This is a genomic window from Methylobacterium ajmalii (assembly GCF_036448855.1).
GTDB classification, from domain to species: Bacteria; Pseudomonadota; Alphaproteobacteria; order Rhizobiales; family Beijerinckiaceae; genus Methylobacterium; species Methylobacterium ajmalii.
In genome coordinates this window covers 168,454-272,068 of record NZ_JAZFXT010000023.1, presented here as the reverse complement: position 1 = coordinate 272,068, position 103,615 = coordinate 168,454, and the positions used below count along the sequence as shown (strand labels likewise).

Here is a 103,615-nt window from a genome sequence, read left to right as displayed (position 1 = left end):
CCCCCTGCTCAGCCCGGCTGCGCCACCCCGACCCGCTTCGCCGGGCTGAGCAGGGGCGTCGCGCATGCTCAACAAGGGGGCCCGATTGGACGCCGATCAGGGGTCCCGTTCCGATGCCGTTTGACAGACGATCTCGGACGAGCTCGGCGCCGTCTGGGTAGCCGCCCGATACGACGGCGGCGCCATGCCCGAGGTCGCCTTCCGCGTCATCGACGCGACCCGGCCGGCAAAACGGCGCGCCCCGCCCCGGACGCCGACCGCTTTCGAGGCCGCATTCTCCCGGGCTCGATCCCGGGGAACTCACCGCTGATAATCCGTTACATAGTATTGATCTCGCGTTACACTCGACGAATGCGAGATTTATGCTGAAGAATGCTTGACGCCGCCCATGGCCGCGCGTATATGTCGGTCATGGGCAGGCAAAGCCGCCCTACTGCAAGGAACATCCGCGATGACCGCCTACACCCAGATCAGCCCCGCCGCCCGCAACGCCGCCCTGGAGTGCGCCCGCGGCTCGTATCAGCGCGACCTCCTCGTCGGGGGCCATAGCTGGTCCGGCTCGACGCTCACCGGTCGCGCCGCCCGCTACGGCAGCAAGTACCGGACGAGCCGCGAGGAGCTCCTCGCCCGCCTCGAAGCCCATCCCGAGCTCGCCGTCGAGGAGCGTCTCGCCCGCCGCCGGACCGTCGCCATCGTGACCCGCGAGGAGGCCGCGGCCGCCGGCGGCGCCTACGCCCACATCGAGGCCGAGGCGGAGCGCCAGCGCGTCGAGCAGGAGCGCATCCAGGACGAGGCCCAGCGGATCGCCTTCCTGCAGCGCGTCGAGGAGTACCGCCTCGACATGGCCGCGCTGGCCGACATCTGACGCAACCGCCGGGGCGCGAGCCCCGGCCTCCCGCAGGTCTCCTCGCGAGGGGACCCGCCGGGGGCCGGATCGTCCATCCCCCATCGGGCAGGCGCCGCCGCCCGCAACCGCAGGAACTCCGCGATGACCACCAAGATCCACGTCCTGAAGCGGGCCCTGGCCCGCCGCGAGCGCGAGGAGGTCTACGCCGCCTTCGCGCTCTCCCTCGCCGGCGGCAAGGCCATCCTGTTCCATGCCGAGCCCATCGAGGTCGTCGGCGGCGAATGGAAGCCGATCCCGGGAACCGGCCTCGAACTCGTCATCCGCGCCGCGACGTCGGACGACGCTTACGACGCCTGGACGCGCCACGCCGAGGACGTCGGCGCCGGCGGCAAGTTCAGCGTGATGCTCACCTACATGCAGCCCGCCACGGAGGAGCGGCCCGCGGTCGAGATGCAGTCCCTCAAGGACATCGACCTCGACATGCTCGCGCTGCTCGACGAGCTCGGCGACATGTACGACGAGGACGTCGCCCTCGGCACTGCCATCCCCGGCGCTTTCTGAGGAGCCGCACCCATGATCGTCCGCGAGATCCCCGCCCGCTACCGCATCCCCGCCGTCGAGGCGGTCCAGCACGCCCTTCGCGACGCCGTCACCGTCGAGGACGCCCGCGCCCGCGTCGCGTTTTTCGACCTCTCCACGGGCCGCCGCCGGCCCGCGTGGTACCGCGAGGAGCGCCCCGACGACGCCCACGGCGCCACGCTCGTCTCGGGCGCCGTCCTGGCCTGGGGCCGGGTTTTCCCAGGCGAGCCGTGGGAGCTTTTTTACTGGGTCGACGCCGAGCGCGGCACCGTCGTCTGGAGGGAACGGAAGTGACGATGACGCCCGAACTGCTCGCCAAGGCCGGCGAGGCCCTGACGGGCGACACGGAGGAGTGGTCCCGGGCGCTGGCCCGGGCCCTCGGGGCCTACCACCCCGACGGCGCGAGGGAGACGATAGACCCGCGCTCGGTCTCCCGGTGGCGGAACGGCTCCCTCGAAATCCTCCCCTGGGTCGAGGAGGCGCTGCCGCAGCTTCTCCGGGACCACGCCGCCGAACTGGAGGCCCACGCCGAGAGGATGCGGGAGGCGGCGGACGACATCGAGGACGAGCTCCGGCCACGAGGGCCACGCGAGATATAGCCTGAAACGCCGAAGGGCCCCCGGTTCGCCGCCGGGGGCCCTTCTCGTTTCAGGCGGGCTGCTGGCCCTTCCGCTTCTCGGCCCGGGCCCGCTCCTCTGGTTCCTCGGGCGTCGCCTCCATCCGGCCGATGACGTCCTCCAGGCGGGCCGGCGCGTAGCCCCAGACGTCGACGCCGACGTCACAGGACTGGCTCGTCCCGGGGAGCGTCCCGTGCGTGTGGCCGTGGACGTGCAGGGCGCCGTGGAACGATCCCGGCCAGGCTCTCAGCGGGTAATGATCGGCCACGACCTTCCGGCCCGCGGCGTGAATGGTGAGGCGTTCCTGAACGCTCTCCCAGGGGAGCGACGTCACCCTGGGGCGGTCGTGGTTTCCGACGACCAAGTGCTTCTTCCCGGGGAGCGCCGCGAAGATCTGCGCCGTCCGCTCCGGGGTGTGGCCCCACTCGAAGTCGCCCAGATGGACGACGGTGTCGGCAGGGCGGACGACGGCGTTCCAGGCCTCGATCAGGAGGCGGTCCATCTCGGCGACGTCGCGGAAGGGGCGGCCCGAATGGCCGATGCTTCCGGCGTGGCCGAAGTGGGTATCGCCCACGAGCCAGAGGGTGCCCTTCGAGGGCGTGAGATTGCGGTGGTGCGTGAGGGGAGAAGTCTTCATCAGGGCAGCCTCCTGTCGGAAGGGGGCTGCGCGCGCGGCGTCACGCCCCCGGGGGATGGGTCTCGGTCGGTTTGGGGCGGCGTATGCGTTTCACGGCGGGCCTCGTTGCGGTTCGTGGGACCAGGGATCGCAGCTCCGGATTCCTCCGGTCAAGCGGGGTCGTCGGGCACGGTTAAGGAAACCCTGGGCGGGGGTTTTGTCCGAAACCTCTCCGCCTCAGCTTTCGGAGAGGTTTCGGACAATTCAGGGCCCGGGCACGTCGCGGTCCGGAGGCCGTCGCCCGCCGAGATCCGCGAACCGCGCCCGGCACCAGGGCGTGTACTGGTTCGGTCCCCGGCGGCCCCAGGCCTTGGGCCACCGGCAGTTCGTCACCAGCGCCAGCAGGACGTCCTCAAGCGTCGCCCCGCGCCCGAGGCGCGCGATCAGCCGCTCGGTGTCGTAGGAGCCCCGCCGCTCGCGGCACTAGGGGCAGACGATGACGACCCGCCGGTACGGGAACGCCCCCAGGGTCCGCGGCGCCTCCATCCGTCCCTCCCCTTCCGCACCGCCGACCCCATCCGTTGACCGGGTCGATACGTTCCCTATTTGTTCTCAAGAGGGAGAGGGTCAATGCTCGGGTACGACGACATCGCGGCCGCGGCCGCCGGCGAGGAGAGGGACGCCCTGTGGCGGTCCCTGGCGGAGGAGATGGAGGCGGCCGCCGCGGCGCGCCGGGACGGGCCCGGTTTCGTCAGGGCCTCGACGCCGGCCGACCTGGCGCGGGCGTTGGGTCGGGAACGGCGGGCCAGGTTATCCACAGGAACCCCGCGGCGGGGCGACCTGGGTCGCCGGCAAGCCTAGCGGGAGGGGGGTGGCGACCCAGAACCGACCCAGTGGGTCGGGGCCCAAATGAAAGAGCCCCGGCGTCCTTGCTCGGGGCTTCGGCCTAAATCGCTGATTGTATTGGGCCGAACCCTGGTCTGGTTCGGTGTTGAATGGTAGCGGAGGAGGGATTTGAACCCCCGACACAAGGATTATGATTCCTCTGCTCTGACCAACTGAGCTACTCCGCCCCGCTGCGGCCGGTCCGTGTGCGCCGCTGCGATGGCGGCGGTATAGGGGGAGGCCGACGGGGCTGTCAAGGAACCGTCGCAGGCCTTTTTGCGCCGCGCCATCCAGGGCGCGGCGCGGGCGGATCAGAGGGCGTCGCCGAGGATCTCGGCGACCTGGGGGATGTCCTTGTCGCCGCGGCCCGAGAGGTTGACGACCATCAGGTGGTCGCGCGGCAGGCTCGGGGCGAGCTCGGCGACCTTGGCGAGGGCGTGGGCGGGCTCGAGGGCCGGGATGATGCCTTCCATCAGCGAGCAGAGCCGGAAGGCCTCCAGGGTCTCCGTATCGGTCGCCGACAGGTAGGTGACGCGGCCCATCTCGTGCAGCCAGGCGTGCTCGGGGCCGATGCCCGGGTAGTCGAGGCCGGCGGAGATCGAGTGCGCGTCGGCGATCTGGCCGTCGCCGTCCATCAGGAGGTAGGTGCGGTTGCCGTGCAGCACGCCCGGCTTGCCGCCGGTGAGCGAGGCCGCGTGCAGGCCGCTCGACACGCCGTGGCCGGCCGCCTCGACGCCGTAGATCGCGACCTCGCGATCGTCGAGGAAGGGGTGGAACAGCCCCATGGCGTTCGAGCCGCCGCCGATGCAGGCGACGAGCGAGTCCGGCAGGCGGCCCTCCATCTCCAGCATCTGCGCCTTGGTCTCGACGCCGATGATTGACTGGAAGTCGCGCACCATCGCCGGATAGGGATGCGGGCCCGCCACCGTGCCGATGCAGTAGAAGGTGTCGGCGACGTTGGTGACCCAGTCGCGCAGGGCCTCGTTCATCGCGTCCTTGAGGGTGCGGGTGCCGGACTCGACCGGGATGACCTCGGCGCCCAGCATCTTCATCCGGAAGACGTTCGGCTTCTGCCGCTCGACGTCGACCGCGCCCATGTAGACGACGCATTTGAGGCCGAAGCGGGCGCACAGGGTCGCGGTGGCGACGCCGTGCTGGCCGGCGCCGGTCTCGGCGATGATCCGCGGCTTGCCCATGCGCCGGGCGAGCATGATCTGGCCCAGCACGTTGTTCACCTTGTGCGAGCCGGTGTGGTTCAGTTCCTCGCGCTTGAAGAAGATCTTCGCGCCGCCGAGGTGCTGGGACAGGCGCTCCGCGTAATAGAGCGGGCTCGGCCGGCCGACGTAATGGGTGAGGTAGCCGTTCATCTCGGCCTGGAAGGCCGGGTCGGCCTTGGCGGCGGCGTAGGCCTCCTCCAGGGCGAGGATGTTCGGCATCAGGGTCTCGGCGACGAAACGGCCGCCGAAGATGCCGAAGCGGCCGCGCTCGTCGGGGCCGGTGCGGAACGAGTTCGGATTCTGGGGAGCGGTCACGGCGGGAGCTCTGCCTCTGGAGGGATTCGCGAAAGAACTGTGTCGGCGGGGCTTACGCCCTTCGCGCCGCAGGGGCAATTTCCGGTGCGGTCGCACCCCCGGCGACCCGCGCGGCGGACCCGTTCGTGCCTGCGGCGGCTTTTGCGGCCGACACGAAGGCGGCGATGCGCTCGGGATCCTTGCGGCCGGGGCTCGACTCGACGCCCGACGACACGTCGACCGCCCGGGCGGCCGTGATCGCCACGGCGTCGGCCACCGTGTCGGGCGTCAGGCCGCCCGAGAGCATGAACGGATCGTCCCGGCCGGCACCGGCCAGCAGCGACCAGTCGAAGACGTGGCCGTTGCCCCCGGGCAGGACCGCGCCTGGCGCCGGCTTGGCGTCGAAGAGCAGCCGGTCGGCGATGCCGCGGTAGCGGGCGGCGCGGGCAAGATCGTCGGCGGTGGCGATGCCGAGCGCCTTCATCACCGGGAGCCCGGTCCGGGCGCGAAGCGCCGCCACCCGCTCGGGGCTCTCGCTGCCGTGGAGCTGGAGCCAGTCGGGACGGAGCGCCGCCATCACCGCCGCGACGAGGGCGTCGTCGGGATCGACCAGCAGCACCACCCGCTCGGTCCGGCCGAGGGCCTGTCGCGACAGGGCGGCACCGTGGTCGAGGTCGACGTGGCGCGGGCTCTTGGGAAAGTGGACGAGGCCGATCTGGTCGGCCCCTGCTGCCAGGGCGGCCTCGAGCGTCTCGGGCGTGCTGAGACCACAGATCTTGACGAGGAAGGGTGCGGGCGACATGCCCCGATTATAGGGCGTCGGGCGCCCGCCCGCACCGGTGTCGCGCGCTCACGCCGACGGCGCCGGGCTCTCCCAGACCGCGATGGCCGCGGCGAGGTCCTCGATCGCGGCGCCGACCGACTTGAACACCGTGATCTCGTCCGGTGAGGCTCGTCCGGGCGCCTCGCCCCGGCACAGGGCGGCGAGGTCGCCCGTCACCGCCTCGGGGGCGAGCGCGCCGGAGGCGATCGCCACCGCCACGTCGCCGCCCTTCTTGAGGGCGTCGGGCGTGTCGACGTAGAGCGGACCGCGCCGCAAGGCCGCGTCGTCGGCCTCGCGCATCGCCGGCGTGAAGGCGCCGACGAGGTCGAGATGGGTGCCGGGCCGCAACCACTCGCCCCGCACCAGCGGCTCGGTCGACAGGGTGGCGCAGGAGACGAGATCCGCTTGCCCCACCGCCGCCGCGAGATCGGTCACCGGCTCGGCGTCGAACCCCTCGGCGGCGAGGGTCTCGGCGAGCCGCTGCGCGCCCTCGGGCCGGCGGTTCCAGACCGCGACGCGGCGGATCGGCCGCGCGGCCGCGTGCGCCCGCACCAGATAGGGGGCGAGGGCACCCGCCCCCACCATCACCATCCGGGCGGCGTCCGGCCGGGCGAGGTGGCGGGCGGCGAGCGCCGAGGCGGCGGCGGTGCGCCACACGGTCAGGCGGGCGCCGTCGAGGAGCGCCAGCGGCCGGCCGTCGCGGCCACCGCAGAGCAGGACCCCGCCCTGAATCGTGTCGAGCCCGTTCGCCCGGTTGCCCGGAAACAGGGTCAGGATCTTGATGCCGACATAGTCGGCGGTCCAGGCCGGCATCAGCAGAAGCGAGGCCCCGTCGGGGGCGGTCTCGATCGGGTGATGGTGGCGCGTCGGTACCGTGGCGCCGGCCCGGAAGGCGGTGGCGAGCGCGTCGGCCAGGCGGGCGTGGTCGAGCGCCGCGTCGATCTCGCCCTCGCCGATCCACCGCATGGTCAGGCGCGGCCGACCGGGGCCGGCAGGGCGGTGCGGCCGATCGTGGCCGGGGCCGGGGCGGCCTGGCGCAGGCGCTCGGCCTCTTGGCGCAGGCGGGACAGCTCGCGGCCCTTGGCGCGGCGGTCGCGGCGGTTGTCGCCCTGGCCGAGCCAGGAGCCGACGCCGCCCACGACGACGCCGAGCGCCACCGCGGCGAAGATCAGCGCGTAGAGCGGCATCTGCAGGCTGAAGGCCGGCGTGCCGTTGGTGAACGGATCGAAGGAGAGCATCACCGGCTGGCGGTTGGCCACCGCCAGCAGCACGACCACGATCGCGATGGGCAGCAGGATCAGGCCCTTGAGGAAGCGGATCATCGAAAAACCCGGTCTTTCGTCGGTGATGCGGAAGGGGGCGGGACCGCCGGAGGGAGCCCCGTCGAACAAAATTGTAACGCGCGGGCGCGCCGGCGCCAGGGGGGCGCCGCGGCCCGGTCAGCCCAGGGCGGCCTCGGCCCGGCTCGGCTCGTCGGCGCCGATCCCGGCGGCGTTCAGGCGCAGCCGCATCTCCTTGCCGGTCTTGAAGACGGGAATCGCCTTCTCGGCCACCGCCACGGCGGCGCCGGTGCGCGGGTTGCGGCCCCGCCGCGCCTCCCGGCGCTTGACCGAGAACGCACCGAAGCCGCGCAGCTCGACCCGGTCGCCCCGCGCCAGGGCGTCGGCGATCGTGTCGAGGATCGCGTTGACGATGTTCTCGACGTCGCGCTGGTAGAGGTGCGGGTTCTGCTCGGCGATCTTGAGGACCAGCTCTGACTTGATCATGGAGTATCGTCTCGACTGAGGCGGGGCCGGCCGGGGAGATGCGCGGGGTCGCGTCTCGGTGAGGGTCCTTACGGGCGCCAGACCGCGAGGAGCCCGCCCTGCGACAGGGCGGCGGTCTCGGAACCGGCCTGCTGCAGCCTGGCGGCGAGTTCGTCGTAGCCCAGCAGGCCCGCGCCGGCGGCGGCGGCCGAGAACAGGCCGAAGCGGTTGTCGGAGCGCGGCTTCCAGTCCCGCACCGGCAGGTTCTTGGCCACGCCCTTCTCGCGCTCGAGCCAGGCGATGGCCTGGCGCTCGTTGCCGGTCTCGTCGATCAGGCCGAGCGGCACGCTCTGGCGGCCGCTGAACACCCGGCCGTCCGCCACCGCCTTGATCTGGTCGGGGTTCATCTTGCGGCGCTCGGCCACCAGGTCCTTGAACCAGCCGAAGGTGTCGCCGACGATCGCCTGCAGGGCCTCGCGGGCGGCGGGCGGGGTCGGGTGGAAGCCGCTCGGCTCGGCCTTGAGCGGCGAGGACTTCACCTCCTCGACCTTGACCCCGACCTTGTCGAGGAGCCCGGAAACCTCGGGGTACTGGAACAGCACGCCGATCGAGCCGACGAGGGAGGTCTCGCGGGCGACGATGTGGTCGGCGGCGATCGCCGTGATGTAGGCGCCGGATGCCGCCGTGCCGTCGACGAAGGCGACGATCGGCTTCTTCTCGGCCAGCGTGCGCAGGTTGCGGAAGAGCTCTTCCGAGCCGGTGGTGGTGCCGCCCGGCGAGTTGATCGCGACGACGACGCCCGAGACCGCGCTCGACTCGCCCACGCGCTTCATCAGCTCGCGGGTCTTCTCGCTGCCGGCGATGAAGCCGTCGATGCTGATGCGGGCGATCTGCGGGGTGACGGCGGAGAACCCCGTGCCCCCGGCCGCCCGCCAGCCGACCGCACCGGCGGCGACGATCAGCGCCCCGATCCCGACCGCGCGCCAGATCGACAGCTTCCGGCGCAAGGAACGCCGGTCGAGGAGAAGTTCAGCATCGATGGCCATGCGGCGCCCGTATCCTGGTCCGACCTCCGGGTGCGCCCGCCCGGCAGGGGTTTCCCCTGCAAGTCCTTGGCGCACCTCGCTCCCGGCGTGTTCTACCCCCGGCCGTCGCGCAGCGGCAAGAGCGGGATTGACGGCATCCCCCTCCCCGCTCGGGAGAATGCCGACATGAGGACGCCCGCGCGGAGGGCTGCTCCGCGCGGGCGTCCGAATCGTCGAGGGGTGTCCGGGCCTTCGTGGCCCGGACGGGTGCCCTACTTCTTATCGGCCTGGCGGGCCTTGAGGGCCGCGCCGAGGATGTCGCCGAGCGAGGCGCCCGAATCGGCGGAGCCGAACTGGGCGATCGCCTCCTTCTCCTCGGCCATCTCGAGGGCCTTGATGGAGAGCTGGACGCGGCGGGCCTTGCGGTCGAACTGCGTCACGCGGGCGTCGAGCTTCTCGCCGGCGGCGAAGCGCTCGGGGCGCTGGTCGTTGCGCTCGCGGGCGAGGTCGGCGCGGCGGATGAAGGCCTGGAGATCGGAATCGACGATCTTGACCTCGATGCCCGAGTCCTTGACCTCGAGCACCTCGCAGGTGACGACCTGGTTCTTGCGGATGCCGTCACCGGCATCGGCGAAGGGGTCGCCGGCGAGCTGCTTGATGCCGAGCGAGATGCGCTCCTTCTCGACGTCGACGTCGAGAACCTGGGCGCGCACCACGTCGCCCTTCTTGAACTCGTCGATGACCTGCTCGCCCGGACGGTTCCAGTCGAGGTCCGAGAGGTGGACCATGCCGTCGACGTCGCCCTCGAGGCCGATGAACAGACCGAACTCGGTCTTGTTCTTGACCTCGCCCTCGACCTCGGTGCCGGCCGGGTGCTTCTCGGAGAAGGCCTCCCACGGGTTCTGCAGGGTCTGCTTGAGACCGAGCGAGATGCGGCGCTTGACCGGATCGACTTCCAGGATCTGGACCTCGACCTCCTGGGAGGTGGAGACGATCTTGCCCGGATGGACGTTCTTCTTGGTCCAGCTCATCTCCGAGACGTGGATCAGGCCCTCGATCCCCGGCTCCAGCTCCACGAAGGCGCCGTAGTCGGTGATGTTGGTCACGCGGCCCTTGAGCTTGGCGTCGACCGGGTAGCGGGCGGCGATGCCCTCCCACGGATCGGCGAGCAGCTGCTTGATGCCGAGCGAGATGCGGTGCGTCTCGTGGTTGATCTTGATGATCTTGACCTTGACGGTCTGACCGATGTTGACCACCTCGGACGGGTGGTTGACGCGGCGCCACGCCATGTCGGTGACGTGCAGCAGGCCGTCGATGCCGCCGAGGTCGACGAACGCACCGTACTCGGTGATGTTCTTGACCACGCCGTCGATGACCTGACCCTCTTCGAGGTTGGCCACCAGCTCGGAGCGCTGCTCGGCCCGGCTCTCCTCGAGCACGGTACGACGCGACACCACGATGTTGCCGCGGCGGCGGTCCATCTTGAGGATCTGGAACGGCTGCGGCGTGCCCATCAGCGGGGTGACGTCGCGGACCGGACGGATGTCGACCTGCGAGCGCGGCAGGAACGCCACGGCGCCGTCGAGGTCGACGGTGTAGCCGCCCTTGACCTGGTTGAAGATCGTGCCGCTGACGCGCTCGTTGTTCTCGAAAGCCTTCTCGAGCTTGACCCAGCTCTCCTCGCGGCGCGCCTTGTCGCGCGAGATGACGGCTTCGCCGAGGGCGTTCTCGATGCGGTCGACGTAGACCTCGACCTCGTCGCCGACGCCGATCGGCTGGTCACGGCCGGGGCCCGTGAACTCCTTGAGGGCGACGCGGCCCTCGGTCTTCGCCCCGATGTCGATGACGGCGACGTCCTTCTCGATCGCCACCACGCGGCCCTTGACCACGGAACCTTCCGTGATCTCGTGCTCGCGGAACGACTCTTCCAGAAGGGCGGCGAAATCTTCGCGGCTCGACGAGGCGCCTTGCAAACCTGCGGACATCTATGCTCCTTTTCGCCCCACCCTATCCGGGGGGACGGCGCCGGCGGCTCGTATCGACGGGCCGCTTCCGCCCGCCGGAGTCCCGAGAGATGTCTCGGAACCGCCGCGCCCCGAAACGGGACGCGGGCCGGCGCATGATCGACGGGCAGAAACGTGTGCTCCGAAGGTCCCGGCCGGGGCGCGGTGCGGACGGGCGCAGGCCCGGCACGCGGCATCCCGGCATGGGACGACCGGAGATCGGCGCGATACACGAAAATCGAACTCCCGGCAAGGCGTTGCACCGGTTCGCCGCGGCAACCTGACGGTGAGCAGGCGGCTTGCCGACACGCGCCGGTCCGGGTTACCCATCCCTAGCCTTAAATCATTCTCATGTTCGGGCGTGGTGCGGGGCTTCCGACGCTTCGGCCGGCGGGATGCGTCCCGGGGCGGGGCGTCCAAGATGCAGGAACGCACGCCGCACGCACGGCGTGAGGGAGGAGAGCGGCGCGGTCCGGTCCGGGGGGCCGGGGCGCCGCGAGACCGCAATCGACGAGAGGGGGGCGGCGCCGCGACCGGAATCGTGTCCGCGGGGCGCCGGCAAGCCTCCCGAAGCCGGAGGGCGACGATGATCAAGCTCAACGTGAACGGGGAGGAGCGCCGCTTCGACGGCGACCCCGAAATGCCGCTCCTGTGGTACCTGCGGGACGAGCTCGGCCTGACGGGCACCAAGTTCGGCTGCGGCGTCGCGGCCTGCGGCGCCTGCACCATCCATGTCGGCGGCACCGCGATGCGGGCCTGCCAGACCCCGGTCTCGGCCGCGGACGGCCAGCCGGTCGTGACGATCGAGGGCCTGTCTCCGGACGGCAACCACCCGGTCCAGGCGGCTTGGCGCGAGCTGAACGTGGCGCAGTGCGGCTACTGCCAGACCGGGCAGATCATGCAGGCGGCGGCGCTCCTCAAGGAGACCCCGAAGCCGACGGACGCCGACATCGACAACCAGATGAGCGGCAACCTGTGCCGCTGCGGCACCTATCCGCGCATCCGCGCCGCCATCAAGCAGGCGGCGGGGCTGACCCCGAAGGCCGGCCAGGGAGATCGCCTGTGATTCACGACCTCTCCTTCATGACCGCCGCCCCGGCCGACGAGCCGGTTTCCGCGATCGAGAAGGCCTCGCCCGGCCAGCTCAGCCGCCGCGGCCTGCTGGCGGGCGCCGGCGCCCTGGTGCTCGCCCTGTCGCTCAAGCCCCAAGGCGCGCTCGCCGCCGACCCGCCGAAATTCGGCGCCGACGGCATGCCGCATGGCTGGCGCGACGACCCGACCCTGTTCGTGGCAATCGCCCCGGACGGCACCGTCACGGTCACCTGCATCCGCGCCGAGATGGGCCAGGGGGTTCGCACCTCGGTGGCCTTCGTCATCGCCGACGAGCTCGAGGCCGACTGGGCCAACGTCAAGGTCGTCCAGGCGCACGGCGACGAGGAGCGCTTCGGCAACCAGGACACCGACGGCTCGCGCTCGCTCCGGCACTTCTTCATGCCGATGCGCCGCGCCGGTGCCGCCGCCCGCACGATGCTGGTCGCGGCCGCCGCCAAGCAGTGGAACGTGCCGGCCGCCGAGGTGACGGCGGAGAACCACGCCCTCGTCCACGCCAAGTCCGGCCGCCGGATCGGTTTCGGCGAGGTGGCGCAGGCCGCGGCCTCCATGCCGGTGCCCGACCGCGCGACGGTGACGCTCAAGGACCCGTCGGCCTTCCGCTACATCGGCAAGGGCCGCGTCGGCCTGATCGACAATGTCGGCATCACCACCGGCAAGGCACAGTACGGCCTCGATACCCGCGTCGAGGGGATGCTCTACGCCGTGGTCGCCCGTCCGCCGGTCTTCGGCGGCAAGGTCAAGAGCTTCGACGAGGCCGCCGCCCTGAAGGTGCCGGGCGTCGTCAAGGTCGTGACCATCGATCCCCCGGCCCCGCCCTACGAGTTCATGCCGACCGGCGGCGTCGCGGTCATCGCCCGCAACACCTGGGCGGCGATCAAGGGCCGCGAGGCCCTGAACCCGACCTTCGAGGACGGGCCGAACGCCAGTTACGATTCCGACGCCTACCGGGCCACCCTGGAAGAGGCCGTGCGCAAGCCCGGCAAGGTGGTGCGCCAGGAGGGCGACGTCGACGCGGCGATGAAGAAGGCGGTGAAGCGCCTCGAGGCCGAGTACTACATCCCCCACCTCGTCCAGGCCCCGATGGAGCCGCCGGCCGCGACCGTCAGGATCGCCAAGGACGGCGCGATCGAGGCCTGGGGCTGCGTGCAGTCCCCGCAGGCCGCCCGCGACCGCATCGCCAAGCGCCTCGGGGTCGACCCGAAGGCCGTCACGGTGAACGTGACGCTGCTCGGCGGCGGCTTCGGCCGCAAGTCGAAGCCCGACTACTTCGTCGAGGCGGCGCTCTGCTCGAAGGCGATGGACGGCGCCCCGGTCAAGCTGACCTGGACCCGCGAGGACGACCTCCACCACGGCTACTACCACACCGTCTCGGTGGAGCGGCTGGAGGCCGGCCTCGACGACAAGGGCATGCCGGTCGCCTGGCTGCACCGCAGCGCGGCCCCGACCATCGGCTCGACCTTCGTGGCCGGCGCCAAGGAGCAGATCCCGATCGAGCTCGGGATGGGCCTCGTCAACGTGCCGTTCGCCATCCCCAACATGCGGATGGAGAACCCGCCCGCCGACGCGCATGTCCGCATCGGCTGGTTCCGCTCGGTGTCGAACATCCCGCGGGCCTTCGCGGTGCAGTCCTTCATCAACGAGCTCGCCCACATGGCCGGCCGCGACCCGAAGGACTACCTCCTCGACGTCATCGGCCCGGCCCGGATCATCGACCCGGTCAAGCTCGGCGACGCCTGGAACTACGGCGAGGATCCCTCGCGCTATCCGTTCGATACCGGGCGCCTGCGCAACGTGATCAAGACGGTGGCGAAGGGCGCCGGTTGGGGCCGCAAGGTCGACAAGGGCCGTGGCCTCGGCATCGCCGCGCATTACAGCTTCGTCAGCTACACGGCTGCCGTGGCCGAGGTCTCGGTCGGGCCGAAGGGCGAGGTCACCGTCGAGCGGGTCGACATCGCCATCGACAGCGGCCAGCAGGTCAACCCGGAGCGGGCGCGCTCGCAGCTGGAAGGCGCCGTGGTGATGGGCATGGGCCTCGCGCTCACCGCCCAGATCACCTTCAAGAACGGCCGCGCCGTCCAGGACAACTACGACACCTACGAGCTGACCCGGATCAACGAGGCGCCCAAGATCATCAACGTGCACCTCGTGCAGGGCGGTGGCTGGGACAAGCCGCTCGGCGGCGTCGGCGAGCCCGGCGTGCCGCCGGTGGCGCCGGCCATCGCCAACGCGATCTTCGCGGCGACCGGCCGGCGCATCCGCCAGCTGCCGATGCGCGACAAGCTGAGCGCGTGAGCCGGAGAACCCGCGGGGCACCCTAGCCCCGTGGAATCGGACGACCAGGGCCGCTTCCCGCCGGGAGGCGGCCCTTTTTTCTGCCGGTTTTTCCCGTCCGCCCGAGCCCCGTGGGGAACCCCCGCCCCCGGGCGGGTGTTCGCGACGATGAGCCGGACGCGCCGAGGTTCAGTGCCCGCCACGGCTCGCGCAAAGGGAGAGAGATCCGCCATGAAGCTCGTCCTCGCCGCCGGCCTGCTGGCCGGTCTCGCCGGCCCGGCCTTCGCCGGCGCCTGCGGCACCGAGATCTCGTCCCTGGAGCCGCGCCTCGACGCCAAGGGCCGCGAGACCATCGCGGCGTCGAGCGGCGGCAAGGAAGTGGCGGCGCGGCGCGAGGCCCAGGCCGAGGCGGCGACCGAGAAGGGTACCAGCCCCTCCGCCCTCCCGAAGGGCCCGGAGCCCGGCTCCGCCGAGACCAAGTCGATCGCCGACGTCGCCAAGGCGAGCGGCGGCGGCACCGGCGTGATGGAGGCCCGCGCCAGCCTCAATCGCGCCCGCGAGCTCGACAAGAAGGGCGACGAGGCCGGCTGCATGAAGGCGGTGTCGGACGCCAAGGAGCAGATGGACAGGTCGTGAGCCCCGGCCCGGTTTAAGCACCTCACAAAACTCCCGCCGCAATGTCGCTGCCACAACAGGCCGAGGCAGTGATCGGGAGTTTTGTGAGAGACACTTAATCCGTCCCGGGACGTGAGGCAGCGCACATCGCGGTCCGGGCGGCCCGCTCCGGCCCTGGTCCGCTGCGCTGCAGCACCCACATCACCCGTGTATCGCCCGGCCCTTGAAGCCGGGCTCGATCCGGAGAAGAGCCCACGTGACCTCCCTGTTCGACCCGATCCAGCTCGGCGCCATCCAGGCTCCGAACCGCATCCTGATGGCGCCGCTGACCCGTGGCCGCGCCTCGCGGACCCACGTCCCGACCCCGATCATGGCGGAATACTACCGCCAGCGCGCCGGCGCCGGCCTGATCATCAGCGAGGCGACCGGCATCTCGCAGGAAGGCACCGGCTGGCCCTTCGCCCCGGGCCTGTGGAGCCCTGAGCAGGTCGAGGCCTGGAAGCCGGTGGTCGCCGCGGTTCACGAGGCCGGCGGGCGCATCGTCGCGCAGCTCTGGCACATGGGCCGGGTGGTCCATCCCGACTTCCTCGGCGGGCAGGCGCCGGTTTCGGCCTCCGCCACCACGGCGCCCGACCAGGCCCACACCTACGAGGGCAAGAAGCCCTACGCCGAGGCGCGGCCCCTGCGCGAGGACGAGATCCCGCGGCTGCTCGCCGATTATGCCAAGGCCGCCCGCAACGCGGTCGAGGCCGGTTTCGACGGGGTGCAGATCCACGCCGCGAACGGCTACCTGATCGACCAGTTCCTGCGCTCGGGCACCAACCTGCGCCAGGACCGCTACGGCGGTCCCGTGGAGAACCGCATCCGGCTGCTGTCCGAGGTCGCCCGTACCGTGGCCGATACCGTCGGGGCCGACCGCACCGGCGTGCGCCTGTCGCCGAACGAGCCGATCCAGGGCGTGGACGATCCCGAGCCCGAGGCGCTGTTCCCGGCCGCCGCCGCTGCGCTCTCGCAGATCGGCGTCGCCTTCCTGGAGCTGCGCGAGCCGGGCCCGAACGGCACCTTCGGCAAGGCCGCCCGCCCGGCGGTGGCGCCCGCCATCAAGGCCGCCTTCCGCGGGCCGCTGGTGCTGAATTCGGACTACGACGGCCCGAAGGGACAGGCCGCCCTCGACGAGGGCCGCGCCGACGCGATCGCGTTCGGCCGCACCTTCATCGCCAACCCCGACCTGCCGGAGCGGATCGCCAAGGGCGCTCCCCTCAACAAGGACAACTACAAGACCTGGTACAGCCAGGGGCCAGAGGGCTACATCGATTATCCCTCTCTCGACGCCGCCTGAGGGCGGCTTCTGCCGACCCTCGACGCCGCATGAGGGCGTCGTCACGGATCCTGGCGGCGCGCGGGGCCCGGCCGCGTGCGCCGCACCATGATCCGGCTTGACGCGGAACCCCGCGTTTGCGACGCCGCTCGACGCCTGCCCACGGGGCGGGCGTCGTCCGTCGGACCGGATGGGCGGCATCATCGCGGCACGCGGAGACGAGGCGCATGAGCAACCCGGGCAACACTCCTGCCAGCTCCCAGGAGCCCAAGCAGCTCCTCCACCTGGTGTTCGGTGGCGAGCTGACCGACCTCGACAGCGTTACCTTCCGCGACCTCTCGAAGCTCGACGTGGTCGGCATCTTCCCCGACTACGCCAGCGCCGCCATGGCCTGGAAGGCGAAGGCGCAGCAGACGGTCGACAGCGCCCAGACGCGCTACTTCATCGTGCATCTCCACCGGCTGCTGCAGCCCTGAGGCGAATGCTTGCGTCCAGGCATGCAGTCACCGCGCATGTGAAACGCGGGGACTTGCGCATGCCGGCGCACATGAAAGCATTGTGACGATATCCCGGCACTGGTAAGAGCCTCGCCCGTCACACATGAGAGCATCGCCGCGCGAGGGGCCCGCATTCGCGCGCCGCGCGATGCGATCCCTCCCCTCACCCCGGCGCGCGCGGTCTCCACGAGGGCACCGCGCGGCAGCGCCGGGGCTCGCGGCGCGGGCCACGATGGAAGCACGATGAAATCCTCGATCAAGATCGTCGCCGGCAATGCGAGCCGCCCGCTGGCCGAGGCGATCGCGGCCTATCTCGAGAAGCCGCTGGCGGTCTGCTCCGTGCGCCGCTTCGCCGACATGGAGATCTTCGTCGAGCTCCAGGAGAACGTGCGCGGCGAGGACGTGTACATCGTCCAGTCGACCTCGTTCCCGGCCAACGATCACCTGATGGAACTGCTCATCATGATCGACGCCGCGCGGCGCTCCTCGGCGCGGCGCATCACCGCCGTGATCCCGTATTTCGGCTATGCCCGCCAGGACCGGCGCACCTCGGGCCGGACCCCGATCTCGGCCAAGCTCGTCGCCAACCTCATCACCGAGGCCGGCGCCGACCGGGTGATGACCCTCGACCTGCATGCCGGCCAGATCCAGGGCTTCTTCGACATCCCGACCGACAACCTGTTCGCCGCCCCCGTGATGGTGCGCGACATCAAGGAGCGGATGGACCCCGCCGACATGATGGTGGTGTCGCCCGACGTCGGCGGCGTGGTCCGCGCCCGCGCGCTTGCCAAGCGCATCGACGCGCCGCTGGCCATCGTCGACAAGCGCCGCGACCGGCCCGGCGAGTCCGAGGTCATGAACATCATCGGCGAGGTCGAGGGCCGCTCCTGCATCCTCGTCGACGACATCGTCGATTCCGGCGGCACCCTCGTCAACGCCGCCGAGGCCCTGCTCGCCAAGGGCGCCAAGGACGTCTCGGCCTACATCACCCACGGCGTGCTCTCGGGGGGGGCGGTGTCGCGCATCGCCTCCTCGAAGCTCAAGGAGCTGGTGATCACCGACTCGATCCAGCCGACCGCCGCGGTCAAGCTCGCCCGCAACATCCGGGTCGTGACCATCGCGCCGCTGCTCGGCGAGGCGATCGGGCGCACCGCCGACGAGTCGAGCGTCTCGAGCCTGTTCGCCTGATCGCGCCGCGACGCCCGCCGGCCTCGTCCGGCGGGCGCAAGATGATCCGGACCCGAAAGCCGGTCCGAATGCCCGCACGTCCCCCGCGAAACCGGTTTGCACCGGGCCGGCGACGCGCCTATATATCGGGCGATTCCCTCACAGCGTGAGACAGGCCGTCCCGATCATCCCGGGACGCCGGCGGGGCCGAAAGGCTCCGCCCCGGGCGCCCTGTCGCCGCCGAGGGGCCCGTGTCGCAAGGCCGCCTCCCGAGGGAGCGGCCGCCGCGCTTCCGCCGGGCGGGAGCGCCCCGAGGAGGTGTGTATGTCCCAGGGTCCGTTGATGCCGAAGGCGACGGCCGTCTGGCTCGTCGAGAACACGTCGCTGTCCTTCGATCAGATCGCCGACTTCTGCAAGCTCCACCCCCTCGAGGTGAAGGGCATTGCCGACGGCGAGGTGGCGGCCGGCATCAAGGGGCTCGACCCGGTCTCGACCGGCCAGCTCACCCGCGAGGAGATCGAGCGGGCGCAGACCAATCCGAACCACCGCATGAAGGTGGCGGTGTCCAAGGTGAAGCTGCCGGAGGTCAAGCGCACCAAGGGCCCGCGCTACACCCCGCTGTCGCGCCGCCAGGACCGGCCGAACGCCATCCTGTGGCTGCTGCGCAACCACCCGGAGCTGAAGGACGCGCAGGTGATGCGCCTCGTCGGCACCACCAAGGCGACGATCCAGCAGATCCGCGAGCGCACCCACTGGAATTCAGGCTCGCTGCAGCCCATGGACCCGGTGACGCTGGGCCTGTGCTCGCAGATCGACCTCGACTTCGAGGTCCAGCGCGCCGCCAAGGACCGTCCGGTGGTCGATGCCGCCGAGGGCGGCGCCACCCTGATGCCGCCCGAGCTCTCGGTCATGCCCGAGCCCGAGGACCACGACGAGCGCCGCCCCGGCCGCGGCGACGAGCGCCTCGATGCCGATTCGGTGTTCGCCCGCCTCAAGCCGATGCGCAAGGGCGAGCAGGACGAGGACGACGACGAGTACTGAGCAGCGGTCGCACGTCGATTGGAATACTTCTGCGCCCGAGCCCTCCCGTCCCCGGGTGGGCGAACCCAGTGAGCCGGCGGAGGGCTGCCGCTCCAGGTCGGGGTGTCGCGGTCCGGTGGGCGGCTCCCGGACCTGCGTCGCGCTGCCCGTCTCGGGCCCCGCGCACGAACGTTTCCCAAGGCGGGGCCTCCCCTTGTGGGATCGTGGCTGTCGCATCTGCACGAGCGCGTGGAACGTCGGTCGCGACGCGGCGCGGTTTCGCCGGGCTATCGCCGTTATCCCCGTGAGATCGTCCGACCGCCGGACGGTCGACCGGAAACCAGGGACTGCGACGGCCCACGGCCCGGGTCAGGCGCGATCGTCCGGCTCCCGCACGATCCGGTCCTCGTCGAGCACCACCGGCGTCTCGCGTCCGAATAGCGACAGGGCGACCCGGTAGCGCCGACGGGCGGGGTCGATCCCCTCCACCGTGCCGCTGAGCGCCGCGAGGGGACCCGTCGTCACCCGCACGCCGTCGCCGAGAGCGAACAGGAGTGCCGCGACCGCCTCCGCGTCGCCGCCCTCCGCGTCATCACCCTCCCGTCCATCCTTGCGGCCGTGCCCGGTGATCGCGTCGGCGAAGCCCTGGAGCACGGCGGGTGCGATCACGACGGCGCGTCCGTCGCGAAACAGGACACGGTCGACGCCCGGATGCGCCTCGACCCGGCCGAGGTCGGCATCGTCGCGCAGGCCGACGAAGACCAGGCGGTGAAGGAGAGGCACCCGGGCGGTGCGGCGATGGCCCGAGGGCGAGGTCAGCTCGATCTCCTCCCGCGGATCGAAGGCGGCGATACCGATCGCTTCGAGATCGCGGGCCGCGCGCGCGGCCCAGCGCGGCCTCGTCTCGGCGACGAGCCAGACCCGGTCGGCGCAGAGTACGATCCGGGCCGGGCGGACCCGCCGACGGCGGCGACGCCGGATCTCGACCGCCCGATCCACCGGGGGCCGGTCATGCGCCAGGGCCTCCCGCCGGCGGCGGGCGATGCGGCGCTTGCCCTTGGTCATGCCGCCCTCCCCGGATGCCGGCGAGCGGCGCGGTTCAGGCCGGGCCGGACGGATCGCGGGGAGGATCCGGCGGACTCTCGGAGCCGGGATCCTCGGCGGCATCCCGCGTCATTGCCGCGGTCGCGGTCACGATCCGCGAGCGGACCATCAGGAACAGGCCGACCCCCGCCGCGAGGGTCCAGAGCACGATCAGGGCAACCTTCATGCGCCTCTCCTGCACCGGCGCGAGCCGCGAGGCGAGCACCATCGCGCCCGGGACTCCGCCCGGCTCCCGCGGCGGCCCGGGATCGCGGCGATTGGCCGCCGGCTCCCCGATCGGGCGGTCCGCGGCGGACGGCGAGAGAACGGTGGACCATCGGGAAACTTCCGCAACGAGGGGACAGCGCAAGACCGGCTTCGGGGTAGGGTGCGGGGGGAAGGAGAGCAGGCGCGAACAGCGCTGCTCGCCGGACCCGGCATGGGCATCGGGCATGCCTTGCGATGAGGATCATTACATGATGTAGTGATCCTTCTCAATACCTCAAGTATCGGGAGCGGTCGCTGAGGTGATCAAGCTGGGAGAGAACCGGGTGCGGACCGCCCAGGGAGAGCGATTGCGGCAGGCGCGGCTGGCCGCCGGCTATCGCTCGGCGCGGGATGCCGCGCTGCAGAATACGTGGCCGGAGAGCACCTACCGGGCGCACGAGGCCGGGACCCGGACGATCGGCCAGGACGACGCCGAGCGCTACGCCGCGCGTTTCCGACGCGACGGCGTCGAGGTCACCGCCAAGGGCCTCCTGTTCGGCGACGACGAGGCGGGGGAGGCATCCGCGGAGGGCGGGCAGGTCGTGGGAGTGAAGGGGTTGATCAGCGCCGGCGGCCTGATCGAGACCGGCGACGAGCAGCTCGGGCCGGGGGGCGACCTCTTCCGCATCACGGTGCCGTTCGGGGTCCCGCCGGGCACCGCGGCATTCCGGGTCGCCGGCCTGTCGATGTACCCGAAATACGAGCCCGACGACGTGGTGCTCTGCGCCGAGGCCGGTGAGAGCCCGGACCGGCTGCTCGACCTCTACGCCGCGGTCGCCACGGTCGAGGGACACCGCTACCTGAAGAAGATCCTGCGCGGCTCGCAGCGGGGCACCTACCACCTCGAGAGCCACAACGCGCCCCTGATGCCGGATTGCCGCCTGGCCTGGGCCTCGGGCATCATCGGCACGGTGCATGCGCAGCACTGGAGCCGGCTGTGCGCCGGCACCAAGGGCTGATCGCTGCGTCCTGCAGCGATCGACCGGATCAGTCGGCCTGCGCGACCCGGGTCGAGCGGCGCTGCGCCGTCCAGCGGCCGGAGCACAGGGCGGAGACGCTCCAGGTGCCGGCGCCGGAATTGGCCTGGAGCCGGCCCGAGGCGGCGCCGCTGGCCGAGCCGTGGCGCACGGTCAGCCCGACTTGGCCATCCGACCCGATGCGCCCGCTCACGCTCGCGCCGCCCTCTCCCGCCGAGGCCACCCGCACGTCACTGCCGTCGATCGCGAGGGCGACGGTGTAGCGGCTGTCGCACAGGCCCGATTCGGTGACGAGCTGCACCGACCACGTGCCGTTGAAGCCGGCACCCGCCCCGCGCCCGTCGGCCGCCGCCGGCTGCAGGCTGGCCGGCAGGGCGGCGCACAGGACGAGAGCGGCGATGGACGGCTTGCGCATGGAAGAACCCCCTCTGGATCGTTCGGTGTTCGCCGACATTGCGCGCGTGGCCGGTCTCTCGCGCGGTTCCACTCGAACCGTGATGCGATGACGGGAGGCCGCGGGGTCGGCGTGAAGCGATGTAGATGGCGGTTCCTTAACATGGGCAGAACGGCAGCAATAAGGCGCAGAGGACACGCCTGACGGCGTCAAGGATACGCTTGCAGGCCGGATCGACTTCGCGAATGGCCGCGCTTGACCGAGAAATGGATCTCGGTGACTTGGATCGTCATGCCGTTTGGCTCGGATCATGGATCCGGTTCGGTTCACGGGGTCATGTCCGCGGCCATGCGGCGGCGCAGGGCTCCGTCCGGCAGCGATCCGGTGCCGGCGCGCAGGTTCGCCGCCATGTGGCCGGGATCGGCGGTGCCGGGGATCGCGCAGGTCACGGCCGGGTGGGAGACCACGAACTTCAGCAGGAGTTCGGCCCAGGAGCCGCTGCCGAGATCCGCCGCGTAGCCAGGCAGCGGCCTGCCGGCCAGGCGCCGCAGCAGCCCGCCGCCGCCGAACGGCCGGTTGACCAGGACCGCCACGCCGCGCTCCGCGGCGAGCGGCAGCAGCCGCTCCTCCGCCGCCCGGTCGTCGAGGGCGTAGTTGATCTGAAGGACGTCCAGCCGCTCGGCCCGCAGCACCGCCTCGACGGCGTCGTAGGCGCTCTCGGTGTAGTGCGAGATGCCGAGGTGGCGGATGCGGCCCGCCGCCTTCCACTCCCGCAGGACCGGCAGGTGGGTGCGCCAGTCGAGCAGGTTGTGGATCTGCATCAGGTCGAGCCGCTCGGCCCGCAGGAGCCGGAGGGAGCGCTGCATCTGGGCGATCCCCGCCTCGCGGCCGCTGGTCCAGACCTTTGTGGCGAGAAAAGCCGTATCGCGGGCCCCGGCTTCCGCCACAAGGTCGCCTGTCACGCCCTCGGCGCGGCCGTACATCGGCGAGGAATCGATCACCCTTCCGCCGCCGGCGAGCAGGGTCGCCACCACGCCACGCAAGGGCGCCCGCTCGGCAGGAGTCTCGCCGACGTCGAAGCCCCGCCAGGTGCCGAGCCCGATCACCGGCAGGGTCTCGCCGGTGCCGGGAATCGCCCGCCGGTGCAGCGCCGGTGCCGTGCCGCCCTGCGCCGCCGCCCCGCCACCGACCGCCGCCGCCAGCGCGGCGCCCAGAAACCCCTGCCGGGTCAGCCCGTCCCGTCCGATCGTCATCGCGTCTCTCCCCTGTCGGCGCCGCGCCGGTCGCGAAACGCCCGCGGGCACTCGCCGGTGCCCTTGGCGAAGAAGCGCGAGAAATAGGCCGGGTCGGTGAAGCCGAGGCCGTAGGCGATCTCGGCGATGCCGAGGTCGGAATAGAGCAGGCTGCGCTTGGCCTCGAGGAGGCGGCGCTCGCGGATGATCCGGCCCGGGCTCGCGCCTGTCACCGCCCGGCAGGCGGTACGCAGCCGCGCCTCGCTCACCCCGAGATCGTCCGCGTAGGCGGATAGCGGGCGCTCGCGGCGGTGATGCGCCTCGACCAATTCGCGGAAGCGCGCGGCGAGAAGCGCCTGCGGGCCCGGTGGAGCCGCCGGCGCGCGGCTCGCGGCGAGCCGGCGCAGGCCGGCGACCAGGACCAGCATCAGGTGCGCCTCGATGGCGCCGCGCCGTCCCGGCGCCGCCCAGGCGAGCTCGCGGGCGAGTTCGGCCACCGCCTCCTCGACCGCGCCCGGCTCCGGCAGCGCGAGGGCGGCGGGGCCGGCGAACAGGGCCGCCAGCTCCGGCTCGCGGCCGCACAGGTCGCGCAGGTAGCGCGACGAGAGGGTCACGACCGTGCCGACCGTGCCGTCGGTGAAGCGGAAGCCGTGGGCGGTGCCGGCCGGTACCGCCAGCAGGCAGGGCGCCGCGAAACCGAAGCGCGCCTCCTCCGCCCGCATCTCGCCGGCGCCCTCGGCGATGAGCAGGAGCTGGTGCAGCCCGGAATGGACGTGGGGGCGGATGGTCCAGCGGTTCGGCCGGCTGCGATCGTCCAAGGCCTCGAGGTGCAGGAAGCGGTCGTCCGCGTCCCGCGGTGCCTCGCCGTAGAGGAAGAAGTGCGGCACCGCAGGGGGTTGGACGGGATCGATGCGCATCGCGGACGGTCCCGGGCCGGGCGGAAGGGGTGATCGAAAAGTCCAACTTTTTCCGCGTCCCGTCCATCGTCAACCGGGCCGGCGCGGTTCACCTTTCCGTCACAGGAGAGCCCTCGCGCAGACGGGGGCGCCGCCGCGGGATCGCGGCGACAGCCAAGGAAACGCTCATGCGCACGCAGGTCGCCATCATCGGCGCCGGCCCGGCCGGCCTGTTTCTCGCCCACCTGCTGGCGCGCGCCGGGATCGACGCGGTGGTGCTGGAGCGGCGTACCCGCGACTACGTCGAGGGCCGGGTCCGGGCCGGCGTGCTCGAGCAGGGTACCGTCGCGCTGATGCGGGAACTCGGGCTCGACGCGCGGCTCAAGGCCGAGGGACTGGTCCATACCGGCACCAACCTCGTCTACGACGGCGAGATCTTCCGCATCGACATGGCGGCCCTGACCGGCGGCGCGGCCGTCACGGTCTACGGCCAGCAGGAGGTGATGCGCGACTTGTTCGACGCCGCCGAACCCCGCGGCGTCCGCATCGTGTTCGAGGCCGGGGACCTGCGGCTCGACGGCCTGAACGGCGAAAGCCCGAGCGTCAGCTTCACCAAGGACGGCGAGGCGCGGACCCTCGCCTGCGACTTCATCGCGGCCTGCGACGGCTTCCACGGCGTCGGCCGCGCGGCGATCCCGGCCGACATCCTCAAGGTCTACGAGCGGGTCTATCCCTTCGGCTGGCTCGGCATCCTGGCCGAGGTGCCGCCGGTCAATCACGAGCTGATCTACGCCAACCACGCCCACGGCTTCGCGCTCGCCAGCATGCGTTCGCCCACCCGCAGCCGCTACTACGTCCAGGTCGGCCTCGACGAGCGGATCGAGGACTGGTCCGACGACCGCTTCTGGGACGAGGTCGAGACCCGCCTCGGGCCGCAGGCCTCCGCCGGCCTGGTGCGCGGCCCCTCCTTCGAGAAGAGCATCGCACCGCTCCGCAGCTTCGTCGCCGAGCCGATGCGCTACGGCCGCCTCTTCCTCGCCGGCGACGCCGCCCACATCGTCCCGCCGACGGGTGCCAAGGGCATGAACCTCGCCGTCTCCGACGTCGCGATGCTGGCCGAGGCCCTGACCCTGCACTACGCCGAGCGCGATTCCACCGGCCTCGACGGCTACTCGGCCCGGGCGCTCGCCCGAGTGTGGAAGGCCGAGCGCTTCAGCTGGTGGTTCACCGGCCTCACGCACCGCTTCCCCGACATGGACGCGTTCGCGCGCCGGATGCAGGTCGCGGAGCTGGCCTATATCCGGGGATCGGAGGCGGCGCAGACGGCCTTGGCGGAGAACTATGTCGGGCTGCCGATGGGGACGGGCGGTTCGATGCCGGCTGGGAGCGGAGCGCGAGCCCCGGCGCATTGAAGGCGCTGCTTCGCGAGCGCTCGGCGGGCCCGGACGGCCCGCGCCGGGGATCATCGGGCGGGGGCCACCGTATCGGTTGGCCGTCGGCCGGGGCCGAGCCCCGCTCGCGCGGGGGAGCCGCGTGGGAACCGGCGGCGGAGCGTGACATGGCCGGTCCATTCCCGCGGGCCCCGGGGCGCCGGAGGCTCCGGCGGTGCGCCGCCGCACAGCTCGCGCGCCAGGGCCGGAGCTAGACGGAGGGCGAGCCCGCAGGTCTCTGCCTGCCCGGGCTCGGCGGCAGCCTGGTGCCCGTGCTTCGCCCCCTCCGGGCGTCGGGCTGCCGCCTCTTCCCTTCCGGCCCGCCTGCCGACCTCGCGCCGCCTCGCGCGAATTCGTCGTCCAAGAGCCCCATTGTTCAAGAGCCCCATCGTCCAAGCGCCCCGTCGTCCAGGCGCCTCATCGTCCAAGAGCGCGGTATCGCCGGCAAGGGCGCGCGGCGGACGGTTCAGTGGCGGGTCGCCGCCAGGCCCGGGCCTGGGTCCATGTTCAGATCCGCGGCCACGTCGCGGAGCGGCAGGATCACCGGTGCGCTGCCGTCGCCGCTCTCGATCACCAGCGCGCCGTCCGTCCATGGCACCGTCGGGTCCGCCACGTCGAGAAGCGCCCGGGCGAGCCGGCGTGCGGCACCGAGGGCCGCGGCGGCGTCCGCGAGCTCGACCCAATCTCCCCCGTCGAGCAGCCGCTCGTAGAGACTCAGCCTGAAGCGATAACGCGGCATGGGTTCGACGGCGCCTCTCGCCCTACGAGAGTGCACGTATGCTCTTGTCGATCGGCCCGGGCAACCGGCGAGATATTGCGAAAGCCGGCAAACTGATCTTTGGGATGCCTAGTCCAATTTGTGAGACGGAGGGACATGCGGCCCACCCGCAGCGCGGGCGTCCCGGCCCGGACGGGCCGCATCGGCCTCCCCGCAAGCTCCGCCAGCCTCGGACAAGGTTGCGCTCCTAAACCCGCCGTTACGCGGCAGGGCCCGGGCGTCGGGTCGTTTCGGGACAGGATGGAGTGACGGGCATGGAGGGGTTCGCGTGACGGGGATCTACCTGTTCGATCTCGCCTCGCTGCACACCCGCTACCTGTCGGTGCGCCAGTCGGCGATCGCCGGCAACGTGGCGAACGCCAACACGCAGGGCTATCTCGCCAAGGACACGGTGCCCTTCGCCCAGGTCCTGGCCCGGACCGGCGCCGACATGGCGACGACGGCGCAGAGTCATCTCCAGGCCCCCGGCCTCGGCGTGCCGGTGCGGACCGACAAGTCCGGCTGGGACGTGCTCGAGACCTCGAGCAGCGTCAGCCTCGAGCAGGAGATGCTCAAGGCGAGCGAGGTCTCGCGCCAGCACAACCTCGATGTCGGCGTGGTGCGCAGCTTCCACCGCATGCTGATGTCGGCCGTGAGGAGCGGATCGTGATCGACCCCCTGCAGACCGCGTCGCGGCTGGCGAGCGCGGGCCTCGAGGCCCAGTCCCTGCGCATGCGCGTGGTGTCGGAAAACCTCGCCAACGCCCAGTCGACCGGCGCCGCGCCGGGCGCCGACCCCTATGCGCGCAAGACCGTGACCTTCAAGGCCGAGCTCGACCGGGCGATCGGCGCCGCGTCGGTGCGGGTGCGCGACATCGACACCGACAAGACCCCGTTCCGGGTCGAGCACGACCCGAGCAACCCGGCGGCGGACCAGAACGGCAACGTGAAGCTGCCGAACGTGAACGCCCTGATCGAGATGGCCGACATGCGCGAGGCCAACCGCTCCTACGAAGCCAACCTGCAGGTGATCAAGCAGGCCCGCGCCATGGTGGCCAGCGTGATCGACCTCCTGAGGACATGAGCATCCGATGATCGAGGCCCTCACCCTCTCGGCCTTCGACCGGGCCGCCGCCTCCGCCCGGCCCGAGGCCGCCGCGTCCGTCCAGCGGGCGATGCTGCCCCCGGTGACCGGCGCCGTCCCGGGCGCCGATGCCGCCGCCCCGGCGGATTTCGGGCAGATCATGGCGAGCTTCGCCACCGGCGTGCGCGACCAGCTGCGCGCCGGCGAGGCCGCCTCGATCGCCGGCATCCAGGGCAAGGCCTCGACCCAGCAGGTCGTCGAGGCGGTGATGTCCGCCGAGCAGAGCCTGCAGACCGCTGTCGCCATCCGCGACAAGGTCGTGGCCGCCTACCTCGAACTGAGCCGCATGGCGATCTGAGGATTATACGCAGATGAGAGCGCTCGCCGTCGCCGCCACGGGCATGTCCGCCCAGCAGCTCAACCTCGAGGTCATCGCCAACAACATCGCCAACCTGAACACCACCGGGTTCAAGGGCGCGCGCGCGGAGTTCACCGACCTGCTCTACCAGGCCGAGCGGCAGCAGGGCGTGCCGAACCAGGCCGGCCAGGAGGCGATTCCCGAGGGCGCGATGCTCGGCCTGGGCGTGCGGGCCGCCGCGATCCGCAACCTGCACCGCCAGGGCCAGCTGACCAATACGGCGAACCAGCTGGATCTCGCGATCAACGGCCGCGGCTACTTCCAGATCCAGAGCCCGAGCGGCGAGGTCAATTACACCCGTGCCGGCGCCTTCAACAAGAACGCCACCGGCCAGCTCGTCACGCTCGAGGGCTACACCGTCGACCCGGCGATCCTGATCCCGAACAACGCCACCGAGATCACCATCAACCAGTCGGGCCAGGTCTTCGCCAAGATCGAGGGCCAGGTCGCGCAGCAGAACATCGGCCAGCTCACCATCGCCAACTTCGCCAACGAATCGGGCCTCGAGCCGCTCGGCAACGGCCTCTACCGCGAGACCCCGGCCTCCGGCGCGGCGGTGATCGGCAATCCCGGCGACGTCAGCTACGGCAAGATCCAGCAGGGCTACCTCGAAGGATCGAACGTCGATCCGGTCAAGGAGATCACCAGCCTGATCACCGCCCAGCGCTCGTTCGAGATGAACTCCAAGGTCATCCAGGCCGTCGACGAGATGGCGGGCACGATCTCCAAGGGCATCCGCTGAGCCGGGATCCCGGGAGTCCCGGCCTTCCGGACCCCCTCCACGGTGAGACTGCCTCGCCGCCGGACCCGGCGGCGCCCCTCCTCCCGGCGCGGCACCCCATGTCCTCCCCTCGCTCCATGTCCTCCTCCCTCTGGCATTTCCGCCTCCGGCGCTCCCGCCTCCTCCTGGCGCTCGTCGGCCTCTGCCTGCCGGCCGCCCTCGGCGTGGCCGCCCCGGCCCCGTCGTCGTCGGTCGATTCGCCTGCCGCCCTGACCGCGGGCGAGATGCTGCTGCCGGTCCCGACCGTGACGATCTACCCGGGCGACACGATCAAGGAGACGATGCTGCGGCTCCAGTCCTACCCGACGACCTACCGGGCCCGGGCCGCGGTGATCGACGCGCCGCTCGCCATCGTCGGGCGCACCGCCCGCCGGATGCTGCTGCCGGGCGAGCCGGTGCCGGTCAACGCCGTCGACGACCCGCGCCTCGTCAGCCGCGGCACGCCGACCCAGATGGTCTTCGAGGAGAACGGCCTCGTCATCACGGCGGTCGGCCAGCCGCTGCAGAACGGCGGCCTCGGCGAGACGATCCGGGTGCGCAACACCGACACCAACCGCATCGTGCTCGGCACCGTGATGGCCGACGGCCGCATCAAGATCGGCGGCTTCTGATGCGCGCCGGCTTGCGCGCGGCGCGCGTCGTCCTCGGCCTTCTCGCGCTCGGCTCGGCCCTCGCGGCCCCGGCCGTGCCGGCCTTCGCGGTCGCCCCGGTCATCGCCGGCGGCGGCTACGCCCGCATCAAGGACGTCGCCAGCCTGAAGGGCGTGCGCGACAACCAGATCGTCGGCTACGGCCTCGTCACCGGCCTGCAGGGCACCGGCGACACCCTGCGCAACGCCCAGTTCACCGAGCAGTCGCTGCAATCGATGCTCGACCGGATGGGCATCAACGTGCGGGACGCGCGCCTGCGCACCCGCAACGTCGCCGCCGTGATGGTGACGGCCGACCTGCCGCCCTATGTCGGCGCCGGCTCGCGCATCGACGTGACCGTGACCTCGCTCGGCGATGCGACCTCGCTGCGCGGCGGCACCCTGCTGATGACGCCCCTGTCGGGCGGCGACGGCAACGTCTACGCCGCCGCGCAAGGCCCGCTCGCGGTCTCGGGCTTCTCGGCGCAGGGCCAGGCCGAGCAGCTGACGCAGGGCGTGCCGACCGCCGGCCGCATCCCCAACGGCGCGCTCATCGAGCGCGAGGTGCCGGGCGCGTTCCGCGACCTGCCCGAGCTGATCTTCGAGCTGAAGAACCCGGACTTCAAGACCGCCACGATGGTGGCCGACGCGATCAACGCCTACGCGATGGGCCGCTTCCACCGCCGCATCGCCAGCCCGCGCGACCAGCGCTCGGTGGTGCTCCAGCGCCCCCGCGACATGATCCTGCCGCGGCTGGTGGCCGAGATCGGCGACCTGACGATCCAGCCCGACGTGCCGGCCCGGGTCGTGGTCGACCAGCGCACCGGCACGGTGGTGATCGGCCGCAACGTGCAGATCTCCACGGTGGCGGTCACCCACGGCAACCTCACGGTGCGGGTCACCGAGACGCCGGAGGTGTCCCAGCCCGCACCGTTCTCCAACGGCCAGACCACGGTGGTGCCGCGCACGGAGGTGGCGGCGCGCGAGGAGCAGGGCAAGCTCGCGGTGCTCGGCGGCTCCGATCTGCAGACGCTGGTGCGCGGCCTCAACCAGGTCGGCCTGAAGCCCACCGACATCATCGCGATCCTCCAGGCGGTGAAGACCGCCGGCGCCCTCCAGGCGGAGCTCGTCGTCCAATGACCCGGATCCTCCTCACGGCCCTCCTGCTGGTCCTCGCGGGCCCGGCCTTCGCCGCCGGCGACGGCCATGGCGGCGCGGCGAGCGACCCGGCCAAGGACGCGGCGATGCGCGCCATCGCCGCCCGCGACGCCCCCAAGGAGCCGACCGCCCAGGACTTCGCCGCCGGGGCCGCCGCCAAGGATCCGTCGAAGACCGGCTACTGCGCCACCATCGCGGACGCGGCGGCCGATGCCCGCTTCGCCTGGCAGAAGGAGCAGCTCGCCGCGCTCGAGAAGCAGGTCGAGGAGCGCATCCGCCGCCTGGAGGAGAAGCGCGCCGAGTACGAGGCGGTGGTCCAGCGGCGCAAGGAGTTCCTGGCCAAGGCCGACGAGAGCGTGGTGGCGGTCTACGCCAAGATGCGCGCCGACGCGGCCGCGCTCCAGCTCACCAACATGCCCGAGGACAACGCCGCGGCGATCCTGGTGAAGCTCAACGCCCGCACGGCGAGCGCGGTGCTCGCCGAGATGGAGGCCTCCCGCGCCGCGTCGCTGGCCCGCAAGATGGCCGAGGCCGGCCGCCGCAAGGACAACGAGAGATCGTGATGACCCGCAGAGCTCCGGCTTCCCGCCTCCTTGCCCTCGCCGTGGCGGGTCTCTCCCTCGCCGGCTGCCAGAGCAGGCTCGACGAGTTCGGTCGCCCGCCGGTCCTGACGCCGATCGGGACCGGGCTCGCCGCCCCGCGCGAGGCCCTGCCGTCGAGCTTCGGCTCGCTCCAGAGCCGGCACGGCTACCACTCGACCTGGTCGCCGGCGAGCGCCGACCTGTTCCAGGATCCCCGCGCCCGCAACATCGGCGACGTGCTGACGGTCAGCATCCTGATCAACGACAAGGCGCAGTTCGACAACGCCAGCGATCGCTCGCGCAGCCAGAAGTCGAGCCTCGGCTTCGATTTCGGCTACGGCGTCTCGGGCCTGAAGGACTCGGCCACCGCCGATACCGGCATCCGCTCGGGTACCGAGACCAAGGGCCAGGGCACCATCGACCGCAAGGAGAACCTGAGCCTGTCGGTGGCCGCGGTGATCACCGAGGTGCTGCCGAACGGCAACCTGCTGATCAGCGGCTCGCAGGAGATCCGGGTCAACAACGAGGTTCGCGTCCTCAACGTCGCCGGCATCGTCCGGCCGCGCGACATCTCGCGCAAGAACACCATCGACTACGACAAGATCGCCGAGGCCCGCGTCTCCTACGGCGGCCGCGGCCGCCTGACCGACGTGCAGGGCCCGACCCTCGGCCAGCAGATCTTCGAGACCGTCGCGCCGTTCTGACGGCGACATCCAGGAGCGTGCGATGGCGGACAAGGACGAGAAGAAGGGCGGCGGCAAGGCCTGGATCGGCGCGCTCGCCCTCTGCACCCTGGTCGCCGTCGGCACCGGGGCGGGTCTGGGCATGTACCTGATGACGAGCGTCGAGAAGGCGGTCGACCAGAAGACCCGCGAGGCCCAGGAGCACGAGAAGGCCGCCAAGGTGCTGAACTACACCGGCGAGCTGACCCTGCGCAGCGTCGGCTCGGTGGTGACGAACCTCGCCGAGCCGGCCGATTCCTGGGTCCGCATCGAATCGTCGGTGGTGTTCAAGACCGGCAGCCTGCCGACCCCGGACATCACCCTCGCGGAGATCAAGGCCGACCTCGTTGCCTACCTCCGCACGCTCTCGACCGCCCAGATCGAGGGGGCGAGCGGCCTGCAGCACCTGCGCGAGGATCTCAACGAGCGGGTGGCCCTGCGCACCAAGGGCGCCGTGCGCGAGCTCATCGTCGAGGCTTTGGTGGTCCAGTGAGGCATTCCGGCAAGGTCGCCCTCGCGGCGACGCTCTTCCTGCTCTCGGCCGGAGCCGCCCTGGCGCAGGGTGCCGGCGGGGGAGCCGCCGGCGTCACCGGCATCCCGGGCCTCGACGCCCTCCTGCCGCCCGGCAACGGCGCCGCGAGCGGGCGCATCCTCCAGATCGTCGCGCTGCTCACGGTGCTGTCGCTGGCGCCGGGGCTCCTCGTGATGGTGACGAGCTTCACGCGCTTTGCCGTCGCGTTCTCGTTCCTGCGTTCCGGCATCGGCCTGCAGAGCACGCCGGCCAACCTCTTCCTCGTCAGCCTGTCGCTGTTCATGACCTTCTACGTCATGGCGCCGACCTTCGACCGGGCCTGGAACGAGGGCGTGCGTCCGCTCCAGGAGAACCGGATCACCGAGGAGGAGGCCTTCACCCGCATCACCGATCCGTTCCGCGAGTTCATGTCGGCCCAGGTCCGGCCGAAGGATCTTCAGACCTTCCAGGACCTCGCCAGCCGCACCTTCCCGAAGCCCCAGGAGGGCGAGAAGATCGACCTGCGGATCCTGATCCCGGCCTTCATGATCTCGGAATTGCGCCGCGGCTTCGAGATCGGGTTCCTCATCGCCCTCCCCTTCCTCGTCATCGACATGATCGTCTCGACCATCGTGATGTCGATGGGCATGATGATGCTGCCGCCCACGGTGATCTCGCTGCCGTTCAAGGTGCTGTTCTTCATCCTGATCGACGGATGGAACCTGCTGGTGAGCGGCTTGGTGCGATCGTTCTTCTGACGCCTCTTCGATTTCACTTCGGAACGAGTGCCACGCGACGGCTCGCGGAACGGACCGAACGGGCGCCGGAGTCCGTAGGACGCCGCCCCCTCACCCTTCGGCAAGCCCGCAAGCCCGCAGCCCCTCGCGCATGTGCCCCGGCGCCGGCGCCTCGACGGTGATCGCCGGCTTCTTCGGGTAGAGCGGCAGGGCGAGGGTGCGGGCATGGAGCTGCAGGCCCGGTCCGCCCTGGCGCGGGGCGCTGCCGTAGACGGAGTCGCCCAGGATCGGCCAGCCCATCGCGGCGCAATGGACGCGGAGCTGGTGGGTGCGCCCGGTCACCGGGGCGAGGGCCAGCCAGGTCCGGCCGGCGGCCGGGTCGCGCCCCATCACCCGCCAGCGGGTGAGCGAGGGGTCGCCGGCGGGATCGGTCTTCATCCACCAGCTGCGGGGGTCGTCGGAGCGGCGGGCGAGGGCCAAGTCGATCTCGCCCGATTCTTCCGACGGCCCGCCCTCGACCAGCGCCCAGTAGGTCTTGTCGGCTTTCCCCTGTGCAAAGAGCGCGTTGAGCCGCGCGAGCGCCTTGGCGTGGCGGCCGAGCGCGAGGCACCCGGAGGTGTCGCGATCGAGGCGGTGGGCGGCCTCGGGCCGGCGCGGCAGGCCGAAGCGCAGGGCGTCGAGGTGCTGGGTCAGCGTCTCGCCGCCCTTCGGACCCGGATGCACCGGCAGACCCGCCGGCTTGTCGATGACGAGCACGAGGGCATCGCGGTAGAGGAGCCGCGAGAGTATGTCGTCAACGATCATCGGTCTGTCGCAGGGGCGGCGGGGGCGGGCGAAGTTCGGGGCAGGCCGCCCTAGATCGTCCGCAGGGTCTGGAGCAAGTGCGGATGAGTGAGACGAAACAGCCGGGCTGGTTCGGCCGACTGTTCGGCCGGAAGGCCGAGACGCCGACGGAGACGCCTGCCGAGACCCCCGCCGACGCTCCGGCCGTGCCCGCCGAGCCCGATCCGGCCGCGACGATGCCGACGGAGCCGACCGGCACCCTCTCGGAGGGCGTGCCCGACTTCGCCACCGGCGCCGACGACGTGCTCCCGGCCCCCCCGACCGTGACCGAGGCCTCGCCCGAGACCGCCCCCGAGCACGACCTCCCCGACGAGCTGGCCGGGGCCGACCTCGAACCCGTCGAGGGCGTCCAGCCCGAGGGCGTGGTGCCGGCCGCTCCCGAGCCCGAGCCGGCCGAGGTCGCGCCCGCCGCCGCCGAGATTCAGGAGCCGGAGGCGACCGAGACTCACGAGCAGCCGGGGGCGCCCACGAGCGAGGAGCCGGACGCTCCGGAAGCCGAAGAGGCCGCTCCGCTGGTGATCTACCAGCCCCCGGCCGAGCCCGAGGCGGCGGCGGAGAAGCGCGGCTGGTGGAGCCGGCTGACCGGCGGACTCAAGCGCACCTCCTCGGCCCTGTCGGACCGTGTGACCGGGCTGTTCACCAAGCGCAAGCTCGACGCCGACACCCTGGAGGAGCTGGAGGACGCGCTGATACAGGCCGATTTCGGCCTCGAGACCGCGACCCGGATCGCCGAGGCCGTCGGGAAGGGCCGCTACGAAAAGGGTATCGCCCCCGACGAGGTGCGGGCGATCCTGGCCGCGGAGGTCGAGCGCGCCCTCGATCCGGTGGCGCTACCCCTCGTGATCGACACGACCAAGAAGCCGTTCGTGATCCTGATGATCGGCGTCAACGGTGCCGGCAAGACCACGACGATCGGCAAGCTCACTCAAAAGTTCCGGGCGCAGGGGCACAGCGTGATGCTGGCCGCCGGCGACACCTTCCGGGCCGCGGCGATCGAGCAGCTGAGGGTTTGGGGCGAGCGCACCGGCGCGCCGGTGGTGGCGCGCCCGCAAGGGTCGGACGCCGCCGGCCTCGCCTACGACGCGCTCCAGGCGGCGCGCGACGCCGGCACCGACATCCTGCTCATCGACACCGCCGGCCGGCTTCAGAACAAGACCGGGCTGATGGCGGAGCTGGAGAAGGTGCTCCGCGTCATCCGCAAACTCGATGCGGAGGCGCCCCACGCCGTGCTCCTCGTCCTCGACGCCACGGTCGGCCAGAACGCGCTGAGCCAGGTCGAGATCTTCCAGAAGGCCGCGGGCGTCACCGGCCTCGTCATGACCAAGCTCGACGGGACGGCGCGGGGCGGCATCCTGGTGGCGCTCGCCGCCAAGTTCGGCCTGCCGGTCCACTTCATCGGCGTCGGCGAGGGCGTGGACGACCTCGAACCCTTCGCGGCGCGGGACTTCGCCCGGGCGATCGCCGGCCTCGACAAGACCTGACCGGAGGGGGCCGCCCGAGCCCCCTCGCTTCACTCGGCGCAATACGCCGCCATCCCGTCGGCGAGGGCGTCGAAGGCGGCCCGGCAACGGCGCAGGGAGCGCAGGTCCTCGTGCATCGCCACGAAGGTCGGCAAGTCCCAGACGATCTCCGGGAGGACCCGGACCAGGTCCGGGTCGCGGGCGGCGAGCGCGGTGTGGCAGGCGCCGAGGCCGAACCCGGCCCGGACGGCGGCGAGCTGCGCCAGCGTGCTGTCGCTGCGCCAGGCGAAGCGCGCCGCCGCGAGGGCGGGGGTCTCCCGCATCATCGCCCGCAGAAACGGCGTCTCGGCGTCGAAGCCGATCACGCTGTGGTGGGCGAGGTCGGCCGGGCGCTCCGGGAGGCCGCGGGCCACGAGGTAGCGGCGATGGCCGTAGAGGCCGAGACGGATGGTGCCCACCCGGCGCGCCACCAGGGCGGCCTGCGTCGGCGGCGCCATCCGCACCGCGATATCGGCGTCGCGGCGCAGGAGGTCCTGCATCCGGTCTGACAGCATCACGTCGACGGACAGGCCGGGATGGCGGGCATGCAGCGCGGCGAGGATCGGCGGCAGCACCTCGGCGCCGACCACCTCGGAGGCGGTGATCCGGACCCGGCCCGACAGGCCCTCGGCGTCCGAGGCCACCGCGCGGTGCAGCGCGTCCGCGGTCGCCTTCAGGGAGCGGGCGTAGGGCGCCAGGATCAGCGCCGCCTCGGTCGGCGCCAGACCCGTGGGCGAGCGGGTGAACAGCCCGACGCCGAGCGCTCGCTCCAGGGCCGCGACCTGCCGGCCCAGCGTCGGCTGCGTCAGGCCGAGCGCCCGCGCCGCGCCGGAGAGCGAACCCTCCTCCAGCACGGCGAGCGCGGCGCGGTAATGGTCCCAGCTCGGTTCGGTCATATGATTTCGTATAGCCGATCATCGCGCTTCGGCAATTTTCGAAGGACCGGTGCTTTGGCACATCTCCGCGCATCGACAGGAAGGGATGCGCGATGACGACGAGGACGGCACTGGTCCTGGGGGCGACCGGCGGGGTCGGCGGCGCGGTGGCGCGGCGGCTCGCTGCCGGCGGATGGCGGGTGCGGGCCCTGCACCGCGATCCCGCCCGGGTGGCGATGGGAGCGGACGGGCTCGAGTGGGTACGGGGCGACGCGATGGTGCCGGCCGACGTGACGGCGGCGGCCGCGGGCGCGTCCCTGATCGTCCACGCGGTCAACCCGCCCGGCTACCGCGGCTGGGACCGGCTGGTCCTGCCGATGCTCGACGCCGGAATCGCTGCGGCGAAGGCCGTGGATGCCCGGCTGCTCCTGCCGGGCAACGTCTACGTCTACGGCCGCGACGCCGGCCCGAACCCGGGCGACGACGCGCCCCAGACGCCCCGCACGGCGAAGGGCCGCATCCGCATCGCAATGGAGCGCCGTCTGCGGGAGGCCAACATCCGCAGCCTGATCGTGCGGGCCGGCGACTTCTTCGGGCCGAACACCACCGCCAATTCCTGGTTCTCCTCCGCCCTCGTGAGCCCGGGCAAGCCGGTGCGGCGCGTGCTCGATCCCGGCACGCCGGGTATCGGCCACCAATGGGCCTACCTGCCCGACGTTGCCGAGACGATGGTGCGCCTCGCCGAGCGCGAGGCCGACCTGCCCCGGGCTGCCGCCTTCAGCATGGACGGTCACTGGGACCCGGACGGACGGCAGATGGTCGCCGCCATCGTCCGGGCGGCCGGCGGCAAGGTTCCGGTGCGGCGCTTTCCCTGGCTCCTGCTGCCGCTCGCCGCGCCGTTCTGGCCGCTCGCCCGGGAGATCGGCGAGATGCACTACCTCTGGTGCGAGCCGCTGCGGATGGACAATGCCGGGCTTTTGGCGTTCCTCGGCGCCGAGCCGCACACGCCCCTCGACCGGGCTGTGAGGGAGACCTTGGTGGGCTTGAGGTGCCTGCCTGCTTGAGGCACCAGCTCACGCAAGGTCCGCCGCTCGCCCCCTCCCCGGTCCCGTGCAGGATGGATGCGGCAGACGACGCGGGAGGACGGCGCCGGAATGGGATCGCTCAGGCTACGGTTCGGACTGCTCGTCGGCAGCGCGGCGGCGCTGGTGGTGCTGGCGGCGATCGGCCTCTACGCGGCGCTCCACACCGCCGAGCGCACGCTCGACGCGACGCTCGACGCGCAGGTGCGCCTGGAGCTGATCGCCGAATTGTCCGGCCGCCTGACCGAGTTCGGCCTCGCGGCGATCGAGGCGGTCGGCGACAATCCGGGCCGGCCCGAGCGGCTGGCCAACGCCCGCAACGAGGTCGACCGGGCCTTGGTCGCGGTCGATGACGGCCTCAGCCGCGCGGTCGCCGGCTCCGGCGGCGTCCTCGACCGCACCCAGTACACCGCGCGCGCCCGGCCGCTCGCCCGCCTGCGGGCGGCCCGCGCCACCCTCGACCGCCAGGTGGCGCAGATCCAGCGCGAGCCGGATCCGGCCCGCCGCGCCGACGCGATCCGTGGCGCGCTCAACGCCTTCGGGGCGATGACCGGGCAGCCCCTCACCTTCCTGGTCGAGGCCGAACGCCGGGCCGTCGAGGCCTCCTCCGCCGAGGTCCGCACCCTGGCCGGCCGGATGCGCGGCGTCGCCCTCGCGGCGGCCGGGCTGATCGTGATCCTGCTGCTGCTGCTGCACCAGAGCCTGACCCGGCCGATCCTGCGCCGCCTCGAGGCGATCCGGGCCGGCGCCGCCGCCATCGGCCGGGGCGAGCTCGACACCCGCCTGCCGGTGGCGAGCCGCGACGAGCTCGGCCTGCTGGTCGCCAGCTTCAACCGGATGGCGGCGCGGCTGAAGCGGCGCGAGGCCCGGGTCGCCGCCGACCGGGCCGCGCTGGAGGAAATCGTCGCCCGCGCCACCGCCGACCTGCGCGGCGCCAACGCCCGGCTGGAGGAGATCGACCGCTCGCGCCGGCGCTTCTTCGCCGATGTCAGCCACGAATTGCGCACGCCGCTCACCGTGATCCTCGGCGAATGCGACCTCGCCGCCCGATCCCCCGACACGCCCGACGCCTTCCGGCCGGTCATCGCCACCATCCGCAACCGGGCGCTGCGGCTGCACCGCAGGGTCGGCGACATGCTCCGGGTCGCCCGCTCGGAATCCGGCCAGATCGAGCTCGAGCGCCGCCCGGTCGGCCTCGCGACGATCCTCGCCGAGGCGGTGGAGAGCTGCGCCCCGGAGGCGAGGCGCCGCCGCATCGACCTCGCCCTGGCGCCGAGCCCGGCCGACGTCGAGGTCGTGGCCGATGCCGAATGGCTGCGCCAGATCGTCGAGGGGCTGATCGACAACGCCCTGCGGCACGCCGCCGGCGCGACCCGGGTGCGGGTCGGGTTCTCCGCCCGCGGCGAGGCCGACGGCGCCGTCGTCACGGTGACGGATGACGGCCCCGGCTTCCCGCCGGCGGCCGAGGCCCTGTTCGAGCGCTTCCGGCGCGGCGAGGCGCGGGGCGCCGTCTCGGCCGGATTCGGGATCGGGCTCGCACTGGCGCGCTGGGTCGTTGAGCGCCATGATGGCGAGATCCGCCTGGAAACCATCCGCTCGCAGGCGGGGGGACCGGACGACCGGGCGACCGGGGCCCGCGTGGTCCTGGAGCTGCCCGGCGAGACCATGAGAGAGGACGCGGCATGAGCCGGCGAGAGGGTATCCGGGGGCAATCATGAACAGCGTTCTGATCGTCGAGGACGACGGCGACATCCGCGCCATGCTGGCCCGGGGCCTGAGCGCGGAGGGGTTCGCGGTCGACCTCGCGGGCGGCGTCGACGAGGCCCTGTCGGCGGCCCGCGAGCGGGTGCCCGAGGCGGTGCTCCTCGACAACATGCTGCCGGACGGCACCGGCCAGGACGTCTGCCGCTCCCTGCGCGAGGGCGGCTATCCCGGCGCGATCCTGTTCCTGAGTGCCAAGGACGAGGTCGGCGACCGGGTCGAGGGCCTGTCGGTCGGGGCCGACGACTACATCGTCAAGCCGTTCGTGTTCGACGAGCTGCTCGCGCGCCTGCGCGTCCACCTGCAGCGGCGGCGTGCGGCCGGCGAGGCCCGCACGCTGATGACCGCCGGGCGGCTCTCCCTCGACCTCGCCACGCGCCAGGTGCGGTTCGGCGAGACCACCGCCCGCCTGACCCAGCGCGAGGCCGAGCTGCTGGCGATCCTGATGGAGCAGGCGAGCCGCCCGGTCACCCGGGGCGACATCTTCGACCGGCTCTGGGCCAGCCAGGGCGGCCTCTCCCTCAACGTGGTCGACGTCTATGTCGGCTACCTGCGCACCAAGCTCGCCGACATCGCCCGCGCCGGCGGCCCGAGCCTCGTCACCGTGCGTGGCCGCGGCTTCATGCTCGACCTGCACGAGGCCGGTTTTCGTCAGTGACGAAATTATTTTGGGCGCAATCGATGCGGGCTAACGTCATGCCCGTCCTGCACAATAAGACCGGTCTGAGAAGCCCGGGCCCACCGCGGCCCTGGATTTCGGCAAAATAGCGCTTGCGCTCCGGGCCCGGATTGCCGATATATCCTGCGTGACAGAAAACCACTGTCATCTCAACATCTTAGGAAACTCTTAGAGGTTTCCGCCGATAGGAGAAGCGCCATGAAGTGGTCGATGCCCGTCGTCGCCGAGGTCTGTGTCGGCATGGAAGTCACCAGCTACGAGTCCGCCGAGATCGATCCCTTCAACTAAGGGCTCGCCTGAAGCGCCTCCGGCGATCCCCGCCGGATGGCGCCCAGCCTCGATATCGTCGTCCCGAACCCTCACCTACTGTCCAGGAGAAGCATCATGAAGTGGTCGATGCCCGTCGTCGCCGAAGTCTGCGTCGGCATGGAAGTCACCAGCTACGAGTCCGCCGAGATCGATCCCTTCAACTGAGGCCAAGTCCCTCAGTCCAGGATCAAGCCACCGCACCGGGACGGACCATGCAGGCCATCGTTCTGGGTTCCGGTGCGGGCGGAGGCGTACCGCAGTGGAACTGTCGCTGCCCGATCTGCGCGATGGCGCGGTCGGGAGACCGCCGCGTCCTGCCGCGCACCCAGTCGAGCCTGGCCGTCTCCGCCGACGGCGACGAGTGGCTCCTGGTGAACGCCTCGCCGGACATCCGCCAGCAGCTCTTCGACACACCGGCCCTCCACCCGCGCGAGGGCCTGCGGCACTCGCCGATTCGGGCCGTGCTGCTGACCAACGGCGACGTCGACCACGTCGCGGGCCTTCTCACCCTGCGCGAGGGCCAGCCCTTCCGCCTCCACGCCACGCGCGGTATCCTCGATTCGATCGCGGCCAACCGCGTGTTCGACGTGATGGCCCAGGGCGTGGTGGAGCGCACCGAGATCGCGCTGAACGAAACGTTCTCGCCGGTGCCGGGCCTCTCCGTCACGCTCTTTCCGGTTCCCGGCAAGGTGCCGCTCTGGCTCGAGGACGGCACGCCGGAGATCGGTGCCGAGACCGAGAGCACGGTCGGCGCGATGATCGAGGCCGGACCCAGGCGCCTCGCCTACGTGCCGGGCTGCGCCCGCGTCACCGACGGCCTCAAGGACCGGCTCTCGGGCGTGGACGCGCTCCTGTTCGACGGGACCGTGCTGGCCGACGACGACATGATCCGGGCCGGGGTCGGCACCAAGACCGGCTGGCGCATGGGCCACGTGCCGATGACCGGCGAGGGCGGCTCGGTGGCGGCGCTCTCCGAGGTGCCGATCGGCCGGAAGGTCTTCGTCCACATCAACAACACCAATCCGGTGCTGGTCGAGGATTCGCCCGAGCGTCGCAGCATAGAGGCCGCCGGCTGGGTCGTGGCGCATGACGGGCTGGCGCTGAGCCTGTGAGGGGGCGGCTCGTGCCGCCCTGCCCCAAGGTGCGCATTCATCGGACGAGGACGGTACAGGATCCTCACGGCCTCACCGGGATACGAGGGACGCCCCGGGCACTTTGGTCGCTCTTGACCCGTCGTTGAGGCGGATCAATGTCCTCCCACGGGATCACGGACAACGAAGAAACCGGATACGCCAGGACGCCCGACGCCATGCCCGCTTCCCTCGCCACCACCGCCCTCTCGATGCCCCTTCCCCCGACCGAGACCCCCGACCGCCTGCTCTCGCCGGCCGAGCTCGAGGCGGCGCTCCGCGACATCGGCGCGCGGCGCTACCACAACCTGCACCCGTTCCACCGGCTGTTGCACGACGGCAAGCTCGACAAGGACCAGGTCCGGGCCTGGGCGCTCAACCGCTACTATTACCAGGCGATGATCCCGGTGAAGGACGCCACCCTGCTGGCGCGCCTGCCGGATGCCGCGCTCCGCCGGGTCTGGCGCCAGCGCATCGTCGACCATGACGGCGACCACGACGGCGACGGCGGCATCGAGCGCTGGCTGAAGCTTGCCGAGGGCGTCGGCTTCGACCGCGACTACGTGCTCTCCACGCGGGGCATCCTGTCGGCTACCCGCTTCTCGGTCGAGGCCTACGTCCACTTCGTCGCCGAGCGCTCGCTGCTCGAGGCCATCGCGTCCTCGCTCACCGAGATGTTCTCGCCGACCATCATCTCCGAGCGCGTCGCCGGGATGCTCAAGAACTACGAGTTCATCACCCGCGAGACCCTGGCGTATTTCGACAAGCGCCTGACGCAGGCGCCGCGGGACGCCGACTTCGCCCTCGACTACGTCGTGCGCCACGCCGTGACGCCGGAGCAGCAGCGTCAGGCCCTCGACGCCCTGCGCTTCAAGTGCAGCGTGCTGTGGACCCAGCTCGACGCACTCTACTTCGCCTACGTGGCGCCCGGGATGATCCCGCCGGATGCCTGGCGCCCGGGCGAGGGCCTGCGGGCCGACGCGATCGGGAGCGTCGCCGCGTGAGCCTGACCCCCGACAGCGTGCCGCGCCTGCCCCGCGGGGTGCGGCTGCGCCACGACACGGTGCGCGACGCCCACGTCCTGCTGGCGCCCGAGCGCACCTTCGACCTCGACCCGAACGCCGTGGCAGTGCTCAGCCTCGTCGACGGCACCCGCAGCATCCGCGCCATCGCGGAGGTGCTGGCGCAGCAATACGAGGCCGAGCGCAGCGTCATCGAGCCCGACGTGATCGCGATGCTCGACGGCCTCCTCGTGAAGCGCGTGCTCGAGACCGTGCCGGCTGCCTGACGCCGCGGGTGCAGAGCCTGGGAGAGCTACCATGAACGCCGTCGCGCCCCCGCCCCTGCCGGCTCCGATCGGGCTCCTGGCCGAGCTGACGCACCGCTGCCCGCTGCGCTGCCCGTACTGCTCGAACCCGCTCGAACTCGACCGGCGCTCGGCCGAGCTCGACACCGCGACCTGGCAGCGGGTGCTGCGGGAGGCGGCGGCCCTCGGCGTGCTCCACGTCCACCTCTCGGGCGGCGAGCCGACGGCGCGCCAGGACATCGTCGAGATCACCCGCACCTGCGCCGAGCTCGGCCTCTACTCGAACCTGATCACCTCCGGGGTGGCGGGCGCGCTGGGGAAGCTCGATGCCCTGTCGGAGGCCGGGCTCGACCACGTCCAGCTCTCGGTCCAGGCGGCGGAAGCCGGCAATGCCGAGCGGATCGGCGGCCTGAAGGACGCGCAGCCGCAAAAGTTCGCCTTCGCTGAGCGTGTGACGGCGCTCGGCCTGCCGCTGACCCTGAACGCCGTGATCCACCGGGGCAACATCGCCGAGGTGCCGGCGCTGATCGACCTTGCGGTCCGCCTCGGCGCCAAGCGGCTCGAGGTGGCCCACACGCAGTATTACGGCTGGGCCTACGTCAACCGCGCCGCCCTGATGCCGGCCAAGCCCGACGTCGACCGCTCGATCCGCATCGTCGAGGAGGCGCGCGAGCGGCTGAAAGGCCAGCTCGTCATCGATCTCGTGGTGCCGGACTACTACGCCAAGTACCCGAAGGCCTGCGCCGGCGGCTGGGGCCGGCGGCTGATGAACGTCACACCCACCGGCAAGGTGCTGCCCTGTCACGCCGCCGAGACGATCCCCGGCCTCGAATTCTGGCACGTCCAGGACCGCCCGCTCGGCGAGATCTGGGCGGACTCGCCCGCCTTCCGGGCCTATCGCGGCACCGAGTGGATGCAGGAGCCCTGCCGCTCCTGCGACCGGCGCGAGAAGGACTGGGGCGGCTGCCGCTGCCAGGCCCTGGCGCTCGCCGGCGACGCCAAGGCCACCGACCCGGCCTGCTCGCTCTCCCCGCTGCACGGCAAGGTCCAGGCCCTGGCGGTGGCCGAATCGGCGCTGGAGACGGCGCCGGACTATCAGTATCGCACCATCGGCGGCGCGCCCCGCGTCGCCACGCCCGAAGGAGCGCCCGTGTGAAGAGACGTCTCGTCCTGGTTGCCGCCCTGGCCGCCGGCCTCGCGGGCGCCGCCTCCGCGCAGGACGCCGCGCCCGGCGCGAAGGCCGTGCCGCAAGACGCCATGCCGCAAGGCGCCGTGCCACAAGGCGCCGTGCCCCGAAACGATGCCGCTCCGGCGAACGCGGCGCGAAAGGACGGGCCGCCCGATCCCACCACCCTGCTGTTCGAGACCAACCAGATCGGCAACGCCCCGGTCGGGCAGGCGCTGAGCTACCGCTACACCCGCTTCAGCGGCATCGAGGGCGCGCCGTTCGGGCCGCCGATCGAGGACCGCATCCGCGAGGAGGTGAGCGCGGGCGAGAAGCCGGACACCCGCAACCTGCGGGTCGAGATGTTCTCCGGCGAGCGCCGGATGCCGACCGCGACCTACCAGGACTTCCCCGGCAACCCGGTGCTGGTGCGCTTCCTCGAGCATCATCTTGAGGACCTGGCCAAGGTGCTCAAGGGCAACCCGCGCTACATCAAGAACGCCATCCGGCGCGCGCTGCGCGAGAATGCCAGCGTGACCGCGACCGAGGTCGAGACCGGCGGCGGCAAGAAGCCGGGCTGGCAGATCGTCGTCCGGCCCTTCGTCGACGATCCGGTGCGCGACCGCCTGCGCGGCTTCGACGGCCTGACCTACACCTTCGTGCTCTCCCCCGCGGTGCCCGGCCAGATCGTCTCGATCGACGCGCGGGCCACCAACCCGGAGGGCGGGATCCTGCTCCAGGAAACGCTGACCCATGAACCGAATGCTGGCTAAGGCGGTCTTCCTCGGCGGTTTCGCCTTCGCGGCGGGGCTCACCTCCGCGCGTGCCGACGACAACGACTACCCGACCGAGGCCCGGGCCGATTACGTCTTCGGATGCATGGCGGCGAACGGCCAGACCCGGGAGGCGCTGACGAAATGCGCCTGCTCGATCGACGCCATCGCGGCCATCCTGCCCTACGACAAGTACGTCCAGGCCTCGACCATTCTGGGCATGCGCCAGGGCATCGGACAGCGTGCCAACGAGTTCCGCTCGACCAAGATGTTCGACGACCAGGTGGCGGAGCTGCGCCGGGCCCAGGCCGAGGCGGAGATCCGCTGCTACCGGCAGACGGGGCGCTAGAGGTAGGACGGCGTCAGCCGCCGACCGCGCTGCACAGTTCCACCAGTACGCCATCGCCGTCGCGCACATAGGCGACGGTCTGTCCCCAGGGCTTCGTCACCGGCGCGGCGACTGGCAGGGCGCCAGCCGCCACCGCCCGGGCGAAGGCCGTCGCGACGTCCTCGGCGACGAGGCCGACCTCGAAGCCCGCCGGCGCTTCGCTCCGGCGGTTGAGGCGGAAGCCCGGGCAGGTCTCGCCGACGAACCCCTCCTCCGCGAAGGCCAACGCCGTCCCGCCGGTCTCGGGCTCGGCATATTGCCCGCTGTCGTGGACGAAGCGCGGCGCGAGCCCGAAGGCCCGCCCGTAAAACGCGACGCTCGCCGCCACGTCCGGCACGTACAGGATCACGTAACCCAGCTTCATCCCGGACCGCTCCCCGATACCGTATGCGCCGTCAGGTCCCGTTGGCCGCCGGGAAGCTTTGGGTGAAGACGCGCCCCTCGGTGTCCTTGGCGGTGACCGTCACCGGCTCGGTATTGCCCGCGAAGGAGAACCGGAAGGTCGGGTCCTCGCTGATCGAGATGCCGCCCGTCATGGTGAAGACCGGCTTGTCGCCCTGGCGCACGGTCATGTTCTCGACGAACCAGGCCGGGGTGTAGGTCCGGGTCAGCTGGTCCATCTGCAGGCCGGAATAGTTCGGGTGGCGGACCTGCACCTGGGCCTCGCCGCGCTCGGCGAAACTGCGGAACCGCATCTCGCCGAGATGGGCGGTGGAGGCCACCGGGTCCTTGAGCGCGGGGGCCGAGCAGCCGCCCGACGCCTTGACGAAGACGCGGGTCATCAGGAGCGCGCCGTCCTCGGTCTCGGCGATGGCGCGGACGTAGGAGTAGGAGTTCACCCGAATCCGGGTCGAGAGATTGAAGCGGCGCTGGCCCTCGGCGAACCGGAACGTGCCGACCACCGGCGAAGGATTGTCGTCCACCACCAGGGTCAGGGCCTTCACCCGCCGCGAGTCGCCCTCGGGCACCGCGATCCGCAGGGTGATCGGCACGATGGCGGCGTCCTCGGCGCGCTTGGGCGCCTCCAGGGTGACGAGTCCGCTGCCGTCGCCGAGCGGCTTGTCGCCGGTCACGCTCGCACGCAACTCCTGCCACGTGGTCTCGGGCCGGTCATCCTGCAGCGGCGAGGACCGTGGCGGCGCCGGCGGGGGGCTCGTCTGCGCGGCCACGGCGCTCGTCGGCGTCACGCCCGATTCCGCCCGCGCCGGCCCGGCGAAGGCCGCCGCGACGACCAGGGCCGGCACCAGCCTCGCTGTCTTGCTGTTCCTCATGGCGTTCCCTCCGGCGGCGGGGCCCTGGCGGGCTTCTCTCGCACGTGAATCAAATGCTTCGACTAATGTAGCGGGCCGCCCGCGCCGGCGCCAGGATAAGTGCCTGGCGGCGCACCGTTTCCGGCCGATCCTCACCGAAGGGTGATCGCTCCGGCGCCGTTGCGCCCGCGCCCGGGCCGGCCTATCCCGGGCCGGTCTCCCGCCCGAGGACAATGCCCTTGACCGCACTCGCCGCCCTGCTGCCGGATCTCGGCCGCCGCACCCTGGTGATGGGCATCCTGAACGTCACCCCCGATTCGTTTTCCGACGGCGGCCGTTTCCAGGATCTCGACGCCGCGCGGGAGCAGGCCGCCCGGCTGGTGGCGGAAGGGGCGGCGCTTCTCGACATCGGCGGCGAATCGACGAGGCCCGGCCACGTCCCGGTCCCGGCCGACGAGGAGCAGGCCCGGGTGCTTCCGGCGATCCGGGCCCTCGCCCCCACCCTCCCCGTCCCGATCTCGATCGACACCTACAAGGCCTCGACCGCCGACGTGGCGCTGAAGGCCGGCGCCCGCATCGTCAACGACGTCTGGGGCCTGCAGCGCGACCCCGAGATCGCCCGGGTGGCAGCCCATCACGGCGCTCCGGTGGTGGTGATGCACAACCGCGAGACCATCGATCCGAGCCTCGACATCATGGACGAGATGCGGGCCTTCTTCGAGCGCTCGCTGACCATCGCCCGGCAGGCCGGCATCTCCGAGCGCGACATCGTGCTCGATCCGGGCGTCGGCTTCGGCAAGAGCTGGGAGCAGCATCTCGAGGCCCTGCGGCGCCTGCCCGAACTCCGGGCGCTCGGCTTCCCGCTCCTCGTCGGCGTGTCGCGCAAGTCGGTGCTCGGGCGCATCCATAACGCCGCCACCGCGCCCGCCGACCGCCTGTTCGGCTCGATCGCCGCCCACGTCGCGGCCGCCACGCTCGGGGCCGACATCGTCCGGGTCCACGACGTGCGCCCGCATGTCGAGGCCTGCCAGGTCGTCGACGCGATCACGCGTCCCGCCTCCCGCGCAGGAGCCTGACATCGTGCCTGAATCCCGGGACCGCATCCTGATCCATCGCCTCGCGGTCTTCGCCCGCCACGGCGTGCTGCCGGAGGAGGAAACCCTCGGCCAGCGCTTCTACCTCTCCCTGGAGGCCCGGCTCGATCTCGGCGAGGCCGGCCGCAGCGACGAGATCGGCGCCACGGTGAGCTACGCCGACCTCGCGGGCCTCGCCCATCGCATCGCCACCGAGCGCCGCTTCCGGCTGATCGAGGCCCTGGCCGAGACGATCTGCGCGGAGGCGCTGGCCGCCTTCCCCCAGCTCGACGCGCTGACGGTGCGGATCGACAAGCCGAGCGCCCCGGTGCCCCTCGTCCTCGACGGGGTCGCGGTCGAGATCACGAGGACCCGGCATGCCTGAGGAGAATTCGGCCGAGGCCTATCTGGGGCTCGGCAGCAACCTCGGCGACAAGGCCGCGATGCTCGATGCCGCGGTGGCGGCGCTGGCCGCGACGCCGGGCATCGCCGTCACGGCGCGCTCGCGCAACTACCGCACCCCGCCCTGGGGCGACACCGACCAGGACTGGTTCCTCAACGGCGCGCTCGGGATCGTGACCACGCTCCCGCCCCACGCCCTGCTGGAAGCCTGCCTGTCGATCGAGGCGCGGCTCGGCCGGGTGCGCGAGCGCCGCTGGGGCCCGCGGGCGATCGACATCGACGTGCTGCACTATGCTGGCGCGACCGTCTCCGACGAGCGCCTGGTGCTGCCCCACCGCTTCCTGCGCGAGCGCGCCTTCGTGCTGGTGCCGCTCGCCGAGATCGCCCCCGACCTCGTGACCGGCGGCGAGACCGTCTCCAGGGCGCTGGCCCGGCTCGACCGCAGCGGGATCGAGCCGGTCGCGGGCGCGGCCTAGAGCATTTTCCGACGAAGTGGAAACCGGTTCGTCGGAGAAAATGCGACAAAACAAAGAGTTAGAGAGCTTCGCGATTGCAACGCGATCGTGAAGCTCTCTAGCGCCCTTCCGCCTCACACCGACCGGGTGATGCCGCCATCCACCCGCAGGTTCTGCCCGGTGATGTAGCCCGCGCCCGGCGAGGCCAGGAACGCGACGACGGCGGCGATCTCGTCGGCGGTGCCGTATCGGCCGAGCGGGATGCGCTCGCGGATGCCCGGCTTCTCCGGCAGGCTGTCGACGAAGCCCGGCAGGACGTTGTTCATGCGGATGTTGTCGGCGGCGTAGCGGTCGGCGAACAGCTTGGTGAAGGCGGCGAGCCCCGAGCGGAAGACGCCGGAGGTCGGGAACGCCTGCTCCGGCTCGAAGGCCGCGAAGGTCGAGATGTTGACGATCGCGCCGCCGCCCTGGCGCTGCATGATCGGCGTGACGAGGCGGGTCGGCCGCACCACGTTGAGGAAGTAGACCTCCATCCCCCGGGTCCAGTCCTCGTCGGTGAGGTCCAGGAGCGGCCCCTTGGGCCCGTGGCCGGCGCTGTTGACGAGGACGTCGACCCTCCCCCACCGCTCCATCGTGCGGTCGACGAGGCGGGCGAGATCTTCGGGCGAGCGGTTCGAGCCCGTGATCCCGACCCCGCCGAGTTCTTCCGCCAGGGCCTCGCCCCGGCCCGAGGAGGACAGGATCGCGATCCGGAACCCGTCGGCGGCGAGCTTGCGGGCCGCGGCGGCCCCCATGCCGCTGCCCCCGGCGGTGACGATGGCGACGCGCTCGACGGTCATGATGGTCTCCCGGACGTGGATCGGGCGTTCCATGACACAACCGACGGGCTCGCGTCAGGGCCCTGCCGGCTCGGCCCGGGCGAGGGGAAGGCCGGCCTCGCCCCAGCCGTCGGTCCCGTCCGGGTACCAGTGGACGTGGCGATAGCCGAGGGCGAGCGCCCGCTTGGCGGCGTTCCACGACATCCAGCAGTTCCGCTGGCAGAACAGCACCACGGGCTTGTCCGGATCACCGCCGGTGGCGGCCGACAGGCCGTGCCGGAAGTAGTCCTCGGTCTGCGGCGCCAGCTCGCCGAAGCCGGTATTGGGCAGCCACTGGGCGCGGGGGATGCTGTCGTGCGGCGCGTCGCGCCAGATCGTGCCGGGGGGCAGCGTGGTCGGCCGCGGCGGGCGCGGCAGCACGTCGACGAACGCGGCGCCGGCCCGCCAGAGCCGCTCGGCTCGCGCGGTGGTCACCGTCTCGGCGCCCGTCAGCGCCGCGGGCGTCGGGCTGCGGAAATCCTCGAGGCGGTAGCCGTCGGGCTGCGGCGGCGCGGCGCGGGCGGCGGGCGCCGCGAGCAGGAGCGCCGTGAGACCCGCCGCGAGGACACGCCTCACGGCTTGGCGTCCGCCGGCAGCAATTTGCTCTCTTCCTCGTCGAGGAGCGGCACGCCGTAGTCGCGCAGCACGGCCTCGATCTCGGCGCGACGCTTGCGGAGCGCGGTGTTGAGGACCCGCTTCCACTCGTTCTCGCCGTGGCGCACCCCCATGGCGATGCGGTAGGCGAGCGGCGGCCGATCGGGCTCGCGCAGCAGCGGCACCACGTCGAGGCCACCGGCCTGCTTGTTGGTTTCCTTGGCGAGCCAGCCGGCGGCGGGCCCCCACAGCACCGCGGCGTCGAGCTTGCCCGAGGCCACGTCGGCGACGATCTCGGCCGAGACGGTCTGGTGCTTGCGCGAGGGGTCGAACTGGTAGGGCGGGTAGGGCTTCATCGTCGGCACCAGGCCGACCGCCCCCATGCGCTCGACCGGGGGCGTGCCGACGATCACGCCGATCGGCTTGCCCTTCAGGCGCTCGTCGTCGAGCCCGGTCAGGCCCGGGAAGGTGCCGGGACGCGACACCAGCACGTAGGTCGAGCGGTAGTAGGGGTTGGTGCTCTGGACGAGCTCGGTGCCGAAGGCCGAGCCGACGATGACGTCGCACAGGCCGGCCCCGAGGGTGTTGCGCACGAAGCCCGGGCCCTGGGTGAGCCAGTAGTACCGGAGCTTCACCTTCAGCTCGTCGGCGAGGATCGCCGCGATGCGGTTCTCGAACCCGTCGCCCTGGCGCTCGGAGAACGGCATGTTGCCAGGATCGGCACAGACCCGCAGGGCGTCCGTGGTGACGAGGTCCGGCAGGGACTGCGCCCGTGCCGGACCCGCGAGGGCCAGCGCGAGGCCGGCCGCCAGGAAAAGGGCCCGCGTCATCAGCCGCCGAGGCACTCCTTCTCCTGCTTGCGCGCCGCGTCCGGCTTGTCTTCCTTCTCGTTCGGACGAATCCGGCCCATCGCGCCGGCGGCGCGGGCCTTCAGGTAGACGTAGAGGTCGTCCATGTAGCAGGTGACGTTCTTGTTGTCGCCGAAGGCCGGCATCACCTTCTGGGTCGACGAGTTCACGTCCTGCTTGCCGCCGACGACGATGCCGACGAACTCCTCGTAGGAGAGATACTTCAGCGAGTCCTTGAGCGCCGGGGCGTAGGTCGAGCCCATGCCGTCCGGGCCGTGGCAGACGTGGCACTCGGCGTGGTAGCGGCGGTAGCCGGAATAGCTGTACCAGTCGACCTTCTTGCCGTTGTCGGTGACGTGGAAGGTCGGGCTGCCCGAGGCGTCGGTGTACTTGCCGTCCTCCACCTTCACGGCGGCGTCCTTGGCGAGCAGCTTCTCGTCGGGCTCGGCGGTCTTGTCGTTGGGGTTGAGCTGGTTGGCCAGCGCCGGATCCGGCTTCGCATCGGCTTTCTTGGCATCCTCAGCATATACGGCAGCCGTGCTGACGGCTGCTAGGGCGAGGCCGGCCGCGAGCGGCCGCAGGACAACTTTGCTGAGGTGACGCAAAGGACGCTTCTCCCTGATATCATTGAACCGCCGCCGCCCAGTTCGGCGTTTCGCGATTCTGATGATAATCTAATCATAAGGAGGCCGGCGCGGATACCCGCGCCGGCCCGGACTTAGGTCTGATGTGCGGGCGCGCGCCGCGCGCCCGCCCGTGCCGGGGATCAGTTCGGCAGGTTGAAGACCGTCAGCTGGCCGCCGAGGTTGGTGTAGCTCGACAGGGCGGCGTAGCCGCCGACCGCGCCGAGGCCGGCATTCGGGTCGGTCAGGCCGGCCGCGAGGCCGATGCCGGCCCAGCCACCGACGCCCGACAGGACGGCGATGTTCTGCTTGCCCTTGTGCTGGAAGGTCATCACGTTGCCGATGATGCCCGACGGGGTCTTGAACTTGTACAGTTCCTTGCCGGTCTTGGAATCGACCGCCTTCAGGTAGCCCTCGAGCGTGCCGTAGAACACCACGTCACCCGCGGTGGCGAGCGCACCCGACCACACCGAGAACTGCTCGGGGTTGGACCACTTGATCTTGCCGGCCGTGCCGTCCCAGGCGATGAAGTTGCCCATGCCGCCGTGGCTGTTGGGCGCCGGGTACATCGACAGGGTCGCACCGACATAGGGCTGGCCCGGGGTGTAGCTCACCCGGAACGGCTCGTAGTCCATGCAGACGTGGTTGGTCGGCACGTAGAACAGGTTGGTCTTGGGCGAGTAGGCCGCCGGCTGCTGGTCCTTGGAACCGAGCGCCGCCGGGCAGATGCCCTTCGAGTTGGTGTCCTCGCCGTTCTGGTCGGTCGAGTACTTGGCGACGACGAGCGGACGGCCGTAGGTCTTCGAGGACTTGTCCTGGTCAACCTTGGTGGCCCAGTTCACCGCCGGATCGTACTTCTCGGCGACGAGCAGCTCGCCGGTGGCGCGATCGAGGGTGTAGCCGAAGCCGTTACGATCGAAGTGGGTCAGGAGCGGCCGCTCCTTGTCGCCGATCTTCTGATCCGTGAGGATCATCTCGTTGATGCCGTCGTAATCCCACTCGTCGTGGGGGGTCATCTGGTAGACCCACTTCGCCACGCCGGTGTCGGCGTCACGCGCGAAGATCGTCATCGACCACTTGTTGTCGCCCGGTCGCTGCTTCGGGTTCCAGGTCGAGGGGTTGCCGGTGCCGTAATAGACAAGGTTCAGCTTGGGATCGTAGGAGTACCAGCCCCAGGTCGAGGCGCCGCCGGTCTTCCACTGGTCGCCTTCCCAGGTCTTGATCGACGAGTCCTTGCCGACCGGCTTGCCGAGCTCGGTGGTCTTCTCCGGGTCGATCTTCATCTCGGCGTCCGGGCCGAGGTTGTAGGCGCGCCAGGCCTGCTTGCCGGTCTTGAGGTCGTAGGCGGTGATGTGGCCGCGGATGCCGTACTCGGCGCCCGCGATGCCGACGATCAGCTTGTCCTTCACCGGCAGCACGGTGGCGGTGTTGGTCTCGCCGATCTTCGGGTCGCCGTTCTGGACCGACCAGTTCACCTTGCCGCTCTTGGCGTCGAGCGACACGATGGTGGTGTCGGCCTGGTGCAGGAAGATCGCGCCGTCGGCATAGGCGAGGCCGCGGTTGACCGTGTCGCAGCACATCACCGGGATCACGTTCGGATCCTGCTTCGGCTCGTACTTCCACAGGATCTTGCCATCCTGGTTGAGGTCGAGCGCGTAGACGATGTTCGGGAACGGCGTGTGGACGTACATCACGTCGCCGACGACCAGCGGCGAGCCCTCGTGGCCGCGCAGCACGCCGGTCGAGAAGGTCCAGGCCACCTGCAGCTTGTTGACGTTGCCGGCGTTGATCTGGTCGAGCTTCGAGTAGCGCGTATTGGCGTAGTCGACGGTCTGGAGGACCTGCTCGGCCGGGTTGGCCGTGCGCTTCAGGACGTCTTCGTTCGCCAGCGCCGGGACGGCGCCGAGGATACCCGCGCTCACCGCAAGGAGATGGACCGCTCTCATGGATTCCTCCGACAGGTGCATTGATCCCGACATCCGCAACGGGACGAATCGGGCCGGTTCCTGTTGTTTGCGTTTGGGGATGTCGTTGGCCTCGTCAGCGTGTCACAACCGGCCGCCAGAGATCCTGGCACGAGGGGACCGGTGAGGTCCCTGCCGTGTTTGCGAACCGAGCGCCCCCTCCCCTGGCGGCGCCGTTGAAGCCGAAGCTGAAGGAACTCTAAGAGAAATCGGGGCGCCGTCAACACGCCAACCGCCCCTCGGCCTGCGACACCCGAGCGCGAATTTCATAACTAAGGTATATGAGACCTTCCATGCTGCAGGGCAGCATAGGTATTGTGCCGCGCAGCATGAACGTTGAGCCGGCTTCGCCGTTCGCACATCAACGGAAGTGCCGCGGTTGGACGCATCCCGATGTTTAACTGCTCCTTACTCCCACTCGAGCTCTTGGTAGGCAGTCGTGGCGTTGCGGGCGTTGAAGTCGTCGAATAGGGACCAATGCTGCGCTTCCGTGCGCGCGGCGTCCCCTGCCCGGTCGATGGGCACGCCGTCGCGCACCATCGCCCGGACCTGCGCCTCGAGCACCGCGAGATAGTGGTCGATCGGGCCGGCGGCGGCGGGCCAGGCGACCGAGGCGGGGCCGTGACCGGGCACCACCCGGGCGGCGGGCTCGGCCCGCAGGCGGCGCAGGACCCCGATCCATCCCGACAGGCGCCCGTCGAGGGCCGGGACGTGGCCGACGAACAGGAGGTCGCCGAGGAACCAGGTGTCGGTCTCCCGGTCGCGCACCGTCAGGTCGCTGTTGGTGTGGGCGGTCGGCCAGGCCTCGAGGTGCAGCGCCCGGCCGCCGAGGTCGAGATCGAGGCTCGTCGAGACGAGAAGGGTCGGCGGCACGATCCGGGTGCCGGCGAAGTCCGGGCCGACGAGGTCGGCATTGGCCTTCAGGTAGTCCTGCGCCCGGGCGGCCAGGGCCTCCGGCAGGGCGTGATGGCCGACGAAGGTCGTGCCCTCCCCCGCGAAGGCGGCGTTGCCCAGCACGTGGTCGGGGTGGACATGTGTGTTGACGACGTAGCGCACCGGCAGCGCGGTGCGCTGGCGCAGGGCGGCCAGCAGGCGCTGCCCCGCCCGCAGGCTTCCGCCGGTATCGATCACCGCCACCGCGTCGCGCCCGATCACGAAGCCGACATTGGCGATGGCGCCGTCGTTGCGCCGCCCGGCCAAGGCATAGGGCGCGGCGTAGACGAAGATGCCCGGGGCGACCTCCTGCATCGGCAGGGCGTCGGCGCTCGCCGGACCGGTGGCCGCCGGTGCCGCGTCGGCCGGGGCCTGCGCGGCGGCGGGCGCCGCCGGAAGAACCGTGAGGACGGCGAGAAATGCGACTGCCGGCCCGATCCGCATCACGCCTCTCCCGCCTGCGCGTCGCCGGCCTGGGGCGGTGCCAGTGGCACGAACAGGCTGCGGTCGGGCTTGATGTCGAGAAGCGGCGTCCCGTCGAGGCAGTCGAGGCCGCGCACGTGCAGGATGCCGGGCTCGATCCCGACCAGCGCGACGATGCTGGTGCCGATCGGGTTCGGCCGCACCGGCGAGCGTAGCGAGAAGGTGCCCCGGGTCGTGCCGTCGTTGGCCGGGCTCTGGCGCACGAGGTCGCGCCGCGAGCGGTCGAGCCAGTACAGGATCTCCAAGCGCTCGTAGAGCGCCACGCCGTCGAGGGCGTCGCTCCAGGGCGCAAACACCTCGATCCGGCAGGTCGGCCCGTCGAGGCGGCCCTGGCGCGGGCAGCCGAGGCGGTCGGTCCAGGGCGTACGGATCCGGCCGACGAAGACGAGACCGGCATCGGCCGCGAGGGGCGCCTCGACGGCGACCTCCCCGGCCCGGATCTCGTTCAGGCGCACCATCGGCGGACTCCCCGGATGCCCTCCCTCTTGCGCCCCGCAAGCAGGTCGGGCGCTGACGGAGGTGTTCAGACTGCGCCGGCCCGACCTGCCGCCAGCCCGACCGCGGGGGCAGTCGCCGGGCTCGGCGCCGGGAGCCTAGTGCAGCCCCCGACGGCCTGGCAATCGGCTGCGGCATCAAGGCCTTGTGGAAGCGTGTGGGCGCCGCGTGCCCCGGCTCAGTAGGTCGCGAAGATCTCGGCCAGCGCGCCGGGATCGCGGGTGACCGTGAGCGCGAGGGCGAGCAGGATGCGGGCCTTCTGCGGCGTCAGGTTGTCGGCCGGGACGATGCCGTGGGAGGCGAGCCGCACGGTGGAGGGCACGACGCCACTGCCGGCGCGGGTCGATTGCACGATGGCGATGCCGGCGGCCGCGGCCTCCGCGAGGGCTTCGGCCTCCGCCGGAGGGGTCATGCCGGGGGCGAGCCCGGCCGAGACGATGCCCCGGGCGCCGGCCGCCGCGAAGGCCCGCACCGCCGTGCCGTCGGCATCCGCGTAGGCGTAGGAGATGTCGACCCGCGGCAGGGCGTAGAGGGTGCGGATGTCGAACGGCGTTCCGGGGGCGTGGCGGCGCTCCGATCGACGGTAGTAGCGTACGTGCTCGCCGTCGACCTGGCCGAGCACGCCGAAATCCGGGCTGCGGAAGGTCTGCATCCGGGTGACCGAGGTCTTGGTCACCTCGCGGGCGGCCTGAATCTCGTCGTTGAGCACCACCAGCACGCCGCGCCCGCGGGATTCCGGGGCGGCCGCGGTGCGCAACGCCGCGACGAGGTTGAGACCGGCATCGCTCGACAGGGCGCTGATCGGCCGCTGCGAGCCGACCAGCACCACCGGCAGGTCGACGGTCAGGGTGAGGCTGAGCGCGTAGGCGGTCTCCTCCAGGGTGGCGGTGCCGTGCCCGATGACGATGCCGGCGAGGTCCGGGTGCGCGCCCGCCAGTTCCTCGCAGAGCCGCACCAGGGTGCGCCAGTCGGAGAAGCCGATCCCCGGGCTCGTCACCGCCCGGTAGCGCACCGGCACCACCTCGGCCACCGCACGGGTCTCCGGCACCCTCGCCAGGATCTCCTCGGCCTCGAGGCGCCGGCCGGTGGCGGTGTAGTCGAGGATGTCGAGGCTGTCGCGGCCCACCGACGACAGGGTGCCGCCGGTGCCGATGAAGGCGACCTTGGGGAGCGTGCTCATGCTGTGGGGCTACCGTGGAGGCTGCGCCGCCCCGGCCGGGGCAGCGGGATCGATCGGGCGGGGTCTGGCAGGATCCGTGCCGCCGGCCTCGCCGGGCTCGCAGCCCGGCGCGTCGAACAGGGCCGCGAGACCGCAGGCCGAGCCGAGCATCCGGCGGCCGTCATGGCCGACGCCCGGCACGACGTGGAGCGGCTGGCGCAGGTCGGGATGACGGGCCCGCAGGGCGGCCCAGTAGGCCTCGCCGCGGGCAAGCCGGAACGGCCCCTGCGTCTCGGCCATGCAGCTCCGGTCGAGGGCGGGATGGTGCGGGTCGGTGTCCCGGCCGCCGAGCAGGTAGGTCACCGGCCGGGCGACGTAGGCGGCCTCCAGGGCCGCCGGCGCGGCCCCGCCGGCATAGCGCGGCAGATCCTGCAGGCCGTACTTCCAGCGGTCGTAGCCGGGGCAATCCGCGGTCGGGCCGGGCCGCCCGGGCGTGACGTAGGCGTAGCTGCTGGGATTGGCGACGACGTAGCTCACGGCGATGCCTCGCCCCGCCAGGGCGTCGCCTTCCCGCGACAGCATCGCGTAGCGCTGCGCCACCTGGCCGCCGCCGGAATGGCCGGCGACGACGATCCGCGACAGGTTCGGGAACAGGCGCCGGTCGGCGAGCCGGGCCAGGATCGCGTCGAGGGCGTCGAAGGAGCTCAGGGGTGCGGGGCCGAGCGCGTCGTCCCCGCCCTGCCAGCCTTCGAGCGTCCAGTGCAGCACGTCCGGCGGGAGGGCATGCGCGGCCCAGTCGGTCTGGCTGAGGAATTGCGGCACGACGAGGAGCGCCCCGTCCCCGGCCCGGCCGGCCGCCTCCCGGGCGGCGAGCGCGGAGGCGTAGTAGACGTCCGCGTCGCGCAGCCGCCCGTGCAGCACGATCACCGCCCGGCTCACCTCGGGATGCGGGACGTCGAGATCGTCGGAGGCGAAGAGGAGGAGCCGCGCGCCGGGCGCCACGGCCAGGCTCCGATCGGCCACGACGGCCACCGGCTTTTGATGAGGCCCCCGCTCGTCAGCGGCCTCGGCCCGGCCCGCGAGCAGCGCGAGCAGCAGCGGGAAGGCGGAGCGGAGCAGGGACGGCATCGGGGGCCTCCGCGACGCACGGACCGCGCGGGCGGCCCGGTGGAACTGGTGCCGGTGGAGAGGATCGAACTCCCGACCTTCGGTTTACAAAACCGCTGCACTACCGCTGTGCTACACCGGCGAGAGCCTGCAAGCCGTTGATTTGCAAGCTCTTCATACCCGAGCGCGAGGCGCGCGCGACAGGCGGGTCTATAGAGCCCCTGGCCGGTCCGTCGTCAAGGCGCAAAATCCGGGGCCGGCGTGGCCGCAGGACGTGGGTTAGGATTGCAGGAACGCGATCGGGCCGGGGCTCGCCTGGTCGAAGACCGCCGCGGTCAGGCGGCCCGTCCGTAGGGGCGCCGTGTCCAGGTTGGTGCGGTAGGGGTGGCGGCGTGGCACGCCCTCGTAGCAGGGCGTGTGCCCGTGGACGACGTGCTTGCCGAAATCGTAGTCGACCGACAGGAACGGCTCGCGGATCCACAGGCGGGCCCGCACGCTCGGATCGATCCCGGGCCGTCCGGGCCGGAAGCCGGCATGGACGTAGTAGCGCAGGCGGTCCTCGTGGACGGTCCGCAACCCGGCGATCCAGTCCATCTCCGTCGCCGGCAGGTCCGCAACCGTCGCGACGCCGTAGGAGGCAAGGGTCCGGTCGCCCCCGGTTGCGATCCAGGCCGCGGCCCGGCGCGGGTCGCGCATCGCCCGCAGCAGCGCGTGTTCCCGGTTGCCCATCAGGCACGTTACCGCCTCGGGGGTCCGCTCCTGGGTTTCGCGGACGATCGCGACGGCGCGGGCGCTCTCTGGGCCCTTGTCGATGTAGTCGCCGAGGAAGACCAGCCGGCGGCACCGGCCCGCGGCATGGGCCACGATCAGGGCGAGGAGGCTTTCCAGCGCGCCCGCGCAGCCGTGGATGTCGCCGATGGCGTAGGTCAACTCATCCATGGAACGCTGTCGGGGCCGTGGGGGTGGGCGGGAAAGGATCCAGGCATCGGGGCGCCGCGATTGTCGATGCGGCAGCAACGGGATGGGACGGATGGAACAAAGATCGGGACACACGACGTTCACGAGTCGTCGATCGCCGAACACGCCACCGTGCGAACAGTCGAGTATCGAACGCTGCGGTCTCGCGTCCTGTGATCTTTAGCGTTAGCGCAAGGAAACAAAAAATCGGCCGAGCGATCTATGTCCAAGGGCGAGCCGAAGGTCCTGGGCGGTGCAGGTATGCGGGTCTAGACTTATGCCGCGGCACTGCCGGAGCTTCGCCGGCGGGTGGGACGACCTACCCCGATCCGTCGGCGTGATGCTGCGCTGCAACATGAGGTCGCAGGTCTCCCGCCCTGTCAGATCCTGGCACGCGAATCGCTGATCTGCCGGGACGGCGCGCGTCCCTCCGGCCCGGACCCCCGCCCGTCCCGATGGCATGAGGCGGCCGGTGGAGGTGGCATGGCGGAGTTCCTGACCGTGGCGCTGGTCTGCGTCAGCACCCTGGCGGCCCCGGATTGCTCGCGCGAGACGGCCGTGGACGTGGCGGTCGCCCCCGCGCCGACGCCGATCGCCTGCCTGATGCAGGGCGAGACCCTGGCGGCGCGCAGCGGCTTCCTGCGCGGGCAGGAGACCTACCTGAAGGTCGCCTGCGAGCGCCGCCGCACCGCGGCGCTCCGCCCCGACAGCGTCACGCCCTGACGGTGCGTCGCGGGTGCGGGGGATGGCCGGCGCGGCCGCGCCGGTCTATGGCCTCGCCTCCCGTTGCGTGCGGCACCGTGCGGACCCACCTGCACGGGATCCCGGCCGCCCGCGCGCGAGACAGGAGCGTCGCCCCCGCCCCATGCCCATCGAAGCTGCCCCGCCCCAGGCCCACCTGCCGCCTCTCGCCAAGCTCGCCCTGGAACTCGGGCCCCTCGGGGTCTTCTTCTTCGGCAACGCCTATGCGGAAAAATTCGGCTTTGCCGCCGACCAGCGCCTGTTCGTGGCGACCGGGCTGTTCATCGTCGCGACCCTGGTGGCGCTCGCGGTGCATTACGTCTGGGTGCGGCGGCTGCCGATCATGCCGCTGGTCTCCGGCGTGGTGGTGGTGGTGTTCGGCGGCCTGACGCTGCTCCTGCGCGACGAGGTGTTCATCAAGCTCAAGCCCACCATCGTGAACAGCCTGTTCGGCGCGGTACTGCTCGGCGGCCTCGCCTTCGGCCGGCCGCTGCTGGCGCTCGTGCTCGACAGCGTGTTCGATCTCACCCAGGAGGGCTGGCGCAAGCTCACCTTCCGCTGGGGGCTGTTCTTCTTCTTCCTAGCGGCCGTGAACGAGGTGGTGTGGCGCACCCAGACAACGGATTTCTGGGTCAGCTTCAAGGTGTTCGGCATCATGCCGCTCACGATCGCCTTCGCGCTGGCGCAGACGCCGCTCTTGCTGCGCTACGAGCGCAAGAAGGACGGGACCACGACAGGCGGGGCGACGTCGGATCAAGCTTGAGCGGGGCGCGGTGCCGCAGCCGGAACGGGTGCAGGACTTCGGCGATTCATCCCGTCATGAGCCCCGCACCTGCCGACCCGCCGGAGAAGGCCGTGACCGACAAGGCCTTGACCGAGAAAGCACTGGCCATCCACCGCCGCCTGTGCGGGGTCTATGGCTGCCCGATCCCCTATTTCCACGATCTCGACCCGGTGAGCGAGCTGATCTCCTCGCTCCTGTCGCACCGTACCCGCAACGCCGATTCCGGCCGCGCCTTCAAGGCGCTCCGGGCGCGTTTCAACGACTGGGACTCGCTGATCGCCGCGCCGACCGCGGAGGTCCAGGCGCTGATCTCGGGCGTCACCTGGCCCGAGCTGAAGGCACCGCGGATCCAGGCGGTCTTGCGCGCGGTGCAGGCGCGGGCCGGGAGCCTCGATCTCGGTTTCTTGCGCGAGATGCCGGTCGCCGAGGCGCGAGCCTGGCTCGAGGCGATTCCCGGCGTCGGGCCGAAGACCAGCGCGGCGGTCCTGTCGTTCAGCGCGTTGCGGATGCCGGCGCTCCCGGTCGACAGCCACCATCACCGGGTGGCGCAGCGCACCGGGCTGATCGGCCCCAAGGTCGATGTCGGCCCCTCCCATGCCATCCTGCGGGCGCAGCTGCCGGCGGACTGGGACGCGCAGACGCTCTACGACAACCACGAGATCCTGATGCTGCACGGGCAGCGCTGCTGCTTTCACCGCAACCCGGCCTGCGGGTCTTGCGCCGTGCTCGATCTCTGTCCCACCGGCCAGGCCCGGACGGAAGCCCGCAGGCCGGACGGCGCGGTCGCGCTGCACCCCTGATCGGCGTGCTTGACCCCCCTCCCGGAACGGTCCAGAACGCCGCGCCCGCGGGACTGTGACAGCCCTCGGCCAGGGGACGACGAACTCACGATGCCCGCGTTCAAGGAACTGGTCTTCTCCGGCGTCCAGCCGACCGGAAACCTGCACCTCGGCAACTATCTCGGCGCCATCAAGCGCTTCGTCGCCATGCAGGCGCAGTTCGACTGCCTGTACTGCGTCGTCGACCTGCACGCGATCACCGTGTGGCAGGACCCGGCCGAGCTGACGCGCCAGATCCGCGAGGTCACCGCGGCGTTCCTGGCCGCCGGCATCGACCCCGCCCGCTCGGTGGTGTTCAACCAGAGCCAGGTGCCGCAGCACGCCGAACTCGCCTGGATCTTCAACTGCGTCGCCCGTCTCGGCTGGCTCAACCGCATGACGCAGTTCAAGGAGAAGGCCGGCAAGGACCGGGAGAACGCCAGCATCGGGCTCTACGACTATCCCGTGCTGATGGCGGCCGACATCCTGGCCTACCGCGCCACCCACGTTCCCGTCGGCGAGGACCAGAAGCAGCACCTCGAGCTGACCCGCGACATCGCCCAGAAGTTCAACAACGACTTCGCGGGCGCGATTCAACAGCAGGGCTACGGCGAGGCTTTCTTTCCGATCACCGAGCCGCTGATCGGCGGGCCGGCCGCCCGGGTGATGAGCTTGCGGGACGGCACCAAGAAGATGTCGAAGTCGGACCCGTCCGACTATTCGCGCATCAACCTGACCGACGATTCGGACGGCATCGCCACGAAGGTGCGCAAGGCCAAGACCGACGCCGAGCCCCTCCCCTCCGAGACCGCCGGTCTCGAGAAACGGCCGGAGGCCGACAACCTCGTGGGCATCTTCGCCGCGCTCAACGACGTGAGCCGCGAGGACGTGCTGCGCGAATATGGCGGCGCCCAGTTCTCGGCCTTCAAGGGGGCGCTCGTCGACCTCGCGGTGGCCAAGCTCGGGCCGATCGGCGCCGAGATGAAGCGCCTCGTCGCCGATCCGGGTCACATCGATGCGGTGCTGGCCGACGGCGCCGCGCGCGCCGAGGCGATCGCCGCGCCGAACATCGCCGCCGTGAAGGACATCGTCGGCTTCGTGCGCCGGCGCTGAGCGGTCGCGGCGGCGCACCGGCTCCCGGCAGTTCCCATGCCGGTCGAGCCGGAGCACGGGCGCGATCATCGTCCAGTATCAGACTGATCAGGGCGATGAACCGTCCAGTATTCGACGGTTCATGATATGCCCATCCGGCCCTAGCCTGAGCCGGATCCGGCCCTCCATTCCGATACGGGAACGAGCGCGCGGAACTTCGCCGTCCGCGTGTGGGCGCGCAAAGTCCAATCTACATCTTGCCGCTGGCTTTCAGCCGTGCAAGCCGTGTCACGGCCCGCTCGGCCGAATCATCTCGCTGCACATCCTGCGCCCATTCCTCGATGAGGGTGGGACGAGCGTGCGACCTTTGTCTCAGATGTTCGATCTCGTCCCTCAGAATGGTGTTCCGAGGAGCATCGCGATGCTCGGAGGGCGGGGGTGATTTGCGGCGGCTCGACATGCCGGGCATGCTCTTCGGGCGTCGTTAACGGGAGGTAAACGCCGTCCCGATCCCGGTGGCCGTCCGGCCTCGCTCACCCGAAGGTGATGCATCGCGGGAGGCGGCCTTGAAGCGCGGGCCATGGAGCCGATAACCCGGGGCGACGATCAAACACCGGGAGGCGATCCGCATGGCCATCCAGGCCCTCATCTTCGACGTGTTCGGCACCCTCCTCGACTGGCACGGCGGCGTCGCCCGGGAGGCTGTGCGGCTCCTCGCGCCCTTCCGGCCCGACCTCGACGGCGCCGCCTTCGCCCGGGCCTGGCGCGACCGCTACCAGCCCGGCATGGAGCCGATCCGCCAGGGCGCCCGGAGCTACGCCGACCTCGACACCCTGCATGCCGAGAGCTTGGAGGGCGTGCTCGCCGGCCTGCACCTCGCCGAGACGGTACCGTCGGAGGTGCACCACGAGCTGGTGCTCGCCTGGCATCGGCTCGATGCCTGGCCGGAGGTGCCCGACGCGCTGGCGCGGCTTCGCGAACGATACCTGCTGGCGCCCTGCTCCAATGCGCATGTCCGGCTCGCCATCGCGCAGGCCCGCCGCAACCGGCTGCCTTGGGACGCGGTGCTCGGAGCCGAGTTCGCTCAGGACTACAAGCCGAAGCCCGCCGTCTATCTCCGCGCCGTCGAGGCTTTGCGGCTGCAGCCCGGCGAGGTGATGATGGTGGCGGCCCACTCCTCGGATCTCGCGGCGGCGGCGGCCTGCGGCCTTGCCACCGCCCATGTCGCACGGCCCGACGAGAGCGGCCCAGGCACCGGCGAGGCGGCGCCCCTGGTGCCGGTGGATGTTGCGGCATCGGATTTGGCGGATCTGGCGAGGCAGCTCGGCTGCTGAGAACTGGACATGCCAACCGACATCCTACCCACTCACCTCAGGATGAGGTCGAGAGTGGGGTAAAATCGGTCAATCGACGACACGGCATCCTGCGTAGAGAAAGGGCCCGCCTCCTCCGGGGAAGCGGGCCCCACGGTCGTCAGTTCAGCAGGGCATGGGCCGGCCGGCGCTCGTCCGGCGACACCGACTGGTCGCCGATGAACAGGCCGGCGGGGCCGAGGCGCACCGGCACCGTCTCGCCGTCGTGAACCCGGCCGGCGAGGATCTGCTCGGCGAGCGGGTCCTGCACCGCTTTCTGGATCACGCGCTTCAGCGGGCGCGCGCCGTAGGCCGAGTCGTAGCCCTTGTCGGCGAGCCAGGCGCGGGCGTCGGGCTCGATGTCGAGGGTGATCTTGCGATCCTCCAGGAGCTTGGCGAGGCGCCCGAGCTGGATGTCGACGATCGCCCCCATCTCCTGCCGCTGCAGGCGGTGGAAGAGGATGATCTCGTCGACCCGGTTCAGGAACTCGGGGCGGAAGTGCGAGCGGACCACGTTCATCACGTCGTCGCGCACCACGTCGGTATCCTGGCCCTCCGGCTGGTTGACGAGGTACTCGGAGCCGAGATTCGACGTCATGACGATGAGCGTGTTGCGGAAATCGACCGTCCGCCCCTGCCCGTCGGTGAGCCGGCCGTCGTCGAGGACCTGCAGCAGGACGTTGAACACGTCCGGATGCGCCTTCTCGACCTCGTCGAACAGCACGACCTGGTAGGGCCGGCGCCGCACGGCCTCGGTCAGCGCGCCGCCCTCCTCGTAGCCGACATAGCCCGGAGGCGCGCCGATCAGGCGGGCCACCGCGTGCTTCTCCATGTACTCGGACATGTCGATGCGCACCAGCGCCGTGTCGTCGTCGAACAGGAAGCCGGCGAGCGCCTTGGTCAGCTCGGTCTTGCCGACGCCGGTGGGGCCGAGGAACATGAACGAGCCGATCGGCCGGTGCGGGTCCTGCAGGCCGGCGCGGGCGCGCCGCACGGCGGTCGCCACGGCCACCACCGCCTCGGCCTGGCCGACGACGCGCTTTCCGAGCGCCGCCTCCATCCCGAGCAGCTTCTCGCGCTCGCCCTCCAGCATCTTGTCGACCGGCACGCCGGTCCAGCGCGAGACGACCCCGGCGACGTGGCTCGGCGTCACCGCCTCCTCCATCATCCCGGACCCGTTGCCGCGCGAGCCGTCGGCACCCCGAGCCTCGATCTCGGCGAGTTCCCGCTCCAGCCCCGGGATGATGCCGTAGGCGAGCTCGCCCGCCTTCTGGTACTGGCCCTGGCGCTGCGCCGCCGCGAGGTCGTTTCGCGCCGCGTCGAGCTTCGTCTTCAGCTCGGCCGCCCGGCCGAGCTTGTCCTTCTCGGCCTTCCAGCGTGCCGTGATCGAGGCCGACTGCTCCTCGAGGTCGCCGAGCTCCTTCTCCAGCCGCTGCAGGCGGTCGCGGGAGGCGGAATCGGTCTCCTTCTTGAGAGCCTCGCCCTCGATCTTCAGGCGCACGATCTCACGATCGATGTTGTCGAGCTCCTCGGGCTTCGAATCGACCTGCATGCGCAGGCGCGAAGCCGCCTCGTCGACGAGGTCGATCGCCTTGTCGGGCAGGAAGCGGTCGGTGATGTAGCGGTTCGACAGGGTCGCGGCCGCCACCAGCGCCGAATCCTGGATCCGGACCTTGTGGTGCTGCTCGTACTTCTCCTTGATGCCGCGCAGGATCGAGACCGTGTCCTCGACCGTCGGCTCCGAGACGAAGACCGGCTGGAAGCGGCGGGCGAGCGCCGCATCCTTCTCGACGTGCTTGCGGTACTCGTCGAGCGTGGTCGCGCCGACGCAGTGCAGCTCGCCGCGGGCGAGCGCGGGCTTGAGCAGGTTCGAGGCGTCCATCGCCCCGTCCGCCTTGCCGGCGCCGACGAGCGTGTGCATCTCGTCGATGAACAGGATAATCTGGCCGTCCGCGGCGGTGACCTCGGAGAGCACGCCCTTCAGCCGCTCCTCGAACTCGCCGCGATACTTCGCGCCGGCGATCAAGGCGCCCATGTCGAGGGCGAGGAGCTGCTTGTCGCGAAGCGATTCCGGCACGTCGCCGTTGACGATGCGAAGCGCCAGCCCCTCGACGATGGCGGTCTTGCCGACGCCTGGCTCGCCGATGAGGACGGGATTGTTCTTGGTGCGCCGCGACAGCACCTGGATGGTGCGGCGGATCTCCTCGTCGCGGCCGATCACGGGGTCGAGCTTGCCGTCGCGGGCCGCCTCGGTGAGGTCGCGGGCATACTTCTTCAGCGCGTCGTAGGCGTTCTCGGCCGTCGCGTTGTCGGCGGTGCGGCCCTTGCGGAGCGCATTGATGGCGCCGTTGAGCGAGGCCGCGGTGACGCCGGCCTGGGCCAGGATCTTGCCCGCATCCGTATCCTTCTCGACCGCCAGCGCCAGCAGCAGGCGCTCCACGGTGACGTAGGAATCGCCCGCCTTCTCGGCGGCCTTTTCCGCGGTGTCGAACAGGCGCATCAGCTCGCGGGTCGCCTGCGGCTGCGAGGCGCCGCCCGAGACCTTCGGCTGCTTGGAAAGCCACGCCTCGGTCTGGGCGAGCGCCACGCGCGACTGGCCGCCGGCGCGGTCGATCAGGCCCGCGCACAGGCCCTCGGGATCGTCGAGCAGCACCTTCAGGACGTGGGCGGGCGACAGCTGCGGATGGCCCTCGCGCAGGGCCAGCGACTGGGCCGACTGCACGAAGCCCCGCGCCCGCTCGGTGTATTTTTCGAAGTTCATGAATGCGCTCCTCCTTGGCCGATCCTCCCGCCCTCGTGACGAGGCATCGGTGGGACCGAAGGGTTCGCCATCGCGCGGTCGTCGCGCGCCGGGCGCCGGCCCTTCCAGGAAGCTGCCGGCCCTCCCCATGTGGTGTGACATATCGGTAACACAAGGGGCGGCCCGCCGATTTCACGGTTGCGGGACATGCGGTGCGCGGATGGCTGCAAGGGCGCGGGCCGGGCCCGATTCCCTGCGCCGACCAATCGCGCTAGGCAGGAGCCATGAGCAGCCCTGCCCTCACCGTCGCCGCCCTCCACCGCTATCCGGTGAAGGGTCTTTCGCCCGAGCCGCTGACGGCGGCGGCCCTCACGGCCGGCAACTATTTCCCGAGCGACCGGCTGTTCGCGGTCGAGAACGGCCCGAGCGGCTTCGACCCCGCCGCTCCGGTGCACCAGCCGAAGATCAAGTACCTGATGCTGATGCGCAACGAGGCCCTGGCCCGGCTGCAGACGTCCTACGACGACGCCACCGGCGTGCTGACGATCCGCGAGGGCGACCGGGAGGCGGCGCGGGGCGACCTCGCCACGCGGGAGGGCCGGCTCGCCATCGAGGCGTTCTTTCGCCGCTTCCTGCCGAAGGAGTTGCGCGGCCCGCCGAAGGTCCTGGCGGCGCCTGAGGGTTATCGCTTCACCGATTCGCGCAGCGGATACGTCTCGCTCATCAACCTGGCGAGCGTGGCGGCGGTCGAGGACATGGTCGGGGCGCCGGTCGATCCCCTGCGCTTTCGCGGCAACCTGCACGTCACCGGGCTGCCGGCCTTCGCCGAGCTCGACCTCGTCGGGTCGGAACTCGCGACCGATGCGGGCCTGCGCCTGAAGGTGACGAAGCGCATCGTGCGCTGCGCCGCCACCAACGTCGACCCCGTCACGGGCGAGCGCGACCGCGCGATCCCGGAAGCGCTGCAGAAGCACCTCGGCCATGCCGATTGCGGGATCTACGCCGAGGTGGTGTCGGGCGGGGAGGTGCGGCCCGGGGACGTGCTGCGGGTGGCGGGCTGACGGTCCGGCGTCCGGCTCAGCGCTTGGCCGGCAACCAGGCCGGCTCCGGCTCCCGGCGCGGCAGCACCGCGGCGACGGCGTCGAGGTCGACCGTGTAGCTGTCGGTAAGCAGGCGCCAGAGGTCCTGGCGGTTCGCGGCGCGGTCGCTGAGGGAGTTCACCGTGGCGGCGAGCAGCGCGGGGTTGGTGAGGGCGGGGCGCGGCAGGAGGAGATCGGCGGGGCGCATCGTCGGCATCCGTGAAACCGTCCCCAGATTGTGCCGGACGTGGTAAATTTCCCGTAAAATGCAACCGACGCGAACCGGGGTCGGCCCCCGTCATCGAACCGTCGCGCGGGCCCGCCAGAACCCCCGCCGGATGCCGGCGATCCCCTGCGGGGCATGCCCGTCGCCCGGAAGCGCGCGACCGCGCGATTTCGGTGTGACAGGCCGCGCGATGATGCGTAGAAACCCGCGCCGTCCCGGCCGCGTGCCGCGGCCGAACCTTGCCCCGGCCGCGCGCCCGCCTTCCGCGCCGCGGCCCGACCTAGCGAGAGGAAACCCGCCGCGATGAGCGATTCCGGAGCGGACAAGCAGCCCGACGTCCAGCTGCCCAACGTGCACGTGCGGGCCGAGGTCCTGGTGCAGGCGCTGCCGCACATGCAGCGCTACGACGAGGAGGTCGTCGTCATCAAGTATGGCGGCCACGCCATGGGCGACCGCGCCGCCGCGGAGGATTTCGCCGAGGACATCGTGCTTCTCGAGCAGTCGGGCCTCAAGCCCGTGGTGGTCCATGGCGGCGGGCCGCAGATCGGCCGCATGCTCGACCGGCTCGGCATCAAGTCCGAGTTCCGCGAGGGCCTGCGCGTCACCGACGAGGCCACCGTCGAGGTGGTCGAGATGGTCCTGGCCGGCTCGATCAACAAGCAGATCGTCGGCTGGATCTCGGCCGAGGGCGGCAAGGCGATCGGCCTGTGCGGCAAGGACGGCAACATGGTGCGGGCGCGCCGCGCCGCCCGCACGGTGACCGACCCGGATTCGCACATCGAGCGCCACGTCGATCTCGGCCTCGTCGGCGAGCCCGAGCACGTCGACCGCACGGTGCTCGACGCGGTGCTGAAGGCCGAGCTGATCCCGGTCCTCGCCCCGGTGGCGGTCGGCGCCGACAATCAGACCTACAACGTCAACGCCGACACCTTCGCGGGGGCGATCGCCGGGGCGATGCGGGCCAAGCGCCTGCTGCTGCTGACCGACGTGCCGGGCGTGCTCGACAAGAACAAGAAGCTGATCCCGGAACTGTCGATCGAGGATTGCCGCCGGCTCATCGCCGACGGAACCATCACGGCCGGCATGATCCCGAAGATCGAGACCTGCATCTACGCGCTGGAGCAGGGCGTCGAAGCGGTGGTCATCCTCGACGGCAAGGTGCCGCACGCGGTGCTGCTCGAGCTGTTCACCGATTACGGCGCCGGCACCCTGATCCGCCGGTCCTGACACGCCATCGGACGACCGGGCGGCCGCCTCTCGCGGCCGCCCGGTCCGTCGGAGCCTTCTTTCGTCTTCCCTTCCGCCCCGCCTCGCTTAATCTAGGCGCCCGGGGCCGTGGGGCCCCCGTCGCCGGATCGTCCCTTGCTGCTGCCAGGCGAGAGCCACCTCACCGCGCCCGAGGCCCGTGGCTTCTCCGGGGTCGATACCTGGGTGTTCGACCTCGACAACACGCTCTATCCCCACGACGCCCGGGTCTGGCCGCAGGTCGACGAGCGCATCACGCTCTACGTGATGAACCTGTTCGGCCTCGACGGGATCTCGGCCCGTGCCCTGCAGAAATACTTCTATCACCGCTACGGCACGACTTTGCGCGCCCTGATGGCCGAGTGGAAGATCGACCCGTACGACTTCCTCGACTTCGCCCACGACATCGACCATTCGAGCATCGCCCTCGACCCGGGCCTCGGCCTGGCGATCGAGGGCCTGCCCGGCCGCAAGCTGATCCTCACCAACGGCTCGCGCCGGCACGCCGAGAACGTCGCGAAGAAGCTCGGCATCCTCGACCATTTCGAGGACGTGTTCGACATCGCGGCGGCCGACTTCGTGCCCAAGCCCGAGCGCAGCGCGTACGAGAAGTTCCTCGACCGCCACGGGGTCGACCCGACGCGCTCGGCCCTGTTCGAGGACATGGCCAAGAACCTCGTCGTTCCGCACGACCTCGGCATGGCGACGGTGCTGGTGGTGCCCCGCACCATCGACCCGTTCCGCGAGAGCTTCGAGCAGGAGGCGGTGCGCGCGCCCCATATCGACCACATCACCAACGACCTCGCGGGCTTCCTGACCGATCGGGTCGCCCCGGCGCTGGCGGCGTGAGCCCGCAGGAACGCCCCGGGCGGGACCCGCACGGTCGCGGGCCGGACGCCGACGACCCAGTGGAGATCTGGGGCCGGCGCATCGGCCGCGGGCTCGGCGGCATCGCGCTCGCAGGGCTCGCCTTCCTGCTCGGCCGGCAATTGCAGCTGTGGTGAGACTCGCGCCCGGAGACGAGATGTCCCAGACCGATTGGAGCGGACGCAAGGCCCCCGACCTCGCCGCCATCGAGGCCCTGGCCGAGGCGGCCTTCGCGCGCCTGCCGGAGGGGTTCCGGGCCCTGTGCGACGGCGTGGTGATCCGCGTCGAGGATTTCCCCGACGACGAGACCCTGGAGGAGATGGGCTGCGAGAGCGAGTTCGACCTCCTCGGCCTGTTTCGCGGCACCGGCCTGGCCCAGGGCGGCGGCGCCCTCCATCTCGCCACCGGGCAATTTCCCAACATGGTCTGGCTCTACCGCCGGCCCCTCCTCGACTACTGGGCCGAGCACGACGAGACCCTGGACCATCTCGTAACCCATGTGCTGGTGCACGAGATCGGCCACCATGTCGGCCTGTCCGACGACGACATGGCGGCGATCGAGGCGGCGGCCGAGGCGTGATTTCGCCGGGCGCGAGCTGAGCAGATTTCACCGAAGTGGTGACCGGTTCGGCGCCGAAAATCCGCGACGGAACAAGAGCCTGAGCGGGCGAAGGGTTGGCTTGCCAACGCAAAGTCTGCTTAGGCCGACCGCCTCCGCGCCGGAAGGCCCTAGTTCTAACGTTCTAGGATGAAGCGCCGTTAGATCGCGCGTCTGCGCCGGCCCAAGCCCTTGGTCCGGCGATCGTTTCAGACCCGGAACAGCGTCCTGTCGGCTCGATCATGCCCCAGGGCAGTATAACGGCGAGACGATTGCCGGCGAGCGGGGGCTTCCCCTATCGGCGAGGACGGACCGGCGATCCGGTCGTCACCGCGATCCCCGACATGTCCAGCCGCATCATCCTCGACCCCATCCGCATCGACACCGGCAGCAGCGACAGCGAGGGCCGCCTGGCCTATCGCGACGGGCGCCTGATCGGCGTCCTGACGTTGCTCGATCCCGAGTTGCACGGCGAACTCGGCGTCGGCCGGCACTGGTTCCTGGAGGCCGGGTTCGGGCCGACCTCCGGCGAGCCGCGCCCGCCGGCCTTCCCGACCCTCGACGCGGCACGGGCCTGGCTCGCCGACCGGAGTGCCCGGTCCCCGTGCCGGGCGGCGCGGGCGCCTGAGGCTACGCCGCGCTGCGCGGCGGCAGGGCGCTCGCCTTCGGGCGGCTGGTGCGGAACTGCCCGCGCTCCACGGCGATGAACACCAGCACCACCACGGTCACGCTGGTGAACCACCAGCTCGCCGTGGTGCCGATGCCGAGGCAGGCGGAGGCGAAGGCGGTGGCGGCGGTCGCCATCGCGCCGGGTGTCAGCACCGGGTGCTCTCGGCCGGAATGGCGGATGCCGTTCCACAGCACGAAGGCCGCCGCGAAGGCGCCGACGATTCCGAGTTCGTACCAGATCTCGAACAGCAGCGAGGCCGGGGCGTTGATCGGCAGCATGCCGATCACCTTGCCGCGCAGGGCCGTCTCGAGGCCGTGGCCGGTGATCAGGCGCAGCGGCTCGGTCGTCACCACCCGCTGCCAGGCCTTCAGCGACAGGATCGTCGGATGGAGCGGCCCGAGCACCGGCGTGAGCAGCGGCCGCAGCAGGAAGGGCAGCAGCGGCGCCAGCGCGACGAGGCCCGCGGCCACGCCCGCTGTGACCCGCACCCCGAGCCCCTGGCGCCAGGCCGACAGCGCGAAGGCGGCGGCCCCGACCGCGAGGGCGAGCAGCGGCACGGGACCGGGAGAGAGCACCAGGGCGACCGCGACCGCCAGGGCGAGGCCGAGGGCCTGCATGTCGCGCCGGCGCGAGCGCAGCCAGGCGGCGGCGGGCCAGACCAGCAGGGCGAGCAGCATCGCGCCGCGCTCGAGGGCGCCGTCGTCCTCGAGCGCGCTCCTCACGGCGGTGCCGCCGGACAGCCCGAGGAGAATCGCCCCGATCGCCGCCGCACCGACGCCGAGCGGCAGGAGGTAGAGGTTGGCCGAGCGCATCCGGTCGGGCAGCGCGAGGTAGCCCGCCACCGTCAGCCCCACAGTGGCGGCGAGGTTGAGCAGGCGCTCGCTCGCCGGGCCGGGAAACGGCGTCCAGACCAGCGAGAGCGCGCACCAGCCGAGCAGGAGGACGCCGGCCAGGATCGCCCTGGCGCCGCCCAGGCGCGCCAGCCCGGCGGCCAGCGGGCGCTGGGCTCCGTCGAGGAAAGCCGCGACGATCAGGAGCGCGATGCCGATCGGTGCCAGGATCACCACCGAGCGCCGCGACACCAGGGCGGTGACCGGGATCACCACGGTCAGGCCGAAGAAGGCGAGGCGTCGCAGCAGCGCCGCCGCATCGACGGCGGGATCGGTGGTGTGCGTCGTCGCGCGCGGCATGGCGGCTTTTCCGGCTGGCGGCCCGGCGGGCGCCGTTCTCCCCTCCTAGTCGAGAGGGCGGCTCGTGCGCTGTAGATGGAGCGCAACACTGAGGCGGGCGCGCCTCAGCCGGGCGGCCGGAGCGCCGTCGCCACGTCCTCGTCCGTGACCGCCTCCAGGGGCTTCCCGATCTTGCAGGCGCGCGAGCGGGCGCCCGGCAGCATCACCAGGATCACCGTCTCGGTGCCCGGGCAGGCCGGATCGGCGCAGACGATCTCGCTCACCGTCAGGCTCACCTCGGGGCCGAAGCCGCCGAGCCGGCGGGCGGCCGCCGCGACCCGGGCCCGCGCGGCGGCGTCCGGTCCCGGGCGTCGGCGGAAGGCGCCGAGGAGGCCCATGGCCCCTAGCGCGGCAGGCTGAGGAGGCCGGCCTGCCCGTCGGCGCAACCGAAGGCGAGGTGCTCGCCCCCCGCGTGCCAGCTCAGGGCCGTCACGGCGCTGCCCCGCACCGCTGGGCGCACCAGGAGCTCGGAGGCGTCGGTGAAGCGGATCAGCAGCACGCAGCCGTCCTCGTAGCCCGCGGCGAGGACCGGGGACTTCGGGTGGAAGGCCACCCGCGAGACCCGGGCCGGGCGCACGCCGCATTCCCGCGGCGCCTTGCCGGTCGGGCCTTCCTTGGAATCGAACGGCCACACGATCACGGCCTCGGCGCCGCTCGTCGCCAGCCAGTCCCCGTCCGAGGACCAGGCATAGGAGCGCACCTTGGCGGGGTAGCCGGTCATCCGCATGTGGCCGCGGTCGGGCTGGAGGCGCCAGCCGTGCAGGGCGTTCTCCTGCATGGTGGTGATGACGAAGCGCCCGTCCGTCGACCAGGTGACGTCGATGTGCGAGCCCTTCCAGGTCAGGGGCTCGGGCGGGGTGTCGAGGTTGGGGTACCACAGCGTCGCCCCGCCGTAATGCGACACCGCGAGCCGATATCCCTTGGGCGCGAAGGCGAGTCCGCGGGCGGTCGAGGGCGCCTCGAACACCTTTTCCCGGCCCTTGGCATCGCGGGCGACGACGCGCTTGCCCGCGGCGAACGCGACCCCGCCGTCGGGATGCAGGGCCAGGGCGTCGATCCAGGCGGCACCCTGCGCGGTCGCGACCGGCTCGGCCGTGCCGCCGGCCTTGATCGCGACGACCCGGCCGTCGTCGCCCCCGGTGACGAGGCGCTTGCCGTCGCCGGCCGCCACCAGGATCCCGGCCTCGGGATGGGCCTCGACCCGCGCGGTCTCGCTACCCTCATGGACGAGCAGCACCGTCCCGTCGCCGAGGGACAGGGCGAGGGTCCGGCCGAGCCAGTGCGCCGCGATGACGTGGGCGCCGGCCGCCACGTCGGTGACCTGCTGGGTGAGGGAGGGGGCAGCGGAGGCGCTCATCGCTCGTCTCTGAACCTCTGGGGCGTCGCCCGGGCGGGAGGGGCCGGTTCTCCCGAACCCGGAGGGGCGGGCCTCTCACACGGGAGGGCATCGCGCAAGGGTGCGCGGGGGGTGCGCGGGGGTTCGATTGCGCGGGCGGGGCCGGTTCCCGCGGGCATTAACCGGCCGTCCCGCAGGGTTAAGGCTTCGCTCACCAAACCCCGTCAATTCGATGGATCCACCCCGAACACGGCTGCGGTTCCGGCGGTTCTTCCCTCGAACCGTCGCCGGACCGCACCTCGGGCGAGCCGGCGGCCCCTACCCTCCCGGGAAGCGAGTTGCGTCATGATCCAGTTTGCCTACGCGGCGATGGTGCCGCCCACCGCCCTCTCCTGGGAGACGGTGCTGGTGGTCGAGGACGAGGCGATGGTCTGCGAGATCGCCGCCGAGGCCCTGGCGGACGAGGGCTATCGCGTGCTGACCGCCGCTGACGCGGTCGAGGCGGAGCGCATCCTGCAGGCCGAGCGGGTCGACATGCTGTTCACCGACATCGACCTCGCCCGCAACACCAACGGGGTCGCACTCGCCCGCGACGCCAGGCGCCACTGCCCGCGCCTGCCGGTCGTCTATACCTCGGGCGGCCGCCACGCCCTGCCGGCGGGCGAGGCCGTCACCGGCTCGGTCTTCGTCCCCAAGCCCTACCGCCCGAGCCAGATCGTGGCCCTCGCCAACCGGATCCTCGGGCACTGACCCGACCCGAGAACCCGTTCCATCCCTTCTGGAGACAGACACCGATGCGCGCGCCCTTCGTCATGACCGGTCTTCTGGCCGGCCTCCTCGCCGTCCAGGCCCTGACCGCGGGTGCCAAGGACGCCACGCCCAAGGACGCGACCCCCGCCCCGACGGCGGCAGCGCCGAGTGCGACCTGCGACATCGTCGGCCTGCGGCTCGAGGACGTGATCGCCAAGTCGTCCGAACTGAAGAAGTCCGCGAACGAGCAGGCCGTGCGCGACCTGCGTACCCTGCGCGATGCCGCGGTGGTGCTCGACACCTACAAGCACCCGGAGGTCTGCGCCCGGGTCCTGACGGTCCTGCGCGGGCTGATCGCCAACCCCGAGCGGGCGATCGACCAGGGCGGCGACACCGACGAGGAGAAGGCCGAGGCCGTCGAGGAGGCTCGCAAGCCGAAGGTGCAGGACGGCAAGGAGCCCGAGAGCAAGAACTCCGAGAGCAAGCCGGCGGAGCCCAAGACGCCGACCAAGTCCCCGGAGACCGCCGCCGAGCCGACGAAGAAGTAGAGGCCGGCCGGCAATCGAATTGCCGAATTATCCCGGATCCCTGTAACAGATTGGAATTCCTCTGAGTTTCTGCGGCGGCCTTGATCCTGCCCGGCCACCTCGCTAGTTCGGTCGTGTCGGCGGTCCGGGGCTTTCCCGGGCCGGAACCGGCCTTGTCCGACGAACCGGAGCGGGAGCCGCGAGCGGCGTCGCACCGTTGCCCGCCCGGGCAGACGGTGCGCGCAGGGACGGCCCGTTCGTGTTCGCCGTCCAGAGGAGTTCGAGACGTGCTGACGCAAGGGTTGCCGCGCCGCCGGGGCCGTCCCCCCGGCCTAGCCTTTCGCCTCGTGCCGTCGCTGGTGCTGCTCGCCGCCGCGACGGCCCACCCCGCCGCCGCGACCGAAGCCCCTTCTGCGGCCCCCGCGGCCGTGACCCAGGCGGCCGTCACCCCGGCCGGCGCCGGCGCGCCGCTACGCGTCGAGCTGAACAAGCTCGAGACCGCCGGCGAGGCCTGCAAGGCGGTGATGATCGTCGAGAACGGCAAGGGCGGCGCGATCAAGTCGCTGCGCCTCGATCTCTACGCCTTCGACACCGACGGCGTGGTGCAGAAGCGCAGCATGGTCGAGCTCGGCCCGGTGCCGGCCCGCAAGACGGCGCTCCGCCAGTTCGAGATCGCCCCCACCCCCTGCCCGCAGGTCGGCCGGGTGCTGCTCAACGACGTGGCCGCCTGCGAGGGCAAGGAAGCCTCGGGTCACGACCTGACCCGCGAAGCCTGCCTCGATCGCATCGAGCCGTCCTCCGCAAAGGGCGCCGCACCGTTCGTGCGCTGACCGCCGCTTCCCCCTCCTCCCTTCTTCCGGAGCCCGCCGAGATGGATCCGACCACCGCGCCCGCCGCGACCGCCGGCCACGACTTCTCCTTCCTCGGCCTCTTCCTGCAGGCCGACCCGATCGTGAAGGGGGTGATGATCCTCCTGGTCCTCGCCTCCGTGGTCTCCTGGACGATCATCATCGAGAAGGTGGTGCGCATCGCCGGTGCCCGCCGCCAGGCCAAGGCCTTCGCCCGCCTCGTCGCCAGCGGCGGCATGCCGGAGGCGCGCTCGGGCATCTCCGCCCGCGTGGTCGGCGCCGCCCAGGAGGCCTGGCGCGACCAGGACGCCAGCGAGACCCGGGCCGAGCGGCGCGAGCGCATCGAGCGCGCCATGCGGGCCGTGCTCACCCTCGACCTGAAGCGGCTGCAGATCGGCCTGCCGTTCCTGGCCAGCGCCGGCTCGGCGGCGCCGTTCATCGGCCTGTTCGGCACCGTCTGGGGCATCATGAACTCCTTCTCGTCGATCGCGAAGAGCCAGGACACCAGCCTCGCGGTGGTGGCCCCGGGCATCGCCGAGGCGCTGTTCGCCACCGCGATCGGCCTCGTGGTCGCGATCCCCGCGGTGCTCGCCTACAACAAGTTCTCGACCGACCTCGCCAAGGTGCAGGCCTCGTTCGTCTCCGGCATCGGCATCCTCGGCAACCGGCTGGCCCGGGACCGCGGCCACCACGCCCGCAGCGCCGCCGCCGAGTAGGCGCGGCGCGAGCCGGCGCGGGAAATCCCCCGCGCCCCTTGGTTTCACGACTTCGCCTGCCCCGTCGCGGCAGGCTCCGGGAGAGGCCCGCCAGATGGGTATGGGACCTGTGCAGGGCGGCGCCGGCGACGAGGATGGCTTCGACGCCGCGCCGATGTCCGAGATCAACGTCACCCCGATGGTCGACGTGATGCTGGTGCTCCTGATCATCTTCATGGTCGCCGCGCCGCTCATGACCGTCGGCGTGCCGGTGCAGCTGCCGAAGACCGCGGCGGCCAAGAGCGCCGAATCGAAGAAGCCCGTCGTCGTCTCGGTCGACAAGGACGGCCAGGCCTTCCTGGCCAAGGAGGCACTGCCGGCCGACACCGCGCTCGCGCGCCTCAAGCAGGCGGCCGCCGAGGACCCGGGCCAGACCGTGCTGGTGCGCGGCGACAAGGACGTGCCCTACGGCAAGGTGATGGAAGTCATGGGCCTCGTCGGCCAGGCCGGCTTCGCCAAGGTCTCGCTGATCGCCAACGCGCCGTCGGGCGGGGCTGCCGCCGCCGCGCCGGCCCCGGCGGCCCCGCGCTGATCCGATGAGCCAGACCGTGACGACCGACGCGCCGGAGCCGCGCGAGCCGGGGACGGGGCTCGGCGCCGCCTTCCTGGTGGCGCTGGCGCTCCATGCCGGCGGCCTCTTCGCCCTCACCTACTGGCGCGGCGCCCCGACGCCGCCGGGCGAGAACGAGATCACCATCGATCTGGCGCCGGATCTCGCGGCGGTCGACGTGCCGAACGAGTCGAAGGACAGCGAGAGCACGCCGACGCCGACCGACGTGACCCCGCCGACCACGGTGCCGACGGCCGAGCCGCCCTCCGACACCGTGCCGGTCGAGACGCCGCCTCCGCCCGAGACCAAGGTGGAGGAGACGCCGCAGGAGACCCCGGTCGAGCCGATGCCGGCCGAGGCGGTCCCGATGGAGAAGCCGCCCGAGCCCGTGACCGAGGCGGTGCAGGAGCCCGAGGAGCAGGTCGTCACCTCGACCGCCCAGGACGCTCCCGCGACCGTGGTGGCCCGCCCGGTGACCGAGCCCAAGCCGGAGCCGAAGCCGGTCCCGAAGCCCGTGGCCAAGCCCAAGCCCGTCGAGAAGCCGAAGCCGGTCGAGAAGCCCAAGCCCGTGGAGGCGAAGAAGCCGCCGCCGAAACCCACGCGCGACGTCAAGCGCGAGGCCGAGCAGGCGGCCGAGCGCCGCGCGGAAGCCGCTCGCCAGCGCCGCGCCGCCGCCTCCGCGTCGCGGATGAACGACGGCGGCGCCTCGGCGGCCGCGAGCGCCAGTGCGGCACGGATGTGGGGCGCGATGGTGCGCGGGGCGATCCAGGGCCGCGCCCGCAGCGTCGGGGCGGCCGGCACCGCGACGGTCCGGTTCACCGTCTCCCGGTCCGGCCGGGTGCTCGGCGCGTCCCTCGCCGGCAGCAGCGGCAACGGCAGCATCGACGCGGCGGCGGTGGCGGCGGCCTCCGGCAGCCTGCCGCCGGCCCCGCCGGAATTCACCGGCGCGCAGCAGAGCTTCACCCTGCCGGTGCGGTTCAACTGAGGCCGTCAGCCCGGGGGGACCGGAACCCGGTCGCGCCCCCCGGGTATTCCGGTCGGCGGCCCGGCCTGTGCCGGGCGCCCGGCCGGCTCGGGACGACCTGCGTCACATGACCATCTACTTCACCAGCGACACCCATTTCGGCGACCCTCGGGTGCTGCGCATCGATCGCCGGCCCTTCCCCGACCTCGCGACCCACGATGCCGCCCTGGTCGAGAACTGGAACGCCGTGGTGGAGCCCGACGACACGGTCTGGCACCTCGGCGACTTCGCTCTCGGCCCGCCGCCGGAGCGGGTGCGGGCCTTGCTGGCGGTCCTGAACGGCCACAAGCACCTGATCGTCGGCAACAACGACGGGTCCGCGACGCTCGACGCGCCGGGCTGGCTCAGCACCGCCCACTACGCCGAGATCGATGTCGACGGGCAGCACCTCGTCCTCTGCCACTACGCGTTCCGAACCTGGAACCGCATGGGCCGCGGGGTTCTGAACCTGCACGGCCATTCCCACGGCAAGCTCACGCCGGCGACCCGGCAATACGACGTCGGCGTCGATGCCCGGGATTTCCGCCCGGTCACCCTCGAGACGATCCGCACGACCCGGCGGCGTCGCAAGGCCGGCTGATCGGGTCCTGTCGACCGCGCGGGCAGGCCTGGCGAGCATCCAGGCAGTTTCGGGCGGAACCCCACGCCCGCCCACGACGTTCCTCGGTCACAATAAGCAAGCTTGGCATCGGGCCTCATCCTTGAGGCGGATCGCCGCAGCTTCGGATCCCGAATCAGTACGTGAGTTCAACGATGGCCTTCATGCGTCGTCTCCCGTTCGGCTGGCCCGTCGCCGCCGTCCTGCTCCTCGCCGCCGGTCCCGCCCTCGCGCAGCCGGCCTGCATCGGCGCCCAGCGCAAGATCGACGAAGCCGGTGCCCTCCGCTTCCAGGCCTGCCAGGACGCCCGCATCGGCGACCGCGACCGGGTCTGCGACAACCTCGGCGATGCCAAGGACCGCTACGAGGATGCCCGCGACAAGCTCGACGATTGCGGGCTGAGCGTCGCCTCGGTCGACCTCAAGAGCGCCTTGCGCTCGGTCCGGCAGGAAAAGCGCTTCTTCCGCTGCGACTGACGGGGTGCCGAAGCGCACACCGTTTCATCCAAGCTCAACCTATCCCTCTCGCCGGGCGGTGCCGTGATTCGGCGCGCCAGATCGGATCTTTCGCCATGACCAGCATCACCCAGACCTCGACCGAGTCCCGCCTCTCCACCCCGACCGCCGGCGCGCATTCCTTCACGGCGGCGCTTTGCGGCTTCCTGGGCTCGACCGCGGCGACCACCGTGGTGATGCTGCTGCTCAGCAGCGTCTGATCGCTGCGAGGCATTGCGTCCAGGGCGCGCAACGGACCTACGGCGCCACCGACCAGAATCGGCGCCGGGCAAACAGCATCTCCGGCTGGCCGACCTGCGGGCTCCCCGCCTGCACCTGCACCGGCGCCGCTGGCGGGCAGACAGGGTCCGGCCGTTTCGTCTGGATCACGACCGGCTCGGGACGGACCATCCCCATCCTCACCTGGATGTCCGGATTACGCAGAGCCGCGACTGTCGCCACGGCAGCCATCAATGCGCCCGCGATGGCGCCGAGGAGGAAGTTCAGCATAGCGGCCGGTCCTTGCGCCGACATCGTAGCGGTTTGAGGGCGGTCCCTCACCTCCGGCCGGCCGTCAAGCCCGTCCGGTGCGCTGCAACGTCGGTTCTTTCACAACTCAAGCTTAACAAATCGATGGCAAACCTGCCGCCGGGCCATCGCAGGGCCCGACGGAGACGCAAGACGATGAGCTACGCGGCGAACGCCTATGCGCGCACGTCCCAGGTGGCGCTGACACCCCGCGAGGCGGAGGCCGCGATCCTGATCAAGGCCGCCGTGAGCCTGCAGGCGGTTCAGGACAATTGGGGCGCGCATCAACTGACGCTGGACGATGCCCTCGGCTACAACCGCAAGGTCTGGACCTTGCTTGCCACCTCGGCGACCGAGGCGGACTCGCCGCTGTCCCAGGAACTCAAGGTCTCCATGGCACAGCTCGGCGCCTTCGTGTTCACCCGCACCCTCGACACGCTGGTCGAGCCGAGCGCCGACAAGCTGACGGCGCTGATCGAGATCAACCGCAACCTCGCGAACGGCCTGCGCGGCAACGCCTGACGCCGGCCGCGCAAAAACATCCCCGCCCCCGTCGGGGACGGGGATGCACCGGCCTAGGTCCGTTGCCGGTCGGGGGCGCTGTCGGCACCGGAGGTCGACGTCATCGGCGCCTCGCCGCCGCTGGTGTTGTCCTCGCCGCGCGTGGGCATCGTCTGGTCGAAGTTGCGCCGGTTGGCGGCGTGGTCGTGGTACTGCTCGGTCTGGACGTGCTTGCCGTCGAGGCCCCGCTCCGCGCCGTGCTGGGACTTGTCGCGGTTGCTGAGGACCATGTTCTCCTCGAGGATGCCCTCGGGCAGCTCGGTCATCGCCCCGGTGCCCGAGCCCTTGCCCTGCGCTCCGGGGCCCATGTTGTGCCTGTCGGCCTTGGCCATGCTCATCCTCCGGTCGTCCCATGGAGCGCGGACCCACCGCGCTCCCCGTACCCGGTAAGAGTATGAGTGGAAGCGCCCGCAGCAAGCGCGGTGGCCGCAAATATTTCCCGGAACCTTTTGGACCAAGAAGGTGGTGCCTCCGCGCCGTCAGTCCTTCCGGCATGGGAACGCGTCGCGCAGGGCGAGGAGCGCCAGTACGCCGGCCGGTTCGCGCAGGGCCGGCGGGTGAGCCGCCCCGTACGCGACGACGGCCCGGACGAGCTGCAGCCTGTTGCCGTCCGGCGGCAGGCAGGTGCCGAGGATCGGCGGCTGGTTGGCCGTGTCGGCCACGCCGGCGAGATCCTGGACGGCGCCCATGAACGACCAGCAGCCGACAGTTTCGGGATCCTGGCGGAACTCCACCTGGTCGCCACGAGCCTTGGCGCTGCGCAAGAGGACCTTGCACTGCGCCACCAGCACCGCGCCCTCGGCGGCACGGGCCGGCTCCGGGAGCAGCCCGGACGTCGCGAGCGCACCGAGAAGAGCGAGGGTCTTCTGCAGGCGCACGCCCCCCCGGCTCCGCAGGTTCTCGCCGGAGGACGGCGCGCGGCACGCAAACCTGCTCAGGATCGACATGGAAACTCGACTCGGTACGACAGGCCGCCTGCCTGCGGCCCGTCGCATCCTAGCAAGCGCAGCCGCGGACCGCCCCCGTCGCCGCGCGGCCAGCCACACCTTCGTTGCCGCAGGGTGCGCGCCGCTGTAGCCCGAGGGCCGCACCCGCGTCTTCGCGGGGCCCGATCAGCGGGCCGGATAGACCACTCGGGCGAGCGTCGCCTCGGCGCGGGTCACGGCCTCGGTCGCCGGCCCGGCCTTCTGGTAGCGCGCCATCAGCCGGCGGGCGGCATCCGCCGGCAGCGCCCCGATCGGCGCGGTCATCGCCAGCAACTCCTTGCGGGTCTTGCTCGCCACCACGCCGGGACGGTTCACGTCCTGGAAGTCGCTCATCTTGTGCCGGTCGGTGTCGGAGGTGCCCTGGAACACCCGCGGCCCCTCCGGCATGATCACGATGTCGCCCGGGCGCAGGGTCGGATCGCGCAGGAGCGCGGTGCGCGCGTCGAGCGACTTGAGCGGCGATACCGCGATGGCGAGGGGCTTGGTATCAGTCTTCTCCGGCTTCACGTCGGCCTTCGGCAGTGCCACGTAGCGGGTGCGGCCGCGCAGGGCCTTGGCCTGGATCGCGAGGCGGTTGCGCCGGCTGGCCCGCTGGCGGATCGGCGCATCGTAAGGCTGGACCACGGAGGGCTGGGCCACCGGCGCCGGGGCGTAGGCCGGCGGGGGATTGAAGATCTGACGCAGGAAGTCGAGGCCGTCGCCATCCGCCGCCCGGGCTCCCACCTGCGAGGCGATCAGCAGGCAGCCCGACGCGACCGTCAGGAGCGTGGCGCGCAACCGGACAGCCGGCATGGTCTGGGGCAGCGGCATCGAGCCTCTCCAGTCGAAACTTCGGTGGGGTTGGGAGATCTGTACTGGTACTCGGCCGGATAACCTCGACGGTGGCCCACCAGTTCCGGGTTTCGTAACAAAGATGAACGATTTATGAGCGTGGCGCCGCCGACGCGTCCCGGTTCGATCAGGTCCGCGCACCGCCGGCACGGAGCGGGCTGCGAAGGACCCCTTCGACCCGGCCTGCTCTGTCCCACGTCTTCGCGATCTCCTCGCGAAAACTGGCCGCCGGACCATCGAGCGCAGGACAATCCATGACGTTGCGGAATGCGTTTCTGTCTCTTCACGGCTGGGCCGCGATCGCCGCCGGGCTCGCGCTCGCGGGCCAGGCCCCCGCCCCCGACCGGCGCGTGCCTCTCGAGCCGACCGCCTGGCCGTTCACGGCGATCGGCCGGGTCAACGTGGTGCAGGGGCCAGCGCATCGCAGCCACTGCACCGGCACGCTCGTCGGGCCGCGCCACGTCCTGACCGCCGCCCATTGCCTGTTCGACGCCCGGATCGACGCCTGGGTTAAACCGCACCAGGTCCATTTCGTCTCCGGCCAGGCCCGGGACGCGAATGCCGGCACCGCCGAGATCGAGGCGATCCGGCTCGCCCCCGGGATCGACCTGAGAGCCGCCGCCCGGCCGCGCGACGGCGGCATCCGGCCCGGGATGGTCGGGCGGGACTGGGCGATCCTCACCCTTCGCCAGTCCCTGCCGGGAAGGCCGGTGCCCTGGCGCGTGCTGCCGGGGGCGGAACTCCCGGGCAGCCGGCCCGCCGCCGTGGTGGCACTGGCCGGCTACGCCGCGGACCGGCCCTACCTGCCGGTGATCGACCGCGGCTGCAGCGTCCGGATCGACGCGCCCTCGGCCGGACTGCTCAGCGATTCCTGCGAGTCGATGTCGGGGGAATCCGGCGCGCCGGTCCTGCTGCTCGAAACCGACGGGTCCGCGGCGCTCGTCGGCATCCACACCGCGGTGACGAACGGCGCGCGGGTCGGGCGGGCCTACCGGTCGGCGACCGGTGTCGGCGTCGCCGCCGGGAGCTTCGCCCCCGCCCTCGACGAGATGGTCAGGCCGCGCTGAAGCGCCAGAACGCCACCTGGGTCTCGCCGTAGGTCCGGCGCTCGCTCTCGGCGAAGCCGTCCGGCGCGGCGAGCGCGGCGGAGGCCGCCTCCTCCACCACCGCCAGCGCTCCGGGAACGAGCCAGCCGCCCTCGGCAGCCGCCCTCAGCGCCTTGGGGGCGAGGTCGCGGCCGTAGGGCGGGTCGCAGAAGACGAGGTCGAACGGCGCGCCCGGGGGTGCCGCGCCGAGGCGCGTGGCGTCGCGGCGAAACAGGCGCGTCGTGCCGCCGAGCCCGAGGGCGTCGAGGTTCGACCGGATCACGCCGCGCGCCTCCGCCCCGTCGTCGACGAGGAGCGCGAAGGCGGCGCCGCGGGAGATCGCCTCGCAGGAGAGCGCACCCGTGCCGGCGAACAGGTCGAGGACGCGGGCGCCCTCGACCGGGTCGTCGTAGGCATGCGCCAGGACGTTGAACATCGCCTCGCGCAACCGGTCCGAGGTCGGCCGGATCGCGTCGCTGCGGGGCCCGGCGAGCGCCCGGCCCCGCAAGGATCCTCCGACGATCCGCATCGTCTAGGGCTCAACCGCGCGGCGGACGGCCGCCGCCGCCGGGACGCCCGCCTCGCCCGCCGGGCTTGCCCCCGCCGGCGCCGCCCGAACGGAACCCGCCGCCCGGCTTGCCGCCGAAGGACTTCGCCCCGAACGACTTGCCACCCGGCCGGCCGCCACCGCCTCCGCCGGGACGACCCTCGCCCTTGGCGCCGAACGACTTCGCGCCGAACGACTTGCCGCCCCCCGGCTTGCCCCCGAACGACTTGCCGCCGAAGGGCTTATCCCCGAACGACTTGCCCCCGGGCTTGCCGCCGAACGACCGGCCTTCGCCACCCCGGCCGCCGGGGCCGCGCCCCTCGCCGCCGAAGGAACGACCCTCGCCCGAACGGCCCTCTCCTCTGCCGCCGAAGCCGCGGTTCTCGCCGCCCGGCCGACCCTCGAACGAACGGCCGCCGCCGGGACCGCGACCCTCGCCGCCGAACGAGCGGCCCTCGCCCCCCGGACGCCCCTCGCTCCTGCCGCCGAAGCCACGATTGCCACCGCCGGAAGAGCGTCCTTCACCGCCCGGCCGGCCCTCGAACGAGCGGCCGCCGCCCGGACCGCGGCCCTCGCCGCCGAACGAGCGGCCTTCGCCACCCGAGCGACCCTCGAACGAACGGCCCTCACCGCGGCCCCCGAAGCTCTTGTTGCCCCCGAACCCGCGGCCCTCGCCGCCGTCGGAGCGTCCGCCGGAACGGCCGAAGCCGCGCCCACCCTCGTCGCCGAGGCCCGCCTTGGCGCCGCCCCGCGGGGCGAAGCCGTCGCGGTCCCGGCGCATCGGCCGGTCGTCGCCGCCCGGACCCCGGCCCGGCGCGTCGTCGCGGAACCGGGTGCGGCGATGCGGCGTCGCCTCCTCCTGCGGCTGGGCCACCAGGCGCTCGACCAGCACCCGGCGGTCGCCCGACGCGATGGCGCCGACGCGCTTGCGCGGGGCATCCGCCATCGCGGCGCGGATCTCCTGCGGGCTGTCGCCGCGCCGGTGCACCCGGCCGCGATTCGGCAGGTCGCCGGCGGCTTCGGCCTCGGAATCGCGCCACACCGTGCGCACCGGGGCGCGCCGTGCCGCCGGCGCCGCGGGCGGCTTGCCGAATTGCGGCCGGGCCGGGTCGCGCCCGCGGGGCGCGCTCTCCTGCGCCGCCTTGCGGGCGGCGGCCTTGGGCGAGCCGAAGGCCGCGATCGGCTCGCGCACCGGGCTGGTGAAGTCGACCCCGGCCTGCTCGGCCAGCGAGTTGCCGAGCTGGTCCTTGAGCACCCGGGTGCGGATCTCGTCGACGAGGCCGACCTCGAGCTCGCCGAGCTGGAACGGCCCGAAGGAGAGCCGGATCAGCCGGTTCACCGAGAGGCCGAGATGCTCGAGGATGCGCTTGACCTCGCGGTTCTTGCCCTCGCGCAGGCCGAGCGTCAGCCAGACGTTGTCGCCCTGCGCCCGGTCGATCGTCGCCTCGATCGGGCCGTACTCCATCCCGTCGATGGTGACGCCCTTGCGCAGGCCGTCGAGCATCGCCTGGTCGACGTCGCCGAAGGCCCGCACGCGGTAGCGGCGCAGCCAGCCGGTCTCCGGATGGGCGATGACCTTGGCCAGCCCGCCGTCGTTGGTGAGGAGCAGCAGCCCCTCGGTGTTGATGTCGAGCCGGCCGACCGCCACCACCCGGGGCATGTCCTCGGGCAGCACGTCGAATACCGTCTGGCGCCCCTCGGGGTCGCGGGCGGTGGTGACGACGCCCCGCGGCTTGTGGAAGAGCCACAGCCGGGTGCGCTCGCGGGTCGGCAGCGGCTCGCCGTCGATGGTGATGCGGTCGCTCGGGGTCACGTTCACGGCCGGCGAGTCGAGCCGCTGGCCGTTCAGGGTCACGCGGCCCTCCGCGATCATCGCCTCGGCGTCGCGGCGCGAGGCCACGCCCGCCCGGGCGATCGCCTTGGCGATGCGTTCCGGCTCGGGCTCCGCCTGCGGTGCCGCCTTCTTGCTCGAAGCCTGCTCGCCGGTGGAGCCCGCGGATGCCTCGTCCCGTCCGCGACGCCGCTGCGGCGCCCCGGTCTCGTCGTCGTTGATGTCGCTCATGCGGGCCTGATACCAGACGGGGTTTGTTCAGGCGAGTGGAACCGATGCGCGATTTTGCAAGGGGTGACCTGACTGCAGGCGGGGCTCCGCATCGGGACCCCCTCGGCCTCGCCTTCGACGCCGCCCGGGCGGCGGCGGCGCGCGGCGAGGTGCCGGTCGGCGCCGCGGTGGTGCGGGACGGCATCGTGCTGGCGGTCGCCGGCAACCGCCCCCGGGCGGACCGCGACCCGACGGCCCATGCCGAGATCCTGGCGATCCGCGCCGCCTGCGCGGTTCTCGGCGCCGAGCGGCTCACCGGCTGCGACCTCTACGTCACCCTCGAGCCCTGCGCGATGTGCGCCGGCGCCATCAGCCTTTCGCGCATCCGCCGGCTCTACTTCGCCGCCGCCGACCCCAAGGGCGGCGCCGTCGAGAACGGCCCGCGCTTCTTCAACCAGCCGACCTGCCACCACGCCCCCGAGGTCTACGGAGGCCTGCGCGAGAGCGAGGCCGCGACGCTCCTACGCGACTTTTTTCGCGACCGGCGGCCCTGACGCCCCTCGAATTCAGCCTTCTCAAATCAATATAGCAATGGCTATATGATGCCGGCCCGAAGCTGGGCGGCATGGGCTGGGAGCGCGGGCGGATGCGGGACGGACGGGCGTGGCGCGCCGGGGACGGGGTGGCGGAGCCGAGCCTCGGGGCGATGAACGCGAGCGTGCCGGTGCTCGCCACCGGCTCCTGGCCGCGGCGGCTGCTGGCGTTCCTCGGCCCCGGCTACATGGTCTCGGTCGGCTACATGGACCCGGGCAACTGGGCCACCGACATCGCCGGGGGCGCGCAGTTCGGCTACACGCTGCTCGCCGTCATCCTGCTCTCGAACCTGATGGCGGTGGTGCTCCAGGCGCTGGCCGCCCGGCTCGGCATCGCCACCGGGCGCGACCTGGCCCAGGCTTGCCGCGACGCCTATCCGCGTCCGGTCGGCATCGCGCTCTGGCTCGCCTGCGAGGCGGCGATCATCGCCTGCGACCTCGCCGAGGTGATCGGCACCGCCATCGCCCTCAAGCTGCTGTTCGGCCTGCCGCTGCTCCTCGGCGCGGTACTGACCGGTCTCGACGTGCTGCTGATCCTGCTCTTGATGCGCCGGGGCTTTCGCGCGCTCGAAGCTTTCGTGATCGCGCTGCTCACGATCATCTTCGCCTGCTTCGCGATCCAGATCGCCATGGCGGCGCCGCCGATCCGCGACGTGCTCGCCGGGTTCGTACCCTCGGCGACGATCGTCACCGATCCGGCGGCGCTCTACCTCGCCATCGGCATCATCGGCGCCACGGTGATGCCGCACAACCTCTACCTGCACTCGTCGATCGTGCAGACCCGGGCCTATCCGCGCGACGAGGCCGGCCGCCGCGGCGCGATCCGCTTCGCGACCGTCGATTCGACCATCGCGCTGACGCTGGCGCTCTTCGTCAACGCCGCGATCCTGATCATGGCGGCCAAGGTCTTCCACGGCGCCGGGCAGACCGGCGTGCAGGAGATCGAGGAGGCGCACGCGCTGCTCTCGCCGCTGCTCGGCATCGGCCTGGCCTCGACCCTGTTCGCCCTGGCGCTGCTCGCCTCGGGCCTCAACTCCACCGTCACCGCCACGCTCGCCGGGCAGATCGTGATGGAGGGGTTCCTGCGGCTGCGGCTGCCCGACTGGGCGCGCCGCCTCGTCACCCGGGGCATCGCCATCGTTCCGGTGGTGGTGGTGACCGGCCTCTACGGCGAGGCCGGCACCGCGCGGCTCCTGGTCCTGAGCCAGGTCGTGCTCTCGATGCAGCTGCCCTTCGCGGTGATCCCCCTGGTCAGCTTCGTGTCGAGCAAGTCGAAGATGGGGGTGTTCGTCATCCCCACTTGGTTGACGGTCCTGTCCTGGACCATCGCCGCCCTGATCGTCGGCCTGAACCTGAAGCTCCTGGTGGACGTCGTCATGGGCACCTGACGCGGATGTCGGGAAGCAGACGCAGGCGCCGCTGGTGTGGCGCCTGCACAACATTTGGGCGCAACCGGTGGTTCGGACAGGGCCGACACTCGGAACAACCGAGCCTGCATCGACTTTAAGCTCCACGATTTTTCGACTGACGTGGACGCCACGATGAAGATCCGCACCGGCTACTCGATCGCCTTCGACACGCCCGGCCCGACGCCGATGGTCCTGATGCTGAACGTGCATCCCGACCGGGCCGGCGATCTGATCACGCCCGACACCATGACCATCGACCCGCCGGTCCCTGCCCACACCTTCGTGGATTCGTTCGGCAACGTCTGCACCCGCCTCACCGCGCCGGGCGGCCGCATCACGGTCTCGGCCGATTGCCTGGTTCAGGACAGCGGCCTCGTCGACGACTACGCGCCCGACGCCGTGCAGCACCCGGTGCAGGATCTGCCCGACGACGTGCTGCCGTTCCTGCTCGCCAGCCGCTACTGCGACACCGACAAGCTGTCGGACACCGCCTGGCAGCTCTTCGGCCAGACGCCGGAGGGCTGGGCCCGGGTGCAGGCGATCGTGGACTTCGTCCACAACCACATCCGGTTCGACTACCAGCGCGCCGACTCGACCCGCAGCGCGCTCGACGGGTTCAACCAGCGCGAGGGCGTGTGCCGCGACTTCGCGCATCTCGCCGTCACCTTCTGCCGCTGCATGAACATTCCGGCGCGCTACTGCACCGGCTATCTCGGCGATATCGGCGTGCCGGCGGTGCCTGATCCGATGGACTTCTCGGCCTGGTTCGAGGTCTATCTCGGCGGTCGCTGGTACACGTTCGACGCCCGCCACAACCGCCCGCGGATCGGCCGCATCGTCATCGCCCGCGGGCGCGACGCCACCGACGTGGCGATTTCGACGAGCTTCGGCCCGGCCCGCCTCGCCAAGTTCGAGGTTCACACCGACGAGGTGCTGGAAGCGGCGCCGCAGCAGGCGGCTTGGTTGCAGGCTGCGGAGTAGGACGCGCGGCGTCCCTCCGTCGCTCATGGCTGGGAAGCCGCGCCATGAGCGATCCAAGGATGAGCGATCCAAGGCCGGACGCCGATTCGTTCCAGGCGACGGGAGGCGCTCCCGCCACCTCCTTACGCTGTCAAGCCTGGATGATCGCATCGTCTCCGGCTATGGCGGCGCGATGCTGCTTCGTCCCTACCAGCGCGCGAGCCTCGACGCGCTCCAGGCCGATTGGGCGCGCGGCGGCCGCAACGGCCTGATCGTGCTTCCGACCGGGGCCGGCAAGAGCCTCGTCATCGCCACCCTGGTGCGGGAGACGATGGCCCGCGACGCGGGCGCCCGCATCGCCGTCGTCACCCACACTCGCGAGCTGATCGCCCAGAATCACGCCGAGCTCCTGGGGCTGTGGCCGGACGCGCCGGCCGGCATCGTGTCGGCCGGGCTCGGCCGGCGCGAGGAGTCGCGGCCGATCCTGTTCTGCGGCATCCAGTCGGTGTGGAACAGGGTCGAGGCGACCGGCGGGTTCGACCTCGTGATCGTTGACGAGGCCCACCTGATCCCCCGCGACGCCGAGACCCGCTACGGCCGCTTCCTCGAAGCGGTGCGGGCGCGCTCGCCCGACATGCGCCTCGTCGGGCTCACCGCCACCCCCTACCGCCTCGACAGCGGCCGCCTCGACGAGGGCCGGGGCCGCGTCTTCGACGCCATCGTGTACGAGGCCCAGGTCGGCGACCTGATCCGCGAGGGCTACCTCGCGCTCCTCGTCTCGAAGGCGACCGCCACGGTCCTCGACGTCAGCGGCGTTCCCCTGCGGGCCGGCGATTACGTGCCGGGCGCCCTGGAGGCGGCGGTGAACCGCGACGTCATCACCAAGGCCGCGGTGGCCGAGATGGTGACCTACGGCGCCGACCGGCGCGCCTGGCTCGCCTTCTGCGCCGGGGTGAAGCATGCCGACGCGGTGCGCGACGCGATCCGGGCCGAGGGCTTCTCCTGCGAATCGATCTCCGGCGAGACGCCCAAGCGCGAGCGCGACCGCATCGTCCGCGACTTCCGGGCCGGGCGGCTGCGCTGCCTCACCTCGGTCGGCGTGCTGGCGACCGGCTTCAACGTGCCGGAGGTCGATCTCATCGCGCTCCTGCGCCCGACCCAGAGCACCGGTCTCTACGTGCAGCAGGTCGGACGCGGCCTGCGCCGGGCGAAGGGCAAGACCGACGCGCTCGTCCTCGACTACGCCGGCCTCGTGCGCCGGCACGGGCCGATCGACGTGCTGACGGCGAACGCCGTGGCCCGCGCCCGGCTCCTTGGAGAGACCGGCGCGCCGCGGGCCAAGCCCTGTCCGGGCTGCGGCGCGCTGATCGCGCTCAACGCCAGCACCTGCGAGGGGTGCTGGACCGAGCCCGAGGAGGAGGACGAGGCCGACCTGCCGCACGAGGCCGTGGCCGACGACGAGACCGCGGTCCTGTCCGCCGGCACCGTCGCGGTGGTGCGCGAGGCCCATGCCCGCTGGTGGCCTGTCGCCGGCTGGCGCTTCGGCCGCGAGGCGCGGGTGCGCGGGCCCGACGTGCTGACCGTGGCGCTCGAGGGCGACGAGGACGCGATGACCGTGCGGCTCGACCTCGAGGCGACGGGCTTCGCCCGCGAGAAGGCGGTGCAGTGGTGGCGCCGCCTCGGCGGCGAGATGCCCCCGCCGCTCGATATCGAGGAGGCGTTGAACCGCTGCGACGAGCTCGTCCGGCCCGAAGCGGTGCGGGTGGTGCCGACCGGCCGGCTCTCCGAGACCGTGGATTATCGCCTCGCCGGCGGCGCGACCTGGACCGACACGCGCCGCGTCGCCTGACCGCTCACCCCACCGCCATCAGGCGGGCGGTCTCGGCCTCCGCGACCGCCTTCTCGGCCAAGACCTGCCGGGCGAGATCGCGGACGTCCTCGAGGTCGCCGGCCTGGCAGGCCGTCTCGAGGGCGGCGCAGAGGCGCGACAGCCGTACGAACCCGATCAGCCCCGAGGAGGCGATGACCCCGTGCGCGACCGCGCCGAGGACCTGGGGTTCTCCCGTCACCGACCAGTCGACGAGCTGTTGCCGGAAGCGCCCGAGCAGCACCGGCAGGGCGTCGTCGCCAACGGCCTGGCGCAGGTCGGCATAGGTCGCGGCGTCGAGGGAGGGGGGCGTCGTCGGCATGGCGTCCGGCTCCGGTGCTGGCGGCCTCGCATGCGGCCCGTCGTGACGGGCCGCCCTCGGCTCTCGGAGCACGATCCTAAACAGACTTGCGCTGGCAGGCCAACGCTTCGTCCGCCTAGGTCATTGTTGTGTCGCAGATTTTTGTCGCAAAACGGGTGACCGCTTTTGCGAAATCTGCTTGGCAGGAATATGGCGCGGCCGAGATGCTCGGCCATCAGGCCGAATCCCCGGGTTTCGCCGGGATCAGGCGGTGCGCGCCACCGAGGTTCCGATCTCGGCCTTGCCGGCGGCCTCGGCCTCGCGGGCGTAGGTCTGCGCCCGCAGGAAGGCCGCGGAGGGCAGCTGCTCCACCACCGTGCCGTCCCGGCCGACGACCTGGAACACGATCTGCCGGCTGTCGAGGTCGGGTCGGAACCGGGCGGTGAGCGGGGCGGGCTCCGGCTCGGGTGCCTCGGCGGCCTGCGCCGCGGCGGTCTCGACCTCGGCGGTCTTCACGTCGCCCGTCTTCGCCTCGCCCGCGGCGGCATCCGACGTCCGCAAGGCGTTCGGGCTCAGGTCCAGGGTCACCGGCGGATCGAGGGGCGGGTCCGCGCTGGGACGGGGGAAGCGCTCGGCGCTGCTGCGCATTACGGGCTCGACCGCGACCGGCGGGAACGCGGCGTTGAGGCTGCTGGTCTCGATCACTGCGAAATCCTTTCCGATCCATCCTTTCCTGTCGAGCTAACGGCCGAGAACCCTACCCGGACGTTAATGCCGGACGGATGATGAAAGGTGATCTTAAGGTCCGGTTATGGCGCATTAAGCAATTTTACTGAATGCATCGCTGCAAGAACAAAATCGAGATTTCCGTAGGGAAAAGTATGTTATCTCGCACGGATGTTCGTCGGTCTCGGGTGCGAGCGGCACCACGCCCCGCGGTCGTCTCCGGGGGAGTGACGGCTCGGTGGGCCGCGTGACGGTTCAGAGAGCGATGTCGATGCTCGCCGCGGTGCCCCGCTCGGCCCGGCCGTAATCGATCTGGGCGCGCAGGTTCGACGCCATGGCGCGCACGATGCGGGAGCCGAGCCCGGTGCCCCGAGGGGTGCCGGCGCCCTGCCAGCCGACGCCGTCGTCGGCGACCGTCAGGCGCAAGGTTTCGCCGTCGCGGCGCGCCGTGATCCGGATCTCTCCGGTGACGCCCTCGGGATAGGCATATTTGTAGGCGTTGGTGACGAGCTCGGTGACGATCACGCCGAGGGACACCGCCTTGTCGGTCGCCACCTCGATCGGGGCGGCGTCGAGGACGATGCGGTGGCGCTGGCCGGTGGCGTTCATCGCCCCGTCGAGGTCTTCCACCAGGGTCGCCAGGTAGGCGTCGACGGCCACGATTCGCACGTCGTCGGAGGTGTAGAGCCGCCGGTGGATGCCGGCGATCGCCGTGATGCGGGTCTGGGTCTCCTCCAGGGCCGCACGGGCGGAGGCGTCGGTGACGGTGTTAGCCTGCATCCGCACGAGCGCCGCCACCAGGGCGAGGCTGTTGGCGACCCGGTGGTTGACCTCGCGCAGGAGCAGCTCGGCCCGGTCGCGCGCCTCGCGCACCTCGGCCTCGGCCCGCTCCTTCTCCCGGCGGGTGCGGTCCTGGAGCACCGCGGTCGCCACCGCCTCGGCCAGCAGTTCGCGGAAGTGGCCCTGGAGGTCCTTCCAGACGTAGTCGACCGCGCCGGCCTTGAGCGCGGCGACGGCGACGCGGCTGTCCTCCGAGCCGGTGACGTAGATGACCGGCGGCGCGTCGGCCAGCGCCCGGATGCGCGGCAGGACGTCGAGGCCGGTCTCGCGCGGCATGTGGTGGTCGAGGGCGACGACGTCGAAGCGCTCCGCGGCGATGCGGGCGAGCCCGGTCTCCCCGTCGGCCGCGTGCTCCACCGTGCAGCCCCGCGCCGCGAGCGTACGACTCACCAGCCGCGCCAGCCCGGGATCGTCGTCGATGTAGAGCAGGCGGACCGGGTCGCTCACCGTCACGCGCTCTCCGGGACCTGCATCACCGAGAAGAACAGCCCGAGCTGGCGGATCGCGTTGGCGAAACCCTCGTAGTTCACCGGCTTGGTGATGTAGACGTTGCAGCCGAGGTCGTAGCAGCGCTGGATCTCGCGCTGGTCGTCGGTGGTGGTCAGGATCACCACGGGCGAGCGCTTCAGGTGCGGGTTCGACTTCACCTTCTGCAGGATGTCGATCCCGGTCATGTCCGGCAGGTTGAGGTCGAGCAGGATCAGGAGCGACCGGCCGGCATTGACCTCGCCGCTGCCGTCCGGCCCGAACAGGGCGGCGAGCGCGGAGGTGCCGTCGCGGAACGACTCGATGACGTTGTTCACGCCGGCGCGGCGGATGTTCCGCTCGATCAGCCGGGCATGGCCTTCGTCGTCCTCGATCATCACGATGTGTACGGCCGGCACCTGGCTCCTCCCCACGGCGGGTAACCGGCAGGGCCGGTGCGCCTCTTCTCCGGCCGCGCCGATCGCGGACGGGCGGGAGCCGGGCTCCCGCCGATCCTCTCTAGACTACATTTCCGTCCTTGCGCATGGGGACGGAGCGGAAAACATCGCGATCGCGTTAACGCCGCCCCCTGCCGCAACCTGCGGTCACGGCTGCCGCAGCGGCAGCGTGACCGTGAAGGTTGTGCCCTCCCCGATCCGCGAGGCGAGGTCGATCCGCCCGCCGAGCGCCCGCACCAGGGTGCGGACATGGGCGAGACCGATCCCGTCCCCGGGCCGGTCCTGCGTGCCGGACCGGCGGAAGAGTTCGAACACCCGGGCGTGGTCGCGGGCGTCGATGCCGCGGCCGTTATCGGCGACGTGGAAGACCGCGAGCCCGTCCGAAACCGCACCGGTGACCTCGATCCGGCCCGGGCGGTCCTTGGCCAGGTACTTGATCGCGTTGTCGATCAGGTTGCCGAAGATCTGCTCCACCGCGACCCGGTCGGCGGTGATCCCCGGCAGGTCGCCGATCGCGATCGCGGCGCCCGCCGTCTCGGCTTGGTGGCGCTGCGCGTCGGCGAGCCCCTGGACCAGGGCGGTCATCGCCAGCGGCTCGGACTGGAAGTTGCGCCGGCCCTCCCGCGACAATTTCAGGATCGCGTTGATCAGGCCGTCCATCTTGGTGATGGCCGCCTTGATGAAGCTCACCGATTCGGCGAGGTCGGTATCGATCCGCGACGCCTCCGGCCGTCCGGCGAGGGCGGTGCGGATGTCGTCCTGGCTCGCCTCGATCTCGCTCGTGAAGCCCATGATGTTGACGAGCGGCGCCCGCAGGTCGTGGCTCACGATGTAGGCGTAGCGCTGGATCTCCTCGTTCGATTCGCGCAGCGCGGCTTCCGCGGTGCGCTGCTCGGTGATGTCGGAATGGACGCCGACCCATTCGCGGATCGCGCCGTCTGGGTCGAGCACCGGTACCGCCTGGATGGCGTAGATGCGAAACACCCCGTCGTGGCGGCGCACCCGGTGCTCGTGGGTGTAGCGCCGGCGCTCGGCCACCGCGGCGTTCCAGCTCTCGACGCTGGCGGCGCGGTCGTCCGGGTGAACCGCCTCGGCCCAGCCGAACCCGACATACTGCTCCGGCGTCTGCCCGGTGAGCGCGGCCCAGGCCGGCTGCTCGCCGGTCATCCGGCCGTCGGGGCCGTTGGTCCACAGGACGCCGCGCACCGCCTGGACGGCGGCCTCGAACCGGTCCTGCTCGCGCCGCACCGAGGCGAACAGGCGGGCATTGTCCATCGCCACCGCCGCCTGGCCGGCCAGGCCCTCGACCAGGGCGGCCTCGCGCGAGCCGAAGCGGTGGGATTCGGGGTGGCCGAACAGCAATGCGCCCAGGGTGGCGCCGGTGCCCGACACCACCGGCACGGCGAGGTAGCTGCGCACCGGCAGGTGGCCCTTCGGCATGCCGCCGTGGCTGCCGTAGCGCGGATCGTTCGTCACGTCCTCGCTCAGGACCACGCCGCCGGCCGCGAAGGTCTCGCTGAACAGGGTCGTCACCCGCGGCAGGCCGAAGCGGGTGAAGGCCTCGCGGGGAGCGCCGGTGAGGCTGAGGAGCTGCCAGTGCTCCGGCCCCTCGGGCCCCTCCGGCACCCGCTCGAACAGGGCGCCGTAGGCCGCGCCGGTCAGGCGGGTGGCGGCCTCCACCACCGCGTCGCCGAGGCGCTGGCGGTCGAGCTCGCTCGCCAGCGCCGTGCCGAGGCGGTTCAGCACCTCGAGGCGCTGGGTCTCGGAGCGCAGCGCCGCGGCGGCGCCCTCGCGCTCGCTCGTCCGCTCGCGCTGGCGCTGCGCCGCGTCGGCGATCTCGGCGCTCACCGCCGCCACCTCCGCCGGCACCCCGGCGAGCACCGGGGCGGGCCGGCCGCGGCCGAGCGCCACCGCCTGGTCGCGCAGGGCCTGGAGCGGCGCCGCGATGCCGCGGGCGAAGGCCAGCGCCAGGACCGCCGCGACGGCGGCGAGCATGCCCCCGAGCGCGGCGAACCACACGAGCGAGGCCCGCACGGGCGCCGCCAGCGCCTCCTCGGGCACCCCGACGGCGATGCGCCAGTCCGGCACGCCGGCCCGCGCGTAGGCGATGAAGAGCGGCTCGCCCTCCAGCGACGTGCCGCGCCAGCTCCCCTCCGGGCCGGAAGCCCGGCGCAGGTCGTCGGGCGCCTGGATGCCGGTGAAGCGCTCCGGCGCACGGGTGCGGGTAAGCACCCGGTCGTCGCGGTCGACGACGCTCATCACCCAGTCCTTCGGCACCCCGCCGGAGGCCAGGAGGTTGCGGATCCGGTCGGCCGGCAGGGAGAACGACAGGAGGTAGAGCACCGCCTCGCCGCCCCGGCGCACCACCGGCACCGTCACCCGGAAACGCCCGTCGACCACGCCCGAGACCGCCGGCCGGCCGGCGAGGGCCTGGGCGTCCGCCCCGTCGAGGCGTTCCGGCATCGGCTCGGGGCCGATGTCGATCAGCCGCCGCCCGTCGGGATCGCGCAGGGTCGCCGAGAGGCCGCTGCGCCGCGCCAGTTCCTGCATCTGGTCGCGGAACGCCGTCACGTCGCCGCGCTGGAGCGCGTTCGAAAGGCTCAGCGCCTCCAGCGTGGCGATCAGGCTCGCGACCTCGCGGTCGACCGCCGCCGCCTCCATCCGGGCCCGGCCCAGGGCATCCGCCTCGAGGCGCGCCCTCGCCGCCCCGGCGAACTGCCACAGCACCACGCCGCCGAAGATCAGGATCGGCACCGCCAGGCCGAGGGCGAAGACGACGAGGCGGCGCACGATCGAGCCCGGGCGCGATCGTGCGGGAGCGGGCCGGGCCGGTTCCGGCGGGGCCTTCTGGGCCTGCATCAGCATTCGTGGGTCCTTGCGCCGCGCGCCGGCGCCCGGATCGATCCCCGCGCCCCCGACCGGTCGGGGGCGCGGGGGTCGCGCTCATCCGGCGTCGACGTAGAGTCTCCCGCCCTCGCCCAAGAATTCCGCCGATTTTTGGGCCATGCCGGCCGCGCGGGCCGCTTCGTCGAGCGGTGTGGCCTCGCCGACCACGGCGCTCGCCGCCTCCATCGCCAGCACGTCGGCGCGCAGGTCCTGGGTGATCTTCATCGAGCAGAATTTCGGGCCGCACATCGAGCAGAAATGCGCGACCTTGTGGGCGTCCTTCGGCAGGGTCTCGTCGTGGTAGGCCCGGGCGGTGTCGGGATCCAGCGAGAGGTTGAACTGGTCCTCCCAGCGGAAGTCGAACCGGGCCCGCGACAGGGCGTCGTCCCGGATCTGCGCGGCCGGGTGGCCCTTGGCGAGGTCGGCGGCATGCGCCGCGATCTTGTAGGTGACGACGCCGGTCTTCACGTCGTCGCGGTTTGGCAGGCCGAGATGCTCCTTGGGCGTCACGTAGCAGAGCATCGCGGTGCCGAACCAGCCGATCATCGCCGCGCCGATCCCGGAGGTGATGTGGTCGTAGCCCGGCGCCACGTCGGTGGTCAGCGGGCCGAGCGTGTAGAACGGCGCCTCGCCGCATTCAGCGAGCTGCTTGTCCATGTTGACCTTGATCTTGTGCATCGGGACGTGGCCGGGGCCCTCGATCATCACCTGGCAGCCCTTGCCCCAGGCGACCTTGGTGAGCTCGCCGAGCGTCTCCAGTTCGGCGAACTGCGCCGCGTCGTTGGCATCCGCGATCGAGCCCGGGCGCAGGCCGTCGCCGAGCGAGAACGACACGTCGTACGCTCGACAGATGTCGCAGATCTCCTCGAAACGCTCGTAGAGAAAGGATTCCCGGTGCCCGGCCAGGCACCAGCGCGCCATGATCGAGCCGCCGCGCGAGACGATGCCGGTCACGCGCCGCGCGGTGAGCGGGACGTGGGCGAGGCGCACGCCGGCATGGATGGTGAAGTAGTCCACCCCCTGTTCGGCCTGCTCGATCAGGGTGTCCTTGAACACCTCCCAGTCGAGCTTGAGCGGATCGCCGCCGACCTTCTCCAGCGCCTGGTAGATCGGTACCGTGCCGATCGGCACGGGAGCGTTGCGCAGGATCCAGCCGCGGATGTTGTGGATGTTGCGGCCCGTCGAGAGGTCCATGACCGTGTCGGCGCCCCAGCGGATCGCCCACACCATCTTCTCGACCTCCTCGGCGGCCGAGGAGGTCACCGCCGAGTTGCCGATATTGGCGTTGATCTTGACGAGGAAGTTGCGGCCGATCGCCATCGGCTCGACCTCGGTGTGGTTGATGTTGGCCGGGATGATCGCCCGCCCGCGCGCCACCTCGTCGCGCACGAACTCGGGGGTGATGAAGGGCGGGATCGCGGCCCCGAAGCTTTCGCCGTCGGCGATCTTGCCTTCGGCCTGGGCCAGCATCGCCTCGCGGCACAGGTTTTCGCGGTGGGCGACGTAGATCATCTCCTCGGTGACGATCCCGGCCCGGGCGAACTCGTACTGCGTGACGAGCTGGCCGGGCGCCCCGCGCCGCACGGTGCGGGTGGCCGGGCACGGCGCCACCAGCCGGTCCTCGGCCACGAAGCCGTTATCCTCCGGCTTGACCGCCCGGGGCGCCACCGCCCCGTAGCCGCGGGCGGCGAGCCAGCCGGCGCGGATCTCGGGCAGCCCGGCGGAGAGATCGATGCGCGCGTCGGTCTCGGTATAGGGGCCGGAGGGATCGTAGACCCGCACCGGGGCCTCGCCCGGGTCCGTCAGCGCGATCTCGCGGTAGGGCACGCGCAGGTCGGGGCGCTCGCGCGGGGCCGCATAGGCCTTCACCGAGCCGGTGACCGGCCCCGTGGTGACGGTCTTCGGAAGATCCTTGGGAAGATCTTCGGGAGGAAGAGTGTGGGCGGGGATCGGTGCGTTCATGGATCTCTCCCTGGGAGACGATCCGGCCTCGAGGCGCGAGGACGCACGGGTCACGTCGGTCATGGCAGGTTCCCGTCCCTCCGCCGGTACGAACCGGATCAGGTTCAAGGGTCAGGACGCGCGCTCGTCCAGTCTCAGCCCCCGTTGGCGGGGCTCCCCTCGGTAACGGGATCAATCTCCCGCCAGGTGCGAGGTTTGTCAATCGCCGGTCCGAGGGGTGCGGCCGGGAGGGACGGCCTGGTGTCCGGGACGCTGCGGCATCGGTTCTCCCGTGCCGTCGCCCGCGCGGCCTTGCACCCCGCCCGCCCGGCGACCCAGATACGGATCACTCACACCCGCCCTTGCAGAGGAGCAGGCCTTGGGACGCCGAGAGCGGCGCTGGAACGACGACGACCCCTCGACCCATGGCCCGGCCACCCGCCCGGCGGTGATCTGCCCGCTCTGCGAGCGGCCGATCCCGCCCGGCGCCCGCCAGAGCCGGCACCACCTGACGCCGAAGCTGAAGGGCGGCACCCACGGCGAGACCGTGCAGCTGCACCAGATCTGCCACTCGGCGATCCATGCCCGGCACAGCGAGGCGGAGCTGGCGCGGCGCCTGAGCGACGTCGAGAGCCTGCGGGCCGAGCCCGAGATCGCCCGCTTTCTCGCCTGGGTGCGGACGAAGCCCGACGACTTCCACGCCGCGACGCGGATGACCCGGACGCGGCGGGAGACGAAGCGCAGCGTTCGGTAGCGGAAGGCTCGCCGCGGCCGATCAGGGTGAATCCGATCTTGCGCGGTTCGGTGCGATTCGCGGGATCGGGCCCGATCCGATCTTTACGTCTCCCTGGCAGCCTTCCGGCCGAACCTCCGGAGACGCCCGATGTCCGCCCGTCCCAACACCGAACCCGCCCTCTCGGTCCGGCCGGACGATCCGGTGCGCCCGCGCATCGATGCCTCCCCTGGCCGCCTCGCCTGGGTCGACGTCGCCAAGGGCATCTGCATCATCCTCGTCGTGATGATGCACTCCACCCTCGGGGTCGGCGAGGCGATGGGCGGCGAGGGCTTCATGCATCACGTCGTGGAGTTCGCCAAACCGTTCCGGATCCCGGACTTCTTCCTGCTCTCCGGCCTGTTCGTCGGCCGGGTCGTCGATCGCGACTGGCGCCTCTTCGCCGACCGGCGCATCGTCCACTTCGCGTATTTCTACCTGCTGTGGATGGTGCTCCAGTCGGCGGTGAAGTACGGCCAGATCACCGATGGCGCCGGGCCCGGCGCCTTCCTGGCCCATCTCGCCCACGGCTTGGTCGAGCCCTACTCGACCCTGTGGTTCATCTACCTGCTGGCGGTGTTCTCGGTCGTCGTGAAGCTCCTGCGGCGGCTGCCCTGGCCGGTGCTGCTGATCGGCGCGGCGCTGCTCCAGCTCGCCCCGGTCCATACCGGCTCGACCCTGATCGACGAGTTCTGCGACCGGCTGGTCTACTTCGTCGCCGGCTACCTGTTCGCCACCCGGATCTTCGCCCTGGCCGACTGGGTGCGGGCGCGCTCCGGCCTCGCGCTCCTCGGCCTCGCCGCCTGGGCGTCGCTCGAGGCGCTCCTCGTCTTCACGCCGACCGGGCTGACCTCCCACCCGACGCTCGCGAGCCTGCCGGTGGTGAGCCTGATGCTCGGCGCCGCAGGCGCGCTCGCCATCGTGGCAACCGCTGCGCTCCTCACTCGGGCCGGCGGTCCGGTGACCGCGGCCCTGCGGGCCTGCGGCGAGCGCTCGATCGTGATCTACCTCGCCTTCTTCCTGCCGATGGCGGCCCTGCGCACGGCGCTCGTGCGCAGCGGCGTGATCGAGGATATCGGCCTCGTCGCGCTGCTGGTGACGCTGACCGCGGTAGTGGTCCCACTCGCCATCGAGCGGGTCGTCCGCCACACCCCGGCCCGCTTCCTGTTCCGCCGCCCGGCTGCCGTCCACCTCGTCGGCGAGGATGGCGGCCGCCCGGCGCCGCGCCTCGCCCCGGCGCCGACGGCCTGACCGCGTTCGGTCCGGGCGCCCCCTCGGCCAAGCTCTCGGCCGGCCGAATCACGCGAACCGACACGACGGCGCCCCCCGGGGCGCCGTTTTTCGTTGGTGCGTGCGACCATCGCGGACGAGCGGGTCTCACGCCAGCTAACAGTTACGCTGATACCGCTCGCGATATACCGATACTCAAGTCGATGACCAATCCGGGCAAATCCGTAAATAACGCTTTACCGTCCGTAAGGCATTCCCCCGCAAGATCCCGCAAGTTCACACCCACGGGGCGAGCCTCATGGATGCGCGATGCCGCCTCATGGACGGCGCCGGTCTGCTGCTCCTGATCCTGGTCCCGTTCCTGGTCGTCGCCGCACCGCGCTCGGACGCGGTGGCGGTGCTCGGCCGTCCGGGCGGCGGGATCGGCGAGACGGTTGCGATCGTCGCCGCCGCCGGCGGCCGGCTCGTTCGCCCCGGTCCGGGCGGCCTGGTGGTGGCGCGTTCGGAGGAGCCCGGCTTCGTCCGGCGCCTCTACGGCGCCGGCGCCTGGCTGGTCCTCGATCCCCTCCTCGCCGGCGGGTGCGGCCCCTCCGCCCCCGCCGGGACAACCCGCAACTTCCTTCCGTCACCGAGCACCGCCCGCTGATGACCGACGCCGACGACCTCCGCCGTTCCTTCGCCCGCATCCTGATCCCGCTGCTCTGGGCGCACGTCCCGGTCGCCGCGGCGCTGCCGCTGATCACCGGCGGCGGCGCCTCGCCGGCACCGGGCCTGGCGGCGGCCGTGCTCGCGGGCGCCGCCACCCTGTCGTGGTGGCGGGACCCGATCGGGCTGCGCACCCGGCTCGCCTCCGCGCTCGCTCTCGTCGGCATGGCGGCGGTGCTGCTCTATGCCAGCGCCGGCCATCCCTGGCAGGTCGACCTGCACATGTACTTCTTCGCCTGCCTGGCGGTGCTCGCCGGCTGGTGCGACTGGCGGGTGATCCTGGCGGCCACCGGCGCCACGGCTTTGCACCACCTCGTGCTCAACCTCTTGCTACCGGCCGCGGTCTTCCCGGCGGGGGGCGACCTCGGCCGGGTGGTCCTGCACGCGGTGATCCTGACGATCGAGGCGGCGGTGCTCGCCCGGATCTGCCACACCGTCGCCGGGACGCTGGCCGGGCTCGCCGCCTCCGAGCGGGAGGCCAAGGACCAGATGGCCCGCCTGCGCGCCATGGAGCAGGACGGCGAAGCGGCCCGTCGCGCCGCCGAGCACGAGCGGCGCGAGGGCGTGCTGCGGATGGCGGCGGCCTTCGAGGCGGCGGTGGGCGGCATCGTCGGCCAGGTCGCGGCCTCGGCGGGCGACCTGCAGGCGACCGCCCGGGCGATGTCGCGGACCGCCGGCACCGCCGCCGACCGCTCGGCCGAGGCCGACGCCGCCGCCGGACGGGCGGCGGGCGACGTCGGCGCGGTCGCGGCGGCGACCCGGGAGCTCGGCGCCTCCGTGCGCGAGGTCGGCCAGCAGGTCGGCGAGACCGCCGGACTCGCCCGCGCCGCCGTCGCCGAGGCCGACCGCTCCGCCGCCCTGGTGGGCGCCCTCAGCGAGGCGGCCGCCCGGATCGGCGACGTCGTCACGATGATCTCGGCGATCGCCGACCAGACCAACCTCCTGGCGCTCAACGCCACGATCGAGGCGGCCCGCGCGGGGGCCGCGGGCCGCGGCTTCGCGGTGGTGGCCGCCGAGGTCAAGGAACTCGCCGCCCAGACCGCCAAGGCCACCGGCGAGATCGGCGGCCAGATCGGCCGCATCCAGGGGGCGACCGACGACGCCGTGCGGGCGATCGAGGCGATCGGCGGGCGCATCCGCGGCATCGACGGCGTGGCGGCCGCGGTGGCGGCGGCGGTCGAGGAGCAGGAGGCGGCGACCCAGGAGATCCTGCGCGCGATGGAGCGCGCCACCGCCGGAACCGGCTTGCTCACCGCGACGATCGGCGCGGTGGCCGAGGCCGCCGGCACCACCGGCACCGTCGCCGACCGGGTGCTCGCCTCGGCCGATGCGCTGACGCATCAGGCCGAGCATCTCGGCACCGAGGTCGAGCGCTTCCTCGGCGGCGTCCGGGCCGCCTGACACCGGATCCCGAAGACTGCTTCCGGATCCGATGTCACCAGCCGGCGCGGCGCTCGAGCGAAGCCGAAATCCGCATTGCGAAGCCTCCGATCGGATTTCGGATGAGCGGCACCGGATTCACGGTTTCCGTCGTGGTCGCACCAGCCGGTCGAGGAAGTTCGCGATCTCGCGCCGGCGCCGCTCCGGCGCCAGCACCTCGGCGGCGACGCCGAGGCGCCAGGCGAGGTCGGCCCGACCCTCCGGGTCGCCGTGCAGGTCGCGCAGGGCATCCGCGTAGGCGTGGAGCGCGGCCTCGTCCGGGCACAGGCCCGCCTGTACCACGCCCTCGGCGGAGAGCCGCAGCATCGCCGCGACCTCGTCGAGGTCGAGCTCGGGATGGTATTGCGTGCCCCAGAACACCCCGTCGCTGAGGCGGATCTCGATCGCCTGGACGTCGAGGCGGTCGTTGCCGGCCAGCACCGTGCTGCCCGGCGGCGGCTCGACCACCGCGTCGTCGTGGATCGCCGGGGCGTCCCAGGCCGGCGGGCGGCCCGCGAGCAGCGGGTGGTCGGCCCCTGCCTGCGTCCGGGTGATGGCGCGGGCGAGCCCGTATTCCGGCCCCCGCGGGTTGCGGGCGGCCCGGCCGCCGGCGATCGTCGCGGCCACCTGCACGCCCCAGCACGAGCCGAAGACCAGCACGCCGGCCTCGAGCGCCGCCCGCACCAGGTCGCATTGCCGTGTCACGGCGGGCCCGCCATCCTCGACGTGCAGGGTCGAGCCGGTCAGAACCAGGGCGTCGCAGTCGGACAGCGCCCGGGGCAGAACCGCATCCGCGTCGGCCGGGGCGACGAGGTGGCAGACGGCGTCCGGCGCGAGCGCATGCAGGATGCCCGCATAGGTCTCGGCGGAAGTCTTGTCGCAGACCGAGAGATGCGTCTCGCGGCCGGCCCGGTCGTTCCCATCGGCCACCAGCAGGTGCAGCATGTCGGCTCCTTGTGAGAGCCTCCGCAACGCCGTCGGAGGTGGCGCGTTCCGGCGCGGCTTGCCGCATGCCTCGGATCGAAGCGCTAAGACACGGGAAACGTTCGACAAAATTTCGGTTAACGGCCCTTAAACCCGCCTCAATTACCGTCTCTTGAGTGCCCCACGCGGGCCGGTTCGTCCGGGGGCGAAGGGGAACTCGGCAGGATGGCGAAGGGACGCGAGCGGACGGGTCGGGTCGAGCCCCGCTTCGAGGCGGAGGGGACCGGGGATCCGGCCTCCCTCGACCTGCGCCTCTCGCGGGGCGATCGGGCGGGAGGCGGCGTGGCCAAGGGTACCTCCAAGGGCACATCCAAGGGTTCGGCCAAGGCCGCCCCGAAGCGGGCCGCCCGTGCGGCGGCCCCGGCCCCGCGGCGCCGGCGGCGCTCGTTCCTCGGCTCCCTCGTCTACGGCACGGTGATCCTCGGCCTCTGGGGCCTCGTCGCGGTGGCCGGCATCGTCGCCTACCACGCCTCGCAGCTGCCGCCGATCGACCAGCTGGCGGTGCCCAAGCGCCCGCCCAACATCGCGATCCTGGCCGCCGACGGCTCGCTGCTCGCCAATCGCGGCGAGACCGGCGGGCGCACTGTGAGCATCCGCGAATTGCCGCCCTACCTGCCGCGCGCCTTCGTGGCGATCGAGGACCGGCGGTTCTACTCCCATCTCGGCATCGATCCGGTCGGCATCGCCCGCGCCATCGGCCAGAACCTGACCCGCCGCGGCGTCGCCCAGGGCGGCTCGACCCTGACCCAGCAGCTCGCCAAGAACCTCTTCCTGACCCAGGAACGGACCGCCTCGCGCAAGATCCAGGAGGCGATCCTGGCGCTCTGGCTCGAGCACAAGTACACCAAGGACGAGATCCTCGAACTCTACCTCAACCGGGTCTATTTCGGCGCCGGCGCCTACGGCGTCGAGGCGGCGGCCCAGCGCTACTTCGCCAAGCCCGCCAAGGAGGTGACGCTGGCGGAGGCCGCGATGCTCGGCGGCCTCGTCCAGGCGCCGTCGCGGCTGGCGCCCAACCGCAACCTGCCGGCGGCCCAGGCCCGCGCCGCGCAGGTGCTGGCGGCGATGCAGGAGCTGGGCTTCGCCAAGCCCGCGGACGTGAAGGTGGCGCTGGCCCAGCCGGCGAAGCCGGCGCGCGCCAAGGGCGGCGGCTCGGCCAACTACGTCGCCGACCTCGTGATGGACGTGCTCGACGACTACGTCGGCAAGATCGAGACCGACGTCTCGGTCCAGACCACCGTCGATCCGGGCCTCCAGGCGGTGGCCGAGCGGTCGCTGGTCGACGAGCTGAACCAGAAGGGCGGGCGCTACAACGTCGGCCAGGGCGCGGTCGTGACGATGCGGCCCGACGGGGCGATCCGGGCGCTGATCGGCGGGCGCGACTACGCGCAGAGCCAGTTCAACCGCGCCACCACGGCCAAGCGCCAGCCCGGTTCGGCCTTCAAGCCGTTCGTCTACCTCGCGGCGGTCGAGCGCGGCCTGACCCCCGACACGGTGCGGGAGGACGCGCCGATCAACATCAAGGGCTGGAACCCCGAGAACTACTCGCGCAACTACAGCGGCCCCGTGTCCCTGCGGGACGCGCTCGCCCACTCGCTCAACACGGTCGCGGTGCGGCTCGGCGTGGAAGTCGGCCCGAAGGCGGTGGTGCAGACGGCGCAGCGCCTCGGCATCACCTCGGCCCTCCAGGCCAACGCGTCGATCGCGCTCGGCACCTCGGAGGTGACCCCGCTCGAACTCGTCGGCGCCTACGCCACCTTCGCCAATGGCGGCATGGGGGTGATCCCCTACGTGATCGCCGGCGTGAAGACCGTCGACGGCCGTACCGTCTACAAGCGCG

General features: G+C 71.7%; 112 protein-coding genes, 2 tRNA genes, 1 pseudogene and 1 riboswitch (1 of these 116 cut by a window edge). Of the genes and pseudogenes, 67 read left to right on the top strand and 48 right to left on the bottom strand.

Features of this window, described 5'->3' with window-relative positions:
- Positions 1 to 451: 451 nt before the first annotated feature.
- From V3T34_RS10295 to V3T34_RS10280, 4 genes are all read left to right on the top strand, one after another.
- Positions 452 to 865, top strand: a complete 414-nt coding sequence (locus V3T34_RS10295) for a hypothetical protein (RefSeq protein ID WP_203155273.1) — start codon at positions 452 to 454, stop codon at positions 863 to 865.
- Positions 866 to 988: 123 nt separating this feature from the next.
- Positions 989 to 1,408 (top strand): hypothetical protein, encoded by a 420-nt coding sequence (locus V3T34_RS10290; protein WP_305077782.1) that lies wholly within the window; start codon positions 989 to 991, stop codon positions 1,406 to 1,408.
- Between the two features lie 12 nt (positions 1,409 to 1,420).
- Positions 1,421 to 1,720: a hypothetical protein gene (locus V3T34_RS10285; protein ID WP_203155275.1), complete on the top strand. Its 300-nt coding sequence runs from the start codon at positions 1,421 to 1,423 to the stop codon at positions 1,718 to 1,720.
- A 2-nt stretch (positions 1,721 to 1,722) separates the two neighbouring features.
- Positions 1,723 to 2,025: a hypothetical protein gene (locus V3T34_RS10280; protein WP_305077781.1), complete on the top strand. Its 303-nt coding sequence runs from the start codon at positions 1,723 to 1,725 to the stop codon at positions 2,023 to 2,025.
- 49 nt (positions 2,026 to 2,074) lie between these two features.
- Here the strand turns inward: V3T34_RS10280 and V3T34_RS10275 are convergent, their stop codons facing one another.
- The 9 genes from V3T34_RS10275 to rpsA all read right to left on the bottom strand — a co-directional run bounded on the left by V3T34_RS10275 (position 2,075) and on the right by rpsA (position 10,633).
- Positions 2,075 to 2,680 carry a metallophosphoesterase gene (locus V3T34_RS10275; RefSeq protein WP_203155276.1) on the bottom strand — a complete coding sequence of 202 codons (606 nt, stop codon included), beginning with the start codon at positions 2,678 to 2,680 and terminating at the stop codon, positions 2,075 to 2,077.
- Between the two features lie 975 nt (positions 2,681 to 3,655).
- Positions 3,656 to 3,732 (bottom strand) — tRNA-Met (locus V3T34_RS10270).
- A gap of 123 nt (positions 3,733 to 3,855) precedes the next feature.
- A complete protein-coding gene (trpB, locus tag V3T34_RS10265; RefSeq protein WP_060845989.1) occupies positions 3,856 to 5,076 on the bottom strand; it encodes a tryptophan synthase subunit beta in 1,221 nt (406 codons plus the stop codon).
- A 52-nt stretch (positions 5,077 to 5,128) separates the two neighbouring features.
- Entirely contained in the window at positions 5,129 to 5,857 is a 729-nt protein-coding gene (locus V3T34_RS10260) for a phosphoribosylanthranilate isomerase (RefSeq protein ID WP_305077780.1), read from the bottom strand.
- 48 nt (positions 5,858 to 5,905) lie between these two features.
- Positions 5,906 to 6,844 carry a bifunctional Delta(1)-pyrroline-2-carboxylate/Delta(1)-piperideine-2-carboxylate reductase gene (lhpI, locus tag V3T34_RS10255; RefSeq protein ID WP_060845988.1) on the bottom strand — a complete coding sequence of 313 codons (939 nt, stop codon included), beginning with the start codon at positions 6,842 to 6,844 and terminating at the stop codon, positions 5,906 to 5,908.
- A 2-nt stretch (positions 6,845 to 6,846) separates the two neighbouring features.
- Complete coding sequence (locus V3T34_RS10250) at positions 6,847 to 7,200, bottom strand: lipopolysaccharide assembly protein LapA domain-containing protein (protein ID WP_060845987.1); 354 nt, start codon at positions 7,198 to 7,200, stop codon at positions 6,847 to 6,849.
- Between the two features lie 117 nt (positions 7,201 to 7,317).
- Positions 7,318 to 7,644: an integration host factor subunit beta gene (gene ihfB / locus V3T34_RS10245; protein ID WP_060845986.1), complete on the bottom strand. Its 327-nt coding sequence runs from the start codon at positions 7,642 to 7,644 to the stop codon at positions 7,318 to 7,320.
- 68 nt (positions 7,645 to 7,712) lie between these two features.
- Positions 7,713 to 8,669 carry a signal peptide peptidase SppA gene (gene sppA, locus V3T34_RS10240; RefSeq protein WP_305077779.1) on the bottom strand — a complete coding sequence of 319 codons (957 nt, stop codon included), beginning with the start codon at positions 8,667 to 8,669 and terminating at the stop codon, positions 7,713 to 7,715.
- Positions 8,670 to 8,920: 251 nt separating this feature from the next.
- Positions 8,921 to 10,633, bottom strand: coding sequence for a 30S ribosomal protein S1 (gene rpsA, locus V3T34_RS10235; protein WP_048428043.1), 1,713 nt, complete (start codon positions 10,631 to 10,633; stop codon positions 8,921 to 8,923).
- Positions 10,634 to 11,237: 604 nt separating this feature from the next.
- On the opposite strand from rpsA, the gene V3T34_RS10230 reads away from it, so the two are divergent.
- From V3T34_RS10230 to V3T34_RS10200, 7 genes are all read left to right on the top strand, one after another.
- A complete protein-coding gene (locus V3T34_RS10230; protein ID WP_048428044.1) occupies positions 11,238 to 11,717 on the top strand; it encodes a (2Fe-2S)-binding protein in 480 nt (159 codons plus the stop codon).
- A 17-nt stretch (positions 11,718 to 11,734) separates the two neighbouring features.
- Positions 11,735 to 14,056 (top strand): xanthine dehydrogenase family protein molybdopterin-binding subunit, encoded by a 2,322-nt coding sequence (locus V3T34_RS10225; RefSeq protein ID WP_305077784.1) that lies wholly within the window; start codon positions 11,735 to 11,737, stop codon positions 14,054 to 14,056.
- A 210-nt stretch (positions 14,057 to 14,266) separates the two neighbouring features.
- The gene (locus V3T34_RS10220; RefSeq protein ID WP_091753794.1) at positions 14,267 to 14,671 is read left to right on the top strand and encodes a hypothetical protein; all 405 of its coding nucleotides are present in this window, start codon (positions 14,267 to 14,269) and stop codon (positions 14,669 to 14,671) included.
- Positions 14,672 to 14,906: 235 nt separating this feature from the next.
- On the top strand, positions 14,907 to 15,989 hold the full coding sequence (locus tag V3T34_RS10215) for an alkene reductase (protein ID WP_060845983.1): 1,083 nt from the start codon (positions 14,907 to 14,909) through the stop codon (positions 15,987 to 15,989).
- 206 nt (positions 15,990 to 16,195) lie between these two features.
- A complete protein-coding gene (locus V3T34_RS10210; protein ID WP_060845982.1) occupies positions 16,196 to 16,444 on the top strand; it encodes a DUF4170 domain-containing protein in 249 nt (82 codons plus the stop codon).
- A gap of 264 nt (positions 16,445 to 16,708) precedes the next feature.
- Positions 16,709 to 17,653 (top strand): ribose-phosphate pyrophosphokinase, encoded by a 945-nt coding sequence (locus V3T34_RS10205; protein WP_060845981.1) that lies wholly within the window; start codon positions 16,709 to 16,711, stop codon positions 17,651 to 17,653.
- Positions 17,654 to 17,956: 303 nt separating this feature from the next.
- Positions 17,957 to 18,673: a DUF1013 domain-containing protein gene (locus V3T34_RS10200; protein WP_060845980.1), complete on the top strand. Its 717-nt coding sequence runs from the start codon at positions 17,957 to 17,959 to the stop codon at positions 18,671 to 18,673.
- Positions 18,674 to 19,021: 348 nt separating this feature from the next.
- On the opposite strand, the gene nusG is transcribed toward V3T34_RS10200, so the two are convergent.
- Complete coding sequence (gene nusG / locus V3T34_RS10195) at positions 19,022 to 19,717, bottom strand: transcription termination/antitermination protein NusG (RefSeq protein WP_305077777.1); 696 nt, start codon at positions 19,715 to 19,717, stop codon at positions 19,022 to 19,024.
- A 34-nt stretch (positions 19,718 to 19,751) separates the two neighbouring features.
- Positions 19,752 to 19,922 carry a hypothetical protein gene (locus tag V3T34_RS10190; RefSeq protein ID WP_305077776.1) on the bottom strand — a complete coding sequence of 57 codons (171 nt, stop codon included), beginning with the start codon at positions 19,920 to 19,922 and terminating at the stop codon, positions 19,752 to 19,754.
- A 340-nt stretch (positions 19,923 to 20,262) separates the two neighbouring features.
- Between V3T34_RS10190 and V3T34_RS10185 the strand changes: the two genes are divergently transcribed.
- On the top strand, positions 20,263 to 20,961 hold the full coding sequence (locus V3T34_RS10185; protein ID WP_244537657.1) for a LexA family transcriptional regulator: 699 nt from the start codon (positions 20,263 to 20,265) through the stop codon (positions 20,959 to 20,961).
- 28 nt (positions 20,962 to 20,989) lie between these two features.
- On the opposite strand, the gene V3T34_RS10180 is transcribed toward V3T34_RS10185, so the two are convergent.
- From V3T34_RS10180 to V3T34_RS10170, 3 genes are all read right to left on the bottom strand, one after another.
- Entirely contained in the window at positions 20,990 to 21,394 is a 405-nt protein-coding gene (locus tag V3T34_RS10180) for a hypothetical protein (protein WP_060845977.1), read from the bottom strand.
- 305 nt (positions 21,395 to 21,699) lie between these two features.
- Complete coding sequence (locus V3T34_RS10175) at positions 21,700 to 22,626, bottom strand: aldo/keto reductase (protein WP_060845976.1); 927 nt, start codon at positions 22,624 to 22,626, stop codon at positions 21,700 to 21,702.
- Entirely contained in the window at positions 22,623 to 23,522 is a 900-nt protein-coding gene (locus tag V3T34_RS10170) for a helix-turn-helix domain-containing protein (RefSeq protein ID WP_305077775.1), read from the bottom strand. The genes V3T34_RS10175 and V3T34_RS10170 overlap by 4 nt, the downstream gene beginning before the upstream one ends.
- A gap of 167 nt (positions 23,523 to 23,689) precedes the next feature.
- On the opposite strand from V3T34_RS10170, the gene pobA reads away from it, so the two are divergent.
- A complete protein-coding gene (pobA, locus tag V3T34_RS10165) occupies positions 23,690 to 24,913 on the top strand; it encodes a 4-hydroxybenzoate 3-monooxygenase (protein WP_305077774.1) in 1,224 nt (407 codons plus the stop codon).
- Between the two features lie 484 nt (positions 24,914 to 25,397).
- Here pobA and V3T34_RS10160 read toward each other — a convergent pair whose 3' ends face one another.
- Entirely contained in the window at positions 25,398 to 25,670 is a 273-nt protein-coding gene (locus V3T34_RS10160; protein ID WP_305077773.1) for a hypothetical protein, read from the bottom strand.
- Between the two features lie 307 nt (positions 25,671 to 25,977).
- Between V3T34_RS10160 and flgB the strand changes: the two genes are divergently transcribed.
- The 10 genes from flgB to fliP all read left to right on the top strand — a co-directional run bounded on the left by flgB (position 25,978) and on the right by fliP (position 32,328).
- Entirely contained in the window at positions 25,978 to 26,358 is a 381-nt protein-coding gene (flgB, locus tag V3T34_RS10155) for a flagellar basal body rod protein FlgB (RefSeq protein WP_091748846.1), read from the top strand.
- A complete protein-coding gene (gene flgC / locus V3T34_RS10150; RefSeq protein ID WP_060845971.1) occupies positions 26,355 to 26,771 on the top strand; it encodes a flagellar basal body rod protein FlgC in 417 nt (138 codons plus the stop codon). Before flgB ends, flgC begins: the two co-directional genes overlap by 4 nt.
- A 91-nt stretch (positions 26,772 to 26,862) precedes the next feature.
- Complete coding sequence (locus tag V3T34_RS10145) at positions 26,863 to 27,129, top strand: flagellar hook-basal body complex protein FliE (protein WP_407942688.1); 267 nt, start codon at positions 26,863 to 26,865, stop codon at positions 27,127 to 27,129.
- A gap of 13 nt (positions 27,130 to 27,142) precedes the next feature.
- The gene (flgG, locus tag V3T34_RS10140; RefSeq protein WP_048451387.1) at positions 27,143 to 27,931 is read left to right on the top strand and encodes a flagellar basal-body rod protein FlgG; all 789 of its coding nucleotides are present in this window, start codon (positions 27,143 to 27,145) and stop codon (positions 27,929 to 27,931) included.
- A gap of 116 nt (positions 27,932 to 28,047) precedes the next feature.
- Positions 28,048 to 28,581: a flagellar basal body P-ring formation chaperone FlgA gene (gene flgA, locus V3T34_RS10135; protein ID WP_407942687.1), complete on the top strand. Its 534-nt coding sequence runs from the start codon at positions 28,048 to 28,050 to the stop codon at positions 28,579 to 28,581.
- Positions 28,581 to 29,738: a flagellar basal body P-ring protein FlgI gene (gene flgI, locus V3T34_RS10130; protein ID WP_091889412.1), complete on the top strand. Its 1,158-nt coding sequence runs from the start codon at positions 28,581 to 28,583 to the stop codon at positions 29,736 to 29,738. Before flgA ends, flgI begins: the two co-directional genes overlap by 1 nt.
- Positions 29,735 to 30,319, top strand: coding sequence for a MotE family protein (locus V3T34_RS10125; RefSeq protein ID WP_060845968.1), 585 nt, complete (start codon positions 29,735 to 29,737; stop codon positions 30,317 to 30,319). Before flgI ends, V3T34_RS10125 begins: the two co-directional genes overlap by 4 nt.
- Positions 30,319 to 31,041, top strand: coding sequence for a flagellar basal body L-ring protein FlgH (gene flgH, locus V3T34_RS10120; RefSeq protein WP_060845967.1), 723 nt, complete (start codon positions 30,319 to 30,321; stop codon positions 31,039 to 31,041). Before V3T34_RS10125 ends, flgH begins: the two co-directional genes overlap by 1 nt.
- 22 nt (positions 31,042 to 31,063) lie before the next feature.
- Positions 31,064 to 31,552: a flagellar basal body-associated FliL family protein gene (locus V3T34_RS10115; protein ID WP_060845966.1), complete on the top strand. Its 489-nt coding sequence runs from the start codon at positions 31,064 to 31,066 to the stop codon at positions 31,550 to 31,552.
- A complete protein-coding gene (gene fliP, locus V3T34_RS10110) occupies positions 31,549 to 32,328 on the top strand; it encodes a flagellar type III secretion system pore protein FliP (protein WP_091889410.1) in 780 nt (259 codons plus the stop codon). Before V3T34_RS10115 ends, fliP begins: the two co-directional genes overlap by 4 nt.
- Positions 32,329 to 32,418: 90 nt before the next feature.
- Here fliP and V3T34_RS10105 read toward each other — a convergent pair whose 3' ends face one another.
- Positions 32,419 to 33,111, bottom strand: a complete 693-nt coding sequence (locus V3T34_RS10105; protein WP_305077771.1) for an RluA family pseudouridine synthase — start codon at positions 33,109 to 33,111, stop codon at positions 32,419 to 32,421.
- 83 nt (positions 33,112 to 33,194) lie between these two features.
- On the opposite strand from V3T34_RS10105, the gene ftsY reads away from it, so the two are divergent.
- Positions 33,195 to 34,631, top strand: a complete 1,437-nt coding sequence (gene ftsY, locus V3T34_RS10100; RefSeq protein ID WP_305077770.1) for a signal recognition particle-docking protein FtsY — start codon at positions 33,195 to 33,197, stop codon at positions 34,629 to 34,631.
- Positions 34,632 to 34,660: 29 nt separating this feature from the next.
- Here the strand turns inward: ftsY and V3T34_RS10095 are convergent, their stop codons facing one another.
- Complete coding sequence (locus V3T34_RS10095) at positions 34,661 to 35,545, bottom strand: LysR family transcriptional regulator (RefSeq protein WP_305077769.1); 885 nt, start codon at positions 35,543 to 35,545, stop codon at positions 34,661 to 34,663.
- Positions 35,546 to 35,637: 92 nt separating this feature from the next.
- Between V3T34_RS10095 and V3T34_RS10090 the strand changes: the two genes are divergently transcribed.
- From V3T34_RS10090 to V3T34_RS10040, 10 genes and pseudogenes are all read left to right on the top strand, one after another.
- Positions 35,638 to 36,588 carry an NAD(P)H-binding protein gene (locus V3T34_RS10090; protein WP_305077768.1) on the top strand — a complete coding sequence of 317 codons (951 nt, stop codon included), beginning with the start codon at positions 35,638 to 35,640 and terminating at the stop codon, positions 36,586 to 36,588.
- Between the two features lie 90 nt (positions 36,589 to 36,678).
- The gene (locus V3T34_RS10085; RefSeq protein ID WP_060849210.1) at positions 36,679 to 38,292 is read left to right on the top strand and encodes a sensor histidine kinase; all 1,614 of its coding nucleotides are present in this window, start codon (positions 36,679 to 36,681) and stop codon (positions 38,290 to 38,292) included.
- 28 nt (positions 38,293 to 38,320) lie between these two features.
- The gene (locus V3T34_RS10080) at positions 38,321 to 39,025 is read left to right on the top strand and encodes a response regulator transcription factor (RefSeq protein WP_060845960.1); all 705 of its coding nucleotides are present in this window, start codon (positions 38,321 to 38,323) and stop codon (positions 39,023 to 39,025) included.
- A gap of 219 nt (positions 39,026 to 39,244) precedes the next feature.
- Complete coding sequence (gene pqqA / locus V3T34_RS10075) at positions 39,245 to 39,334, top strand: pyrroloquinoline quinone precursor peptide PqqA (protein WP_048426854.1); 90 nt, start codon at positions 39,245 to 39,247, stop codon at positions 39,332 to 39,334.
- 96 nt (positions 39,335 to 39,430) lie between these two features.
- Positions 39,431 to 39,520: a pyrroloquinoline quinone precursor peptide PqqA gene (pqqA, locus tag V3T34_RS10070; RefSeq protein WP_048426854.1), complete on the top strand. Its 90-nt coding sequence runs from the start codon at positions 39,431 to 39,433 to the stop codon at positions 39,518 to 39,520.
- A 47-nt stretch (positions 39,521 to 39,567) separates the two neighbouring features.
- On the top strand, positions 39,568 to 40,467 hold the full coding sequence (gene pqqB / locus V3T34_RS10065) for a pyrroloquinoline quinone biosynthesis protein PqqB (RefSeq protein WP_305077767.1): 900 nt from the start codon (positions 39,568 to 39,570) through the stop codon (positions 40,465 to 40,467).
- 230 nt (positions 40,468 to 40,697) lie between these two features.
- Positions 40,698 to 41,773, top strand: a pseudogene (gene pqqC, locus V3T34_RS10060) (pyrroloquinoline-quinone synthase PqqC).
- A gap of 31 nt (positions 41,774 to 41,804) precedes the next feature.
- Positions 41,805 to 42,947, top strand: coding sequence for a pyrroloquinoline quinone biosynthesis protein PqqE (gene pqqE / locus V3T34_RS10050; RefSeq protein ID WP_091889397.1), 1,143 nt, complete (start codon positions 41,805 to 41,807; stop codon positions 42,945 to 42,947).
- Complete coding sequence (locus tag V3T34_RS10045) at positions 42,944 to 43,729, top strand: hypothetical protein (RefSeq protein ID WP_060845956.1); 786 nt, start codon at positions 42,944 to 42,946, stop codon at positions 43,727 to 43,729. Before pqqE ends, V3T34_RS10045 begins: the two co-directional genes overlap by 4 nt.
- Positions 43,710 to 44,078: a hypothetical protein gene (locus V3T34_RS10040; protein WP_060845955.1), complete on the top strand. Its 369-nt coding sequence runs from the start codon at positions 43,710 to 43,712 to the stop codon at positions 44,076 to 44,078. Before V3T34_RS10045 ends, V3T34_RS10040 begins: the two co-directional genes overlap by 20 nt.
- A 13-nt stretch (positions 44,079 to 44,091) precedes the next feature.
- Here the strand turns inward: V3T34_RS10040 and V3T34_RS10035 are convergent, their stop codons facing one another.
- Together V3T34_RS10035 and V3T34_RS10030 are read right to left on the bottom strand one after the other, a co-directional pair.
- Positions 44,092 to 44,481 carry a VOC family protein gene (locus tag V3T34_RS10035; protein ID WP_305077766.1) on the bottom strand — a complete coding sequence of 130 codons (390 nt, stop codon included), beginning with the start codon at positions 44,479 to 44,481 and terminating at the stop codon, positions 44,092 to 44,094.
- A 31-nt stretch (positions 44,482 to 44,512) separates the two neighbouring features.
- Positions 44,513 to 45,388, bottom strand: a complete 876-nt coding sequence (locus tag V3T34_RS10030; RefSeq protein WP_305077765.1) for a quinoprotein dehydrogenase-associated SoxYZ-like carrier — start codon at positions 45,386 to 45,388, stop codon at positions 44,513 to 44,515.
- Positions 45,389 to 45,600: 212 nt separating this feature from the next.
- Between V3T34_RS10030 and folP the strand changes: the two genes are divergently transcribed.
- The 3 genes from folP to folK are packed head-to-tail and all read left to right on the top strand — an operon-like array spanning position 45,601 to position 47,318.
- Positions 45,601 to 46,443 carry a dihydropteroate synthase gene (folP, locus tag V3T34_RS10025; protein ID WP_305077764.1) on the top strand — a complete coding sequence of 281 codons (843 nt, stop codon included), beginning with the start codon at positions 45,601 to 45,603 and terminating at the stop codon, positions 46,441 to 46,443.
- A 4-nt stretch (positions 46,444 to 46,447) separates the two neighbouring features.
- Complete coding sequence (gene folB, locus V3T34_RS10020) at positions 46,448 to 46,825, top strand: dihydroneopterin aldolase (protein ID WP_060845952.1); 378 nt, start codon at positions 46,448 to 46,450, stop codon at positions 46,823 to 46,825.
- Entirely contained in the window at positions 46,818 to 47,318 is a 501-nt protein-coding gene (gene folK, locus V3T34_RS10015; protein WP_305077763.1) for a 2-amino-4-hydroxy-6-hydroxymethyldihydropteridine diphosphokinase, read from the top strand. The genes folB and folK overlap by 8 nt, the downstream gene beginning before the upstream one ends.
- Before the next feature lie 113 nt (positions 47,319 to 47,431).
- On the opposite strand, the gene V3T34_RS10010 is transcribed toward folK, so the two are convergent.
- The 11 genes from V3T34_RS10010 to V3T34_RS09960 form a co-directional block, all read right to left on the bottom strand.
- Positions 47,432 to 48,136, bottom strand: coding sequence for an SDR family oxidoreductase (locus V3T34_RS10010; RefSeq protein ID WP_305077762.1), 705 nt, complete (start codon positions 48,134 to 48,136; stop codon positions 47,432 to 47,434).
- A gap of 54 nt (positions 48,137 to 48,190) precedes the next feature.
- Positions 48,191 to 48,730, bottom strand: a complete 540-nt coding sequence (locus V3T34_RS10005; RefSeq protein WP_305077761.1) for a PQQ-dependent catabolism-associated CXXCW motif protein — start codon at positions 48,728 to 48,730, stop codon at positions 48,191 to 48,193.
- Positions 48,727 to 49,578 carry a rare earth element methanol dehydrogenase accessory protein XoxJ gene (gene xoxJ / locus V3T34_RS10000; RefSeq protein WP_091891648.1) on the bottom strand — a complete coding sequence of 284 codons (852 nt, stop codon included), beginning with the start codon at positions 49,576 to 49,578 and terminating at the stop codon, positions 48,727 to 48,729. Before xoxJ ends, V3T34_RS10005 begins: the two co-directional genes overlap by 4 nt.
- Entirely contained in the window at positions 49,578 to 50,201 is a 624-nt protein-coding gene (locus V3T34_RS09995; RefSeq protein ID WP_305077760.1) for a c-type cytochrome, methanol metabolism-related, read from the bottom strand. Before V3T34_RS09995 ends, xoxJ begins: the two co-directional genes overlap by 1 nt.
- A gap of 161 nt (positions 50,202 to 50,362) precedes the next feature.
- Positions 50,363 to 52,165 (bottom strand): lanthanide-dependent methanol dehydrogenase XoxF5, encoded by a 1,803-nt coding sequence (gene xoxF5, locus V3T34_RS09990; protein ID WP_060849207.1) that lies wholly within the window; start codon positions 52,163 to 52,165, stop codon positions 50,363 to 50,365.
- 426 nt (positions 52,166 to 52,591) lie between these two features.
- Entirely contained in the window at positions 52,592 to 53,560 is a 969-nt protein-coding gene (locus V3T34_RS09985) for a quinoprotein relay system zinc metallohydrolase 2 (protein ID WP_305077759.1), read from the bottom strand.
- Complete coding sequence (tsaA, locus tag V3T34_RS09980) at positions 53,560 to 54,057, bottom strand: tRNA (N6-threonylcarbamoyladenosine(37)-N6)-methyltransferase TrmO (protein ID WP_091891654.1); 498 nt, start codon at positions 54,055 to 54,057, stop codon at positions 53,560 to 53,562. Before tsaA ends, V3T34_RS09985 begins: the two co-directional genes overlap by 1 nt.
- Positions 54,058 to 54,272: 215 nt before the next feature.
- The gene (locus V3T34_RS09975; protein WP_305077758.1) at positions 54,273 to 55,274 is read right to left on the bottom strand and encodes an asparaginase; all 1,002 of its coding nucleotides are present in this window, start codon (positions 55,272 to 55,274) and stop codon (positions 54,273 to 54,275) included.
- Positions 55,275 to 55,283: 9 nt separating this feature from the next.
- Positions 55,284 to 56,381, bottom strand: coding sequence for an alpha/beta hydrolase (locus tag V3T34_RS09970; protein WP_305077757.1), 1,098 nt, complete (start codon positions 56,379 to 56,381; stop codon positions 55,284 to 55,286).
- A 46-nt stretch (positions 56,382 to 56,427) separates the two neighbouring features.
- Positions 56,428 to 56,502 (bottom strand) — tRNA-Thr (locus V3T34_RS09965).
- A gap of 137 nt (positions 56,503 to 56,639) precedes the next feature.
- Positions 56,640 to 57,299 (bottom strand): metallophosphoesterase family protein, encoded by a 660-nt coding sequence (locus V3T34_RS09960; protein WP_305077756.1) that lies wholly within the window; start codon positions 57,297 to 57,299, stop codon positions 56,640 to 56,642.
- 501 nt (positions 57,300 to 57,800) lie between these two features.
- Between V3T34_RS09960 and V3T34_RS09955 the strand changes: the two genes are divergently transcribed.
- From V3T34_RS09955 to V3T34_RS09935, 5 genes are all read left to right on the top strand, one after another.
- On the top strand, positions 57,801 to 58,040 hold the full coding sequence (locus tag V3T34_RS09955; RefSeq protein ID WP_091751115.1) for a hypothetical protein: 240 nt from the start codon (positions 57,801 to 57,803) through the stop codon (positions 58,038 to 58,040).
- A 142-nt stretch (positions 58,041 to 58,182) separates the two neighbouring features.
- Complete coding sequence (locus V3T34_RS09950) at positions 58,183 to 58,821, top strand: septation protein A (protein ID WP_305077755.1); 639 nt, start codon at positions 58,183 to 58,185, stop codon at positions 58,819 to 58,821.
- 56 nt (positions 58,822 to 58,877) lie between these two features.
- Positions 58,878 to 59,642, top strand: coding sequence for an endonuclease III domain-containing protein (locus tag V3T34_RS09945; protein ID WP_305077754.1), 765 nt, complete (start codon positions 58,878 to 58,880; stop codon positions 59,640 to 59,642).
- 90 nt (positions 59,643 to 59,732) lie between these two features.
- Positions 59,733 to 60,773, top strand: coding sequence for a tryptophan--tRNA ligase (gene trpS, locus V3T34_RS09940; RefSeq protein WP_288587568.1), 1,041 nt, complete (start codon positions 59,733 to 59,735; stop codon positions 60,771 to 60,773).
- 608 nt (positions 60,774 to 61,381) lie between these two features.
- Complete coding sequence (locus V3T34_RS09935) at positions 61,382 to 62,086, top strand: haloacid dehalogenase type II (protein ID WP_305077753.1); 705 nt, start codon at positions 61,382 to 61,384, stop codon at positions 62,084 to 62,086.
- Between the two features lie 139 nt (positions 62,087 to 62,225).
- On the opposite strand, the gene clpB is transcribed toward V3T34_RS09935, so the two are convergent.
- Positions 62,226 to 64,865, bottom strand: a complete 2,640-nt coding sequence (gene clpB, locus V3T34_RS09930; protein ID WP_305077752.1) for an ATP-dependent chaperone ClpB — start codon at positions 64,863 to 64,865, stop codon at positions 62,226 to 62,228.
- 263 nt (positions 64,866 to 65,128) lie between these two features.
- On the opposite strand from clpB, the gene V3T34_RS09925 reads away from it, so the two are divergent.
- Positions 65,129 to 65,905, top strand: a complete 777-nt coding sequence (locus V3T34_RS09925; RefSeq protein ID WP_305077751.1) for an MOSC domain-containing protein — start codon at positions 65,129 to 65,131, stop codon at positions 65,903 to 65,905.
- Positions 65,906 to 65,921: 16 nt separating this feature from the next.
- On the opposite strand, the gene V3T34_RS09920 is transcribed toward V3T34_RS09925, so the two are convergent.
- Positions 65,922 to 66,131, bottom strand: coding sequence for a hypothetical protein (locus V3T34_RS09920; RefSeq protein WP_060849203.1), 210 nt, complete (start codon positions 66,129 to 66,131; stop codon positions 65,922 to 65,924).
- A gap of 321 nt (positions 66,132 to 66,452) precedes the next feature.
- Here V3T34_RS09920 and argB point away from each other — a divergent pair, with 321 nt between their 5' ends.
- The 4 genes from argB (at position 66,453) to V3T34_RS09900 (ending at position 69,566) form a co-directional block, all read left to right on the top strand.
- Positions 66,453 to 67,376: an acetylglutamate kinase gene (gene argB / locus V3T34_RS09915; protein WP_060845859.1), complete on the top strand. Its 924-nt coding sequence runs from the start codon at positions 66,453 to 66,455 to the stop codon at positions 67,374 to 67,376.
- Positions 67,377 to 67,511: 135 nt separating this feature from the next.
- Positions 67,512 to 68,243, top strand: a complete 732-nt coding sequence (locus V3T34_RS09910; protein WP_305077750.1) for a pyrimidine 5'-nucleotidase — start codon at positions 67,512 to 67,514, stop codon at positions 68,241 to 68,243.
- Positions 68,244 to 68,418: 175 nt separating this feature from the next.
- Positions 68,419 to 68,841 carry a metallopeptidase family protein gene (locus tag V3T34_RS09905; protein ID WP_305077749.1) on the top strand — a complete coding sequence of 141 codons (423 nt, stop codon included), beginning with the start codon at positions 68,419 to 68,421 and terminating at the stop codon, positions 68,839 to 68,841.
- Between the two features lie 362 nt (positions 68,842 to 69,203).
- Entirely contained in the window at positions 69,204 to 69,566 is a 363-nt protein-coding gene (locus tag V3T34_RS09900) for a hypothetical protein (protein ID WP_197682160.1), read from the top strand.
- On the opposite strand, the gene V3T34_RS09895 is transcribed toward V3T34_RS09900, so the two are convergent.
- From V3T34_RS09895 to V3T34_RS09885, 3 genes are all read right to left on the bottom strand, one after another.
- Complete coding sequence (locus V3T34_RS09895) at positions 69,490 to 70,719, bottom strand: peptide ABC transporter permease (RefSeq protein ID WP_305077748.1); 1,230 nt, start codon at positions 70,717 to 70,719, stop codon at positions 69,490 to 69,492. The two genes, V3T34_RS09900 and V3T34_RS09895, sit on opposite strands and share 77 nt — an antisense overlap.
- 104 nt (positions 70,720 to 70,823) lie before the next feature.
- Positions 70,824 to 71,096 carry a hypothetical protein gene (locus V3T34_RS09890; RefSeq protein WP_060845854.1) on the bottom strand — a complete coding sequence of 91 codons (273 nt, stop codon included), beginning with the start codon at positions 71,094 to 71,096 and terminating at the stop codon, positions 70,824 to 70,826.
- Between the two features lie 5 nt (positions 71,097 to 71,101).
- The gene (locus V3T34_RS09885) at positions 71,102 to 72,115 is read right to left on the bottom strand and encodes a WD40 repeat domain-containing protein (protein ID WP_305077747.1); all 1,014 of its coding nucleotides are present in this window, start codon (positions 72,113 to 72,115) and stop codon (positions 71,102 to 71,104) included.
- A gap of 324 nt (positions 72,116 to 72,439) precedes the next feature.
- Between V3T34_RS09885 and V3T34_RS09880 the strand changes: the two genes are divergently transcribed.
- The 9 genes from V3T34_RS09880 (at position 72,440) to V3T34_RS09840 (ending at position 77,861) form a co-directional block, all read left to right on the top strand.
- Positions 72,440 to 72,844 (top strand): response regulator, encoded by a 405-nt coding sequence (locus tag V3T34_RS09880; protein ID WP_091885520.1) that lies wholly within the window; start codon positions 72,440 to 72,442, stop codon positions 72,842 to 72,844.
- Between the two features lie 44 nt (positions 72,845 to 72,888).
- A complete protein-coding gene (locus V3T34_RS09875; protein WP_305077746.1) occupies positions 72,889 to 73,392 on the top strand; it encodes a photosystem reaction center subunit H in 504 nt (167 codons plus the stop codon).
- Between the two features lie 266 nt (positions 73,393 to 73,658).
- Positions 73,659 to 74,201, top strand: coding sequence for a Tat pathway signal protein (locus V3T34_RS09870; RefSeq protein WP_305077745.1), 543 nt, complete (start codon positions 73,659 to 73,661; stop codon positions 74,199 to 74,201).
- A 41-nt stretch (positions 74,202 to 74,242) separates the two neighbouring features.
- A complete protein-coding gene (locus V3T34_RS09865) occupies positions 74,243 to 74,935 on the top strand; it encodes a MotA/TolQ/ExbB proton channel family protein (protein ID WP_060845851.1) in 693 nt (230 codons plus the stop codon).
- Positions 74,936 to 75,029: 94 nt separating this feature from the next.
- Complete coding sequence (tolR, locus tag V3T34_RS09860; protein ID WP_060845850.1) at positions 75,030 to 75,506, top strand: protein TolR; 477 nt, start codon at positions 75,030 to 75,032, stop codon at positions 75,504 to 75,506.
- A gap of 4 nt (positions 75,507 to 75,510) precedes the next feature.
- The gene (locus tag V3T34_RS09855; protein WP_305077744.1) at positions 75,511 to 76,509 is read left to right on the top strand and encodes an energy transducer TonB family protein; all 999 of its coding nucleotides are present in this window, start codon (positions 75,511 to 75,513) and stop codon (positions 76,507 to 76,509) included.
- 106 nt (positions 76,510 to 76,615) lie between these two features.
- Positions 76,616 to 77,128 carry a metallophosphoesterase family protein gene (locus tag V3T34_RS09850; RefSeq protein WP_091885508.1) on the top strand — a complete coding sequence of 171 codons (513 nt, stop codon included), beginning with the start codon at positions 76,616 to 76,618 and terminating at the stop codon, positions 77,126 to 77,128.
- Positions 77,129 to 77,310: 182 nt separating this feature from the next.
- Positions 77,311 to 77,622, top strand: coding sequence for a hypothetical protein (locus V3T34_RS09845; RefSeq protein WP_305077743.1), 312 nt, complete (start codon positions 77,311 to 77,313; stop codon positions 77,620 to 77,622).
- Between the two features lie 95 nt (positions 77,623 to 77,717).
- Complete coding sequence (locus tag V3T34_RS09840; protein ID WP_167543886.1) at positions 77,718 to 77,861, top strand: hypothetical protein; 144 nt, start codon at positions 77,718 to 77,720, stop codon at positions 77,859 to 77,861.
- 37 nt (positions 77,862 to 77,898) lie between these two features.
- Here the strand turns inward: V3T34_RS09840 and V3T34_RS09835 are convergent, their stop codons facing one another.
- Positions 77,899 to 78,150, bottom strand: coding sequence for a hypothetical protein (locus V3T34_RS09835; RefSeq protein ID WP_305077742.1), 252 nt, complete (start codon positions 78,148 to 78,150; stop codon positions 77,899 to 77,901).
- A gap of 174 nt (positions 78,151 to 78,324) precedes the next feature.
- On the opposite strand from V3T34_RS09835, the gene flaF reads away from it, so the two are divergent.
- The gene (gene flaF / locus V3T34_RS09830) at positions 78,325 to 78,690 is read left to right on the top strand and encodes a flagellar biosynthesis regulator FlaF (protein ID WP_060845845.1); all 366 of its coding nucleotides are present in this window, start codon (positions 78,325 to 78,327) and stop codon (positions 78,688 to 78,690) included.
- A gap of 53 nt (positions 78,691 to 78,743) precedes the next feature.
- On the opposite strand, the gene V3T34_RS09825 is transcribed toward flaF, so the two are convergent.
- From V3T34_RS09825 to V3T34_RS09815, 3 genes are all read right to left on the bottom strand, one after another.
- Positions 78,744 to 79,061 (bottom strand): hypothetical protein, encoded by a 318-nt coding sequence (locus V3T34_RS09825; RefSeq protein ID WP_305077741.1) that lies wholly within the window; start codon positions 79,059 to 79,061, stop codon positions 78,744 to 78,746.
- A 147-nt stretch (positions 79,062 to 79,208) separates the two neighbouring features.
- A complete protein-coding gene (locus V3T34_RS09820) occupies positions 79,209 to 79,607 on the bottom strand; it encodes a Rap1a/Tai family immunity protein (RefSeq protein WP_305077740.1) in 399 nt (132 codons plus the stop codon).
- A 234-nt stretch (positions 79,608 to 79,841) separates the two neighbouring features.
- A complete protein-coding gene (locus V3T34_RS09815) occupies positions 79,842 to 80,525 on the bottom strand; it encodes a hypothetical protein (protein ID WP_060845843.1) in 684 nt (227 codons plus the stop codon).
- Positions 80,526 to 80,800: 275 nt separating this feature from the next.
- Here V3T34_RS09815 and V3T34_RS09810 point away from each other — a divergent pair, with 275 nt between their 5' ends.
- Complete coding sequence (locus V3T34_RS09810) at positions 80,801 to 81,613, top strand: trypsin-like serine peptidase (protein ID WP_305077739.1); 813 nt, start codon at positions 80,801 to 80,803, stop codon at positions 81,611 to 81,613.
- On the opposite strand, the gene rsmD is transcribed toward V3T34_RS09810, so the two are convergent.
- Both rsmD and V3T34_RS09800 read right to left on the bottom strand, forming a co-directional pair.
- Entirely contained in the window at positions 81,600 to 82,160 is a 561-nt protein-coding gene (rsmD, locus tag V3T34_RS09805) for a 16S rRNA (guanine(966)-N(2))-methyltransferase RsmD (RefSeq protein WP_060845841.1), read from the bottom strand. The two genes, V3T34_RS09810 and rsmD, sit on opposite strands and share 14 nt — an antisense overlap.
- A 10-nt stretch (positions 82,161 to 82,170) precedes the next feature.
- Positions 82,171 to 84,240 (bottom strand): pseudouridine synthase, encoded by a 2,070-nt coding sequence (locus V3T34_RS09800; protein ID WP_331369155.1) that lies wholly within the window; start codon positions 84,238 to 84,240, stop codon positions 82,171 to 82,173.
- Between the two features lie 44 nt (positions 84,241 to 84,284).
- On the opposite strand from V3T34_RS09800, the gene V3T34_RS09795 reads away from it, so the two are divergent.
- From V3T34_RS09795 to V3T34_RS09780, 4 genes are all read left to right on the top strand, one after another.
- Positions 84,285 to 84,773, top strand: coding sequence for a nucleoside deaminase (locus V3T34_RS09795; RefSeq protein WP_305077737.1), 489 nt, complete (start codon positions 84,285 to 84,287; stop codon positions 84,771 to 84,773).
- Positions 84,774 to 84,865: 92 nt separating this feature from the next.
- Positions 84,866 to 86,200 (top strand): Nramp family divalent metal transporter, encoded by a 1,335-nt coding sequence (locus tag V3T34_RS09790; RefSeq protein WP_091885487.1) that lies wholly within the window; start codon positions 84,866 to 84,868, stop codon positions 86,198 to 86,200.
- 153 nt (positions 86,201 to 86,353) lie between these two features.
- Positions 86,354 to 87,202, top strand: coding sequence for a transglutaminase-like domain-containing protein (locus V3T34_RS09785; protein ID WP_305077736.1), 849 nt, complete (start codon positions 86,354 to 86,356; stop codon positions 87,200 to 87,202).
- Between the two features lie 172 nt (positions 87,203 to 87,374).
- Positions 87,375 to 89,030: a DEAD/DEAH box helicase gene (locus tag V3T34_RS09780; protein WP_305077735.1), complete on the top strand. Its 1,656-nt coding sequence runs from the start codon at positions 87,375 to 87,377 to the stop codon at positions 89,028 to 89,030.
- A 4-nt stretch (positions 89,031 to 89,034) separates the two neighbouring features.
- Here V3T34_RS09780 and V3T34_RS09775 read toward each other — a convergent pair whose 3' ends face one another.
- The 6 genes from V3T34_RS09775 to thiC all read right to left on the bottom strand — a co-directional run bounded on the left by V3T34_RS09775 (position 89,035) and on the right by thiC (position 96,686).
- Positions 89,035 to 89,370 carry an Hpt domain-containing protein gene (locus V3T34_RS09775; RefSeq protein ID WP_091885484.1) on the bottom strand — a complete coding sequence of 112 codons (336 nt, stop codon included), beginning with the start codon at positions 89,368 to 89,370 and terminating at the stop codon, positions 89,035 to 89,037.
- A gap of 243 nt (positions 89,371 to 89,613) precedes the next feature.
- Positions 89,614 to 90,054: a hypothetical protein gene (locus tag V3T34_RS09770; protein WP_091885481.1), complete on the bottom strand. Its 441-nt coding sequence runs from the start codon at positions 90,052 to 90,054 to the stop codon at positions 89,614 to 89,616.
- A gap of 276 nt (positions 90,055 to 90,330) precedes the next feature.
- On the bottom strand, positions 90,331 to 91,362 hold the full coding sequence (locus V3T34_RS09765) for a sensor histidine kinase (protein WP_060849198.1): 1,032 nt from the start codon (positions 91,360 to 91,362) through the stop codon (positions 90,331 to 90,333).
- Positions 91,363 to 91,364: 2 nt separating this feature from the next.
- Positions 91,365 to 91,778, bottom strand: a complete 414-nt coding sequence (locus V3T34_RS09760; RefSeq protein WP_060849197.1) for a response regulator — start codon at positions 91,776 to 91,778, stop codon at positions 91,365 to 91,367.
- A 207-nt stretch (positions 91,779 to 91,985) separates the two neighbouring features.
- Entirely contained in the window at positions 91,986 to 93,833 is a 1,848-nt protein-coding gene (locus V3T34_RS09755; protein WP_305077783.1) for an ATP-binding protein, read from the bottom strand.
- A 948-nt stretch (positions 93,834 to 94,781) separates the two neighbouring features.
- Complete coding sequence (thiC, locus tag V3T34_RS09750; protein WP_305078608.1) at positions 94,782 to 96,686, bottom strand: phosphomethylpyrimidine synthase ThiC; 1,905 nt, start codon at positions 96,684 to 96,686, stop codon at positions 94,782 to 94,784.
- Between the two features lie 58 nt (positions 96,687 to 96,744).
- Positions 96,745 to 96,856: riboswitch (TPP riboswitch) on the bottom strand.
- A 188-nt stretch (positions 96,857 to 97,044) separates the two neighbouring features.
- On the opposite strand from thiC, the gene V3T34_RS09745 reads away from it, so the two are divergent.
- From V3T34_RS09745 to V3T34_RS09730, 4 genes are all read left to right on the top strand, one after another.
- Complete coding sequence (locus V3T34_RS09745; RefSeq protein ID WP_060845833.1) at positions 97,045 to 97,419, top strand: HNH endonuclease family protein; 375 nt, start codon at positions 97,045 to 97,047, stop codon at positions 97,417 to 97,419.
- A gap of 129 nt (positions 97,420 to 97,548) precedes the next feature.
- Positions 97,549 to 98,688 (top strand): acyltransferase family protein, encoded by a 1,140-nt coding sequence (locus V3T34_RS09740; protein ID WP_305078609.1) that lies wholly within the window; start codon positions 97,549 to 97,551, stop codon positions 98,686 to 98,688.
- Positions 98,689 to 98,986: 298 nt separating this feature from the next.
- A complete protein-coding gene (locus V3T34_RS09735) occupies positions 98,987 to 99,313 on the top strand; it encodes a hypothetical protein (RefSeq protein WP_060845832.1) in 327 nt (108 codons plus the stop codon).
- Positions 99,313 to 100,773, top strand: a complete 1,461-nt coding sequence (locus V3T34_RS09730; protein ID WP_305078610.1) for a methyl-accepting chemotaxis protein — start codon at positions 99,313 to 99,315, stop codon at positions 100,771 to 100,773. Before V3T34_RS09735 ends, V3T34_RS09730 begins: the two co-directional genes overlap by 1 nt.
- Positions 100,774 to 100,890: 117 nt before the next feature.
- Here V3T34_RS09730 and V3T34_RS09725 read toward each other — a convergent pair whose 3' ends face one another.
- Positions 100,891 to 101,736, bottom strand: coding sequence for a type 1 glutamine amidotransferase (locus V3T34_RS09725; protein WP_331369154.1), 846 nt, complete (start codon positions 101,734 to 101,736; stop codon positions 100,891 to 100,893).
- Between the two features lie 204 nt (positions 101,737 to 101,940).
- Here V3T34_RS09725 and V3T34_RS09720 point away from each other — a divergent pair, with 204 nt between their 5' ends.
- Positions 101,941 to 103,615, top strand: the 5' portion of a protein-coding gene (locus tag V3T34_RS09720; RefSeq protein WP_305078612.1) for a transglycosylase domain-containing protein. It continues 518 nt past the right edge of the window; only the first 1,675 of its 2,193 coding nucleotides appear in the window; the start codon lies at positions 101,941 to 101,943; its stop codon lies beyond the right edge, outside the window.

What these genes read in the sequence shown, in the direction of transcription:
- V3T34_RS09955 (WP_091751115.1), top strand. Translation starts at nt 57,801, where the DNA reads ATGGCGGAGTTCCTGACCGTGGCGCTGGTCTGCGTCAGCACCCTGGCG.
- V3T34_RS09885 (WP_305077747.1), bottom strand. Translation starts at nt 72,115, where the DNA reads ATGAGCGCCTCCGCTGCCCCCTCCCTCACCCAGCAGGTCACCGACGTG.
- V3T34_RS09785 (WP_305077736.1), top strand. Translation starts at nt 86,354, where the DNA reads ATGAAGATCCGCACCGGCTACTCGATCGCCTTCGACACGCCCGGCCCG.
- V3T34_RS09800 (WP_331369155.1), bottom strand. Translation starts at nt 84,240, where the DNA reads ATGAGCGACATCAACGACGACGAGACCGGGGCGCCGCAGCGGCGTCGC.
- V3T34_RS09825 (WP_305077741.1), bottom strand. Translation starts at nt 79,061, where the DNA reads ATGGCCAAGGCCGACAGGCACAACATGGGCCCCGGAGCGCAGGGCAAG.
- V3T34_RS10105 (WP_305077771.1), bottom strand. Translation starts at nt 33,111, where the DNA reads ATGATCGTTGACGACATACTCTCGCGGCTCCTCTACCGCGATGCCCTC.
- V3T34_RS09760 (WP_060849197.1), bottom strand. Translation starts at nt 91,778, where the DNA reads ATGATCGAGGACGACGAAGGCCATGCCCGGCTGATCGAGCGGAACATC.
- rpsA (WP_048428043.1), bottom strand. Translation starts at nt 10,633, where the DNA reads ATGTCCGCAGGTTTGCAAGGCGCCTCGTCGAGCCGCGAAGATTTCGCC.
- V3T34_RS09840 (WP_167543886.1), top strand. Translation starts at nt 77,718, where the DNA reads ATGACCAGCATCACCCAGACCTCGACCGAGTCCCGCCTCTCCACCCCG.
- V3T34_RS09755 (WP_305077783.1), bottom strand. Translation starts at nt 93,833, where the DNA reads ATGCTCGCCGCCGTCGCGGCGGTCCTGGCGCTGGCCTTCGCCCGCGGC.
- V3T34_RS09905 (WP_305077749.1), top strand. Translation starts at nt 68,419, where the DNA reads ATGTCCCAGACCGATTGGAGCGGACGCAAGGCCCCCGACCTCGCCGCC.
- V3T34_RS10175 (WP_060845976.1), bottom strand. Translation starts at nt 22,626, where the DNA reads ATGACGATCGGACGGGACGGGCTGACCCGGCAGGGGTTTCTGGGCGCC.
- V3T34_RS09925 (WP_305077751.1), top strand. Translation starts at nt 65,129, where the DNA reads ATGAGCAGCCCTGCCCTCACCGTCGCCGCCCTCCACCGCTATCCGGTG.
- xoxJ (WP_091891648.1), bottom strand. Translation starts at nt 49,578, where the DNA reads ATGACGCGGGCCCTTTTCCTGGCGGCCGGCCTCGCGCTGGCCCTCGCG.
- V3T34_RS10125 (WP_060845968.1), top strand. Translation starts at nt 29,735, where the DNA reads ATGACCCGGATCCTCCTCACGGCCCTCCTGCTGGTCCTCGCGGGCCCG.
- sppA (WP_305077779.1), bottom strand. Translation starts at nt 8,669, where the DNA reads ATGGCCATCGATGCTGAACTTCTCCTCGACCGGCGTTCCTTGCGCCGG.
- nusG (WP_305077777.1), bottom strand. Translation starts at nt 19,717, where the DNA reads ATGACCAAGGGCAAGCGCCGCATCGCCCGCCGCCGGCGGGAGGCCCTG.
- folP (WP_305077764.1), top strand. Translation starts at nt 45,601, where the DNA reads ATGCCCTTGACCGCACTCGCCGCCCTGCTGCCGGATCTCGGCCGCCGC.
- V3T34_RS10170 (WP_305077775.1), bottom strand. Translation starts at nt 23,522, where the DNA reads ATGCGCATCGATCCCGTCCAACCCCCTGCGGTGCCGCACTTCTTCCTC.
- clpB (WP_305077752.1), bottom strand. Translation starts at nt 64,865, where the DNA reads ATGAACTTCGAAAAATACACCGAGCGGGCGCGGGGCTTCGTGCAGTCG.
- V3T34_RS10295 (WP_203155273.1), top strand. Translation starts at nt 452, where the DNA reads ATGACCGCCTACACCCAGATCAGCCCCGCCGCCCGCAACGCCGCCCTG.
- V3T34_RS09725 (WP_331369154.1), bottom strand. Translation starts at nt 101,736, where the DNA reads ATGCTGCACCTGCTGGTGGCCGATGGGAACGACCGGGCCGGCCGCGAG.
- lhpI (WP_060845988.1), bottom strand. Translation starts at nt 6,844, where the DNA reads ATGCGGTGGATCGGCGAGGGCGAGATCGACGCGGCGCTCGACCACGCC.
- pobA (WP_305077774.1), top strand. Translation starts at nt 23,690, where the DNA reads ATGCGCACGCAGGTCGCCATCATCGGCGCCGGCCCGGCCGGCCTGTTT.
- V3T34_RS10280 (WP_305077781.1), top strand. Translation starts at nt 1,723, where the DNA reads ATGACGCCCGAACTGCTCGCCAAGGCCGGCGAGGCCCTGACGGGCGAC.
- V3T34_RS09850 (WP_091885508.1), top strand. Translation starts at nt 76,616, where the DNA reads ATGACCATCTACTTCACCAGCGACACCCATTTCGGCGACCCTCGGGTG.
- V3T34_RS09810 (WP_305077739.1), top strand. Translation starts at nt 80,801, where the DNA reads ATGACGTTGCGGAATGCGTTTCTGTCTCTTCACGGCTGGGCCGCGATC.
- V3T34_RS10200 (WP_060845980.1), top strand. Translation starts at nt 17,957, where the DNA reads ATGTCCCAGGGTCCGTTGATGCCGAAGGCGACGGCCGTCTGGCTCGTC.
- V3T34_RS09865 (WP_060845851.1), top strand. Translation starts at nt 74,243, where the DNA reads ATGGATCCGACCACCGCGCCCGCCGCGACCGCCGGCCACGACTTCTCC.
- folK (WP_305077763.1), top strand. Translation starts at nt 46,818, where the DNA reads ATGCCTGAGGAGAATTCGGCCGAGGCCTATCTGGGGCTCGGCAGCAAC.
- flgA (WP_407942687.1), top strand. Translation starts at nt 28,048, where the DNA reads ATGTCCTCCTCCCTCTGGCATTTCCGCCTCCGGCGCTCCCGCCTCCTC.
- V3T34_RS10225 (WP_305077784.1), top strand. Translation starts at nt 11,735, where the DNA reads ATGACCGCCGCCCCGGCCGACGAGCCGGTTTCCGCGATCGAGAAGGCC.
- V3T34_RS10180 (WP_060845977.1), bottom strand. Translation starts at nt 21,394, where the DNA reads ATGCGCAAGCCGTCCATCGCCGCTCTCGTCCTGTGCGCCGCCCTGCCG.
- V3T34_RS10010 (WP_305077762.1), bottom strand. Translation starts at nt 48,136, where the DNA reads ATGACCGTCGAGCGCGTCGCCATCGTCACCGCCGGGGGCAGCGGCATG.
- V3T34_RS10285 (WP_203155275.1), top strand. Translation starts at nt 1,421, where the DNA reads ATGATCGTCCGCGAGATCCCCGCCCGCTACCGCATCCCCGCCGTCGAG.
- V3T34_RS09815 (WP_060845843.1), bottom strand. Translation starts at nt 80,525, where the DNA reads ATGCCGCTGCCCCAGACCATGCCGGCTGTCCGGTTGCGCGCCACGCTC.
- V3T34_RS09855 (WP_305077744.1), top strand. Translation starts at nt 75,511, where the DNA reads ATGAGCCAGACCGTGACGACCGACGCGCCGGAGCCGCGCGAGCCGGGG.
- V3T34_RS09950 (WP_305077755.1), top strand. Translation starts at nt 58,183, where the DNA reads ATGCCCATCGAAGCTGCCCCGCCCCAGGCCCACCTGCCGCCTCTCGCC.
- V3T34_RS10220 (WP_091753794.1), top strand. Translation starts at nt 14,267, where the DNA reads ATGAAGCTCGTCCTCGCCGCCGGCCTGCTGGCCGGTCTCGCCGGCCCG.
- pqqA (WP_048426854.1), top strand. Translation starts at nt 39,431, where the DNA reads ATGAAGTGGTCGATGCCCGTCGTCGCCGAAGTCTGCGTCGGCATGGAA.
- tsaA (WP_091891654.1), bottom strand. Translation starts at nt 54,057, where the DNA reads ATGGTGCGCCTGAACGAGATCCGGGCCGGGGAGGTCGCCGTCGAGGCG.
- V3T34_RS09730 (WP_305078610.1), top strand. Translation starts at nt 99,313, where the DNA reads ATGACCGACGCCGACGACCTCCGCCGTTCCTTCGCCCGCATCCTGATC.
- V3T34_RS10085 (WP_060849210.1), top strand. Translation starts at nt 36,679, where the DNA reads ATGGGATCGCTCAGGCTACGGTTCGGACTGCTCGTCGGCAGCGCGGCG.
- V3T34_RS09875 (WP_305077746.1), top strand. Translation starts at nt 72,889, where the DNA reads ATGCGCGCGCCCTTCGTCATGACCGGTCTTCTGGCCGGCCTCCTCGCC.
- V3T34_RS09895 (WP_305077748.1), bottom strand. Translation starts at nt 70,719, where the DNA reads ATGCCGCGCGCGACGACGCACACCACCGATCCCGCCGTCGATGCGGCG.
- V3T34_RS10190 (WP_305077776.1), bottom strand. Translation starts at nt 19,922, where the DNA reads ATGAAGGTTGCCCTGATCGTGCTCTGGACCCTCGCGGCGGGGGTCGGC.
- pqqE (WP_091889397.1), top strand. Translation starts at nt 41,805, where the DNA reads ATGAACGCCGTCGCGCCCCCGCCCCTGCCGGCTCCGATCGGGCTCCTG.
- V3T34_RS10080 (WP_060845960.1), top strand. Translation starts at nt 38,321, where the DNA reads ATGAACAGCGTTCTGATCGTCGAGGACGACGGCGACATCCGCGCCATG.
- V3T34_RS10030 (WP_305077765.1), bottom strand. Translation starts at nt 45,388, where the DNA reads ATGAGGAACAGCAAGACAGCGAGGCTGGTGCCGGCCCTGGTCGTCGCG.
- V3T34_RS09790 (WP_091885487.1), top strand. Translation starts at nt 84,866, where the DNA reads ATGCGGGACGGACGGGCGTGGCGCGCCGGGGACGGGGTGGCGGAGCCG.
- V3T34_RS09970 (WP_305077757.1), bottom strand. Translation starts at nt 56,381, where the DNA reads ATGCCGTCCCTGCTCCGCTCCGCCTTCCCGCTGCTGCTCGCGCTGCTC.
- xoxF5 (WP_060849207.1), bottom strand. Translation starts at nt 52,165, where the DNA reads ATGAGAGCGGTCCATCTCCTTGCGGTGAGCGCGGGTATCCTCGGCGCC.
- V3T34_RS10115 (WP_060845966.1), top strand. Translation starts at nt 31,064, where the DNA reads ATGGCGGACAAGGACGAGAAGAAGGGCGGCGGCAAGGCCTGGATCGGC.
- V3T34_RS09740 (WP_305078609.1), top strand. Translation starts at nt 97,549, where the DNA reads ATGTCCGCCCGTCCCAACACCGAACCCGCCCTCTCGGTCCGGCCGGAC.
- V3T34_RS10090 (WP_305077768.1), top strand. Translation starts at nt 35,638, where the DNA reads ATGACGACGAGGACGGCACTGGTCCTGGGGGCGACCGGCGGGGTCGGC.
- V3T34_RS10275 (WP_203155276.1), bottom strand. Translation starts at nt 2,680, where the DNA reads ATGAAGACTTCTCCCCTCACGCACCACCGCAATCTCACGCCCTCGAAG.
- flgG (WP_048451387.1), top strand. Translation starts at nt 27,143, where the DNA reads ATGAGAGCGCTCGCCGTCGCCGCCACGGGCATGTCCGCCCAGCAGCTC.
- tolR (WP_060845850.1), top strand. Translation starts at nt 75,030, where the DNA reads ATGGGTATGGGACCTGTGCAGGGCGGCGCCGGCGACGAGGATGGCTTC.
- V3T34_RS10145 (WP_407942688.1), top strand. Translation starts at nt 26,863, where the DNA reads ATGCTGCCCCCGGTGACCGGCGCCGTCCCGGGCGCCGATGCCGCCGCC.
- V3T34_RS09835 (WP_305077742.1), bottom strand. Translation starts at nt 78,150, where the DNA reads ATGCTGAACTTCCTCCTCGGCGCCATCGCGGGCGCATTGATGGCTGCC.
- rsmD (WP_060845841.1), bottom strand. Translation starts at nt 82,160, where the DNA reads ATGCGGATCGTCGGAGGATCCTTGCGGGGCCGGGCGCTCGCCGGGCCC.
- ftsY (WP_305077770.1), top strand. Translation starts at nt 33,195, where the DNA reads ATGAGTGAGACGAAACAGCCGGGCTGGTTCGGCCGACTGTTCGGCCGG.
- V3T34_RS09900 (WP_197682160.1), top strand. Translation starts at nt 69,204, where the DNA reads ATGTCCAGCCGCATCATCCTCGACCCCATCCGCATCGACACCGGCAGC.
- argB (WP_060845859.1), top strand. Translation starts at nt 66,453, where the DNA reads ATGAGCGATTCCGGAGCGGACAAGCAGCCCGACGTCCAGCTGCCCAAC.
- V3T34_RS09975 (WP_305077758.1), bottom strand. Translation starts at nt 55,274, where the DNA reads ATGAGCACGCTCCCCAAGGTCGCCTTCATCGGCACCGGCGGCACCCTG.
- V3T34_RS09945 (WP_305077754.1), top strand. Translation starts at nt 58,878, where the DNA reads ATGAGCCCCGCACCTGCCGACCCGCCGGAGAAGGCCGTGACCGACAAG.
- V3T34_RS10035 (WP_305077766.1), bottom strand. Translation starts at nt 44,481, where the DNA reads ATGAAGCTGGGTTACGTGATCCTGTACGTGCCGGACGTGGCGGCGAGC.
- V3T34_RS09880 (WP_091885520.1), top strand. Translation starts at nt 72,440, where the DNA reads ATGATCCAGTTTGCCTACGCGGCGATGGTGCCGCCCACCGCCCTCTCC.
- trpS (WP_288587568.1), top strand. Translation starts at nt 59,733, where the DNA reads ATGCCCGCGTTCAAGGAACTGGTCTTCTCCGGCGTCCAGCCGACCGGA.
- V3T34_RS10040 (WP_060845955.1), top strand. Translation starts at nt 43,710, where the DNA reads ATGAACCGAATGCTGGCTAAGGCGGTCTTCCTCGGCGGTTTCGCCTTC.
- flgH (WP_060845967.1), top strand. Translation starts at nt 30,319, where the DNA reads ATGACCCGCAGAGCTCCGGCTTCCCGCCTCCTTGCCCTCGCCGTGGCG.
- V3T34_RS09890 (WP_060845854.1), bottom strand. Translation starts at nt 71,096, where the DNA reads ATGGGCCTCCTCGGCGCCTTCCGCCGACGCCCGGGACCGGACGCCGCC.
- V3T34_RS10210 (WP_060845982.1), top strand. Translation starts at nt 16,196, where the DNA reads ATGAGCAACCCGGGCAACACTCCTGCCAGCTCCCAGGAGCCCAAGCAG.
- V3T34_RS09735 (WP_060845832.1), top strand. Translation starts at nt 98,987, where the DNA reads ATGGACGGCGCCGGTCTGCTGCTCCTGATCCTGGTCCCGTTCCTGGTC.
- pqqA (WP_048426854.1), top strand. Translation starts at nt 39,245, where the DNA reads ATGAAGTGGTCGATGCCCGTCGTCGCCGAGGTCTGTGTCGGCATGGAA.
- V3T34_RS10290 (WP_305077782.1), top strand. Translation starts at nt 989, where the DNA reads ATGACCACCAAGATCCACGTCCTGAAGCGGGCCCTGGCCCGCCGCGAG.
- V3T34_RS10095 (WP_305077769.1), bottom strand. Translation starts at nt 35,545, where the DNA reads ATGACCGAACCGAGCTGGGACCATTACCGCGCCGCGCTCGCCGTGCTG.
- V3T34_RS09795 (WP_305077737.1), top strand. Translation starts at nt 84,285, where the DNA reads ATGCGCGATTTTGCAAGGGGTGACCTGACTGCAGGCGGGGCTCCGCAT.
- V3T34_RS10260 (WP_305077780.1), bottom strand. Translation starts at nt 5,857, where the DNA reads ATGTCGCCCGCACCCTTCCTCGTCAAGATCTGTGGTCTCAGCACGCCC.
- V3T34_RS10230 (WP_048428044.1), top strand. Translation starts at nt 11,238, where the DNA reads ATGATCAAGCTCAACGTGAACGGGGAGGAGCGCCGCTTCGACGGCGAC.
- V3T34_RS09935 (WP_305077753.1), top strand. Translation starts at nt 61,382, where the DNA reads ATGGCCATCCAGGCCCTCATCTTCGACGTGTTCGGCACCCTCCTCGAC.
- V3T34_RS09920 (WP_060849203.1), bottom strand. Translation starts at nt 66,131, where the DNA reads ATGCGCCCCGCCGATCTCCTCCTGCCGCGCCCCGCCCTCACCAACCCC.
- pqqB (WP_305077767.1), top strand. Translation starts at nt 39,568, where the DNA reads ATGCAGGCCATCGTTCTGGGTTCCGGTGCGGGCGGAGGCGTACCGCAG.
- V3T34_RS09960 (WP_305077756.1), bottom strand. Translation starts at nt 57,299, where the DNA reads ATGGATGAGTTGACCTACGCCATCGGCGACATCCACGGCTGCGCGGGC.
- V3T34_RS10205 (WP_060845981.1), top strand. Translation starts at nt 16,709, where the DNA reads ATGAAATCCTCGATCAAGATCGTCGCCGGCAATGCGAGCCGCCCGCTG.
- flaF (WP_060845845.1), top strand. Translation starts at nt 78,325, where the DNA reads ATGAGCTACGCGGCGAACGCCTATGCGCGCACGTCCCAGGTGGCGCTG.
- V3T34_RS10250 (WP_060845987.1), bottom strand. Translation starts at nt 7,200, where the DNA reads ATGATCCGCTTCCTCAAGGGCCTGATCCTGCTGCCCATCGCGATCGTG.
- V3T34_RS09775 (WP_091885484.1), bottom strand. Translation starts at nt 89,370, where the DNA reads ATGCCGACGACGCCCCCCTCCCTCGACGCCGCGACCTATGCCGACCTG.
- V3T34_RS09780 (WP_305077735.1), top strand. Translation starts at nt 87,375, where the DNA reads ATGCTGCTTCGTCCCTACCAGCGCGCGAGCCTCGACGCGCTCCAGGCC.
- ihfB (WP_060845986.1), bottom strand. Translation starts at nt 7,644, where the DNA reads ATGATCAAGTCAGAGCTGGTCCTCAAGATCGCCGAGCAGAACCCGCAC.
- V3T34_RS10160 (WP_305077773.1), bottom strand. Translation starts at nt 25,670, where the DNA reads ATGCCGCGTTATCGCTTCAGGCTGAGTCTCTACGAGCGGCTGCTCGAC.
- flgI (WP_091889412.1), top strand. Translation starts at nt 28,581, where the DNA reads ATGCGCGCCGGCTTGCGCGCGGCGCGCGTCGTCCTCGGCCTTCTCGCG.
- V3T34_RS09845 (WP_305077743.1), top strand. Translation starts at nt 77,311, where the DNA reads ATGCGTCGTCTCCCGTTCGGCTGGCCCGTCGCCGCCGTCCTGCTCCTC.
- V3T34_RS09985 (WP_305077759.1), bottom strand. Translation starts at nt 53,560, where the DNA reads ATGCGGATCGGGCCGGCAGTCGCATTTCTCGCCGTCCTCACGGTTCTT.
- thiC (WP_305078608.1), bottom strand. Translation starts at nt 96,686, where the DNA reads ATGAACGCACCGATCCCCGCCCACACTCTTCCTCCCGAAGATCTTCCC.